The sequence below is a fragment of the Bacteroides xylanisolvens genome, assembly GCF_018289135.1.
Lineage (GTDB): Bacteria > Bacteroidota > Bacteroidia > Bacteroidales > Bacteroidaceae > Bacteroides > Bacteroides xylanisolvens.
The window spans coordinates 1,787,812-1,903,154 of the sequence record NZ_CP072216.1 but is presented as its reverse complement, the minus strand read 5'-3'; the positions used below and the strand labels follow the sequence as shown (position 1 = coordinate 1,903,154).

General features: G+C 42.9%; 108 protein-coding genes, 6 tRNA genes and 1 riboswitch (2 of these 115 only partly in view). Of the genes, 54 read left to right on the top strand and 60 right to left on the bottom strand.

What is annotated here, in order from left to right; genetic code table 11:
- On the top strand, positions 1-204 hold the end of the coding sequence (locus INE92_RS08130) for a type IA DNA topoisomerase (RefSeq protein WP_211454377.1). It extends 345 nt beyond the left edge of the window; 204 of the gene's 549 nt are visible here — the last part of the coding sequence; its start codon lies off the left edge, out of view; it ends in the stop codon at positions 202-204.
- A complete protein-coding gene (locus INE92_RS08125; RefSeq protein WP_211454379.1) occupies positions 201-737 on the top strand; it encodes a hypothetical protein in 537 nt (178 codons plus the stop codon). Before INE92_RS08130 ends, INE92_RS08125 begins: the two co-directional genes overlap by 4 nt.
- 24 nt (positions 738-761) lie before the next feature.
- Here the strand turns inward: INE92_RS08125 and INE92_RS08120 are convergent, their stop codons facing one another.
- Positions 762-983, bottom strand: coding sequence for a hypothetical protein (locus tag INE92_RS08120; protein ID WP_211454382.1), 222 nt, complete (start codon positions 981-983; stop codon positions 762-764).
- A 102-nt stretch (positions 984-1,085) separates the two neighbouring features.
- Here INE92_RS08120 and INE92_RS08115 point away from each other — a divergent pair, with 102 nt between their 5' ends.
- The 4 genes from INE92_RS08115 to INE92_RS08100 are packed head-to-tail and all read left to right on the top strand — an operon-like array spanning position 1,086 to position 3,391.
- Positions 1,086-1,391 carry a hypothetical protein gene (locus INE92_RS08115; protein ID WP_211454384.1) on the top strand — a complete coding sequence of 102 codons (306 nt, stop codon included), beginning with the start codon at positions 1,086-1,088 and terminating at the stop codon, positions 1,389-1,391.
- 35 nt (positions 1,392-1,426) lie between these two features.
- Entirely contained in the window at positions 1,427-1,663 is a 237-nt protein-coding gene (locus INE92_RS08110; RefSeq protein WP_211454386.1) for a DUF6926 domain-containing protein, read from the top strand.
- Positions 1,664-1,686: 23 nt separating this feature from the next.
- Positions 1,687-2,109 (top strand): PcfK-like family protein, encoded by a 423-nt coding sequence (locus INE92_RS08105; protein ID WP_211454388.1) that lies wholly within the window; start codon positions 1,687-1,689, stop codon positions 2,107-2,109.
- Between the two features lie 4 nt (positions 2,110-2,113).
- Positions 2,114-3,391 carry a PcfJ domain-containing protein gene (locus INE92_RS08100; RefSeq protein ID WP_211454390.1) on the top strand — a complete coding sequence of 426 codons (1,278 nt, stop codon included), beginning with the start codon at positions 2,114-2,116 and terminating at the stop codon, positions 3,389-3,391.
- Between the two features lie 67 nt (positions 3,392-3,458).
- Here INE92_RS08100 and INE92_RS08095 read toward each other — a convergent pair whose 3' ends face one another.
- The 22 genes from INE92_RS08095 to INE92_RS07995 form a co-directional block, all read right to left on the bottom strand.
- Positions 3,459-5,609 carry a hypothetical protein gene (locus tag INE92_RS08095; protein WP_211454392.1) on the bottom strand — a complete coding sequence of 717 codons (2,151 nt, stop codon included), beginning with the start codon at positions 5,607-5,609 and terminating at the stop codon, positions 3,459-3,461.
- Complete coding sequence (locus INE92_RS08090) at positions 5,569-6,627, bottom strand: hypothetical protein (protein WP_212702008.1); 1,059 nt, start codon at positions 6,625-6,627, stop codon at positions 5,569-5,571. The genes INE92_RS08095 and INE92_RS08090 overlap by 41 nt, the downstream gene beginning before the upstream one ends.
- Positions 6,628-6,926: 299 nt before the next feature.
- Positions 6,927-7,052 (bottom strand): hypothetical protein, encoded by a 126-nt coding sequence (locus tag INE92_RS27080; protein WP_262899016.1) that lies wholly within the window; start codon positions 7,050-7,052, stop codon positions 6,927-6,929.
- Positions 7,049-7,555, bottom strand: a complete 507-nt coding sequence (locus INE92_RS08085; protein WP_211454396.1) for a phosphatidylglycerophosphatase A family protein — start codon at positions 7,553-7,555, stop codon at positions 7,049-7,051. The genes INE92_RS27080 and INE92_RS08085 overlap by 4 nt, the downstream gene beginning before the upstream one ends.
- A gap of 1 nt (position 7,556) precedes the next feature.
- Positions 7,557-7,733 (bottom strand): hypothetical protein, encoded by a 177-nt coding sequence (locus tag INE92_RS08080; protein WP_211454398.1) that lies wholly within the window; start codon positions 7,731-7,733, stop codon positions 7,557-7,559.
- A 64-nt stretch (positions 7,734-7,797) separates the two neighbouring features.
- Positions 7,798-10,482, bottom strand: a complete 2,685-nt coding sequence (locus INE92_RS08075) for a calcium-translocating P-type ATPase, PMCA-type (protein ID WP_211454400.1) — start codon at positions 10,480-10,482, stop codon at positions 7,798-7,800.
- A 35-nt stretch (positions 10,483-10,517) separates the two neighbouring features.
- A complete protein-coding gene (locus INE92_RS08070; RefSeq protein WP_211454403.1) occupies positions 10,518-10,946 on the bottom strand; it encodes a hypothetical protein in 429 nt (142 codons plus the stop codon).
- A gap of 34 nt (positions 10,947-10,980) precedes the next feature.
- On the bottom strand, positions 10,981-11,376 hold the full coding sequence (locus INE92_RS08065; protein ID WP_211454405.1) for a hypothetical protein: 396 nt from the start codon (positions 11,374-11,376) through the stop codon (positions 10,981-10,983).
- Positions 11,377-11,513: 137 nt separating this feature from the next.
- Entirely contained in the window at positions 11,514-12,545 is a 1,032-nt protein-coding gene (locus INE92_RS08060) for a PrsW family glutamic-type intramembrane protease (protein ID WP_211454407.1), read from the bottom strand.
- An 8-nt stretch (positions 12,546-12,553) separates the two neighbouring features.
- Positions 12,554-13,099: a DUF805 domain-containing protein gene (locus tag INE92_RS08055; RefSeq protein WP_211454409.1), complete on the bottom strand. Its 546-nt coding sequence runs from the start codon at positions 13,097-13,099 to the stop codon at positions 12,554-12,556.
- A 4-nt stretch (positions 13,100-13,103) separates the two neighbouring features.
- The gene (locus INE92_RS08050) at positions 13,104-14,603 is read right to left on the bottom strand and encodes a helix-hairpin-helix domain-containing protein (RefSeq protein ID WP_211454411.1); all 1,500 of its coding nucleotides are present in this window, start codon (positions 14,601-14,603) and stop codon (positions 13,104-13,106) included.
- A gap of 3 nt (positions 14,604-14,606) precedes the next feature.
- Complete coding sequence (locus tag INE92_RS08045; protein WP_233476939.1) at positions 14,607-16,337, bottom strand: PP2C family serine/threonine-protein phosphatase; 1,731 nt, start codon at positions 16,335-16,337, stop codon at positions 14,607-14,609.
- Entirely contained in the window at positions 16,243-17,289 is a 1,047-nt protein-coding gene (locus tag INE92_RS08040; protein WP_211454413.1) for a TerY-C metal binding domain-containing protein, read from the bottom strand. The genes INE92_RS08045 and INE92_RS08040 overlap by 95 nt, the downstream gene beginning before the upstream one ends.
- A 13-nt stretch (positions 17,290-17,302) precedes the next feature.
- A complete protein-coding gene (locus INE92_RS08035; protein ID WP_211454415.1) occupies positions 17,303-17,959 on the bottom strand; it encodes an AIM24 family protein in 657 nt (218 codons plus the stop codon).
- Positions 17,960-17,961: 2 nt separating this feature from the next.
- On the bottom strand, positions 17,962-18,600 hold the full coding sequence (locus tag INE92_RS08030; RefSeq protein ID WP_176350322.1) for a vWA domain-containing protein: 639 nt from the start codon (positions 18,598-18,600) through the stop codon (positions 17,962-17,964).
- Between the two features lie 62 nt (positions 18,601-18,662).
- Positions 18,663-19,301: a vWA domain-containing protein gene (locus INE92_RS08025; RefSeq protein ID WP_176350323.1), complete on the bottom strand. Its 639-nt coding sequence runs from the start codon at positions 19,299-19,301 to the stop codon at positions 18,663-18,665.
- Positions 19,302-19,307: 6 nt separating this feature from the next.
- Positions 19,308-19,982 carry a TerD family protein gene (locus INE92_RS08020; RefSeq protein ID WP_176350324.1) on the bottom strand — a complete coding sequence of 225 codons (675 nt, stop codon included), beginning with the start codon at positions 19,980-19,982 and terminating at the stop codon, positions 19,308-19,310.
- A gap of 11 nt (positions 19,983-19,993) precedes the next feature.
- The gene (locus tag INE92_RS08015; RefSeq protein WP_176350325.1) at positions 19,994-20,632 is read right to left on the bottom strand and encodes a stress protein; all 639 of its coding nucleotides are present in this window, start codon (positions 20,630-20,632) and stop codon (positions 19,994-19,996) included.
- Between the two features lie 3 nt (positions 20,633-20,635).
- Positions 20,636-21,304: a TerD family protein gene (locus INE92_RS08010; RefSeq protein WP_211454417.1), complete on the bottom strand. Its 669-nt coding sequence runs from the start codon at positions 21,302-21,304 to the stop codon at positions 20,636-20,638.
- A 20-nt stretch (positions 21,305-21,324) separates the two neighbouring features.
- The gene (locus INE92_RS08005) at positions 21,325-21,885 is read right to left on the bottom strand and encodes a TerD family protein (protein ID WP_275952284.1); all 561 of its coding nucleotides are present in this window, start codon (positions 21,883-21,885) and stop codon (positions 21,325-21,327) included.
- Positions 21,886-22,031: 146 nt separating this feature from the next.
- The gene (locus INE92_RS08000; RefSeq protein WP_211454419.1) at positions 22,032-23,426 is read right to left on the bottom strand and encodes a hypothetical protein; all 1,395 of its coding nucleotides are present in this window, start codon (positions 23,424-23,426) and stop codon (positions 22,032-22,034) included.
- 574 nt (positions 23,427-24,000) lie between these two features.
- Positions 24,001-25,203 carry a site-specific integrase gene (locus INE92_RS07995; RefSeq protein ID WP_211454421.1) on the bottom strand — a complete coding sequence of 401 codons (1,203 nt, stop codon included), beginning with the start codon at positions 25,201-25,203 and terminating at the stop codon, positions 24,001-24,003.
- 502 nt (positions 25,204-25,705) lie between these two features.
- On the opposite strand from INE92_RS07995, the gene INE92_RS07990 reads away from it, so the two are divergent.
- The 6 genes from INE92_RS07990 to INE92_RS07965 are packed head-to-tail and all read left to right on the top strand — an operon-like array spanning position 25,706 to position 27,591.
- A complete protein-coding gene (locus INE92_RS07990; protein ID WP_211454423.1) occupies positions 25,706-25,900 on the top strand; it encodes a hypothetical protein in 195 nt (64 codons plus the stop codon).
- Positions 25,901-25,911: 11 nt separating this feature from the next.
- Positions 25,912-26,232: a sulfide:quinone reductase gene (locus INE92_RS07985; RefSeq protein ID WP_211454425.1), complete on the top strand. Its 321-nt coding sequence runs from the start codon at positions 25,912-25,914 to the stop codon at positions 26,230-26,232.
- Position 26,233: 1 nt separating this feature from the next.
- Positions 26,234-26,401 carry a hypothetical protein gene (locus tag INE92_RS07980; RefSeq protein ID WP_025076842.1) on the top strand — a complete coding sequence of 56 codons (168 nt, stop codon included), beginning with the start codon at positions 26,234-26,236 and terminating at the stop codon, positions 26,399-26,401.
- 1 nt (position 26,402) lies between these two features.
- Positions 26,403-26,762 carry a hypothetical protein gene (locus INE92_RS07975; RefSeq protein WP_211454427.1) on the top strand — a complete coding sequence of 120 codons (360 nt, stop codon included), beginning with the start codon at positions 26,403-26,405 and terminating at the stop codon, positions 26,760-26,762.
- A gap of 60 nt (positions 26,763-26,822) precedes the next feature.
- Positions 26,823-27,191 carry a hypothetical protein gene (locus tag INE92_RS07970; protein WP_211455057.1) on the top strand — a complete coding sequence of 123 codons (369 nt, stop codon included), beginning with the start codon at positions 26,823-26,825 and terminating at the stop codon, positions 27,189-27,191.
- Positions 27,163-27,591: a hypothetical protein gene (locus tag INE92_RS07965; RefSeq protein ID WP_233476938.1), complete on the top strand. Its 429-nt coding sequence runs from the start codon at positions 27,163-27,165 to the stop codon at positions 27,589-27,591. The genes INE92_RS07970 and INE92_RS07965 overlap by 29 nt, the downstream gene beginning before the upstream one ends.
- A gap of 23 nt (positions 27,592-27,614) precedes the next feature.
- Here INE92_RS07965 and INE92_RS07960 read toward each other — a convergent pair whose 3' ends face one another.
- Positions 27,615-27,839 (bottom strand): helix-turn-helix domain-containing protein, encoded by a 225-nt coding sequence (locus tag INE92_RS07960; RefSeq protein ID WP_211455061.1) that lies wholly within the window; start codon positions 27,837-27,839, stop codon positions 27,615-27,617.
- Positions 27,840-28,856: 1,017 nt separating this feature from the next.
- On the opposite strand from INE92_RS07960, the gene INE92_RS07955 reads away from it, so the two are divergent.
- Both INE92_RS07955 and INE92_RS07950 read left to right on the top strand, forming a co-directional pair.
- Complete coding sequence (locus INE92_RS07955) at positions 28,857-29,423, top strand: phosphoribosyltransferase (protein WP_211454429.1); 567 nt, start codon at positions 28,857-28,859, stop codon at positions 29,421-29,423.
- On the top strand, positions 29,423-29,926 hold the full coding sequence (locus tag INE92_RS07950) for an SLOG family protein (RefSeq protein ID WP_211454431.1): 504 nt from the start codon (positions 29,423-29,425) through the stop codon (positions 29,924-29,926). The genes INE92_RS07955 and INE92_RS07950 overlap by 1 nt, the downstream gene beginning before the upstream one ends.
- A gap of 58 nt (positions 29,927-29,984) precedes the next feature.
- Here the strand turns inward: INE92_RS07950 and INE92_RS07945 are convergent, their stop codons facing one another.
- The 6 genes from INE92_RS07945 to INE92_RS07925 form a co-directional block, all read right to left on the bottom strand.
- Entirely contained in the window at positions 29,985-31,601 is a 1,617-nt protein-coding gene (locus tag INE92_RS07945; protein WP_211454433.1) for an RNA-binding domain-containing protein, read from the bottom strand.
- An 88-nt stretch (positions 31,602-31,689) separates the two neighbouring features.
- Entirely contained in the window at positions 31,690-31,914 is a 225-nt protein-coding gene (locus tag INE92_RS07940) for a hypothetical protein (protein WP_233476937.1), read from the bottom strand.
- A gap of 106 nt (positions 31,915-32,020) precedes the next feature.
- On the bottom strand, positions 32,021-35,380 hold the full coding sequence (dnaG, locus tag INE92_RS07935; protein WP_211454435.1) for a DNA primase: 3,360 nt from the start codon (positions 35,378-35,380) through the stop codon (positions 32,021-32,023).
- Positions 35,377-35,580: a helix-turn-helix domain-containing protein gene (locus tag INE92_RS26885; RefSeq protein WP_233476936.1), complete on the bottom strand. Its 204-nt coding sequence runs from the start codon at positions 35,578-35,580 to the stop codon at positions 35,377-35,379. Before INE92_RS26885 ends, dnaG begins: the two co-directional genes overlap by 4 nt.
- A gap of 37 nt (positions 35,581-35,617) precedes the next feature.
- Positions 35,618-35,944, bottom strand: coding sequence for a hypothetical protein (locus INE92_RS07930; RefSeq protein WP_233476935.1), 327 nt, complete (start codon positions 35,942-35,944; stop codon positions 35,618-35,620).
- A 14-nt stretch (positions 35,945-35,958) separates the two neighbouring features.
- The gene (locus INE92_RS07925) at positions 35,959-36,150 is read right to left on the bottom strand and encodes a hypothetical protein (protein WP_211454437.1); all 192 of its coding nucleotides are present in this window, start codon (positions 36,148-36,150) and stop codon (positions 35,959-35,961) included.
- A gap of 143 nt (positions 36,151-36,293) precedes the next feature.
- On the opposite strand from INE92_RS07925, the gene INE92_RS07920 reads away from it, so the two are divergent.
- Positions 36,294-36,746, top strand: a complete 453-nt coding sequence (locus INE92_RS07920; RefSeq protein ID WP_211454439.1) for a helix-turn-helix domain-containing protein — start codon at positions 36,294-36,296, stop codon at positions 36,744-36,746.
- A gap of 502 nt (positions 36,747-37,248) precedes the next feature.
- Here INE92_RS07920 and INE92_RS07915 read toward each other — a convergent pair.
- A complete protein-coding gene (locus INE92_RS07915; protein WP_008643692.1) occupies positions 37,249-37,812 on the bottom strand; it encodes a YdeI/OmpD-associated family protein in 564 nt (187 codons plus the stop codon).
- A 406-nt stretch (positions 37,813-38,218) separates the two neighbouring features.
- On the opposite strand from INE92_RS07915, the gene INE92_RS07910 reads away from it, so the two are divergent.
- Both INE92_RS07910 and INE92_RS07905 read left to right on the top strand, forming a co-directional pair.
- Positions 38,219-38,752: an outer membrane beta-barrel protein gene (locus INE92_RS07910; protein WP_009039498.1), complete on the top strand. Its 534-nt coding sequence runs from the start codon at positions 38,219-38,221 to the stop codon at positions 38,750-38,752.
- Positions 38,753-38,948: 196 nt separating this feature from the next.
- Complete coding sequence (locus tag INE92_RS07905) at positions 38,949-39,521, top strand: porin family protein (protein WP_015531006.1); 573 nt, start codon at positions 38,949-38,951, stop codon at positions 39,519-39,521.
- 283 nt (positions 39,522-39,804) lie between these two features.
- Here INE92_RS07905 and INE92_RS07900 read toward each other — a convergent pair whose 3' ends face one another.
- The 11 genes from INE92_RS07900 to INE92_RS07850 all read right to left on the bottom strand — a co-directional run bounded on the left by INE92_RS07900 (position 39,805) and on the right by INE92_RS07850 (position 52,201).
- The gene (locus INE92_RS07900) at positions 39,805-41,163 is read right to left on the bottom strand and encodes a transposase (RefSeq protein ID WP_172725346.1); all 1,359 of its coding nucleotides are present in this window, start codon (positions 41,161-41,163) and stop codon (positions 39,805-39,807) included.
- 222 nt (positions 41,164-41,385) lie between these two features.
- Complete coding sequence (locus INE92_RS07895) at positions 41,386-41,994, bottom strand: thiamine phosphate synthase (protein ID WP_004313169.1); 609 nt, start codon at positions 41,992-41,994, stop codon at positions 41,386-41,388.
- A 62-nt stretch (positions 41,995-42,056) separates the two neighbouring features.
- Positions 42,057-42,749 (bottom strand): HesA/MoeB/ThiF family protein, encoded by a 693-nt coding sequence (locus INE92_RS07890; protein WP_008770632.1) that lies wholly within the window; start codon positions 42,747-42,749, stop codon positions 42,057-42,059.
- Between the two features lie 4 nt (positions 42,750-42,753).
- Positions 42,754-43,878, bottom strand: coding sequence for a 2-iminoacetate synthase ThiH (gene thiH, locus INE92_RS07885; protein WP_004313167.1), 1,125 nt, complete (start codon positions 43,876-43,878; stop codon positions 42,754-42,756).
- A gap of 87 nt (positions 43,879-43,965) precedes the next feature.
- Positions 43,966-45,663, bottom strand: a complete 1,698-nt coding sequence (thiC, locus tag INE92_RS07880) for a phosphomethylpyrimidine synthase ThiC (protein WP_008643678.1) — start codon at positions 45,661-45,663, stop codon at positions 43,966-43,968.
- Between the two features lie 12 nt (positions 45,664-45,675).
- Entirely contained in the window at positions 45,676-46,449 is a 774-nt protein-coding gene (locus INE92_RS07875; protein ID WP_008643676.1) for a thiazole synthase, read from the bottom strand.
- Positions 46,450-46,602: 153 nt separating this feature from the next.
- Positions 46,603-47,223 carry a thiamine phosphate synthase gene (locus INE92_RS07870; protein ID WP_015531007.1) on the bottom strand — a complete coding sequence of 207 codons (621 nt, stop codon included), beginning with the start codon at positions 47,221-47,223 and terminating at the stop codon, positions 46,603-46,605.
- A gap of 4 nt (positions 47,224-47,227) precedes the next feature.
- Positions 47,228-47,428, bottom strand: coding sequence for a sulfur carrier protein ThiS (gene thiS, locus INE92_RS07865; RefSeq protein WP_015531008.1), 201 nt, complete (start codon positions 47,426-47,428; stop codon positions 47,228-47,230).
- 60 nt (positions 47,429-47,488) lie between these two features.
- A riboswitch (TPP riboswitch) is annotated at positions 47,489-47,582 on the bottom strand.
- A gap of 55 nt (positions 47,583-47,637) precedes the next feature.
- Positions 47,638-49,620: a sensor histidine kinase gene (locus tag INE92_RS07860; protein ID WP_212702007.1), complete on the bottom strand. Its 1,983-nt coding sequence runs from the start codon at positions 49,618-49,620 to the stop codon at positions 47,638-47,640.
- A gap of 148 nt (positions 49,621-49,768) precedes the next feature.
- Positions 49,769-50,386, bottom strand: a complete 618-nt coding sequence (locus tag INE92_RS07855) for a superoxide dismutase (protein ID WP_008022648.1) — start codon at positions 50,384-50,386, stop codon at positions 49,769-49,771.
- Positions 50,387-50,461: 75 nt separating this feature from the next.
- On the bottom strand, positions 50,462-52,201 hold the full coding sequence (locus INE92_RS07850; RefSeq protein WP_134993104.1) for an RHS repeat protein: 1,740 nt from the start codon (positions 52,199-52,201) through the stop codon (positions 50,462-50,464).
- A gap of 146 nt (positions 52,202-52,347) precedes the next feature.
- Here INE92_RS07850 and INE92_RS07845 point away from each other — a divergent pair, with 146 nt between their 5' ends.
- Both INE92_RS07845 and INE92_RS07840 read left to right on the top strand, forming a co-directional pair.
- Positions 52,348-54,726 carry an ATP-dependent helicase gene (locus INE92_RS07845; protein WP_195436786.1) on the top strand — a complete coding sequence of 793 codons (2,379 nt, stop codon included), beginning with the start codon at positions 52,348-52,350 and terminating at the stop codon, positions 54,724-54,726.
- Between the two features lie 25 nt (positions 54,727-54,751).
- Entirely contained in the window at positions 54,752-55,444 is a 693-nt protein-coding gene (locus INE92_RS07840; RefSeq protein WP_004313158.1) for a hypothetical protein, read from the top strand.
- A 335-nt stretch (positions 55,445-55,779) separates the two neighbouring features.
- Here INE92_RS07840 and INE92_RS07835 read toward each other — a convergent pair whose 3' ends face one another.
- Both INE92_RS07835 and INE92_RS07830 read right to left on the bottom strand, forming a co-directional pair.
- Positions 55,780-57,138, bottom strand: coding sequence for a transposase (locus INE92_RS07835; RefSeq protein WP_008022065.1), 1,359 nt, complete (start codon positions 57,136-57,138; stop codon positions 55,780-55,782).
- Between the two features lie 297 nt (positions 57,139-57,435).
- Positions 57,436-57,993, bottom strand: a complete 558-nt coding sequence (locus tag INE92_RS07830; protein WP_009039515.1) for an NAD(P)H-dependent oxidoreductase — start codon at positions 57,991-57,993, stop codon at positions 57,436-57,438.
- Between the two features lie 176 nt (positions 57,994-58,169).
- On the opposite strand from INE92_RS07830, the gene nspC reads away from it, so the two are divergent.
- From nspC to nagA (INE92_RS07785), 9 genes are all read left to right on the top strand, one after another.
- Entirely contained in the window at positions 58,170-59,309 is a 1,140-nt protein-coding gene (nspC, locus tag INE92_RS07825) for a carboxynorspermidine decarboxylase (RefSeq protein WP_055234647.1), read from the top strand.
- 118 nt (positions 59,310-59,427) lie between these two features.
- A tRNA-Gly gene (locus INE92_RS07820) sits at positions 59,428-59,500 on the top strand.
- A 34-nt stretch (positions 59,501-59,534) separates the two neighbouring features.
- Positions 59,535-59,616: transfer RNA gene (locus INE92_RS07815), tRNA-Leu, on the top strand.
- A gap of 23 nt (positions 59,617-59,639) precedes the next feature.
- A tRNA-Leu gene (locus tag INE92_RS07810) sits at positions 59,640-59,723 on the top strand.
- Between the two features lie 19 nt (positions 59,724-59,742).
- Positions 59,743-59,815 (top strand) — tRNA-Gly (locus INE92_RS07805).
- A 32-nt stretch (positions 59,816-59,847) separates the two neighbouring features.
- A tRNA-Leu gene (locus tag INE92_RS07800) sits at positions 59,848-59,932 on the top strand.
- Between the two features lie 34 nt (positions 59,933-59,966).
- Positions 59,967-60,042: transfer RNA gene (locus INE92_RS07795), tRNA-Gly, on the top strand.
- A gap of 245 nt (positions 60,043-60,287) precedes the next feature.
- Positions 60,288-61,454, top strand: coding sequence for an N-acetylglucosamine-6-phosphate deacetylase (nagA, locus tag INE92_RS07790; RefSeq protein ID WP_004316985.1), 1,167 nt, complete (start codon positions 60,288-60,290; stop codon positions 61,452-61,454).
- Between the two features lie 21 nt (positions 61,455-61,475).
- Positions 61,476-62,648, top strand: coding sequence for an N-acetylglucosamine-6-phosphate deacetylase (nagA, locus tag INE92_RS07785; RefSeq protein ID WP_008639954.1), 1,173 nt, complete (start codon positions 61,476-61,478; stop codon positions 62,646-62,648).
- 247 nt (positions 62,649-62,895) lie between these two features.
- On the opposite strand, the gene INE92_RS07780 is transcribed toward nagA (INE92_RS07785), so the two are convergent.
- On the bottom strand, positions 62,896-63,258 hold the full coding sequence (locus tag INE92_RS07780) for a thioredoxin family protein (protein WP_008639955.1): 363 nt from the start codon (positions 63,256-63,258) through the stop codon (positions 62,896-62,898).
- A 239-nt stretch (positions 63,259-63,497) separates the two neighbouring features.
- On the opposite strand from INE92_RS07780, the gene INE92_RS07775 reads away from it, so the two are divergent.
- From INE92_RS07775 to INE92_RS07765, 3 genes are read left to right on the top strand one after another with little or no spacing between them, the layout of a single operon-like run.
- A complete protein-coding gene (locus tag INE92_RS07775) occupies positions 63,498-64,763 on the top strand; it encodes a TolC family protein (RefSeq protein WP_008639957.1) in 1,266 nt (421 codons plus the stop codon).
- A 22-nt stretch (positions 64,764-64,785) separates the two neighbouring features.
- Entirely contained in the window at positions 64,786-65,880 is a 1,095-nt protein-coding gene (locus INE92_RS07770) for an efflux RND transporter periplasmic adaptor subunit (protein ID WP_008639958.1), read from the top strand.
- A gap of 14 nt (positions 65,881-65,894) precedes the next feature.
- Positions 65,895-69,020, top strand: coding sequence for an efflux RND transporter permease subunit (locus INE92_RS07765; protein WP_055234645.1), 3,126 nt, complete (start codon positions 65,895-65,897; stop codon positions 69,018-69,020).
- Positions 69,021-69,108: 88 nt separating this feature from the next.
- Here INE92_RS07765 and INE92_RS07760 read toward each other — a convergent pair whose 3' ends face one another.
- From INE92_RS07760 to INE92_RS07745, 4 genes are all read right to left on the bottom strand, one after another.
- Positions 69,109-70,440 carry a sensor histidine kinase gene (locus INE92_RS07760; RefSeq protein ID WP_055234643.1) on the bottom strand — a complete coding sequence of 444 codons (1,332 nt, stop codon included), beginning with the start codon at positions 70,438-70,440 and terminating at the stop codon, positions 69,109-69,111.
- A gap of 20 nt (positions 70,441-70,460) precedes the next feature.
- Complete coding sequence (locus tag INE92_RS07755; protein WP_055234796.1) at positions 70,461-71,135, bottom strand: response regulator transcription factor; 675 nt, start codon at positions 71,133-71,135, stop codon at positions 70,461-70,463.
- Positions 71,136-71,276: 141 nt separating this feature from the next.
- Complete coding sequence (locus INE92_RS07750; protein ID WP_055234641.1) at positions 71,277-72,941, bottom strand: long-chain fatty acid--CoA ligase; 1,665 nt, start codon at positions 72,939-72,941, stop codon at positions 71,277-71,279.
- A 279-nt stretch (positions 72,942-73,220) separates the two neighbouring features.
- Complete coding sequence (locus tag INE92_RS07745; protein ID WP_049702674.1) at positions 73,221-74,687, bottom strand: potassium/proton antiporter; 1,467 nt, start codon at positions 74,685-74,687, stop codon at positions 73,221-73,223.
- A gap of 166 nt (positions 74,688-74,853) precedes the next feature.
- Here INE92_RS07745 and INE92_RS07740 point away from each other — a divergent pair, with 166 nt between their 5' ends.
- Positions 74,854-76,038 (top strand): uracil-xanthine permease family protein, encoded by a 1,185-nt coding sequence (locus INE92_RS07740; protein WP_004316975.1) that lies wholly within the window; start codon positions 74,854-74,856, stop codon positions 76,036-76,038.
- Between the two features lie 229 nt (positions 76,039-76,267).
- On the opposite strand, the gene hcp is transcribed toward INE92_RS07740, so the two are convergent.
- From hcp to INE92_RS07710, 6 genes are all read right to left on the bottom strand, one after another.
- Complete coding sequence (hcp, locus tag INE92_RS07735; protein ID WP_004316974.1) at positions 76,268-77,899, bottom strand: hydroxylamine reductase; 1,632 nt, start codon at positions 77,897-77,899, stop codon at positions 76,268-76,270.
- A 149-nt stretch (positions 77,900-78,048) separates the two neighbouring features.
- Complete coding sequence (locus INE92_RS07730) at positions 78,049-78,717, bottom strand: Crp/Fnr family transcriptional regulator (protein WP_008022634.1); 669 nt, start codon at positions 78,715-78,717, stop codon at positions 78,049-78,051.
- 10 nt (positions 78,718-78,727) lie between these two features.
- Positions 78,728-80,041, bottom strand: a complete 1,314-nt coding sequence (locus tag INE92_RS07725; RefSeq protein WP_008022633.1) for a sensor histidine kinase — start codon at positions 80,039-80,041, stop codon at positions 78,728-78,730.
- Positions 80,038-81,378, bottom strand: coding sequence for a sigma-54-dependent transcriptional regulator (locus INE92_RS07720; protein ID WP_015531019.1), 1,341 nt, complete (start codon positions 81,376-81,378; stop codon positions 80,038-80,040). The genes INE92_RS07725 and INE92_RS07720 overlap by 4 nt, the downstream gene beginning before the upstream one ends.
- Positions 81,379-81,453: 75 nt before the next feature.
- A complete protein-coding gene (locus INE92_RS07715; RefSeq protein ID WP_074909294.1) occupies positions 81,454-82,257 on the bottom strand; it encodes a hypothetical protein in 804 nt (267 codons plus the stop codon).
- Positions 82,238-83,041 carry a metallophosphoesterase family protein gene (locus tag INE92_RS07710; protein WP_015531021.1) on the bottom strand — a complete coding sequence of 268 codons (804 nt, stop codon included), beginning with the start codon at positions 83,039-83,041 and terminating at the stop codon, positions 82,238-82,240. Before INE92_RS07710 ends, INE92_RS07715 begins: the two co-directional genes overlap by 20 nt.
- A gap of 301 nt (positions 83,042-83,342) precedes the next feature.
- Here INE92_RS07710 and INE92_RS07705 point away from each other — a divergent pair, with 301 nt between their 5' ends.
- Positions 83,343-84,017, top strand: coding sequence for an ABC transporter ATP-binding protein (locus INE92_RS07705; RefSeq protein WP_004316968.1), 675 nt, complete (start codon positions 83,343-83,345; stop codon positions 84,015-84,017).
- Positions 84,018-84,031: 14 nt separating this feature from the next.
- Positions 84,032-86,350, top strand: a complete 2,319-nt coding sequence (locus INE92_RS07700) for an ABC transporter permease (RefSeq protein ID WP_004316967.1) — start codon at positions 84,032-84,034, stop codon at positions 86,348-86,350.
- A gap of 39 nt (positions 86,351-86,389) precedes the next feature.
- Here INE92_RS07700 and INE92_RS07695 read toward each other — a convergent pair whose 3' ends face one another.
- Positions 86,390-87,751, bottom strand: a complete 1,362-nt coding sequence (locus INE92_RS07695; RefSeq protein ID WP_009039523.1) for an MATE family efflux transporter — start codon at positions 87,749-87,751, stop codon at positions 86,390-86,392.
- 150 nt (positions 87,752-87,901) lie between these two features.
- On the opposite strand from INE92_RS07695, the gene INE92_RS07690 reads away from it, so the two are divergent.
- The 3 genes from INE92_RS07690 (at position 87,902) to INE92_RS07680 (ending at position 90,802) form a co-directional block, all read left to right on the top strand.
- Positions 87,902-88,549 carry an HAD family hydrolase gene (locus INE92_RS07690; protein ID WP_004316965.1) on the top strand — a complete coding sequence of 216 codons (648 nt, stop codon included), beginning with the start codon at positions 87,902-87,904 and terminating at the stop codon, positions 88,547-88,549.
- 265 nt (positions 88,550-88,814) lie between these two features.
- Positions 88,815-89,636 carry a 3-methyl-2-oxobutanoate hydroxymethyltransferase gene (panB, locus tag INE92_RS07685; protein WP_004316964.1) on the top strand — a complete coding sequence of 274 codons (822 nt, stop codon included), beginning with the start codon at positions 88,815-88,817 and terminating at the stop codon, positions 89,634-89,636.
- An 8-nt stretch (positions 89,637-89,644) separates the two neighbouring features.
- On the top strand, positions 89,645-90,802 hold the full coding sequence (locus INE92_RS07680; RefSeq protein ID WP_004316963.1) for an MFS transporter: 1,158 nt from the start codon (positions 89,645-89,647) through the stop codon (positions 90,800-90,802).
- Positions 90,803-90,905: 103 nt separating this feature from the next.
- Here INE92_RS07680 and INE92_RS07675 read toward each other — a convergent pair whose 3' ends face one another.
- Positions 90,906-93,122 carry a RelA/SpoT family protein gene (locus INE92_RS07675; RefSeq protein ID WP_004316962.1) on the bottom strand — a complete coding sequence of 739 codons (2,217 nt, stop codon included), beginning with the start codon at positions 93,120-93,122 and terminating at the stop codon, positions 90,906-90,908.
- Between the two features lie 106 nt (positions 93,123-93,228).
- On the opposite strand from INE92_RS07675, the gene INE92_RS07670 reads away from it, so the two are divergent.
- The 5 genes from INE92_RS07670 to INE92_RS07650 all read left to right on the top strand — a co-directional run bounded on the left by INE92_RS07670 (position 93,229) and on the right by INE92_RS07650 (position 98,813).
- On the top strand, positions 93,229-94,746 hold the full coding sequence (locus tag INE92_RS07670) for a DUF4301 family protein (protein ID WP_015531024.1): 1,518 nt from the start codon (positions 93,229-93,231) through the stop codon (positions 94,744-94,746).
- Between the two features lie 153 nt (positions 94,747-94,899).
- A complete protein-coding gene (locus tag INE92_RS07665) occupies positions 94,900-95,523 on the top strand; it encodes a chloramphenicol acetyltransferase (RefSeq protein ID WP_004315311.1) in 624 nt (207 codons plus the stop codon).
- A gap of 34 nt (positions 95,524-95,557) precedes the next feature.
- The gene (locus tag INE92_RS07660; RefSeq protein WP_004315310.1) at positions 95,558-96,952 is read left to right on the top strand and encodes an acyloxyacyl hydrolase; all 1,395 of its coding nucleotides are present in this window, start codon (positions 95,558-95,560) and stop codon (positions 96,950-96,952) included.
- Positions 96,953-96,997: 45 nt separating this feature from the next.
- Positions 96,998-97,561, top strand: a complete 564-nt coding sequence (locus tag INE92_RS07655) for a Crp/Fnr family transcriptional regulator (RefSeq protein WP_004315309.1) — start codon at positions 96,998-97,000, stop codon at positions 97,559-97,561.
- Positions 97,562-97,658: 97 nt separating this feature from the next.
- Positions 97,659-98,813: an acyltransferase family protein gene (locus INE92_RS07650; protein WP_004315308.1), complete on the top strand. Its 1,155-nt coding sequence runs from the start codon at positions 97,659-97,661 to the stop codon at positions 98,811-98,813.
- A gap of 171 nt (positions 98,814-98,984) precedes the next feature.
- Here INE92_RS07650 and INE92_RS07645 read toward each other — a convergent pair whose 3' ends face one another.
- Entirely contained in the window at positions 98,985-99,455 is a 471-nt protein-coding gene (locus INE92_RS07645) for a GNAT family N-acetyltransferase (protein WP_008639984.1), read from the bottom strand.
- Positions 99,456-99,475: 20 nt separating this feature from the next.
- Positions 99,476-100,642 carry a formate-dependent phosphoribosylglycinamide formyltransferase gene (gene purT / locus INE92_RS07640; RefSeq protein ID WP_008639987.1) on the bottom strand — a complete coding sequence of 389 codons (1,167 nt, stop codon included), beginning with the start codon at positions 100,640-100,642 and terminating at the stop codon, positions 99,476-99,478.
- Between the two features lie 513 nt (positions 100,643-101,155).
- Here purT and INE92_RS07635 point away from each other — a divergent pair.
- The 12 genes from INE92_RS07635 to INE92_RS07580 all read left to right on the top strand — a co-directional run bounded on the left by INE92_RS07635 (position 101,156) and on the right by INE92_RS07580 (position 114,891).
- Positions 101,156-102,064 (top strand): IS1595-like element ISBbi1 family transposase, encoded by a 909-nt coding sequence (locus INE92_RS07635; RefSeq protein ID WP_005807145.1) that lies wholly within the window; start codon positions 101,156-101,158, stop codon positions 102,062-102,064.
- 351 nt (positions 102,065-102,415) lie between these two features.
- Positions 102,416-103,933: a F0F1 ATP synthase subunit beta gene (gene atpD / locus INE92_RS07630; RefSeq protein ID WP_008022611.1), complete on the top strand. Its 1,518-nt coding sequence runs from the start codon at positions 102,416-102,418 to the stop codon at positions 103,931-103,933.
- A gap of 12 nt (positions 103,934-103,945) precedes the next feature.
- Positions 103,946-104,191 (top strand): ATP synthase F1 subunit epsilon, encoded by a 246-nt coding sequence (gene atpC, locus INE92_RS07625; RefSeq protein ID WP_004315304.1) that lies wholly within the window; start codon positions 103,946-103,948, stop codon positions 104,189-104,191.
- Positions 104,192-104,271: 80 nt separating this feature from the next.
- The gene (locus INE92_RS07620; RefSeq protein WP_008022610.1) at positions 104,272-104,706 is read left to right on the top strand and encodes a hypothetical protein; all 435 of its coding nucleotides are present in this window, start codon (positions 104,272-104,274) and stop codon (positions 104,704-104,706) included.
- Complete coding sequence (gene atpB, locus INE92_RS07615) at positions 104,690-105,829, top strand: F0F1 ATP synthase subunit A (protein ID WP_008022608.1); 1,140 nt, start codon at positions 104,690-104,692, stop codon at positions 105,827-105,829. Before INE92_RS07620 ends, atpB begins: the two co-directional genes overlap by 17 nt.
- Before the next feature lie 111 nt (positions 105,830-105,940).
- Positions 105,941-106,198 carry an ATP synthase F0 subunit C gene (gene atpE, locus INE92_RS07610; protein WP_004295758.1) on the top strand — a complete coding sequence of 86 codons (258 nt, stop codon included), beginning with the start codon at positions 105,941-105,943 and terminating at the stop codon, positions 106,196-106,198.
- Positions 106,199-106,319: 121 nt separating this feature from the next.
- On the top strand, positions 106,320-106,823 hold the full coding sequence (gene atpF, locus INE92_RS07605) for a F0F1 ATP synthase subunit B (RefSeq protein ID WP_004315301.1): 504 nt from the start codon (positions 106,320-106,322) through the stop codon (positions 106,821-106,823).
- Positions 106,824-106,828: 5 nt separating this feature from the next.
- Positions 106,829-107,389 (top strand): F0F1 ATP synthase subunit delta, encoded by a 561-nt coding sequence (locus INE92_RS07600; RefSeq protein ID WP_008022606.1) that lies wholly within the window; start codon positions 106,829-106,831, stop codon positions 107,387-107,389.
- Positions 107,389-108,972 (top strand): F0F1 ATP synthase subunit alpha, encoded by a 1,584-nt coding sequence (gene atpA, locus INE92_RS07595; RefSeq protein ID WP_004315299.1) that lies wholly within the window; start codon positions 107,389-107,391, stop codon positions 108,970-108,972. Before INE92_RS07600 ends, atpA begins: the two co-directional genes overlap by 1 nt.
- A 112-nt stretch (positions 108,973-109,084) precedes the next feature.
- On the top strand, positions 109,085-109,981 hold the full coding sequence (locus tag INE92_RS07590; RefSeq protein ID WP_015531028.1) for a F0F1 ATP synthase subunit gamma: 897 nt from the start codon (positions 109,085-109,087) through the stop codon (positions 109,979-109,981).
- Between the two features lie 153 nt (positions 109,982-110,134).
- Positions 110,135-112,078: an LruC domain-containing protein gene (locus tag INE92_RS07585; RefSeq protein WP_008639992.1), complete on the top strand. Its 1,944-nt coding sequence runs from the start codon at positions 110,135-110,137 to the stop codon at positions 112,076-112,078.
- A gap of 185 nt (positions 112,079-112,263) precedes the next feature.
- Positions 112,264-114,891, top strand: coding sequence for a helix-turn-helix domain-containing protein (locus INE92_RS07580; protein ID WP_008639993.1), 2,628 nt, complete (start codon positions 112,264-112,266; stop codon positions 114,889-114,891).
- 95 nt (positions 114,892-114,986) lie between these two features.
- Here the strand turns inward: INE92_RS07580 and INE92_RS07575 are convergent, their stop codons facing one another.
- Positions 114,987-115,343 carry the 3' portion of a LysO family transporter gene (locus tag INE92_RS07575; protein ID WP_004315295.1) on the bottom strand. 264 nt of this gene lie beyond the right edge of the window, so only the last 357 of its 621 coding nucleotides appear in the window; its start codon lies off the right edge, out of view; it ends in the stop codon at positions 114,987-114,989.

Genomic DNA, 115,343 nt, shown 5'->3' with positions numbered 1-115,343 from the left:
AACTATGGCAATAAGGAAGCTCCCTGTTCGTTTGCCATTTGGCGCAATATCGGTGGGCATCAGGTGACTTTGGCTGAAGCCAAGGAGCTTTGCGAGAAAGGTATCACTTCTACAGAACTGGAGATGTATCGTGAGGACGGTGCGATTTATCGCAAGCGTCTGGGGGTGGTCTCTCCTGACAAACTCCAAATCGTGAAGATATGAGACCGGGTACAAGATTAGCCATTATATTGGCTTCAATTATTCTGTTTTGGAGTGTCGTTGGGTATTTGGTATTCCGTGGCGATAATCCTAAGAAGCGTGCTGTAGAGGTTGCGGAACTTGCATTGAAGGCTTCGGTGGATAATCCGAAGTCTGTCAAGATTATCGGTATCAGCCAGCCGGATTCCGTGTTTGGCAGGGAGTATATCACGATGGACGAGAAGATGTCTATCTCTATGGCGATGATGAAAATCAATGAGAAAGTGATGAATCTTACTGACGGGTTGGAGAATTTCAATCCTGACGATAAGGAGATTTCCGTGCTGATGGAGCGTCAGATGGAGGCGATGTCTGTGCTTCGTTCCCTGACTCCGCAAGTAAATGATGGTGTTACAAAATCATTTACGGGTTGGAAGGTCAAGATTGAATATGAGGGTATAGATTCTGGCGGCAAGTCCTATCACTCTGAGTATTGGTTCATTCTTGATAAGAAGGCTCAATGTGTCATCAAATCATTTGAGATTCCTCTGATGTAAATCCATACAGCAAATACTTTTTCTTTATCCCCGGCATCCGGGACCAATGTGGTCAAGGGTGTCGGGGATTTTTGTGCCTGTTATCTTCATTCGGTCATCCGCGCTCCCGGTTCTATTTTCCGATACAAAGTAACGGAGGGCGGTGCCGACAGCAAATGCCGTTGCACTTGGCTGCACGGAAAGCGGACGGCAGCCTTCCGCAATTTGTGCCCAATTGGGTATTCCGTCTCTTTCCGCTTGCCACATTTGCCTTACGTCCCTTGTTCCCTCCGTATTGTTGGCATCGTAAAAATCACCCGGGAGCGAGAAGCCAAAAGGCTTCAAACAAAAGGGGAAAAATTAAAACGTATGGCTATCACACTTAAAGACAGAAAAGAAGCGGTAAACCTCAGAGGGAATGTTTACGAACTGACCCTATTGTGGAACAGAGAGGCCATCCGCAGATGTGCTTTCGGTATGGCTCCCGATTATGCCCATATCCGTAAGGACGGCAAGAACTTCGCCTGCATTACTTGCTACTCCAATGATACAGGCTTTTCGGTGGAGTGTTTCCATCGCTTGTTGGTTAAGCCGGAGTGGAAAGTGTTGTTCCGTAGTGAGGACATCAATACCATTCCATTGGAGGAACTTTTGGAGAGGTTGCCGATATGGTAACAATCAGAATATAGGAACTTATAAATACATCAGCTATGAACTTTACAATAGAATGCATCCCAACTTGGGCACTTTGCTACCTTATCAACTCCGACCCGACCGGACTGACAGATGAGGAAATTGAAATGATTGACAAGTGGCACACCGCCAACAACGTGATGAATGTTTGCACCGCATCCGAACAAGAGGGAGAATGTTATCCATACTTTTCACATTGTCCGGCTTTCGGATTGGCTACCGAAGTGATTGACTGCCACGTGATGATATTGTAGAACACTATTAAATACAGACATATATGAAAGGAACAGAGCAATTCAAGGAGATTATCAAGAACTATCTTGACAATAGGGCAAAAGAGGATGAACTCTTCCGTGCCAAGTATAAAACCACCACACGCACCATTGACGATATTGTGAACTATATATTTTCAGAGGTACAAAAGTCTGGTTGTTGTGGCTTTGCTGACGAAGAAATATACTCAATGGCGGTTCACGTAGTGGATGAGCCTACTTTGGAAATCGGCAAACCAACATCTTGTAATGTTGTAGTGAACCATCATATAGACTTGACTGAGGAGGAAAAGGTAGCACAGCGTGATTTGGCATTGAAACGCTACCAAGAGGAGGAGCTTCGCAAGATACAAGCCAGGAACTCCCGACCCAAGCCAAGCAAGCCCAAAGTTCCCCAACAAGCCGAGTTATCACTATTTGATTTGTAAGTGTATGAAGCCGAGAAATAAGTTCGAGAAATTGGTGGCATCTTCCAACAAGGAGCTGACCGTCATCGGCTCTAAAGCCGTGGAGTGGGCAGTAAGAAACGCAGTGAAGCATATTGCGTTCCGTACATCCGAGCATAATTGCACGTGTGGCGATTGCGGAGAGAAGTTTGACTATAAGGGAAAAGGCAAGTCTGTCCGTTGCCCCCATTGCGGACACCGCTTGCAAGTGGCTGATACGTTAAAACGCAAGCATCAAGAGAAAAGCTACTTTTCTACCCTTGAAGCTATCGGGAACTTACAAGTGCAAAGGACATTCTTGCTGACTGTCATATACTGCAAAGGGAAGCAGATGGATTTCTACTATGATGAAATATGCCGTCTGTGGCTCAATGCCAAAGGACAGATGGCGGTTACTTCAAGACAGAGACTTCAAAGCTATTATCGGGACTGCTTTAATTTTGCCACTCCGATAGAGTTGAGAGGTATGTCTGATGTTCATATGGTCATATCCGATGCCTATATCTATCCTTATTATTCAGCTCTTCCCGAATTGAGACGGAACGGAATGAAAGGCAAATTGCCGGACTGCCATCCGTTCAAGCTGATGAAGTCCCTATTGTCCGACCATCGGATGGAAACAATGATGAAAGCGAAGGACTACAAGGCGGTTGAGTATTTTACTTATCACGCTTTAGACCTTAATAGCTGTTGGCAGTCGTACAAGGTGGCTTCAAGGCATCATTACCGGATTGAGGACTTTGGTACTTGGTGCGATACCATCCGCTTGCTTGACAAGTGCGGAAAAGACATCCGCAATGCCAAGTACATCTGTCCGATAAACTTGAAAGCCGAGCACGACCATTGGTTGAAGAAATCCATTGTCATAGGACAAAGACGCAGGGATATGGAGCGGATGGCTAAAGCCAAGACATACGAAGCCGAGTTTTACAAGAACAAGTCCTGCTTCTTTGGCATTGTCATCAGTGATGAAGATATAGAGATTTCCGTGTTGGATTCGTTAGAGGCTTACAAGGAAGAGGGCAACAAGATGAAGCATTGTGTGTTCCAATGTGAATACTATGCCAAGACGGACTCCGTTATTCTGTCGGCTCACGACCATTTGGGTAATCGCATTGAAACCGTTGAGTTCAGTTTGAGCCAAGGTAAAGTGGTTCAGAGCCGTGGGGTATGCAACAGCAATACCAAGTATCACGATAGGATTATCCGTTTAGTGAATGACAATGCCCACCGCTTCTTGGAGGCAAAGAGGGCATCCGCATAAGTTTCTTTATATATGTTGAAACTCCGACTTCCGCCGTGAGGCGTGGGTCGGAGTATTCTACACTATATCATAGCCAAGTATGCCAATTGTCACAAGAGATTTTGATGTTTTTTGCCGTAGTTGTATTACCGTAATGTTTTATAATTGTTCGAAGATTTCCCAATATATATTCCGCTTCGGCTTTAGCTTCGTCTGTCTGAAGCATAGCTAATGCCTCTTTGATTTCTGTTTGATATATTTCTTCCGTTTTTTTATGTCCGATGGTAGTTTTATAATCATATAAAAAGCCATACGCTTCTACATAATTATCTTTCGACCAATAATCCAGCCAAGGTTCAAATAGACCAACATATTCCCCTCGCCAGTATTGAGTCAAAGCCCAGCACTCTTCGAAAGAATTTCTGCGGCCTATTGCGTATTTCAGTCGTGCCATACCGCGTATATCATTATTCTTTCCATATTTTATCTGATTTTTTAAATCCAGCATCTTTTTAGCAAACTGATACTTAACTCGCTGTGACTCTTGTAAAGGCTTCTTTATAGTTTGACTTTCATATTCATATTCCCAATCTGAATAATCGTATTTGACCCATCTGTTGGGATAGGCATAAAATGGGTCTCGATTAAGATAACTATAAATATTCATAGTTCGGATATACTCTTCAGACACATTCGCAAAATACCGGATAGCTCTTTGGTAATTTTCCTCACGGAGGGCAAGAGTCCCTATAATTTCATTGAGATAGTCAGCATCTGTTCGCGCGTATCGCTTAAGAAAAGCATACAGCTTAGTATCGGTCTTTATGCCTTGCTTTACTGAGATTAGTTGGTCAGATGAAAGCGAACCCATAAGCTGGAATGAGAGTGAACGATAATCTATAGGATTCCATTGTTGTTCATCCTTTCGCATCTCGGCAATTGTCTGGGTTTTAATCGCATCCGGCCCAAAGACAAACCATCCATTTGCACCAACTTCCAAATGGTGTTGCTTTGAAGAAAGCATATTGTCTGCATAACTACATAGCAATATGGCTGTAGTGTAATCTCCTTTATTCCACAACTTTGGTACAAGACTGGAATAAACAATGTTTTGCATCATTCTGCTCCATTCTTTTGCGTCTGGAGAAAGCATATCCGTTTTCGATTCAAGCCATTTCATATCTGCCAAAAGCGATGACAAATTCCCATTTTCTGCATCCATCTTTATACGATAGGCACGGGCATGGTCGTGCAAATCATCCGATGAAAACTTATTTTGTAAAGCCCTGTGAATATGTTGTGAAGCCATATGATAGTTAGAATAATACTCACCATACATATATGCTAAAGCAAACTCCCAGTCTCCACGATTTTCTAAGACCTTTTGCTTAAGCAGATGTTCTGCTACAGATTTTATCGCACAGAACTTTGCTGAGTCGTTAGCAAGGGTTTGAATATAGGATAACATTTCGGGGTTATCAGGATTATGTTCAGCCATAAAGGTGATAGGGTCATCTGATTTTATGGAATAAAAGTCACCTGAACGGGCAAAGTATTCGTTTGACATATCTATGTTTCCAAGTTGAGACCAACACCCTGCCACATACCCCATAGCCATACGTTTGAACAGATTGCAGTCGGCAAATCCTTGAAAGGCTTTGTCGAAATACGCGATGCATTCATCGTAACAACGCGATGCAAAAAGGGCACGTACTCCTTGTAAAGCATAGCGGTCCTTAATGCGAGTACCCTTGTAACTATTGCATATATTGATAATTGTCTGGAAGTCACCAACCTCATCGTATGTATCTCTGGATGATGGGTAGTACCATGGAGAGTTTATTTCATTTCGTCGTTTTTCTAAATTCTTTGCGGTACACAGAAAATCTGCTAATTCATAGTCTGTGGTATTTTGCAGATAGACATAAAAGAGATTGTCTGTACGGATTGGAGTATAACCATAAACGATTTGATTAAGCAATTCACCATCATCCTCATATACGACTTGTTCTATATCTTTTAGCGGTATTCTGTTGGATGTAAGCTGTTGCCACAATCGCAGATTTTCTTGTTTATAAAAATCACGACTCAACAAACCGTCCCAATTGGAAGTGAAAAATTTGGGAGTGGGTATAATTGGTGGATATGGGCCACAAGCAACAGCATTAAAAGATGTAGCAAGTAACAAAATGGCAATGCTACTGATTTTCAAGGTTGGAAAAGATATTATTGATTTCATTATCTGTATATTTTGAAAAATTGCGCAAATCGAAATGATATAGAATGTTGCTATGGTTTGAAATTCGTTGTTCTATCATAGTCTTTACACGTATGATGTCTTGGTATTCGGATGTTTCCACTCTTATTTCATCCCCTTTCCGTATAATCATTTCCTTATAAGGATAATCTTCAAGGCATTTGTAGGTATGATGCCTTGAAGAAGGCTTGAACTTTGTGGTATCAAATACTTCTACTCCATTTAACAAACCGACAAACTGGCGTTTGTGAAATAACAATTGCCAAGAGTAGGTAGGGTATGCTACATCAAGGTGTAACGGATAGTCGTCTAGATGTTTCAGATAGGGCATAATATCCTTTTCATTCAAAATGGAATTATCAGCATCGGGGTCACTGAAATTTCCTGTATTATAGACCATAAGAACACCATAGTCAACCGGGGGAGTTTCCCGAGAGAGCTGATGTAGTCTGATGGTGGAACTAAGATTCCATTTCAAATTCTGTTGTTTAATTTCATACCTCACCGAGTCGCATAATGAAAAGAACGACCGTTCGGTAGAGGTTGTCCAGTCACAATCCAGTTGTAAGCCAGACACATTGGGCAGTGCATTATACGAACACATATTCTTGACACGTGTTACGATATTTTTAGCAAGTCTTCCTTCGTGTCCTTTCGCTTCTTTTAATGCGTTCAATGTAATATATACAGTGGGAACAAATTCTACGCTATTTAATGAATCTTTTAATATGCAATAGGTCTCTTCAGGAATCCTTACCGAAGCGTTAGGTACAGTCTTATCTCCATAAGCGAGATTATCCACTGACACGTCAAACATACGCAAATAAATACGACCTATGTTGTGCTGACGTATATATGCAAAATCGGAAGAATCCGGTGCAAATACCGTCTTCCAATAATAAACGCTATTTTTCTCAGAGTGAGAAAAATTTGTTTTGTATTCGGACGAGCAACTACAAAACATTGTAAATGTGACAAGTAATAAAAATAGATATTTCATATCTACGAAGGGTTGAAGATTATATTTGTCATCACTAGTGTCCCGTTAAAATCTTGCATGTATCAATTTTGAGAATAATAAATTCATAACTAACTGATATTGAATATAGAGTATTCTTTCGAAAATACATGATTTTGGATTTTTTCGTTTCAAGTCCGTTTACTTTTGTTTTTGAAGTAAATAATTAAGCACCAGTTATATATAACGGCTATTGAGAAGTTTTACGGGACACTAGTGATTTGTCATGTTTCATACATCCTATCAATTACTATTTCCCAAATAGAGATTTAAGGATAGTCTTACCTATTTTTTCTTTCAATTCCTGCTTTTGAAGTAGAAATCCCTGTTTTACGAGCAATTTTCTGTTTTGCTTGCGTAATACCTAATGGTCTCTTTAATGAGAATGATAATCCTGGGATTTTCATAGACAAATATATTTTATAATAATTATAATAACAAGAGCATAGCTACCTGCTAATATGTCATCCAACATCACGCCCCATCCTCCGGGCATTATCTGTTCTACTTTTCTACACCCTAAAGGCTTAAAGATGTCAATTATACGAAAGAGGGCAAATCCAATGAATGCAAGTCCCCATGTATATTCACCGCACGGAGCAGCTAAAAGCGGAATCCATGTGCCAACATATTCATCAATAACAACCGCACGTGGATCTGTCCCCCAATGCTTCTCCATAACATTTGAAGTCCATACTCCAACAAAAGTTATAACTACGATTAGAGCAAGTGTAACCCAAAAGAGAGTTGCTGGTAATAGGACAAGATAAAGGGCATACCATATCACTAAAGCTATAAAACCTGCAAAAGTACCAGGTGCCCCGGGGAAGAATCCGCTTCCAAACCCCGTAGAAATAATTACATGTAACCAAGGTGCTTTTCCCAAGGAATGATTGTTATTGTTGCTCATACTATTTCTCAAATATAATTTTCAGAATGGTCTTTCCAATCTTACGTTCCAACCCAGACTTTGAAGTCGGGATTCCTGTCTCACGTGCAATGTTGCGTTTCACTTTTGTAATGCCCAATGCTCTTTTCCATGAAAAAGATAGCCCAGGAATACCAAGATGTATTTTCTTTCTTGCCATTCTATGCTATTTTGAAAAGTACGGGCATGCCCTCAATCAGAATCAGGCATACCCATACATTATTTTATTTTCTTGTTATTAGATGCCAACCTTCACGAGCCCAAAGTACAAGAGAAGATCCCAAAATAATGATTATCCAGTCTTGCAGGCTCAATCCGCATACATTAAAGAACTGCTGCAAGCCGGGAAGTTCCACCATCGCAATCTGACCAACCAAAATAATGGCAACAATAGTAAGCAAACCCTTGCAACTCTTGAAATGCAATGCACTTCGGCCAGTCTCAAATGCCCGTGCATTAAACAGGTAGAAGAAGTGGGTCATCACAAAGATAGTGAAGAGCAATGTAAGCTCATATGTCGTCACATGTCCCTTCTCGCCCAACTGAAGCGACAAGAGGTCGGTGAGCTGGTGTACATCTGCATGCTGGAATATATATAGCAATCCAAGCAGCATGAAGAAGAAGAAGCCGCCCACACCCACAATGTTGTAAATCATCTGCTTGTTGAGAATGAAGGCATTACGGTCGCGTGGCTTGTCGCGCATCACGCTTTCTGAAGGAGGAAGCGAAGCCAAGGCCATTGCCGCAAACGTATCCATAATCAAGTTAATCCACAGCATTTGAGTCACCGTCAGCGGGCTTTCTGTTCCCATAAACGCACCGAAAAGCACAAGGAAGCAGGCTGTCACGTTCACTGTAAGCTGGAAGAGCAGGAAGCGCTGTATGTTCTGATAAAGGGAACGTCCCCACATGACTGCCTTGCCTATGCTTGAGAATGAATTGTCGATGATGGTGATGTCCGACGCTTCTTTGGCTACCGAAGTACCGTCACCCATCGACAAGCCTACGTGTGCCGAATGCAATGCGGGAGCATCGTTTGTACCGTCACCCGTAACGGCTACCACCTGATTCTTCTTTTGCAGAGCCTCCACCAAGCGTTTCTTGTCCATTGGACGGGCACGTGCTATAATCTTCAAGTCCAAAACACGGTCGAGCAGCTGCTCGTCGGTGAGGGCAGCAAATTCCGGACCGGTAATGATGTTGCGGTCGGTATCGGCGGAAGTCCAAAGTCCTATCTGACGACCGATTTCCTTGGCAGTGCCCGGAGTGTCGCCCGTCACAATCTTCACGGTGATTCCTGCATCCAGACACTCCTTCACGGCAGCGGGCACATCCGCACGAACCGGATCGGCTATGGCTGCCACACCAATAAACTTAAGAGCGGAGGCTTCAACCTTACCGTTGCTTATCACAGCATCATCGCCTTCCAACACTTGATAAGCGAAGCCCAATGTGCGCATCGCGCGCTCCTGATATGCAAGAAGCTGCTTGTCAACTGTGGTTTTGTCCACATCCGTATTGCTGCACAAGCCGAACACTATTTCCGGTGCACCTTTCACATAAAGCACCTTCTTGCCCGGAACTGCAGCCGACTCCACTACAGTGGCCATATACTTGCGCTCAGTGGTGAAAGGAAGCTCTTCCACTACACTTATGTTTTCACGTATAGTGCGATAATCCACATTCTTGCCGTTCATCCAAAGCAGCAATGCACCTTCTGTAGGATTACCCAACACCTGTAGTTTCCTTGCATCCGAGAAATCAATTGAAGCGGTAGAGTTGACCGCCATTCCCTCATAAATCACATTTTCAGAAATCGCATTATCATATACCTTAATCTCATCAACACTCATTTGGTTTTGAGTCAAAGTGCCCGTCTTGTCGGTACATATCACAGTTGTGGCACCCATTGTCTCGCAAGCGTGCATCTTGCGTACAAGATTGTTGGTGCGCAACATACGGCGCATGGAGTAAGCCAGCGAGAGTGTTACTGCCATCGGTAATCCTTCGGGCACAGCCACAACCACCAGCGTAACGGCAATCATCAATGTCTGCAATACATAAGCGATAAACGGAGTTACCAGCTCCCATGAGCCGAAACAATCCGTACCGTTGCTGAACAGATAGACAGCGATGCGGCCCACAATAATCAAAGCAGCAAATCCGTAACTTATCTTTGTAATCCAGTCGCTCAGACCATCCAACTGCTCGTTGAGCGGAGTTTTCACACTGTCGTCAATCTGAGCGGCCTCAAATACCTTGCCCTGCTCAGTTCTGTCGCCTACGGCAAGTACACGAAACGCCCCATGTCCTTCCATAACCTTAGTACCTTTCATCACGTGGTTGGTTGGGTAAGTGGCATTCTTGTCGAAATTCTCTTCATTGACGCTCTTACCGCATACAGGCTCACCAGTCAATGTCGACTCGTCAAGATGCAGCTGCACCGCTTCCAGAAGTTCGCCGTCGGCAGCAACTTCCTCGCCAGTATTGAGGATAACTATGTCGCCCACAACCACGTCCTTACGTGGAATCTGAGTGACATTACCATTGCGGATAACTTCTACCGGCTCATCATCGTTCACCTGATTGAGGATGGTAAATTCCTTGTCGGCTTGAAGTTCGAAGTAGAACGCCAAACCTGTAGCCAGCAATATGGCAACAAAGATTCCTGCAGGTTCAAAGAAAACTTCTCCTCCTTGTCCCAAACCAAAGTATTCATAAAATGAAATACCGACAGACAATGCTCCAGCAATCATAAGGATGATGATGAGCGGGTCTTCAAATTTTTCAAGAAACTGTTTCCATAGAGGATCTTTCTCGGGTGGTGTGAGAATATTCGCACCATGCATTTCGCGGCTGTCGTTAACCTCTTTATCGGTTAAGCCTGTGTAATGTTGTTTTTGTTCCATCTTAAATGAATTTATATATTAAAATATGGTCATTATTATCTATCATTCTCAAATTCTTTGGCTGATATGGATGGACCTAAGCCACTTCCATAGGAAGACATTTGAAAAGTCATTTCACCTTCTGTCCATTCTGTATCATTACAAGTTACAGAGAATTTGCCACCATCATGATATGAACTTTGTTCATATCTTGTTGCTTTGATTTTTAATTTGAATGTACCGCTTTTACTAAAAGAGACCGTTCTTGATGAATGTGCTGGTAGTGAGACAATTGTGTACAATCCTCCAAGAGAATATACGATTCTCAAAGTCATTGTATAATCAGAACTATTCTTAAATGTAATAGAAGCCGTGTTCTTTTGAACACTATATCCATAATTGGAATATGCAGATTGAGCTACTAATGTTGATGAATTCATCAACATTATAGCCATTAACATTGTAATTAAAAAATTCGCTTTCATTTCTAATATACTCTATCCGTTATTAAATTGGAATTTATTTTCTTTTAGGAACATATGTTTTATTCCCTTTACTATTTATGTAGTACTGCCCGCCACGACTGCCTGTATGAATAGCTCTACCTGAACCATAATTGTAAGCACTAGAAGAATAGTCTCTTGCTCGACTACCATACGAACCAGTGTAACTGTTCACGTTGCCACTTGTCGAATAGTTGTCATGGTTAGTGCCGTTGTTTGATGTCTTATAATGACCTTGCACATAAGTTCCATCTTTTCTTGTGTAACCTTGTTGGTAACGGACAGATGTGTTTGTGCCACCTATTCTATACGAAGAATTCGTCTTGGTGGTAGTAGTACCAAAATAATTCTGAGCATTTGCTCCGAATACGCTACTAATGGCGATAACTGCTGTCAAAATAATCTTTTTCATTTTCTATTCAGTTTAATTGTTTTACTTTTGATGATGCAAAGTTACCTCCATATTTGCTGGCATATCAGATTTCCATAATGTTACAGCCATTACATCAAATTGCTTTCAAAAATAGGGTGCAAGGTTCTATGTATCTTTTATTGTCTCAATTTTGACTGATAATTAACTCCTTGTTTTAGATAGACCATGAGAAGCATTAAACCTACGAAAACCATGATGAGTGAAACTCCCCAAAAGTTTGAGAGAGAATCATATAAACCATGGATAATAGCCGGAACCGAAATAGCCAAAGTGTATAGTCCTCGTCTATATTTAGGATATAAGTGGGCAAAAGCAAGGAAATATCCTGCAATACCACACCAACAAGCATGTAAAAAAGGAAGGCTAGTCAATCTGGCTATATTCAAAAAGAAAGACACATCGTATGTTTGCTCTGCGTTTACTGTTATCTGATAGCCTACACCTTCATATACGCCAAATGCGATTCCTGACATAAGGCCATAAAAGACCAATGTTTGAGGGATCAAAGGTTCTTTGGCTTTTCTCAAAATGAATAAAAGAGGCAAGAGCTTTACTAATTCCTCGGTTAACCCAACCCCAAATATAAAGCCTAAAAGATTTACAGGAAACTGTGTTTCTGTAAATGCATAAAAAGGATTTAGGTTGGGAATTCCTGTAAAGTCCCATAATGTAAACACAAGAATTTGCGTTGGGAAAAACACGGATAAAGTAGTTTTCAAACTTACTTGTTGCGTCTTGAAGCAAGTATAGAAAAACAACCCCCAAATGACAGAAAAGTACAATGACACTTCATAAAACAACAAAACGCCACCCAAAGGAATGTTCATGATAACCATTGGTAACAAACCGACGACTGCCAAAATCAAAAATCTCTGGTCTGTAAGGAATGATTTGGAAAGCATGGTTGTCTTAGGGAATATCAACTCAGAGCCAATCATATTTAATTGAGATAAGATATTTCCCTTATTCGTTACTTTCGGTTTCAATCCGCATTGTTTCAGATAGTAGCCAACGGTATGCTCCTGCAAGTCGCCATCTTTTATAGCTTTATCTTGCACGAGCACTTGACCTTGATTGACATACGAAAGCAAAACACTTTCTGTATAAGGACCGAATTTTTGGTTGTTGCGGATGATGTATATATTCATGTCTTGTCTTATGAGAAAATATCTCTTCCTTTAGGGTCACTTCCATACTCGTTGTCGCATTCCTCTCCATCCCCGAAGAACATCCATAAGGCATAGAAGGGAATTAACTGATACCATCCAGAATTACCTCTGTCGTGACAACGCTTTGCTCCTTGTGCCCAAATAAACCATAACGCAGGGAAAAACAAAAGCAAATAAAATAATGCCATATTTTCAGACACTTGATTCTCTGGCGTTATATTGATAGGAAGAAACAAAACATACACTAACAGGTATGACAGTCCATACTCTAAGCGTCTTATCCTTCCCTTAAAAGAAAATGGATGTTGAAACATTCGTTGCTTTTGGGGAGTGTTTATTAGGTTAGAATGGTTCGTGTCACCCTCATTAAGAGTAACGTTATGATTTACTTGTTCTTCATCTTTCTCTAATATGATGCCTTTCTTCATGTATTGAGGACAAGAGGTTTGGTCATATATCGGGAAGGAAGATAGAAATTTGCACACACCTTCATTGAAAGATTTACATTGAGAGCATTGATCTTTTATCGCCATAAGTTTAATTTTTTACAAGCTGAACAACAATAAGCCTTCCTCCCTGACTTTTATCCAGCAAAATCTGCCGTCCATCAGTAAGTGGTACATAACCACCAATAGGAACATCTTTTCCTTCAGTTATGTCTTTCATATCCGGCAAACGGCGGTTGATGAGAATCCACTGACCGTTATGGAAATGAAAGTCTCCTACAGGTTTCTTATCTTCCGCACTTGTTTTTTCGTTGGCTGAAACAAGATTATTGGAATGCCACTTATAAAGTGTTTGTTTGTCATACACCATCAAACGATAGTTCTCAGATATGTATTTACCATGCGACGGGGCATAGTAGAAGTTGAGAATGGGTAACTGCCCTTTATACTCCTTTCCACAGAATGGACAGCAAGGCTTGGTAGTGTTGTCGAAAACATACCAATGTGCCTCGCACTTTGAGTTTTGGCATGGCTGCACAAGATCACAAGTCTTTACCAATGCATCTTCCCATTCCGCTGCACTTGGACGTACAGATGGATTGTGAAGTCCATCAATAAAAGCCTTGTCAAATAATTTTTTCAAATATGGGCCACAAATAGTATAAGGCATTTTTGTTGGGTCTCCTTGGGGTAATTGAGACTTAGCCAACTGGTCAGGCTTCACCCTATTGGTCTTGTCTGTAGGATGTTCTATAAATAAAGCCTTTGAACCATAACGCATATCATCATCTTTCTGCGGGTCATCTATGTCCCATACTTTTCCACCATCAAGGGGATGACGATTCAAAAGGAATGTGTATATCAGCACAGCCAGCGCATGCCTGTCTGTGGTAATCTGCGGGAGATTCTTTTTCGGGTCATCTACTTTCAAAGCTTTAGTCGCAAGCACTTCGGGGGCAATAAACCCTGGAGTACCCACAACCTCTGGCGGAAACTTATGTGGAACTACAAGACCATCACAATCTATAATACAAGCATTCCCGCTCAACGGGTCAACAAGTACATTATTGTAAGATAAGTCTGAATGTGCCAGTCCTGCGGCATGAAGCCGTCGCATAGCACGGGCTATTTTCAGGCACATGTGCAGACGAGTAAGAAATGTTCCTTTCTGCTCGACAGGAACAAATTTGTTAATAAGTTTAGCAGATGAAAACCACTTGCCATTTTTCTCTTGCCCGTTTTTGATAAAAGGCCATGAGTTATCAATACCACTGAAAAAGAATTTATTGTCGTAGAAAGGAATAACAATACCTGTCAACCCTTTCCACTCCACAATTTTTGTAGGCCAAGCAAAAAAGGCATTCCAGTATTGCCCAATTGCATCCGTTGTAAAAATTCTATTTCTGTGAATATTCACAATATCATTGATACGCGCTTTGTCATTGGCATTGATAGGCTTACGATAGAATGCAACCACATAAGTCCTATCTGTGGAGAAATACACATCCTTGACACCACCCTGAGCTTTGATTTCATCATAAAACTCTACGGTGCTGCCATCGGTTGCCGTCAGTGTTACTTTGTTTGCCATAGCCTATTCTTTTTGAGGTTGGACACATTCTTCTTCCTTATCAAACTCTGAGTTATCAGGACAAGATTCCTCTTGGTGCATATTACAATTGGTTTCCTCTACAAGGGGGTCTTCTTTCGCAATCGTTTCGCCATCTGTCACTACATTGACATCGAAAGATTCGGATTGCATATCTTCGCCTTCATACAATATAGCAATGGTACGGTCGTCGTGATTGCCTGGTGACCAGAAGTCGAGCCAGTTCAAGAGTTGTTCTTTTGATGCTTCGTTATCATCGGTAAGCTCCACTCCATTTTCTTTGAGGTCATCCCACAAAGCATCCCATTTGTCGGGATTGTTCAAATTGGCATCGGTCTCAAATTTCGGGTCACTTATACCGTCACTCATCAGGAATAATGCCGTGAAATCATCTACTATGTTAAAACGCAAACGTTGGTAGAGAGAGGCCGCATCCTTAAAAATCTCCGGCATGGTCAAAAAACGTGTCTGACCTGCATATTCACCTTCATCAGGGATACCGAGGATTTTTGCTGTATGTGCCTTTCTATCATATAAGCATATAGCACCATCGCCAACCCAAAATGAAGCTAAGAACCATCCGAATGAGAACTTCTTGCAAATAGTTAGCAAGAGAGTTGTGGCATATAACTTCGGCTGGTTCTTCCTAATTGCAGCCTCTGCATTGATGGCTTTGTGAGCTTTAAATGCAGCAGTGCCCACTATCTTGTAAATATAATCTCCAACAATCTTGCGCACATCATTCTCACCATCGCCTTTCTGCTCGTTATATGTAGCAATGGCATTTTCAAACTCTTTATTGTTATTGAGCTGCACGATGCAATAGTTTACAGATTCCTCACAGGCAATTCGAGAACCTTCGCGTGAGAATTTTGCAGAACCGGCACCATCTGCCACAGCCATAATATACCATCCATTGTCCATGTGCTGCATCTTGAAATGGTCGTCACGAGGCTTGGCTTCTTGTGCATGGCTACGTCCACGCTTACTTGCTGCCACAATGTCCTTTTGTGGTGTTCCGTCAACAAGTGCTTCAACCTTAATATACTCTATCTGAGTATCATCCTTTGTGTATTTTGGCTCAGGCATATTGTCCCAATCCACAGGAAGATTCTTCCAAAGTTTTCTTGGGTCTTGATTGATAACAAATGGTATTTTCTTTTCCAATACAGGACGATTTGATGGTATTTCAATTCCCGTGAAGCTGTAATGCAATGTCAACTCGAATGTAGATTGTGCAGTTGCACCGTCCTTGCGAAATGATTCTAATGAGGGTGTTCCTGTAATAGAAAATGATTTCCCGTCAGGTGCAACATTGAGAAGCAGTCCATGTGTTTCCTCGTCAAGACCTGTAATACTTTCAAGAACAATATCAACACCAGCAAGTTTCTCTGATGCCAATCTTGGCATCTCTACTGTTTGGGAGTATGTTTGATTTTCTTTTGCATTAGGAATGTTGAGATTCCAAACAATCTCACTTTCTGCCATTTTTATTTTATCCATAAGATATTCATCGTATAAATTCCATAATTTTCCAGACAAGAAGCGAAGAAAATTCTCAGCCTTGTCATCATTGCAATCTTCGAGAAGAATCTGAAGGACTTTATCTATATTCATAGTCTTACCCCCTTCCTCTTGTGATGTCCATGCCTCCTTCTGCAATTTCTCCCAAAGAGCCTTCCATACCACACCAAGGACAAGCTGTGGTATGACCATCGGAGCACATGATATTGCCACATTCACACACTACTACACCAAGTTGATTTCCACAACAGGGACATGTAGGGACACCACGAAGAGACATGGTGTTAATGTTGCGGTTGGATTCCCCTTCGCATAATTCGTTGTATGTTTCCTCGTCAATTGGGTAAGCCCCGACAAGTTTGAAGTCTGTTGCCTTTATGTTTAAGGATTCCAACCCTTCTATATCTGAAAGATGTTTTGCATATTTTACAAGATACAGTTTCTTCGTATTAGAACATCTGCCTAATAGTACAACGAAATTTTCGTCCACAACACACTCTTTGGTGGTGTCAACTTTTTCCAAATTTATACCAGTTGTAGGTGCGAGTTTTACGTCATCATCACCTATGTCTGACACAGATACACTTGTAGCTTTTATGGACGCAGTAACCCATTTGAAGAATGCCTTGAAGGAGATTTCATCCGTTTTGTTTAAGCGTAATACATTATCGGAAATCTGCCCCAGCAACTGCGTGTTCACATTGTCACCAATTGAGATTGCTACTATATTAGCCTTTCCACGATACTTATTATTCCAACGCATAAAAGCAGTCGAAGGATTATCTGTCGGATTCCCGTCTGTGAACAAGAAAATGATAGGCTTCCAATCGCCTTTTTGTTCTGTAGTAGTCTTGACCAACGTTTTATCCATTTCATCCATCAAGAACTCTAATGCGTTGCCAAGTGACGTTCCTCCTCCAATAGGAAATGTAGGAGGATAGAACTTATATAATTCTGTAAGTGGAGAAACACATTTTGCCTTACCTGCAAAAGCAATAACAGAAATGTAAGCTGTTTCGAGGGCGTAAGGATCTGTTCGTAACTCTTGCACAATCATTCTCATTCCATCCTGTACTTGTTGAATGGGTGCGCCGACCATCGATTCTGATACGTCAACAAGGAAATATACCGGTAATCTTCTCATATGTTGTTTATTTTTAGTTTCTGTTAATGATTATAGGAAGGGGGCTTAGGTATAGTTTCCCCGGACCAGTTATTTTCATTAGGCTCAAACCTTCTCCTCTTAACACATTTCCGACAGACCATCCAGCCTGAATTTGTGAAGACGAAAAGCCATGTAGTGCTACGATGTGATTCTCATCCACTTCTATGGACTCTCCATGATTTAATATCTTTTCAATGGGAGATCCCAGTGAGTCAAGAAATATGGTTGCATTACCTTCAACTTTTTGGAACAATCCCACACCGCCAAACAATCCTTGCAAGTTCAGATTGAGATTAAGATGCACCTTGTCTGACGATGCCACATAATGCCCTCTTCGGCAGATCAGATTCTCACCTTGTAATTTGATTGGCACTAATGCACAGCAACTACCTGAGAGAACTAATTTCTTGTCTGCATTAGTCGGATTACTGAATCTGATAATCAATATAGACTCTCCAGATAATGCAGATTTCACGACACCGCCTAATATTGAACCCAAGCCAGAACCACTGTCATTATTAAATTCCACATCACGCTGTAATGCTTCATCTGTATAAACGACGCTCCCTCGTTCTGCATAAAAAGATTCACCTGAAGCCAGTGTGACTTCAAGAGTCTTAAACTCATATCCGATAATTTTGCAATTCATTCTTATATAACTACATTTACTTCCGCAGGTGGAGGTGGTAACTCTATGCTATCCGTTACTCCCATAGTGCGTCCACCTTGCTGTACGTTAATAGTCACCCATTGGAAAAACTTCTTGAATGTGCCGCTATCCATAGTATCAAGTGTAAACACATTGTCTGTAAGCTTTTTCAACGGTTCTGTTTTAGCCTTGGGTCCAGCTGCACATGCTACTATGTTGGTAAACTGATGCCGCTTTACCTTTTGTATGGCTTCATCGTAAACTTGAAGGTCGGACGGTTTGCCATCCGTTAAGATAAAAAGCAATGGCATCCAATCACCTTTCTGCTCCTTGCTTCCCATATTTACTTCACTATCATAGCAATCGCACAACATGTTAAGTGCAGCCCCTGTATGCGTAGGCCCAGAATCTGGACACTCGATTTCAGGCAACTGCAAATCCTCCAATTCCGTTAATGGCAAGATTTGTCTTACATCACGGTCGTAGGTGATAATGCTTATACATGCAGTTTCCAAAGCATACGGGTCAAGACGCAATGAGGCAATCATATCAGAAAGCCCCACTTTGACACTTTCTATCGGCTCTCCTTTCATAGAACCGCTGGTGTCAATCAGAATATACACAGGTAATCTTCTACTCATGATTATGTGGAAATAACCCGAAAGGTATTTGAAACAGAATACCTTTCGGGCATGGTCTATGTTTATACAACAATGTTCACTTCAGGAGGTGGAGGAGGAAGTTCACTCATAGTCGTAGCCTCAGCTGCAGTTTCCTCCACAGACTTGCTACTGGTGCTGATACTTGCAGACACCCATTTGAAGAACGCCTTGATAGTCGCACTATCCGCCGTATCAAGCTGCACTACGTTTTCTGTAATTTGTTTCAAGGTGTCTGTGCTTGCTCCCTGTCCGGCAGCACACGCTACTACCATGCCACATTTACGTTTTTTGAATTCTACAAGTCCTCTTGAAATGTCATCAGTTGGCACTCCATCGGTCATAATAAATATCAGTGGTCTCCAGTCACCCTTTACTTCTGCTGTGGTTTTTGTTATCTCACTGTCAATTTTTTGAGAAAGAAGTTCAAGTGCACCACCAAGTGCAGTGCATCCACTTGCATCAATATTGGGTTGCTGGAATGCAGCTAACTCCGTCAATGGAGTTACCTGTTGTGCAGAAGAATTGAAAGTAATGATACTTATGTATGCAGTTTCAAGTGCATAGGGATCACTACGCAGTGTGGAGATTAGCGTCTGAACGCCATTCTTCACGGCCTCAATAGGCTCTCCGTACATAGAGCCGCTGGTGTCGAGGAGTAGATAAACGGGTAATCTTCTCATATTATCTTATTTTGAATAATCTTTCATAACTCTGGCGATAGTATTCACAATTGATGGGTCAGGAAAAGCATCGCCAATTGCCGCAAATTTCCAATCTCCATTTCTGCGATACAGCTTTCCCATAACAAGAGCCCTCATGCCGACGCAATCAGTTTTGGTTGCAACGTCATATTGAGCAAATACTTGTTTGGGAGCTTTATCAGGCGTTCCTTCAAACATACGAATAGATGCGTATGGGATACCCGAAAAATCTCCGCTGTATTCGTTGTTATTGTATATATTTAAGAAGAATACAATGGAATTTACATTGTCGTTCACTCTATTCAAGTCGACTGTAATAATTTCATTGTCAAGACCATCATCACCGTCTTGATCACCAGTCAAGTCATCGCCTGTATGGTGTAATGCACGGTCAATAGAGTCAAGTTTTCCATTGGGCAGACCTATTTTCCTATCACCAAAGTGATATAAAGGAGACCAAATATGGTCAATAGGCTTTCCATCAATGTCAAACATCAAACAACTTAAATCCAAGTCGACATCTACATTGGAAGACATAAGTCCAAAGAAGGACTTTTTGACAATAGCCCCCCAGTTGCAACCCACACAGAAATTGGTGAGTTTCGCACCCGTTTCTTTTTCAAGATTGATGCGCTGTCCTTTTTCTAATCGTATTGCCATAATTAATATTTTTAGTCTTTACTACCTGGTGAATAATTAAAGCCCCATCCGTATTGTTTGTCACAATCTCTATGGCCATCATGGAATGTCAGTAGTTTTTTGACGGTAATCGAATTATCTCCACCAAAGTCTAATTGAGCAATGGCGCAGAATTTCTTGGCACTATATTGTTGCCCCATTTCCACAATGACATCATCACTACCTGGTACTTTTACCTTAACCACAGCATTAGTTTCCGACCATTTTGCTACACCTTCATATATAAAGGTATATACAATAATTCGTTTGATGTCATTCACACCTATAGGGTTTACCAAGATGGTTTCTCCAGAAGAAGAGCCACCTCCACGGTCATCACCCTGATGCCAAATATATGGAGATTGGTCATAACAGCCCTGACGTGTGTTTTGGTGACGGTTTCCACCCCTTCCATGAGAAAACTGAAGACCATCAATCAGCATCTTTTTCCCATCACGAAGTTCGTAGAAACATCCCAAGTCAAGATCTACCGCATTGCCAAACAAACTTTTCAAGAAACCACCTTTATTCCAGTCAAGATTGATGACAATCTCTCCGGTCAAAGGCTTACCAGTTCCTTTTTCAAGATTGATACGATGACTATCGCCACCTTTTTCAAGAATTATAGCCATAAGCTACATAAATTTAGATGCATATTTACGACATATCGGTTCAAGACCGTCTGTATGGGCATCGCCGACTGCCTGAAATTTCCATTCAGAACCACGACGGTACAATCTGCCAAATTCAACTCCCTTATCCGTCGAGAAGTCCTCATCTAGGTCGTAGCGACAGATTACGTCCCCTGTTATTGCATTCTTGATTTGGATATAAGCATCACGTACTTGTCCGAAATTATATTTGCATCGTGGATCGTTCAAATCGTTCGGATTCCAATAAATGCTGACAGTGAAAAGAATTTCCTTGACTGATGGTGATGTCTTTGTCAAATCCACATCAATTTCCTCATTGCCTTCCCCCGTGTCGTCATCATCGTCTCCAAGGTCATCAATAGAACCTAAGACACTTTTGTCCAATGATACAGGTCGCATAACAGTTTTTCCCTTTTCATCATAAATTTGATTACCTCTTTCGTCTAATGCCGGAGTTTGATTAGGGGAGCCATAGAAAACAAAATTATATTCATGCTCTATTTGTCCGCTATTGCCCAACAGGAATGTAGAGGCATCCAAATCGTAAGGTGGATTGGCGTTGGGATTAACCTTCCACCCCATTTCCACTTTCAAACGGGTCAAACTATTATCAATCTCTACCCGTTGTCCTTTTATCAGATTAATAGCCATAGGTTTTGTAGATATAAGGGTTAGGCGTACTTATTGACAAGCGATTGCAATCCGCCTTTATTGCCGTTTCCTATAGCTTCAAATTTCCATTCACCTCCACGGCGATACAAGCGTCCAAATTCCACTGCTGTTTCAATAGAGAAATCTTCATCCAAATCGTAACGTGCAATCTCGGTATCTGTCTTGGCATCATAAATGCGTATGTAGGAATTACGCACTTGACCAAAGTTCTGTTTACGTTCTTCGGCCTTATAAATAGTCGCTGTGAAGATGATTTCTTGTATCTTTGGGTCAACTTTGGTTAAATCCACATTTATTGTCTCATCATCACCACCATCGCTGTTTCCACCAGTCAAGTCATCTCCCGTAGATTCAACAGAACCGTCAGGAGACTTCTGATTGTTATAGAAAACAAAGTATTCATCTGCTGGAATCTTGCCGTTACTTCCAAGCATAAATGCAGAAGCATCCAAATCGAAATCATAACCGGTTCCTTCATTAGGATCCCAGCCGAGACCTACTCCTACCAGCGTAAGACCCTTGTCCATGCTGATTCTTTGACCTTTTTCGAGATTAATCATAATTTTTTAAGTTTTGATATTGAACTATTTTGATGCAAAATTAGCACTGTCATTTCTCTTTTTCCTGATTTTAGTAATGTTACAACCCAATGTCTCGAAAAGAGGGGGGCGAAAGTTGCAACCTTTGACCCACATTTCGAGTATGATTATAATGCTGATATTTTCATCCACTCTTCAGAGTCTGATATTGGCTGTATATCAATTTTTTCAAAGCCACAACAGCAACATAGTGAGGTCGGTATGTTCACAGCATAATTTCCGTACATATTTCGTTGTATCATATAGTCTTCAGCATGATAAAGAACATCGCTCAATTTCGATATTTGTTTTTTTAGCAAACTTATCATTGGAAGCCTAATTTCTGGAATCTCTATGTTGGGAGCCTTGCCTTTTTCTCCACCAAACATACTATATATAAGCTGATACTTACGCATAACCGCCTTCATTCGCTTTTCATATCTATCCATCTGTTTTGGTGTTTGAGGTTTGTTGAAGTTTATACCTCCACTGGCAGATTCCAATACGAACAGAGCATAGAGGGCTTTCTCACGTCTGTGGATTTTTTCGATCTTCACATCTGCTTCGGGAAAATATATTCGTTCACGGAGTGGGTCTAAAACAACAGCACTACGTACCCCTTTGCGCAACATAAGAATATCGAAAATCTGCTTGTAGTAGCCAGTGAAAATAAATCTGCCATTAGACTCTTGGATATAATTCAATCCCAAATTGTGATAGCTCTCGGAAAATAAATCCATTATCTTGCGAATTGAATACAATGGATTATCTTCAATTTCCACCAACAGAAAATTAGACATCCTTTTGTCGCTAACAGTTGACTCTCCAATTTTTATCAGAAAAGAAGGGTTGATGGTTCTTAGTTCTTTAATGGATAGTTTTGTCGCTAATTGGTTGTTGCAGAAAGATTCGGTAGAAAGATTCTGCATCTGTTTAATTATGACATGAAGTCGCTCTGTACTAACTTTCGGATAGAGAAATTCCGCTATTCTTAACAAATCGGCTTCTATAATGCTACAATAGTGCTCGGAAACCTTTGGCAAATAAACAAGTTCAAAACCTGCCAGCCTAACTTCGGAGCAAATTTCTCTATATGACAATCTCATTTGCTCATTAACAGTGTTATTGTATTCGCTTTCCAAATAGAGTATCTGCGAACTCTCAAATGTAATGATAGAAGAGTCAACAGAAAATACTGATATTTCATTGGATGCTTTGAGTGTCAATAAAAGGCGTAAAGAAGTAAGCAACAAAGCCTCTTCTTTGGCACAATAATTATCGGACATAGCAACTTGATTAAAATCATTCATCAATAAGTGTCTGGTCTCCTCATTGAAGTATGAAATTGTTTCCAAGGCTTTGGCAAAAGTACATGATTCTGCAAAAGCTTCGTCTTCTTTTGTGATGGCATACTTTTCTCTCAAGACATCAAGAAATTCTATCTCTCTTGTGTCTATTATACCATCTGCCTTTATTAAGTCAGAGACAATCCTTACAATACTTGCTCTTTCTATTTGTTTCATTGTCTTATTTGAAGTGCTATCAATATCTCTTAAATAGAGATTATGACATATTGTTAGCTACTTAAATATAGCCCTTTAGCGTGATTAGTGAACAGATTTCCTAAACAGAGAAAGCATAAGTAACAAAAAGACAATGTTTAAAAGCATAAATTGATATGGTTCTCAATTGTTTTTGTTACTTTTGTGTTTAATTAAGCATCTCTATTTAAGAGATTGGGATACTTGTCAAACATCAACTCTCTTTGTCGTGAAAGGACTGTGCTAATTCGATATTTCGCTTTTTTTTATTCATTCTAAATTTATATTTTGTAGGCATCTCTAAATAAGAGATTTGATAACATTCTAATCATCCTATATTCAGACCATAACTAGATAATTGATTTTTAATTTCCTAAACAAAATGGCAAATCTCATTATAAAATAGACATTCAGTTACAAAAGCCATCGGTTTACGTATCTCATTTGCAGAAAAATAGCTACCTTTGCAAAAGAAATAAGTCTCTCTTATTTAGAGACTTGGATGATTTTAAAACAATTAAAGCCTCAATCTCCGAGAAGGAAACTGAGGCTTATACTACAGGCTTTTGAGAATAAGGGAGTTGGCTTTATCAACGACAGAGGTATCAAGACTGGCAAGATAAATTTGGGTTGTAATTTCCGAATCATGTCCCATTCCTTCACTAATCACACTTATCGGAATACCTTTTGCTTTGGCAGCAGATGCCCAACTATGCCGAGCGACGTAAAGCGTCAAGGGAATTGTTACACCAATCATTTTAGCTATCTTCTTTAGATTATGATTGATGTTGTAGCCGATGTTGCGATAGGTGCATCGTTCATTGGTAGCAGGATTGCGAATTACGGGTAACAGATAGTCACTTTTGTTTTCGGTGTACTTGTCAAGAATCAACTGCATTTCCTTTGTCCATTCGATAATCAACTGTTGTCCGGTCTTACGGCGGCGGTACGTTATGTATCCGTTTTTAAGGTCAGTCTTTTTTAGAAAAGCCATATCTATGAAGCTCATTCCACGAAGATAAAAGCTCATTATAAACATATCGCGGGCAAAGTCCAATGCAGGACTTAAAGACAAATCCAAAGCTTTGATTTTCTTGATGACGGGCAACGGCAAGGCTCGTTTTACAGTTTTATCAACACCCGTATATACATGTCGAAACGGGTTGCGATTCTCGATAATGTCATCTTCAACCGCCCGATTATAGACAGCCCTAAGAATACGGGTATAGAACGATATACTATTTGGAGCAACGCCTCGGCTCTTATGCCATGCCTCAAAGTTTTCCATTACTTCGGAAGTGATGCAGTCAAGCATAATATCCTCATCTTTACGGAACTTTTTGAAACTATTAAGGGTCGCCCTATAAGTTTCTGAAGTTCGTATCTTACCATTCTGCTTGAGCTTGACAATTATGCTTTCCATGTAATTAAACAAAGAGTATTCCTGGGAATAACGGTTAAACTCGTCTATTACATCATCAGCGGTATATATCAATCCGTTAGCATCAAGTTTTCGGTCAATTTTCGTCAGTCGTTCTACATCCCAACGAATCCTCTCACGAATTGAGAGAATTGTAGAATTACGCTCACTTTTCTGATGGGTAGTTACCATTGAACGATTTTCGTCCCATTCTGAGGATAATACTTTGTAATCTGTCAGGAGCTGTCGCACCTTTCTTTCATGAATAATCTGATAGTAGATAGTTCCCTCTCGACCAGTGACAGTTGAGGAACGAAATTTTACTTTAACTGTTGCCATATATTTAAATAAGTTCTCTTGTTTTTACTCCAGCGGATTGGATTTATTATGTAAATATACAGCTAAATATACTGACAATAAGCAATTTAAATATGGGAAGTGTTGGACTTTTGTGGGATTTTGTGGGAATGATTTATAAGAATACAAAACGTGTTTTGGAAAACAATATGAGTAGAATTCCAAACAGAAATCTTTAGTCATTATTGATTGCTTGCTAGGGCTCTTCTTTGTTAGAACTCATTTTCCCGTGCAAAGGTACTGCGGACAGGAGGAACGTCAAGTGACGCTTCACTTACGGTCGGAGGGCTTGCCGGCAGCTTTCCGCAAATTTTCTCATTCTTCCAAAATTTGGGCATTCCGTCCGCGCTCTCTGACCTCACACTCGCCTAATCCTCCCTATTGTCCGCAGGGATTACCGCACGTAAAACGGTTCTCCCGACCAAGAAGCCAAAAGGCTTCAAACAAAAGGGAAAAGAATTGAAAATTAAAAATATAAAGGATTATGCGAGTAAAGAGAATGACCATAGAACAAGGCAAGCGAGTAAGAATTAACCGCTTCCCCAACTTCTACATAACAGGAAGCGTCAGAGGTATGAAACGGCTGTATTATGGCTATGATTGCCTTTTAGTGCGTTGTGGCAACTACATCTATAATGTAACTGCCCAACCGCAAATCTATTATCAAGCAACTTTCTAAAATTGAACAATATGGACTATCAGGAATTATCAGGAGCAAAGACCTCCGAGAGAGACAAGACTTTTGCCTTAGAGTTTGCCAACTTTGTAAATGGTGGTATGTCATCCGCTGACCAGACAGGCAGAGAGCTAACCAGAGCACACCGCTACCTACAACAGCAGATGTTTAAGGTGTGCATTAGTTTTATGCGCCAGTTGGCATGCAACTATCAGAAAGGACATTATGACCAACGTAACGAATGGGCATCCAAACTTGCATCCGAGGCATACGGACATTTAGTCAAGTGTGAGCTTATCTATGACCCCGAATTTACTAACCCAAAAGCAGAATGATATGGACGAGAAAGATTTTCCGGAATACGGACGGCAATGTGAACTGATAACCCCGTGGAGAGGGTATCATCGTGGTACGATAGTAGCCAAGACTGCAAGAGGTTTTACTGTACAGTTCAGTAGTGGCGCAGAGATAGATGTATATGAGGACGAAATAGAATTTGATTGATATGTGCAGATTGAACACACCCCAATTAGCGGAAGCCTTGAAAGATTTTCCGCTTTATTCCCAGGACGGCAAGGGAAAAGAAGCTGTTTGCCGTGCGATATTCGCCCTTGGTTCAATCCGATGGTACATTCTTGAAGGAGAAACAGATGATAAGGACACTATTCTCTTTGGTATCGTAATCGGAATGATGGAAGATGAATACGGCTACATTTCACTGAACGAACTTTCGGAAGTGGAGCTTGACTATACGAAGCAAGGTTTCGGCAAGCTACAAGTCCGGCAACAGGAGAACTTCCAACCGACCAAGTTGAGCCAACTGAAAGATGATAGATTGCAACGATTCCTTGCAAGGTTTGAATAGTAATTAACCAGTCAGCCGTAGCCTATCCAGTTACGGCTGACATAACCATTATATATGAGTATGAACAAGAATAATATCATTGATAAGATAACCGAGTGCGCAGAGAGCAACGGTTGGGCTGTAAGTTTTAACACCGAACAAGAGAAAAATATTACCATTTTTGAGTTCTCTAAATATACTCCTGCAGGGCAGGACTTTTCCTTTTCGGCTACAATGAAAGATAACAGCCTTGATACTTTGGCGACTGATATGGAGGAATACTATGAAAATTTCGATGTGGATTCGGAAGCCTACCTGTGGCTTGATGATACCGGACACGGAAAGAATGGTGCGCCATACAGAATGAGGGATGTATTGGCTGATATGGAGGCAGCGGAGAAAAACATTGAAAACCTGCTTGATGCCATTAGAGAGATTGATGAAGTATGAACTTCTGATGAAAAGGCTAATGGTAGAAAGTGAAATCTATGGCATCGCAGCCAAGAATGGCTGGCGTGTATCTGTGAGTGTGGAAAACGGAGTCCACTGTTATGACTTTCAGCGGAGAACCCTCAGCGGTGTGGCTTTTAGCTTCACCGCTGAGGTCAAAGATGATGAGGTTAGCAGTCTTGAAAGTGAGATTGTTTCTTTTGTGGATGCAATCAATCCCGTAACTTGTGCTTGGGAATGGATGATAAAGTCCGGGGCGATGGACTCGTCCCGGTATCTGCAAGCTGTGGCGGATATGGAGGACATAAGAAGCAAGGCGTGGCTGTTGGCTTGCGACTTGTCTGAATTGTCGGGTGAAAAGCCTATTTGGTCTGTATTTACTAAGAATGGGCTTAACTGAATAGAAGGCTACGGGGATGCCTATCAATGGGCGTCCCCTTGTCGCTTGCGCCCTTTCTTCGGAAGACCGGCTGCTTTGTAGGCAATCAAATCGGCTCCACGGAAGGCTGTCTTGATTTTATCGGGCGACCTTACGAATGGCAAGGGCTTTGCGGAATGATTGATATAGGCATAGATGGTACAGCGGTGAACACCGAAGTATCGTGCTGCCTCACTCACCGAGTAGGTTTGTTCCGGGATTATTTCCATGAAATCTTTGTGTATCATCATAGCTGTTTTTCTGTAAAGGTAGGCTGATAATGGCGATGAAACAAGACGTTAAATATGGGAATACCCTGTAATTCATTGGATTATGTCGGAATTCGTCGGATTCGTCACGAATTTTCTGTTGTGCGTAATGGTCAAGCAAATAAGAGAATGGTATTTTTAGGAATAAGAAAGGCATATATTTGGAGGTTGACAGCGTTGACAACGGAGCCACCGCCAAAAGCAGCTAACTAAATGCACGAGAACACTCTATAATACAATACTTTATCTTTTTTCTTTAAAAATAGAATAATATATAGTAGTTCGTGATTTGTCAACGATTGGCACCGAATTTTAAGGCAGATGGAAAAAGTGACTACGTTTGTCAACGTTTGTCAACGCATTAATTTTATATAAAGTCGTTGATATAATGCAACCTATGCTTTGTCAACGCTGTCAACCGTGAAATGTGTACATATTATTTTTTGAAAATGCACAAGGAACAAGCCGATGATATAGGTATTTATTCGTTGGAACAATATGATGGGAGGAATGTCTATGAAATTGTCTGGTAAATACAGACATACAGACATTCTTGCCGCATGGCAACAAGTTGCTATTTGCCAAGAACGACAATCTGACTTGGGCCGAACACGACAAGACCGTAAGTGAAGATATGCAGGTTGATCGAGACTTCGCTACGACACTTGCATATCTTCGTTTACGGCCATATCGTTATGAAGTTCGGTCAAATCCCTCTGCAACTATTACACTATGGAGTGGGGACTTCCACTTTTTTGTATGATTGAATCCGGCTTACCTCTGCGGATATTCTTTTGCAAAGGTTCTGTCGGCATTACCAAACGTCAAACCGGGAACGGCAAATCTTCCTCAAACAAGTTGAGCGTATTTACTATTCCCTCATTTGCCTTATTGCCTGCCAACACTTTAGAAAAGCAAAAAAATATCCCTTGGGCAAGCCGGAAAGCTTGAAACAAAAGGGAAAATAAATCAAAGTGTATGGTACAGATTGACGAAAACATTAAAAAGCAGTTGGACAAGCCTCGGACTTGGTTCTGCAAATACTTCCCTAAACGTATTCAGAATGTGGGCGAGAAAGAAATCGCTGATAGAAACCTTGTTTATGCCTTCAAGGATGGAAAGGCATACGAGGAAGTAGCCCGGATGACCGCATCGAGCATGAAAGAGCAATATGGCGAAACGTGTACGAACATTGTATTCTCTCCGGTTCCGGCATCAACAGACAAGAAGAATGAAATCCGCTACAAGGCTTTTTGCAAGAGGGTATGTGAACTGACCGGAGCGATAAACGGCTATGACCATGTGAAGGTATGTGGAGAACGGCTATCTATCCACGAACACCGAAAGTCCGAAAAGGAAATCCGAAAGGTCAGCGTCTTGGAGTTTGATGAGAAGTGGTTTGACGGAAAGAGTGTCTTGGTGTATGACGATGTAATCACCCGTGGAATGAGTTATGCGGTCTATGCCAGCCAGCTTGAAAGTTTCGGAGCGAATGTGCTTGGTGGCATATTCTTGGCAAGAACCCATTACAAAGTAAGAGGCTGATGGAAGATGTGTTGTATTTAGACAGGAAGAAATCCATAACCTTTACGGGTCATCGGATTATTCCATTAGTCCGACAAAAGGAGGTTAGGGAACGGCTGGAAGAAGCCGTGGCTTTGGCTTGCAAATCGGACATGACCCGGTTCTATTGTGGTATGGCATTGGGATTTGATATGATGGCTGCAGAGGTCGTGCTGTCACTCAAAGACAAGTTCCCCGATATTCAGTTGATTGCCATTGTCCCGTTTTTAGGACAGAGCAGCCGATGGGGATCTTTTGAACAGGAGCGTTATTGCCAAATACTTGCCGGGGCGAACAAGGTTGTTGTGTTGAGTGAAAACTACTTTCGTGGATGTTTGCTCAGACGTAATGATTATATGCTTTCACATTCTTGCGGTGTGATTGCATATTATGATGGCAAGCTCAAAGGAGGCACGTATTATACGGTCAGGAAAGCCGGGAGGATGGAAATGGATGTAGTCAATATTTGCGACCAAAGGGGCTAATCGCCCCTTTGGTAATCAAGTATTTGATTTGACTATGAGAATCTTTGTATATAGGATGTTATTTCAAAAATTTCCAATATCCTCCTTTTGCAGGCCCAACATGTTCTATCAAGCCTCTTAAATCTTCAATGTCGCGTCGAATGGTTCTTAAACCGGCATCAAGTCTTTCCGCTATTTCTTCTGCTGTGATAAATTTGTTTTGTTTTATCAAACTGATGACTCCCTGTTGGCGTTTATGTTTTTTAATGACAGCCTTCTTGTTTTCATAAGTGTCGTTCAAAGAAATTTGCAATTCATCATCATTAAGCTCATCGAACTTTTTGAGTGCCATTCCCTCGCTTTGAGTGCCATTTTCCCCAATTTTGGGTGCCATTTTCTCGTTTTGAGTGCCATTTTCTCCAATTTTGGATGCCATTTTCTTGTTTTGAGTGCCATTTTCTTCAACCTTTGATGTCACATCCATATATGTGATGGAGAAGATGAATTGTGAGCCATTGTTGATTTCCACTTTATAGTTCGGATAATATAAAGGAGCATAACGTAGGATATTACGAGTGCCAGACCCCATATCTTCTACCCATGAAAGTTCATGGAATACACGTACCAACAGAGGATTTTTCGTATAGTTATTCAACTGTTGTAATGTAAGCTCACCTTCAGGATTTTCAGGTGACAATCGGGTTGGATTCTTGGTAACTACCCGGTCTTTGAAAACATGGAAAAAGCAAGCGTACCCTGAACTGAAATCAGCATGTACGCATAGATTAGCAATTATTTCGCGGAATAAATCCCAGCGAATATCTTCACGTCTGGTAGAGCCGGAGGGTAGATAAAATTTATCAGGAAGATAACGTTCTGTAAATTTGGTCAGTTCGTCATACACTTTAATAAGATTACAGCGCATAGTCCTTCGGTCGTCGTACCGATTGGGAAATTGCCTCATATCATTGTACTGTTCATAGGTACACATGTGAAATAGGGCTTCAAAACGATAGCGAGGCATGAAGTCTTCTATCGCTTCTTCTTTACCAAATAGGATAAGCGCAGCATATTTCAATCCAAGTTCACCTGAAATCAAATCCTTCTTGGCAATGTGAGTGTGAACCAATATTTCTTCATCCGTCAGTTGCAACCATGGATGTCCTGGCTTAATCACTGCAAGTATATTGCGACAAAATTGGAATGTGTCATGGTCAAGGTCATTCATTGTTAAATCCTTCACAATCCTCTCTTCAAACAAATGAGGATTTTTCCGTTCAAATAAGGACAACAATAATTCTGGATGATCTGTCACGTCTATGTCCGCATCTCCGTTCCTATCCCAAAATCTGTCATTGTATCGATATACATATTGTCCACAAGGAATGTCAAGAAAAAGGACAGTCTTATTATTGACTTCCATTATTTCCGGTGTGAAGTACGGACTAGGTACGAACAACTCTTTATTCTTGATGGAAGTGATAATATTCGTTTTTAGTTTTGCCGCCTTTGCTGGATTGACTCCGACAATTTCTCCATCGTCCTTTACTCCAACAAGAATTTGTCCACCGCTATGATTCAAGAATGAACATACAGTCTCATACAGAGATTCAGATACCTCTTCTGTACAAGTCTTATATTCGATTTGGGCACATTCGCCCTTTTGGGAAAGGCTTATAAATTGTTCTTCTTTCATTAATTCCATGTTATTATATGTGCAAATTTACAAAAGAAAAGGCTAAACCAAGCATATATGTTGAGTTTTTCCTCTGTTTTATAAGGTTCTATCTTCTTAAACTCAGATTTTGAAAAGGATGACCATTGGAATTATTGGCTATCCTTTTCAGTTCCGTTTCCACTTTATATAGTTGCTCCTTTGTCAAAGAAGCAACACATGAAATGGCAATACCATTAGCTACTATTCTCCTCCGCTCTTTGACTCCTTCTTCACCACAGATGGACTGGTTAGCTCCACACGCTTCCATGTAAGTGTTTACAGCATTACGCATGGGCATAGTCCAATTCTGGTTTTTCCTCAATAAATGACTGTTTCCACAGCCTCCGCTTTTAGCTTGCCTAAATTTTCACTTTTCATCGCTTTCAAATGTTTTCTTGTTAAATATAAAAGGGTAAGTCCTGTTGTGGTAGATTGTCTGGTGCCTGTGCATCTGATGTTTTTTGTCCCATCTGGTTATCTTCCATTATCTCTTGTCTGTCGGAAATGATTTCTGTTTCAAGTTCTAATCCGAAAGAATCTTTCAACTGTAGATAGTCGAAACATAATGCCTTCGGACGGTTTACTTTTACTTTCCGAACCTGCTCATTATTGACAATTTCAATCGAATAGTCGGGCAAGCCACTCGGTGATAGAATCGTGAACCTGTCCTGTTTCAATCCGAGAAATGACGAATGGGATTTCAGGTATGACATAATTGTTGACCAGTTGGAACGGTTGGCGGTCGCATTCATGTTCCGGCTGTTGAACAAGGAGGATATGGCTGCCATATTTAGATAAAGGATAGGTCGGGCTTCTTGAAACTCAATATCCTCTTTGGCTGATATAGGTCGAAATGACTTCATATAGCGGATGCGGTAATGCGCCCGGTCAATACATTTCCCTGATGTCTGGAAGCCTTGGAGCATATTCCAAAAGTCTGCAATCTCCGAACTTTCCTGTGCCAGTTCGTTCTGATTGCGTATTCCCTTAATGGCGGTCTCAAAGAGTTCGGTATAACCGAATGGCACATCTATCACCGTTTCCAAAGTTCGGAACGTGGCCAGTGGTATGACCCAGTTCCCGAAGATGCGGTCATGGATTGTTTCGTTTTCTAACTTCGTAGCCAGTTCTCGCTTGGTAATGGAGTATATTTCCGAAAAATTCTTCTCGAACAGTTCCCGATGGTTTAGTATCTCTATCGTCAAGTGGGTCAGCCCCATGTTGCAGAGCGCGACCAAATCTTCATAATTTCTTTTTTCCTGTTGGTTGAACGATGTCTTGGAGAACGCCAAGAATATGACACGGGTATAGAGTGCCATATCCTGTGTGGGTTTGTCTTGTCCGCAGAGTGCTACACCTGTGGTCACAATGGTTTGGGTAGCCATTCCATCCGTACTGGTGTTCTTCTTGGTCTGACCACCGCCACCCCAAAGTCCTTTGAGGTAGGCTATCTTTCTAATATCAAGGTCGTTCTTATACTCGTCCAATACCACAAGCGTATTTACGGCTTGCGATACTCGGTCGTTCATAGCCGGCACGGAGGTCACACCAAGGTTTGGCGGATCCACTCCGTGCAGGAAGAAGGACTGGAGGGAAGTGGCTAAAGTGGTCTTACCCGTTCCTTTTTCTCCGAACAGGTTGAGTATGGGGAAATGCCGGGTGCGTCCGAAGATGATGTCCCGGAATAGAGTGGAGAAGAGATAGCATAAGGCTATGGAAGCATTCTCTCCGAACACTTCCATCAGTTTGGATGCAAAGCCGTGCAGCTTCACTCCATTTCTATTCTCATGCACCATCAATCGCTCAAACTGGAAGATCTCCTGATTGTGGATGTATATTTTTGAGGTAGCTGGTATGTAGAAAGCTTTTCCGCTCGGACTTTTTACGATGCCTAATTCATTTACTTCCTTGAAAACTCCATCGGCCAGAATCCCATTGCCAAAGGCATAGAAATTCTCATTTCCGTTCCAGCCCAGCTTGCGGATGCGCTCGGCTGTGTCTGTTTTGGAGTACAGGTATTCCTTGACCCGGTTTAGCTTGTCTATCTTGGCAAGCCATACATAATTGCCTAATGAGCCAACTTTCTGCTGGAAGTTGCTCAACGAACACATTTCTGATTCTCGGAGTTCTATGACACGGCATATATTATAGGTATTACGCATCCTGAAGATACGTGTTCCGTTGTTTTCGTCCTCGATATGAAATAGGGGCTCCATAATGAAGTTGGATATTCGGGAAGGGTCTTCATCTTCTTCTCCAACAGAATAATAGCAGTTCTCACGGATATACAGACCAAATTGGCGCAACAACTCTGCTTCACGCTGCATATCGTTCATGGAGGAGAGCTTGTCGCTCTTTCTCCTTGCTTCGCCACGTGCCTGGGTTACGGCATCGCGCCACAGCTTTACTTTGCCGTGTATCTTACCCAGTTGCTCAATACATTGGTCAAATACCAACTGGTCTCTGATATAACGTAGCAAGTCTGCTATCTCCGAAACGCACTTGCGTTCTTCTACTAATGATGAAGCAATATAGAATCGCTTTTGAGCCAGCCAAATGATGAAATGCTTTTCTGCAAGTGAGGTGTAATCTTCCTTGCAATGGATGAAACTGTCCGCATCATTCTTGATGGCTTTTGTAGCTTTTGAATTTGCAACAGAACCAGAACTTGGATTTTCATCTTCAATGTCTTCATCATCTTCTATGGGTGCCATCGCAAATGGAAGTTCTCTGACCGTTACGTGAAATCCTTTCTTGATGGCGGCAGCTCCATTCTCCATCACGGCTTCAAAGCCGGGACCAAATGGTTTGCCCTCGGCTATGTCAGAATCGGGAATGAAGCATAACGAGTTGGTGAACTTCTTCAATTGCTCAAATTGGTTGTCCGTCCATGCGGTGCCCAATGCTGCCACCGTATTCTCAAGTCCAACAGATTGCATCCTTAATACATCCGGTGCTCCTTCTACTACAATATAATAGTCGGCATTCCTTTGACGGCTTGCTCTATCTATACCGAAGATAGTTTCCCCTTTAGTGTATATGATACTTGTGGAGGAGTTGATATACTTGGGTGCTTTGGGATTATTGCCGATGTATCTGGCGGTGTAAGCGATAATTCGTCCCCACCTGTTACGGATGGGTATCATTATACGCTGGCGGAACATGGCATAGACGCTGCCGTCTTCTCCTCGTTTGAGCATTCCCAGTTCAAATAACAACTCTTCGTTAAGTGAATTTTTCCGACAATACTCAATAAAATCGCTGCTACTTTGTGGTGCGTAGCCAATACCCGACACCGAACAAAACTCTTCTGCCCATCTGCCGTAAGCATATTCACGTGCTTGTCTGCACTCGGCATTATCTACAACTCTCAGATTATCAGAAAAGAATCGTTGGATATGGTCAAGAACTGCAAGGAGGGCTTCCTTGCGCCTTGCTTCTGCAACCTGTTCGTCATTCTTTTCTTCTCTGACGTATTCAATGACGATGTTGTTGTTCTTGGCAATGAACTCCACGGCTTCTATGAAGGAGAGGTTTTCCTTCTCCATAATGAAAGCGATAGCATCACCACCTCGGTTGCAACTGAAACAATGAAACAGATTCTTGATCGGTGACACGGCAAACGAACCTGTCCTTTCTTCGTGAAAAGGACAAAGCCCCATCAATGTCGAACCTTTCCTTGAAAGTTTGACGTATGGGCGAAGGACATCCTCTATTGAAAGATTCCTGACTTGATTGATGGTGGATTCGCTAATCATAGTGTCTTCATAAGATTCCAGCAATCTATGATGGATTGCCCGGAAAATTTAGGGCGATACACGTTATTAGGGTTGAGTGGTTTTATGTAACCGCAATCCCTATATTTACGGAGGGTCTTATGGCTTATACCTAATTCAGAGCAAGTTTGCTTGACTGAATAGACTCCGTTTGGTGCGCAAGTTGGACTTAGCTCTTTCATATCTATATAAACATATATGTTGTTTATGTAATACCCGTTATTTGTTTATAGAGTTGTCGTCCTTCGTCTTCCGTTTCTTTTCTTTGTCGGGCCTCTTAGCTATATAACCGTTATCTGTCCTTTGCAAAAGACGTAGGTCAGCTGTCCTATACTCAACTTTCCCCGGTCTTTTATAGCAAATGACATTTCCTTCACGTTTCCACCGTTCAACATTCCTGCGCCCGAATAGCTCAAAAGCCTTCCTTTGGCTGACAAAATCCGGGTCGTTACGCTCATCCTTCAAACGTCTGACAATTCTGGCTGACAGATCATTTATAAATGATTCATAAGAAATCAGCTTGTCTATGAACTGTATTACTTTCATACATAATTGGGTATTTATGAAACACGTGTAACTGTGATTGTCTGCTCCGCCCTGTCAGTCTTTGTCTTATACTGACGGCAGTAGATTGCACCTAACTCAGATGCTTGTGTACGGACACTCTTCAAGCGTGAAATGTGAAAGGTGACTGAATCGCCAACTCCAAGAGCCATGAGCATGGGACGGATTTTTTCCAAGATTTCTGCCATAATTGTTGGATGTTTAATGATTAATGTTTAACTTTGCATATATAATTCAATTATTACTATATGCAAAGTAACACTAAATGGTTTACATAGCCAAACAAAGTTTGATGAATTTTTGTTTAATCTTCAATTATTGATATTTATCTATGAAATTAGGTATTCAACAGGTTCATATAGGTCAGGCGATAGACAGGCGCCGGATAGAGCTTGGACTTAGCAAGTCTGAGTTTGGACGCAAGATTGGTGTTCCCCAGCAGCACGTCAACCGTATTCTTGAAAGGGAGACTATGGAAACGGTTCGCCTGGTTAAAGTTTGTGAGGCTTTAGACTTCAATTTCTTTGCATTGTTCAGTCCTATGCAGAATCAAATCTCCGCTTATCTTGCTGCCGTAACATTGGACGGGGATGCTCACAATAATATAGGTGATTCTGCTCTTGCTGCTCAATTGACGAAGGAGCAATCCACAGTCGAATCACAAAACGAGACCATCAAGCTCCTCAAAGAACAGATTGAGACTTTGAACGCACAGATAATTCGTCTTGATTCCAATCTAAAGGATAAAGATGCCATCATAGAACTTTTGAGAGAAAGGAGGTAATAAGACCACAAGATATATACCTTATAGATATTTCGCGCACGATGTTTCATATACAGGTAATTCTTTAACTAATTCTCTATTGTAACCGGTCTTCAGAAATCGAGTCCGTGCATTTGTACACACTGGCTAATGACGAAAATGGCGGTTATTTTTAGAAAAAGGCTTCAAAAACTCCTCTCAGTTCGCATACATATTACATACACCAAATTTGCAGTGTGTTGATTGTCAGATACGAATTGGAGGGGCGCAAGCCGCGATAGAGGAATAAAAGGCTATTTTTCCTGTTAGTCTGCCCCAGTTTACGAAAAACGCATACACATCACATACACCAAATTTGGTTAGTATTGATAATGAGTTGCATATCAAAGGGGCGCAGGCAGCGATAGAAGGATAGTCAAATACGCTGGTTAGGTACTTAACTATCTGATAAATAGGCTGTAAATACTTGTGAAAGTATTTGCAGTCTATTTTATTTTAGATTATCATTGATTTTTAGTTGGGATTAATAGTATTTCTCTATTCCGCCAAATCCTGTGATCTTTTTATTTTCTTTCGTTTTATTGATAAAGTTGTTTAATCGCTTTTCAAATTCTTCAGGTCGTTTTCTGGCTGCTTCAATGTATGCAATTCGGATACGTTTATATGCGTCGGAAAAATGGAGATAATTTTCCCATATTGTCTTATCTTCCTTCAATCTTTCAATTATATCATTGGGGAAAATGAAAGGATCAGATAATACATTTCGTATTTTATCCTCAAATTTGGGGTGTATCATTTTATTTTCCAATAGCCACTTAAGTCTTTCTTTGTTAGCTTGCGAATAGGTACTTTTAGGGTTTCTGGGTGTGAAATGCTGAATTTTATGTTCTTTGTCGAGCGATTTTATCGTACTGTCAATCCACTCGAAACAAAGAGCTTCTTCAACAGCGTCGTTGTATGTGATACTTTTTTCGCCTGAAGACTTGCTGGGAAATACAAACCAAACTTCATTGGCAGTCTCAAAGTTGTCATTCAACCACTTTCGCCAATCTTTTCTGTTCTCGAAATACTTTATTTCTATTGACATACCCAATCGTTTAAACTAACTGTTTTATTGCCTTTACTTTCATAATAACGAAGCATTTTACACTATACAATGTCAGTCAAACGCGTCTGTGTCTGATGGCTGAAAGGCTTACCACCCGTCAAAGATACTAAATCTTAAAGAAACAGTCCTCATTACTTCTTAAATCCTTTGGCTTATTATGGTATGACAACACTCACTACATGCAATATATTTGAATAAGAATCGATAGCAAGAATTTTGTGTTGCTATATAATATGATGTACAGAGTCTCCGTTAAACATTTATTTGGTGTTTATTATAAAAAACTAACTAAATGTTTGTTTGTTCATAAAAACTGCTTTACATTTGCACCCAGAAATCAATCGACCGAATTGGGGTCTAACGTTTAATTTAAAAAACAAAGAAAATGAAAAAGGGTTTATTATTGGTAGTTGTGATGTTAGCAACTATCGCTGTAAAAGCACAAGACATTTACGTAGGCGGATCTTTGAACGTTTGGCGTAACAGCACAGGCAACACTACTTCTTTTAAAATTGCTCCGGAAATCGGATACAACTTTAATGAAACATGGGCGCTGGGTGCTGAATTAGCGTATGGACATGAGTATGCAAACAAAGTTTCTATGAATTCATTTGACTTTGCTCCGTATATCCGTTTCTCTTATTATGAAAGTGGTATTGTGCGTTTATTCTTAGATGGAACCGCTTCAATCGGTTTTGATAAAGTGAAAGATGGAGATACTTTTAAAAGAGGTCAAGTCGGTTTGAGACCGGGAATCGCAGTTAAGTTGAATGACAATTTCTCTTTTATAGCTAAGTATGGTTTCTTGGGTTATCGGAGAAATATGGATTATGATGAGGATTATGCTCCTATTAAGCATTCATTCGGACTTAATCTTACTAGCGAAGACCTTTCAATTGGTTTCCACTACGCATTCTGATAAGAAGAAAAGTAATTCAACAAAATAGGAAAGGGAGTTCTCAAAAATAGGGAATTCCCTTTTTTTATGTATAATCTCTATAAATTACGCACTTGTTAACGAAAAAGTTGTTTAATACAAATTACAATTATACATTTGCATTGTTAAACAATAAGGTCAATAAAAACCTTTAGTATTAATTTAAAACTTTAAAATTATGAAGAAGAGTGTTTTGTTTGTTTTATTTGCGCTGATTTCAGTAGCAGGTTTTTCTCAAATTACAGGTTGGAATGCCAAGGTAGGGATGAACTTTAGTAATTATACAGGTGATCTTGATCTGAATGCAAAAGTTGGCTTTAAGCTTGGAGGAGGTTTTGAATATGCTTTTAATGATACATGGTCATTGCAGCCTTCATTATTCTTGACTAGTAAAGGTGCAAAGAAAGATGGAAATAGCATTAATGCAATGTATTTGGAATTACCGGTAATGGCTGCTGCACGTTTTAATGTTGCAGATAATACGAATCTTGTAGTTAATGCAGGTCCTTATTTTGCTTGTGGTATTGCTGGTAAAACAAAATTTGATTTAGGAAACGATACAGAACGTAAAGTTGATACTTTTGGTGATGATGCTTTGAAGCGTTTTGATGCAGGTCTTGGCGTAGGAGTTGCATTGGAATTTGGTAGAATCATTGCAGGTTTGGATGGTCAATTCGGTTTGGTTGATGTGCAGAAATTTGGTAATCCTAAAAACATGAACTTTTCTATTGTTGTAGGATATAAGTTCTGATAAGAAAACACTGAAAAAATAGAGAGCCGTTGCAGAAGGTAATTCGCAACGGCTTTTTTAGGGATATTCAGTAAATGTTCCTCTTTCTAAAAAATCAAGAGAAAAGCTTTGCTTTACGTGAGCTTTTCTCTTGATTTTTTCGTTCAACTCTCCCAGTCTTCTATCTTTTTTGTAGAATATTGTTTACATATTCTTATTTTTTCCTTCCCACCCATGCATTATGTACATGTCTTTTTTAGGGGAAGTTAAAACCTCTCCTGTTTTTCCTGTTATTTTAGTTAGATTATGCTGCCTTTCTTTTTTTCTTTTCGACCTTTTCTATCATACATACCGCATTGGCTGTATGTATCCCAAAGAAAATCCAAAGTACTTCCGTTTTCCTGTTTCTAGCTTTTATCCTGGCCAGTGAGTAATGTTGTTTCTGCGTTCCAAAACTTCCTTCCAGGCGGGTAGCTCTTTCACGGCTGAGTTCCGACCGTAAGATTTTCCGAAGCGGCTCATCTTTGGCAGCTCTGCCCTTACGCTTAAAGGAAGTACTTATATGATATTTTGTACAAAATTTCCGGTTGGCATTATTGGCATAGATTGAATCCGCCGCAAGCGCCTTAACCCTAACCCCGGTCAGTTGTTGTTGCAGATGAATACAGTCTTTCAAACGTACTCCTTCGTTAAAAGCCTTAAAGGAGATATGTTCTATAAAGGAGATTCCGTCTATCTGTATATTGTTGACTTTGGCTCCGAATTCAACGGATTTGGTTTCCTTGCCTCTGATAATGGGGCGAAGGTAATGCCGGTCGATACTCACGATACGGTTGGACACTTTTTTGCCTGCAAATAAATTCTTCCCTTGCTCAAGGACTGTCTGTATGACCGAGAAACGTCTTTGGTAATCAGAGGATAGTGTAAGCCTGTTCCTGTAGGATGAATGAAGCAGCTCCAGCTGGTCAAGTAACTTTTCCAATAACTGAAGTAACCTTCGTGTAAGCATACGAGTCTGTGATTTCCTGCGTTTACGCAGTTTGCTATAAGCAAGATAGGCACGGCGTACATCAAGATACTTGTTACGGGGACGTTGTATGTGCAAGGTCTGGCAATGTTTGCACAGATGACGATGAAGCCATACAATACCTTCCCATAAGAGTTTGGTATCAGTAGGGAAACGCAGATGACTTTCATAACAGGTGGCATCGGTCATACAGACATGAAGGTTCTCAAGATAAGGTGTCCAATGCTCGGCAAGAATGAGCTGGAGGGACTCAACGTCAAGGCGATCCGCTAGTTCCTGACGAATTGCACTAACGATTTTAGGATTGGTTAGTGGATGAAGCGGATCAATCTGAACACCACAAAATAACTGGTAATGAATATTACCGTTTAAATGCTCAATCAGTTGTGCATCGGAAAAGTTGGTATAGGACTTCAAGACCATCAAGGCTATTTTACCTTCGGGAGAAAAATAACTTTTACGCCCAAAAGGAGAGGACTTCAAATGCATTTGTCGGGCCAGTTCCGAGAAAGGGAACAGAGAATGGAGGCGACCTAATTCACTCGTTGCAAAACTTTGACGATATTTTTTAAGCATATCGAACTCGGTAAAACCTAAACAAGGTTCGATTTCTGAGATTTTTTGTATCTTTACCATGTGTTTTTATTTTTAATTACCCCCGTTTTGGCCGTCAAACCGTTTTTTGGGGGGAATGCTTAAAGATACAAAAAAGGCAACTAACTCGCAATGAATTAGTTGCCTTAAATTTTATTATTTTAGGAATATCCCTTTTTAATATTTCATAATTGGGAAAAACACTTCTCTTATTGGATAAAATGAGGAAGCATAACCAGTTAGTTTTATGATCGGCTATATTTATTAATCTGATAGTTTCTTCAGCTTTTTGAAATGCTCGATTACGGCTAAATAATTTTGGTCCTGACAAGCGTCGAATCTATTCCAGAGATCTCCTAAGACGACAGCCCCTCCGAAACCGAAATCCTTAATCTCCAATAAATTGTCTTCATTGATACCTCCCAATGCCATCACTTTCGAGTCGATAATCTTGGCTCTTTGTGCTTCGCGTAACTCTTCGGCAGTGTATGTTGAATAGTAATTCACTTTAGAGATACTGTCATAGATAGGGCTCATAAAAACATAGTCGTAAAAGTGCTTTCTGTTTTTTACCTCCTCCACTGAATGGCAGGAACAACTGATATGACCATAATAATCATGCGGTTCTTTGGGGTTACGCGCATTCAGGTGAATTCCCATCAGGTTGAATTCTTCTTTTAGATAAAAATGCTCATGTGTAACGATGCGACGGTGATATTTATCCGGAATAAGTGTCAATAGCCGTTCCGAATACATAGCCGGAGTCTCCGGCTTTCTAAGATGTAGGACATCCAGCCCCTCTTCGAAAAGAGCGGTAATAATCTTATCTTCTTCGACGAAGAAAGTAGGGGTGGTAACTACAATTAGTTTCATTTCTTTTGTTAAAATTGGATTGTTTAGCAAAGTTACTAATTAACTATGTCAGAAACCAACCTTTATAGTGAAAATTTGTTAGATTGCAGTGTCCGCAGGTCAATTGTCCATAGTTCGCCGGCTAAAACATCACCAAAGCCACAGATTATTTTCAATACTTCCGTAGCTTCAATGCTCCCTACAATGGCAGGAGTAACCCCCATCACTCCTTTGGGCGGAGGAGGCATCCGTTGCATTTCTTCTTCATCGGGATAAAGATCCCGGTAGTTTTTCTTTTGATTTCCGTAGTTGAATACAGAAACCTGTCCTTCAAAACCGCAGATAGCACCATATACGTAGGGCTTTTTCTGTTCAATGCAAATGTCGTTAATCAGGTAGCGGGTGGCAAAGTTGTCGCAGCCATCCACCACTATATCATATTCCTGAATGATATCATACGCATTGTCTTTCGTCAGCCGGGCAGCGTAGGGGTGTATTTCGATTTCACTGTTGAGAGCGGAGAGCCGTTCCGCAGCACAGATAGCTTTTGGTTTACCTAATTCCTTTTCGGAATAGAGCACTTGTCGTTGTAGGTTGGTGATGCTTACCAAGTCATCATCTACCAGTCCCAGGCATCCCACACCTGCACCTGTCAGGTAGAGGGCGATGGGAGAGCCCAGCCCTCCCATGCCTACAATAAGCACTTTGGCTTCCTGCAGTTTCTTCTGACCTTCTTCTCCGACTTCGGGAAGTATAATTTGTCTGTCGTATCGCATCTGTTTATCTTTTAAAATCAAAAGACTGATCCCAATCTTTCCAGACGGGTTCACGACCCAGTTTTTTCAAATCACGTTCCACTTCAACCGCCTTTCGCTCATCACTTACGTGAAATTGTTCCAGGGTTTGAGGATAACTGAAATATCCTCCCGGTTCAGTTTTACTTTCCGCACTCATGGTGGTTACGCCAAGTGTTGCCATGTGGTTTCGGATTTCTGCGCTCTCACGGGTAGAATAAGAGATATCTACATCATGGTCGAAGATTCGCATGGCGAATGTAAGTTGGGCGAGTTCCCGGTCATTCATGACTACATTCGGCTGGAATCCGCCGTTTTCAGACGGGCGCATACGCGGGAAGTTTACGCTGTATTTCGTTTTCCAGTAATGTTTCTGTAAATAACGCAGATGATAAGCCATCATCGTTACGTCGGTTCTCCATTCCTCCAGGCCGATCAGGACACCCATACCAATCTTGTGTACACCTGCCTGTCCCATGCGGTCGAAGCCGTTTACACGCCATTCGAATTTTGACTTCATGCCTCTTGGATGATACGTTTTGTAATTTGCTTTATGGTAAGTCTCTTGAAAACAGATCACTCCGTTCAGGCCATGATTGGTTAGCTCCTTGTATTCTTCCGCTTTAAGAGGCATTACTTCAATTTGTAGGTTGCTGAAATAAGGCTTTGCCAAATCCAACGCCCGGGCAATGTATGGGACACCTGCTGCGGCCGGGTTTTCACCGGTTACAAGCAGTAGATTCTCAAAAGGAGCCAACCTTTTGATGGCTTTGTATTCATTGACAATCTCTTCCTCTGTCAATATCGTTCTCTTCATCGGATTGCTGATGTGAAAACCGCAATAGACACAGGAATTGGTACATGAATTAGTCAGGTAGAGCGGTACAAACATAGAGATTGTCTTACCGAACCGTTCCATTGTATATTTCTGACTAAGGCGTGCCATCACTTCCAGATAAGGAGTGGCGGCAGGTGAAATCAGCGCCATAAAGTCGTTGACATCCAGATGCTCTTTTTTACCCAACGCACGGCGTACGTCAGCATCTGTTTTGGAATAGATGGCTTTTGTCGTCTCTTCCCAGGATATTTTTTCTAATTCGTCTGAGAACATTTTATTCAATTATAAATTAAAAATTGAAAATTAAAATGAGGGGAGAGAGGTAGGTCAGTGGCCCGACGTTTTGTTTCTCCCCACTCATTATTTATTGCCTTTGGCACTTTTCTTTAAATCGCGTGACAATCTCATTGCACAGAAATTAGGTCCGCACATCGTACAATATTCTCCATCGATATGGTGTCCTGCACGGAAATAGGTCTGCGCCCGTTCCGGATCGAGAGACAGGTCGAACTGGTCTTTCCAGCGGAACTCATAGCGAGCTTTACTCAATGCGTTGTCGCGTACCTGTGCACCCGGGTGTCCTTTTGCCAGGTCAGCGGCATGAGCGGCTATCTTGTAGGTAATAACTCCTACGCGTACGTCTTCTTTATCAGGTAAGGCAAGGTGTTCTTTCGGGGTGACATAACAAAGCATAGCCGTCCCCAACCATCCGATTTGTGCGGCACCGATAGCAGAAGTGATATGGTCGTATCCGGGAGCAATATCCGTCACCAACGGGCCGAGCGTGTAGAAAGGGGCGTCATGGCATTTTTCAATCTGACGTTCCATGTTCTCTTTAATTTTATGCATCGGAACGTGTCCGGGGCCTTCAATAAATGCCTGAACATTTTTATCCCAGGCACGGAGCACCAGCTCTCCCATGGTATCGAGTTCGGCAAACTGCGCTTCATCGTTTGCGTCGTAGATAGAACCCGGACGAAGTCCGTCACCTAATGACACGGCTACGTCATATTGTGCCAGAATATCACAGATATCGTCAAAATGATCGTATAAGAAACTTTCCTGATCGTGTACGAGGCACCATTTACTCATAATACTTCCTCCACGGCTGACAATGCCGCACAAGCGATTATCGGCAAGATGAACATTATGACGGCGAATCCCTGCATGGATGGTAAAGTAATCGACCCCTTGTTCACATTGTTCAATCAATGTGTCCCGGTAGATTTCCCAGGTGAGGTCTTCCACTATGCCATTCACTTTTTCAAGTGCCTGATAAATAGGAACAGTGCCTACTGGTACGGGACAATTACGGATAATCCATTCACGTGTTTCATGGATGTTTTCTCCTGTGGAAAGATCCATCAACGTGTCTCCACCCCATTTGCAGCTCCACAGTGCTTTCTCCACTTCTTCATCAATGCTGGAGGTAGTAGCCGAATTTCCGATGTTCGTATTGATTTTTACAAGGAAGTTACGTCCGATAATCATCGGTTCAGCTTCCGGGTGGTTGATGTTGGCCGGTAGTACAGCACGTCCCTCCGCAATCTCCTGACGAACAAATTCGGGGGTAATGTGAGTTTTAATTCCCAGTTCCTCACAATTCATATTTTCGCGGATCGCTACGTATTCCATTTCAGGAGTGATAATTCCTCTTTTGGCATACGCCATTTGGGTGATTGTTTCTCCTTTTTTAGCACGGTAGGGCAGGGCGATGTGTTCGAAACGTAAGTGATCGAGACTTTTATCATCTCTTCTCATTTGTCCGTATTCCGAAGTAATTTCAGGCAACTGTTCCACGTCACCACGACTCACGATCCATTCTTCACGCATGCGGGGCAGTCCTTTTTTGAGGTCAATGTTCATTTCTGCATCACTGAACGGTCCGCTGGTATCATATACATATATTTCCGGATTTGGTGTTGCTATCTTTTCTTCGCCTTCAAAGCTGACACTGGGCACTTGCTCCACTTTCCGCATGGCAACGCGGATATTCGGATAAAGTTTACCGGGTAAATAGACTTTCTGCGAGCGGGGGAATTTTATTTTTTGTTCCATAGTTTATTTGTTTTAATCAAGAAAAGCCGTTAGAGGTGAACTTGCTTCTGCTACGAAGTCGATGGCTTGTAATCCTAATCCTGCTTCGTAAGCCTGTCTTCCGGCTTCTGTAGCTGCTTTGAATGCTTTAGCCATTTCTACCGGATTTCCGGCAACGGCTATTGCAGTATTCACTAATACAGCGGAAGCTCCCAGTTCCATTGCTTCGGCAGCATGGCTTGGCGCGCCGATACCGGCATCCACTACCACCGGGATACCTGCCTGTTCGATAATGATTTGCAGGAATTCTTTTGTCTGCAATCCTTTGTTCGTACCGATGGGTGCACCGAGCGGCATAACGGTAGCTGCGCCTGCTTCTTCCAGCCGTTTGCAGAGTACAGGGTCAGCCTGGCAATAAGGTAACACGATAAAGCCCAGTTTCACCAGTTCTTCCGTAGCTTTCAGTGTTTCGATAGAGTCGGGGAGCAGATAGCGCGGGTCCGGATGAATTTCCAGTTTCAGCCAGTTTGTTCCAAAAGCTTCGCGAGCCAGTTGTGCGGCGAAAACAGCTTCTTCCGCGTTACGTACACCGGAGGTGTTGGGCAATAACTGAATATTCGGATGAATAATATGTTTCAGCATGTCGTCCTCTTTGTTATCCATGTCGATTCGTTTCATGGCAACAGTTACCATTTCCGTACCCGAAGCCAGAATAGCTTGTTCCATTACTTCATTGGAATTGAATTTTCCTGTTCCCAGAAAAAGACGGGAGCTAAATTCGCGTCCCGCAATTACTAACTTTTCCATTCTATATATTTTAGTTGATTATTTAAATGCTGATTTTTTGAGACAGAAGAACATAAGAACAAAAATAAAACAGTAGAAATAATTATCTAAGTGCAGCTTTTATGTTCTTTTGTTCTTCTGTCTGAATTAAAATTCCATTTATCATTTGACAAATTATAGATCACTTTCAATGATTCTACGTGTTTCTTCTACCGGATTATCTGCTCCGAGAATAGTTCCTGACAGGGCTATTCCATTTACTCCTGTATGAAGTATGGCAGGAATATCCTCAAAAGTGATTCCCCCGATAGCTACAACGGGGATTTCGATATTCGCTTCCTTCATCTGTGAAAGAATAGAAGAATAGCCCTCCAAACCCAGTACAGGGCTTAGATTCTTTTTAGTGGTAGTAAACCGGAAAGGACCAATGCCGAGATAATCGGCTCCGGCACGATAGTGCTGTACCACATCTTCGAAAGTGTTTGCAGTGCCGCCGATAATAAAGGCTTCACCAAGTATTTGGCGGGCCTGGTCGATAGGCATATCCTTTTTGCCTAGATGTACACCGTCCACTTCCAGCTTTTTGGTCAGTTCGACGTGGTCATCCAGAATCAGGATTGCTTCGTGCTCTTTGCAAAGCGGCTTCAGTTGCAGGGCTACTGCTTCCACTTCTTCGAGAGGAGCGTCTTTCATACGTAGCTGGATCCATTTGCATCCGCCTTCGAGTGCCATACGTGCCGATTCGAGGTACGAATACTGTTCGGTCTGATGCGTGATAAATTGTAGACTAATCATCTCCTTATCCTCCACAAGCAGCTTTGATAATCACCAGGTTGTCGTTCTCGTGTAGAATGAAACACTCCCATTCGGTACGGGGAATCATTTTGTTGTTTACGGCGATAGCAATGCCTTGAACCGGAAGTTCGAGCTGTGCTGTCAGTTGCGTAAGGGTAGAGTCAGGAGACGTTTCCACCTCTTTGTTGTTCACTTGTACTTTCATTGTCCTATCAGAATAAATAAGTTGAAAGTAAATACAAAGAGCGTGCTTAAATGGAAAGGCGATAAGAAGAAACACAATCCCTACGTCAGTATTAACTGCCTCAGGTTCCTAGGGTATAATCTCAGCCCCTCATGGGGCACCCCTTTGTCTTTACGGGAGCAAAGTAAGCGAAAAAGAAACAGAAAAACACTAAATCAGTCGATTTTTTTTCATTTTTCTGTTGATTCCTGTTTTTTGATGGGATGAGAAAAGATAAATCGGGCACCATTTTTGTAACTCTTGTCAATCCATATATCACCTCCCATATATTGGATGGTCAGTTTGCAGATAGCCAGTCCCAACCCTGTACCCTGCACGAATTCATTCAGCTTTTCGAAACGTTGGAATACGAGTTCCTGTTTATCTTCGGGGATTCCCGTGCCGGTATCTGTCACCGAGAACAGCATACATTGCTTTTCTTCGTCCACTTCATAATCCAGCGTGATACTTCCTCCGGCAGGAGTGAATTTCAAGGCATTATTCAGCAGGTTGATAATAATCTGTTGCAGACGCAACGGGTCCGTGTAGAGCATGTAAGGCTCCTTAGGCATTTGGAGTTTGATGTCTACATCCACTGTCTTGTTCCGGTTGGTGAGAGTAATCATATTCTGGCAATGGTTCACCAGCTCGCACCATTCATAGTTGAATTGCAGTTTTCCTGATTCCAGGCGTGATATATCCAGTACATCGCTAATCAGTTGGAGCAATAAATTGGAATTAGTCTGGACGATATCCGCATATTCTTTCAATTCATCATTCTGCTCTACCGAACCGATAATCAGGCTGGAGAAACCGACAATTGCGTTTAAAGGTGTCCGTATCTCATGGCTCATATTCGAGACAAAAGCACTTTTTAATTGATTAGCTTCTTCGGCGCGCTCTTTGGCGTCACGTAATTCGATTTCAGACTCTTCCAGTTTCTTTTTATCTTCCCGCAATTGTTGCGTGGTTCTTTCAAGGTGATTTTTCAGGATTTTCGTCCGGTAATAGTAATACAGGGAAATCATCAGACTTCCTACTAATACGAGGAAGATAATCAGGATAAATTGCACTTCTGTCTTGTAGGCTACAAAGAAGGGGATAGGCTGATTGATAACCATTGAGTTGACAGGCAACTTCTTGTTTTCAAATCCCCATTCCTTTAGTTTCTTCGCGTCAAATTTATATCGGTTGGGTAAGATATTGATGCTGCTGATACCCGTTTCCTTCTGGTCTAAAAAGCGGTAAGCATATTCTCCCATATTTTTTCCCACTCCTTCATATTGCGGGACATATCCTCCGATGGCCCAATAGCCTATTGCGGTGGAAGTCATACTGAACACAGGCAGGAGTGGATTGGCTTTGGAAAAAGCATAAACGGAGTTGTTCATGTAAGTGATCCCCCGGCTGTCAATTCTCCAGATACCAAGAAGCGTTGCTGTGTTTCTGGGAAGATTGCGCAATTGATTGGCAGCCATATCGAGTGTGTGGATGCGGCCGTCAATATAGGTGATGGATAACTGCGGGAAATGTTGCAGGTTTTTCTTGAACCATGCCAGTTCGGCAAGTCCGTTATAGGTATTATCCGATACAAATACCAGGTGCTCTGTGTTCGGATAGAAATCTTGTATCATTTCGATATCTTTGCTGATATTATATTCGTATGTATCACAGTATTTTACGTTGTACTCCTTCATTCGTTCCGTTAAGTTGATACTTACAGGATTATAGTTCCGCATATCGATTGAATCCTCCGGAATACGGATGCCGTTGCGTGATGCCATTGCGCAGAAAACAGGAAGCTGCTTATATTTCTCATCTTCAAGATGAAGGAAACTGCTCCATGCTTCACCACCCAAAAGAATCACTAATTTAGCTTTCGGATGTTTGTCTAAAATATCGGTTAATGTTTTTTTCCATTGGTGCGCCTGCGTTAAATCCGTCGCATTCATGTTTTCTACAATGGTCGAGTATCTTCCTCCCAATTGGGTGTAGGTTTCTATAAATGTGCTGATGTTATCGTAGGTATATTTAGTGTCAGAATTGTATGAGGTAATGAACAGGATCTCTTCCTCTGGTTCTTCTGTGGCGGCAGCGTTACAGAAAAGGGGGAAGAAAAGAAGAACGGCAATGGAGACAATATATCGTATCTCTTTTCTTTTATATAGTACCATAATTGTTTGTTATGCTAGTTTATGGGTTGCAAAAATACAACTAATGCGTTTGATATACAATAAAAGTTTGTTTTTTTAGTCTGTAAAAAAGGTCGCTGTGAAAACACAACGACCTTTTTCATAAGTATAGTTTTGCTAGTAAATCCGGTTACATTCTTTTTTCAACCACATCCCAGTCGATGATGTCCCACAGGGCATTTACGTGGTCGGCGCGGCGGTTCTGATAATCCAGATAATAGGAGTGTTCCCAAACGTCAAATCCGAGAAGCGGTTTCAAACCGGCACGTACCGGATTGCTGCCGTTGGCTTCTTTCGTGATTTTCAGTTTACCATCTTTCCCAACGGATAGCCAGGCCCATCCTGAACCGAACAATCCGACTGCTGCTGCGTTGAATTCTTTCTTGAAGTTTTCAAAGCTACCGAAGTCACGTTTGATGGCTTCTCCCAGTTTGCCTGCTGGTTCCTTCTTTGAGGGTTTCGGGGCAAATTGCAGGAAGTACAGATTGTGATTCAATACTTGTCCGGCGTTATTGAATATAGCTCCGTCCGGTGCGGTTGCAACGATTTCTTCTACCGTTTTACCTTCATATTCTGTTCCGGGTACGAGGCTATTCAGATTATTTACATACGTTTGTAGATGTTTTCCGTAATGGAAATCTATTGTTTGCTGACTGATTACAGGTTCCAACGCATTGTTTGCGTAAGGAAGTTTAGGCATTTCGTAAGTCATGGTCATCATAATTAAAGACATTAATATAGTATTCATAATGTTACAAGTTTTAATTGGCTTGTTATACTATAATAACAGAAGCCTTCTGCAAAATGTTCACAGCATCTTACTTTATTTGTAAATGTACTGTATACGTTCCACCTCTTTCGGGTGATCGCGGTTGGTCCGGCAGATCCATTGGCCCGTATTGTCATATTCATAATAAGAATTGCCGTCAATCCGGTTCCCGTATTTATCATACAGGCAAGTCAGGCATCCGGACGTTTTTTGGTTATTACCCAAAATCCGTTGGTAGACAATCTGCGATAGATAACCGTATTTATCGTATTCATAAGCATCTTTTTGTGAAATAACCTGATCCGGAGAATTGGCAAAAAGCAAGTTTTGATGTTGGGATGAAACCAATCTTCCTTTATCATCATATTTGTTGGCGGTGTATGCCTGAAGTTCTCCGTTCTTATTATATTCTTTGGTTTCGGTCAATAATCCCCGTTTATTGTAGGAGCTTATGACGACTCTTCCGTCTGCATACTTGAGCGAATCACTCTCAATACTTCCATCGGTACCGATGCGGCGTGTCCGCCGGTAGAGATCCGTTTTGGTTTTCGGATTCGTTTGTACCTCAAAGATGCAGTGACCTTGCGGGTCGTATAATCTATTCGTCTGTATTTCATTGCCTGGCTGCCCGTTCTTCATGGTAAGTGCCAGGGTGGAGACGAGCTGTCCTTTATCGTCATACGAATAAGTGGTCGAGGTGGTCCCTGTACTGTCGTTTTCCGCAGACTTTATCAATCGCCCTCCATTATAGTATTTCACGGAAGTAGGGGTGGATATGATTGTTTGCAGAATAAAAGGTGCCCGCAGTGCGTTGGCTTGGTCGCGAAATTCCTTGTATCTGTGTGTGCAAAGAAAATCCTGCAACATACTTAACGATTCGGAACTGACAATGGCAGGTTTTAAAAGCTCAAAATCAGCTTTTTCACTAAGATATTCAAGGTCATCCAGGTGCGTACGTGCTGTGGAAGTCAGGTAAGGTGATTGCTTATAGTCGTCAATGATCTGTCGGATAGCTGTTGCATTTCCTTTCTCCCGGAGGCTGTCAATTCCTTGAAACAGAAAATCGTCGTATAATGTGCGGACTTCCGAAAGGAAGGGACGTGTATCTTTATCAGTGAAGAATTTCTGCATGGCGGCATTATCAAAGAATGCTTTGAAATTCGCAGAGGTCGGATTACTCTTTACAATCTGATAAAGCCGTTTGTTCTCCGCAGTGCTGATTTGAGAGATAAACTTGCCGTTCGGATATTCCGAGATATACGTTTGATAGATGTTCAGCGCAGGTGTTTTCAGCATCCCTTCCAGTAGGGCCAGTTCGCGGATGTCCCGCACCTTTTGCAAGAGGGCGGAGTCTGCCGGATAGCCGCTTGACTGGATGCTGTCCATCAATGTCTTGCTAAAGGGAATCTGCTCTTTCGATGCTTCCAGGATGGAGATAACAGCCTGTTCCGCTTTGTCTTGTACGTTGGAAAGCTGTATTTTCTCTTCTTCGCAGATATTCGGAAAATAAGCTTTCGTAGCTTGTTCGTAACAGCCGAAATAGTTGGTGGCGGCTTGCTCACTTTGTTTGTTCCACAATTCGTTGAGAACGTCCAACAATGCCAGTTCTTCGGCATAATAGGTTTGCGTCTCGTCATCTATCTTATCACGGTTTTTCTGCCATTTGTCGGCGTCATTATCGTTCAGATACCTTAGCAGCTTTTCCAAGCGGCTCTGTTTTTGTGCCATTGCCTGTGGAATGCAGGCAACCAGAAACAAACTTAAAATAATTGATAAAAATATACTCCTTTTCATTGCTTTTTGGGGTTAGGTTAAAATAGTTAGTGATGAAAATTCATAAAAATACCTTCATTCTCGAATGAATATTATACTTTTGTATTGAGAACAAATTTGAGTGCCAAGGGTTTGTTAAAAATCCACATTGTTTTTATAATGCTGTTATGAATACCAATTATATAGATGAATTGAACGAGAGTCAGTGTGCAGCAGTGACTTATAATGACGGTCCTTCGCTGGTGATAGCCGGTGCGGGTTCGGGGAAGACGCGTGTGTTGACTTATAAAATCGCTTACTTGCTGGAGCAGGAGAACGGGTATAATCCGTGGAATATCCTTGCGCTGACCTTTACTAATAAGGCTGCGCGCGAGATGAAAGAGCGTATTGCCCGGCAGGTAGGTATGGAACGGGCACGTTATTTGTGGATGGGTACTTTCCATTCCATTTTCTCACGTATTCTTCGTGCCGAAGCACAATATATCGGATTCACTTCCCAGTTCACCATCTATGATACGGCTGATAGTAAGAGCCTGCTTCGTTCCATCATTAAAGAGATGGGGTTGGACGAGAAAACTTATAAGCCGGGAGTAGTGCAGGCACGCATCTCCAATGCAAAAAACCATTTGGTCACTCCTACGGGGTACGCTGCCAATAAAGAGGCTTACGAAGGAGATATGGCTGCCAAGATGCCTGCTATCCGTGACATCTATACCCGTTATTGGGACAGATGCCGTCAGGCGGGAGCGATGGATTTTGATGATTTATTGGTATATACCTATATTCTGTTTCGTGACTTTCCGGAAGTGCTGGCACGCTATCGGGAACAGTTCCGTTATGTGTTGGTGGATGAGTATCAGGATACGAATTATGCGCAGCATAGCATTGTTCTGCAACTGACAAAGGAGAATCAACGTGTCTGTGTGGTGGGAGATGATGCGCAAAGTATCTATTCTTTCCGTGGGGCGGATATTGATAATATTCTCTATTTTACGAAAATCTATCCCAACACGAAAGTCTTTAAACTGGAACAGAATTACCGTTCTACGCAAACCATTGTTTGTGCTGCCAATAGTCTGATCGAAAAGAACGAACGTCAGATCCGGAAAGCCGTGTTCTCGGAGAAAGAAAAAGGGGAACCCATCGGTGTGTTTCAGGCGTATAGTGATGTGGAAGAGGGTGATATTGTGGCTAATAAGATTGCGGAGTTACGTCGGGAATATCACTACGGATATGCTGAATTTGCCATCCTATATCGTACGAATGCGCAAAGCCGTATTTTCGAAGAGGCTTTTCGGAAACGGAGTATACCTTATAAAATTTACGGGGGACTCTCGTTCTATCAGCGGAAAGAGATAAAAGATGTGATTGCTTATTTCCGTTTGGTGGTGAATCCGAATGATGAAGAAGCGTTTAAACGAATCATCAATTATCCGGCTCGTGGCATTGGAGATACCACGGTCGGGAAGATTATATCAGCGGCTACCAATCATGGCGTAAGTCTTTGGGCGGCAGTCTGCGAACCCTTAAGTTACGGACTGGATATAAATAAGGGAACTCATGCAAAACTGCAGGGCTTTCGTGAACTGATTGAAGGTTTTATTGCCGATCAGGCGGATAAGAACGCTTATGAAATAGGAACGGACATTATCCGTCAGTCCGGTATTATCAATGATGTTTGTCAGGACACATCCCCCGAGAATCTAAGTCGTAAGGAAAATATAGAAGAGTTGGTGAATGGTATGAATGACTTCTGCGCTTTGCGGCAGGAGGAAGGCAATCCGAATGTGTCTCTTACTGATTTCCTTTCGGAGATTGCATTGCTCACCGATCAGGACTCCGACAAGGCGGATGATGGGGAAAAGGTAACGTTGATGACCGTCCATTCGGCTAAAGGATTGGAGTTTAAGAATGTATTTGTGGTTGGTCTGGAAGAAAATCTGTTTCCCAGTGGGATGGTCGGAGATTCTCCCCGGGCGCTGGAAGAAGAACGTCGCTTGTTCTATGTAGCTATTACCCGTGCGGAAGAACATTGCTATCTATCTTTTGCCAAAACCCGTTTCCGTTACGGAAAGATGGAGTTTGGAAGTCCCAGTCGTTTCCTGCGTGATATTGATGTTGATTATTTGCGGTTGCCGCATGAAGCAGGAGTGAGCCGTGCTGTGGATGAAGGTGCGGGACGTTTCCGCAGGGAGATTGAAGGGGGATTTGCCCGTTCTACTTCTCCGTCGCGTGCGCCTTTCGGTAGTAATTCATCCGAGCAGCGTGAACGTCCGAAAGCACAGATTATTGCTCCCAGTGTACCGAGAAATTTGAAGAAGGTAAGTGCTGTTGGTGGAAGTAGCAGTGCGCAGATGGCGTCTTCCGGTTCAGCATCGGTAGCAGGAGTACAAGTCGGACAGATGATAGAGCACGAACGTTTCGGATTGGGCGAAGTGCTGAAAGTGGAAGGAACGGGAGACAATGCGAAAGCCACTATTCATTTTAAAAATGCGGGTGACAAACAACTATTGTTGCGTTTCGCTCGTTTTAAAGTGGTAGAATAAATAATAACACTAAATAGAGAGGCTCATGAAGAAACAACTAACAGTAATTTTGCTTTCCGCTTTGCTTTTGAGTGGATGTGCGTCGGGGCGTATGGGAAATCCGGGAGCTATCATGGCAGGTGCTTCTATTGGAGGTAGTCTGGGAAGTTCGATAGGCGGACTTATCGGAGATAATAATCATGGCTGGAGGGGCGGTTACCGTGGCTCTGCTATTGGAAATATTGTAGGAACCATTGCCGGTGCGGCTATTGGAAACGCATTGACGGCACCGAGACAAGAGCAGATAGAGGAGGATGCGTATATTCCTGAAGTGCGGGAAGTACGTGTGCAAAAGTATAAGAAGCAGCCGCAAGTGCAGCCGCCCATTTCTCAACTGAAGTTGCGCAAAATCCGTTTCATTGATGATAATCGTAGTCATGTGATTGATGCGGGAGAAAATAGCAAGATTATTTTTGAGATTATGAATGAAGGGAGAAAGCCTGTCTATAATGTGGTTCCTGTGGTAGAAACGGTAGGAAAGGTGAAGCATCTCGGCATCTCTCCTTCGGTGATGATTGAGGAAATTCTTCCGGGTGAGGGTATCCGTTATACGGCTTCGATCCATGCAGGTGAAAGGTTGAAAGACGGTGAAGTGACATTCCGTGTCGCAGTGGCGGACGAGAATGGGGTGATTTGTGATTCGCAGGAATTTACCTTGCCTACACAGCGCGGAAACTAGAGTTAAAAGCCTGAAATATCCGGTTTAAATATAGTGACGGTATATGCCTTGGATAGTGACGCTATCCTGTGCATATACCGTCACTATGTTGGTGGGATAGCGTCACTATCTTGGGATATTCAGTAAATGTTCCTCTTTCTAAAAAATCAAGAGAAAAGCTTTGCTTTACGTGAGCTTTTCTCTTGATTTTTTCGTTCAACTCTCCCAGTCTTCTATCTTTTTTGTAGAATATTGTTTACATATTCTTATTTTTTCCTTCCCACCCATGCATTATGTACATGTCTTTTTTAGGGGAAGTTAAAACCTCTCCTGTTTTTCCTGTTATTTTAGTTAGATTATGCTGCCTTTCTTTTTTTCTTTTCGACCTTTTCTATCATACATACCGCATTGGCTGTATGTATCCCAAAGAAAATCCAAAGTACTTCCGTTTTCCTGTTTCTAGCTTTTATCCTGGCCAGTGAGTAATGTTGTTTCTGCGTTCCAAAACTTCCTTCCAGGCGGGTAGCTCTTTCACGGCTGAGTTCCGACCGTAAGATTTTCCGAAGCGGCTCATCTTTGGCAGCTCTGCCCTTACGCTTAAAGGAAGTACTTATATGATATTTTGTACAAAATTTCCGGTTGGCATTATTGGCATAGATTGAATCCGCCGCAAGCGCCTTAACCCTAACCCCGGTCAGTTGTTGTTGCAGATGAATACAGTCTTTCAAACGTACTCCTTCGTTAAAAGCCTTAAAGGAGATATGTTCTATAAAGGAGATTCCGTCTATCTGTATATTGTTGACTTTGGCTCCGAATTCAACGGATTTGGTTTCCTTGCCTCTGATAATGGGGCGAAGGTAATGCCGGTCGATACTCACGATACGGTTGGACACTTTTTTGCCTGCAAATAAATTCTTCCCTTGCTCAAGGACTGTCTGTATGACCGAGAAACGTCTTTGGTAATCAGAGGATAGTGTAAGCCTGTTCCTGTAGGATGAATGAAGCAGCTCCAGCTGGTCAAGTAACTTTTCCAATAACTGAAGTAACCTTCGTGTAATCATACGAGTCTGTGATTTCTTGCGTTTACGCAGTTTGCTATAAGCAAGATAGGCACGGCGTACATCAAGATACTTGTTACGGGGACGTTGTATGTGCAAGGTCTGGCAATGTTTGCACAGATGACGATGAAGCCATACAATACCTTCCCATAAGAGTTTGGTATCAGTAGGGAAACGCAGATGACTTTCATAACAGGTGGCATCGGTCATACAGACATGAAGGTTCTCAAGATAAGGTGTCCAATGCTCGGCAAGAATGAGCTGGAGGGACTCAACGTCAAGGCGATCCGCTAGTTCCTGACGAATTGCACTAACGATTTTAGGATTGGTTAGTGGATGAAGCGGATCAATCTGAACACCACAAAATAACTGGTAATGAATATTACCGTTTAAATGCTCAATCAGTTGTGCATCGGAAAAGTTGGTATAGGACTTCAAGACCATCAAGGCTATTTTACCTTCGGGAGAAAAATAACTTTTACGCCCAAAAGGAGAGGACTTCAAATGCATTTGTCGGGCCAGTTCCGAGAAAGGGAACAGAGAATGGAGGCGACCTAATTCACTCGTTGCAAAACTTTGACGATATTTTTTAAGCATATCGAACTCGGTAAAACCTAAACAAGGTTCGATTTCTGAGATTTTTTGTATCTTTACCATGTGTTTTTATTTTTAATTACCCCCGTTTTGGCCGTCAAACCGTTTTTTGGGGGGAATGCTTAAAGATACAAAAAAGGCAACTAACTCGCAATGAATTAGTTGCCTTAAATTTTATTATTTTAGGAATATCCCTATCTTATATAATCATTTTGTTTGCACAGCCAATGTTTGAAGTCATGATTAGAAGTAACCTCTATTTCAGGGCGGGGCATACAAGTGTTTGGTGAAACCTAAAGCTATGCTTTAGCATCTGTAAAGCGTAGCTTTAGATAGGATAAAGCTACGCTTTTTACAGTCTTACCAATTGTTCCCTGCATTACTGTTACCGATAAGCATCTCCACACGTTGTTTATACAGATTTGCTCCTTCAGCGATATTCTTGCCGGCGTCTGCCGTTCCCATCCCATAAACAACAATAGGGGTTTGCCATGACATTCCCGAATGAATGGCACTTACCTGATAAGGACGTAATAATTCGTCCGTAGTGAAACGGTTTCTGCCTCCACTGCGATAAGCCTCGTATTCGGAACCCGTGGTCGTTACTACTGTCAGCGGTTTGCCGGCGACAGCCGGAGTCTTGGATAGAAAAGTAAAGATTTCATCCTGCCATTTCTTTAGTAATGACGGTGCAGACATCCAATAGAAAGGAAATTGATAGATGACAGCCGAGGCATCGGAAATGATTTTACTCCATTCATCTATATTGAAAGCGATTTCCTGTGACAGCTCGTAAAGATTGAAAACCGCCACTCCTTCCATGTCACTGACAGCATCAACTAATGCTTTGTTTGCTTGTGATTCTTTGATGTTAGGATGTGCCAGTAGAATCACTACTTTTCTTAAATCTTTATTCATTTTAATCGGGTATTTAGGATGATACAATACTTACTATAATATATAAGGTGTAAAAATAAGAAAAAGTTCGCGAAAACCAATATCTTAATTAAAAATAAAACAATCCCTCTTTGCTTTTGAATTTGTATTTTTGCATCCACGTTCGTAAGACGTCAGTTCAGATAATAATTTTATATATGATAGATTTTAATCAGTTTCCTTCTCCTTGTTATATCATGGAAGAAGAGCTTTTAAGAAAGAACCTGTGTTTGATAAAAAACGTAGCCGACAGGGCGGGAGTGGAGATTATTCTTGCTTTCAAGTCGTTTGCCATGTGGCGTTCTTTCCCTATATTCCGTGAATATATAGACCATTCTACGGCAAGTTCGGTGTATGAAGCCCGTTTGGCACTGGAAGAATTCGGCAGTAAGGCACATACATATTCTCCAGCTTATACGGAACAGGATTTTCCTGAAATAATGCGTTGCAGCAGTCATATCACTTTCAACTCGATGCAGCAGTTCGAGCGTTTTTATCCGATGGTGGTGGCAGAAGGAAGTGGTATTTCTTGTGGTATTCGTGTAAATCCCGAATACTCGGAAGTGGAAACAGAACTTTATAATCCATGTGCACCCGGCACACGTTTTGGGATAACAGCCGATTTGTTGCCCGATGCATTGCCGCAGGGAATTGAAGGCTTCCATTGCCATTGTCACTGTGAATCTTCTTCCTATGAGTTGGAACGTACATTGGAACATCTCGAAGCTAAATTTTCCCGTTGGTTTCCACAGATAAAGTGGTTGAATCTCGGTGGCGGACATCTGATGACCCGTAAAGACTATGATACCGAACATTTGATAACACTGTTGCAAGGATTAAAAGCACGCCATCCTCATCTGCGAATTATCCTGGAACCCGGTTCGGCTTTTACATGGCAGACGGGAGTGCTGACTTCCGAAGTAGTGGATATTGTGGAAAGTCGTGGAATCAAGACGGCTATTTTGAATGTCAGTTTCACTTGCCACATGCCCGATTGCTTGGAAATGCCCTATCAGCCTGCCGTGCATGGTGCGGAAATGGGAAACGAAGGAAAATATATTTATCGTCTCGGAGGAAATTCCTGTTTGAGTGGTGACTATATGGGATTGTGGAGTTTCGATCATCCTTTGCAAATCGGAGAACGTATTGTGTTCGAAGATATGATTCATTATACGATGGTCAAGACAAATATGTTTAACGGAATTCACCATCCTGCCATTGCTATCTGGACCAAAGAGGGGAAAGCTGAAATATACAAGCAATTTTCTTATGAAGATTATCGTGGCCGAATGAGTTGATAATCAAAATGATTGTTTTGCGGTCGATGCAAAGTGAACAGATTTCTGTGAAAAAAGTATGCAGAATGTTTGCAGGTTTACGGAAAATCCCTACCTTTGCAACCGCAAACGAAAAAATGCGGAAATAGCTCAGTTGGTAGAGCATAACCTTGCCAAGGTTAGGGTCGCGAGTTCGAGTCTCGTTTTCCGCTCATGTTTCTTTGAAATGTTGGAACAATAATCTTTGCCCAGGTGGCGGAATTGGTAGACGCGCACGTTTCAGGTGCGTGTGTCGAGAGGCATGCAGGTTCGAGTCCTGTTCTGGGCACAAAGGTTAAACTTTAAAATTATGGAGAGGTGGCGGAATTGGTAGACGCGCTACTTTGAGGGGGTAGTGACAGTTATGTCGTGGGAGTTCGAGTCTCCTTCTCTTCACAGTTTATGAAAGTGATTTGCGGAAATAGCTCAGTTGGTAGAGCATAACCTTGCCAAGGTTAGGGTCGCGAGTTCGAGTCTCGTTTTCCGCTCTTGTTTCTTTGAAATAATGGAACTAAGTTTTGCCCAGGTGGCGGAATTGGTAGACGCGCACGTTTCAGGTGCGTGTGTCGAGAGGCATGCAGGTTCGAGTCCTGTTCTGGGCACCAATCTTTCAGATTTCTGAATGACGAAATTTAGTTTGCGGAAATAGCTCAGTTGGTAGAGCATAACCTTGCCAAGGTTAGGGTCGCGAGTTCGAGTCTCGTTTTCCGCTCCATATAGACATAAGGTTGTCAGTCGATAAGATTGGCAACCTTTTTTTTATTTATGATTGATGAATTCTGATTTATATATGGTTGGATAATCGTTTAAAATTGGACTTTATTAGAAGTTTATCGGACGATTTTATCGATAGATTGAATAGAAAAACGTAATTTTGCAAACGAAAAAATCAATGTACTCCCCCCAAAAAAGAGCGTCATTGATTCACACAGACCTTTAATTAATTTAACTATTTGTGATATGTTAACACAGATCATTAATGCACGCATCCTGACGCCTCAAGGTTGGCTGAAGGATGGGTCAGTTCTTATTCGCGATAACAAAATTCTGGAAGTAACCAATTGTGACCTTGCCATTATCGGAGCCAAACTGATTGATGCCAAAGGAATGTATATTGTTCCGGGCGGTGTAGAAATCCATGTTCACGGTGGCGGTGGAAGAGACTTTATGGAAGGCACCGAAGAGGCTTTCCGGACAGCAATCAAGGCTCACATGCAGCATGGTACCACCAGTATTTTTCCTACCCTTTCTTCTTCTACCATTCCGATGATCCGTGCAGCTGCGGCAACTACTGAAAAAATGATGGCGGAGCCCAATAGCCCTGTACTCGGGCTTCATCTGGAAGGACATTATTTCAATATGGACATGGCAGGCGGACAGATCCCGGAAAATATCAAAGATCCCGATCCCGAAGAATATATTCCGTTGTTGGAAGAAACACGCTGTATCAAACGTTGGGATGCCGCACCGGAACTTCCCGGAGCCATGCAATTCGGTAAATATATCACGGCAAAAGGTGTACTGGCTTCGGTAGGACATACCCAGGCAGAATTTGAGGATATACAGACGGCTTATGAGGCGGGATATACGCATGCCACTCATTTTTATAACGCGATGCCCGGTTTCCATAAACGGAAAGAGTACAAGTATGAAGGTACGGTAGAAAGTATTTATCTGATTGATGATATGACAGTGGAAGTGGTGGCTGATGGTATTCATGTACCTCCGACGATTTTGCGTCTTGTCTATAAGATAAAAGGAGTGGAACGCACTTGCCTGATAACGGATGCGTTGGCTTGTGCCGCCAGTGATAGCCAGGTTGCCTTTGACCCGCGTGTGATTATTGAGGATGGAGTTTGTAAGTTGGCAGACCATTCAGCCTTGGCCGGGAGTGTTGCAACGATGGATCGCTTGATTCGTACCATGGTGCAAAAGGCGGAAATTCCTTTGGAAGATGCCGTAAGAATGGCTTCCGAAACTCCTGCACGGATTATGGGAGTGCTCGACCGTAAAGGAACGCTGGAGCGTGGCAAGGATGCTGATATAATTGCCTTGGACAGAGACCTGAATGTGAGAGCTGTATGGGCAATGGGAGAACTGGTGGAAGGCACCAACAAACTGTTTTAAATCTAATAAATAACAAAGACTATGTTGACTCAAATAATAAACGGAAGAATACTTACCCCGCAAGGCTGGTTGAAAGATGGTTCCGTATTGATTTGTGATGGAAAAATATTAGAGGTAACTAATAGTGATTTAGCGGTTATCGGTGCAACGGTTATTGATGCCAGAGGGATGACGATAGTGCCCGGATTCGTAAGTATGCATGCACATGGAGGTGGTGGGCATGATTATACGGAAGCAACGGAAGAGGCTTTCCGCACCGCAACCAATGCACATCTGAAACATGGTGCTACCGGTATATTTCCTACTTTGTCCTCTACTTCATTCGAAAGACTCTACCAGGCAGTCGATGTATGTGAGCACTTGATGAAAGAGAAGGATTCTCCGATTCTCGGTCTGCATATCGAAGGCCCATATCTGAATCCGAAGATGGCGGGTACGCAGTATGACGGTTTTCTGAAAACTCCGGATGAAAATGAATATATTCCTTTGTTGGAGCGTACGTCTTGTATCAGACGTTGGGATATTAGTCCCGAACTGCCCGGTGCACATGATTTTGCAAAGTATACCCGTTCGAAAGGAATTATGACTGCTGTTACACATACCGAAGCCGAATATGATGAAATTAAAGCTGCATTTGCAGTAGGATTTTCTCATGCTGCTCATTTCTATAATGCGATGCCGGGTTTCCATAAACGTCGTGAATATAAATATGAGGGTACAGTGGAAAGTGTGTATCTGACGGATGGAATGACTGTGGAAGTGATTGCGGACGGTATTCACTTGCCTGCCACTATCCTGAAACTGGTTTATAAGTTGAAAGGCGTGGAGAATACCTGCCTTGTTACCGATGCTTTGGCATATGCCGCTTATGAAGGGAATGAACCGATTGATCCTCGTTATATCATAGAGGATGGCGTATGCAAGATGGCGGATCATTCTGCGTTGGCCGGTAGTTTGGCTACGATGGATGTGTTGGTTCGCACCATGGTAAAGAAAGCCAATATTCCTTTGGAAGATGCTGTGCGTATGGCTTCTGAAACTCCTGCCCGTTTAATTGGAGTGAGTGATCGTAAAGGGGCGTTAGCAAAGGGTAAGGATGCTGATATTGTGATTCTTGACAAAGAACTGAATGTACGTTGCGTATGGTCAATGGGAAAGATCGTTCCGGGAACTGATAATCTGTTGCATAAATAACCATTGAAAGGGAAGATGCCGTCCGGAGACTTCCTAAAAGAAAAATGCCCTTTACTAAGAACTAAACTGAATCCCAAAAGTTGGATACAAAATTTTAGGAGTTCAGTTTAGTTCTAGTAAGGGGCATTTTATAAGATCAAGGCTTTTCAGCCTCTTATTATAACAGTAAATGTTCTGTATTATATCAAAAGCCTGGTAGTTTACCAGTCTATCGTCATAAGGAACTTTCCGGACTTTCGATGTTTTTCTATTCTGAAAGTAAACTGGTTTCTATTAATTCTTTCAATTGGGCTTTATTCATAGTGCCTAATTTCATTGTCGGTTTGCCGTTCAACGGGCAAAGTAACAGATTGGGAATGGTACGAATCTTAAATGCGCTTTCCAGTTCCGGTTCCTGATCGACGTCCACTTTATAAATATCTAATTTACCTTCGTATTCTTTTGCCAATTGGTCTAATATAGGCGATAATGCTTTGCAATAGACACACCAGGGTGCATGAAAATCGACCAGGCAAGGTTTATTCCCTTTGAAGTTCCAACTGTCAGGATAAGACTGATAATCTGCTACTTTCTCTACAAAACTATCTTTGGTTAAATTTATTATTTTCATATATCCTACTATTTTTTAATGATTCGTTTTATTTTCTCTCCTGCAAAGATAGGGGAGTTGGAATGAAAGAAGGCTGGCCATTTTTCCTGTTGTGTTTACAATTCTTCCTTTATGGCTCTTTTCTAATCAAATTCTAATCTGATATGAGAGGCTTATAATCGTTTTTTTCCGTTTCTCCGGTTGCAGAATTGTAATTTTGCTGCGACAACTACGATAAGGTAATAAAGATAAATATAGTAATGAACAGAGAATTTTTAATTTCTTTTTTTCTTCTGCTGACAGGAGGAATATGTGCGCAACAGGCTACCACAGGAACATTAACGCTGAAAGAGGCGGAACAACGTTTCCTGGAACGTAACTTATCGCTGATAGCCGAACGGTATAACATTGATATGGCACAGGCACAAGTGCTGCAAGCCAGGTTATTTGAGAATCCGGTCATCTCGCTGGAACAGAATGTCTATAACCGCTTGAACGGAAAGTATTTTGATTTTGGTAAGGAGGGTGAAACGGTTGTGGAGGTTGAACAGGTCATTCGCCTTGCCGGACAGCGAAACAAGCAGATAAAGCTGGAAAAAATCAATAAGGAAATAGCGGAATATCAGTTTGAAGAGGTGATGAGAACACTCCGTCAGGAGTTGAATGAGAAGTTTGTGCAAGTCTATTTTCTTTCGAAATCCATATCCATCTACGAGAAAGAAGTGAACTCTCTGCAAGAACTGCTTGCCGGAATGAAGCTGCAACAGGAGAAAGGAAATATCTCATTGATGGAAATGTCTCGTTTGGAATCTATGCTATTTTCGCTGAAGAAAGAGAAGAACGAACGGGAAAACGAGTTGCTGACTCTTAGAGGAGAACTGAATGTCTTGTTAAATCTTCCGGGAGATACTACGGTTAAGTTATCACTGGACGAAGAGGTGTTGAAGCAATTGGATTTGTCTCAATTATCGTTTGCTGATTTGAAAGCGATGGTAAATGAACGTCCCGACTTGAAGATTGCCAGAAGTACGGTAAGTGCTTCCCGTGCCAATCTGAAATTGCAGAAATCGATGGCATTTCCGGAGTTCTCGGTGAAAGGGAACTATGACCGTGCCGGAAACTTTATCAATAACTATTTTGCGGTAGGAGTGAGCTTGTCAGTACCTATTTTCAATCGCAATCAGGGAAATATAAAGGCAGCCCGTTTTAGTATTCAACAGGCAGGAGCGGAACAGGAAAATGCTGCTAATCGTGCAGATATGGAACTTTATACCGCTTATGCTTCACTGGAAAAAGCAGTTCAGCTTTACCAATCTACCAATATGGATTTGGAACGTAATTTTGAGAAACTGATAACAGGAGTGAATGAAAACTTTACCAAGCGGAATATCAGCTTGCTGGAGTTTATCGATTATTATGACAGTTATAAGGAAACCTGTATTCAGTTGCATGAAATAAAGAAAGATGTTTTCCTCGCGATGGAAAACCTGAATACAACTATCGGGCAAAATATATTAAACTACTAATATTCATAAATTATCAAAGACTATGAACTGGAATAAATTCCTTCCTTGCATATTGCTTACTACCGTATTGGGAGCATGCTCCGGTAAAGGAGAACAACCGAATGTTGAACCGACTGCTTTATGCCTGACAGATAGCTTGTTGAGAATTGTATCTGTCGATACGGTTCACGTTCAAGAAGTGATTGATGAACTGACATTGAACGGACGGGTCACTTTTAATGAAAATCAGGTAGCGCATGTATATCCGATGTTTGGAGGTACGGTGACGGAACTGAAAGCAGAAATAGGAGATTATGTTCGTAAAGGAGATGTACTGGCAGTCATCCGCAGTGGAGAAGTGGCGGACTATGAGAAACAATTGAAAGAAGCGGAACAACAACTGTTGCTCGCCCGCAGAAACATGGATGCTACGCAGGATATGTATAATTCCGGCATGGCTTCGGATAAAGATGTGCTTCAGGCAAAGCAGGAGTTGACGAGTGCCGAAGCCGAAGAAAGAAGGATAAAGGAAGTCTTTTCCATTTATAATTTCTCCGGAAATGCTTATTATCAGTTGAAATCTCCTGTTTCGGGTTTTATTGTGGAGAAACAAATCAGCAGGGATATGCAGTTGCGTCCGGATCAGAGTGAAGAGTTGTTCACGATTTCGGGGTTGTCGGACGTATGGGTGATGGCAGATGTGTATGAAAGCGATATCAGTAAAGTTTCTGAAGGTGCTTCTGTACGCATTTCTACATTGGCCTATCCGGATAAGATGTTTGCCGGCACTATTGATAAGGTATATCATTTGCTGAATAGCGAAAGTAAAACAATGAATGTCCGTATCAAATTAAAGAATGAAGAGTATCTGTTGAAGCTGGGGATGTTTACGAATGTAAGTGTGAAGTGCAAGGCAGATGGAACTTCCATGCCTCGTATCGATTCTCATGCGCTGGTGTTTGAAGGAGGGAAAAACTATGTTGTTGTAGTAGAGCCGGATCAGCGTTTGCAGGTGAAAGAGGTAGATGTATACAAACAGTTGAGCAAGGAGTGCTATATCCGCTCCGGGCTTTCCGAGGGGGACAGGGTGCTGAATAATAATGTATTGTTGGTATATAATGCGTTGAATGCAGATTAAAAACAGAAAATAGTATGCACAAATTCATAGATAATATAGTGGCTTTCTCGCTGAAGAATAAGTTCTTTATTTTCTTCTGTACAGCGATTGCCGTTATAGCCGGAGTTGTTTCTTTTAAACATACTCCGATAGATGCTTTCCCGGATGTGACGAATACGAAAGTGACGATTATCACGCAATGGCCGGGACGTAGTGCGGAAGAGGTAGAGAAGTTTATCACCATTCCTGTTGAGATTGCCATGAATCCTGTTCAGAAGAAAACGGATATTCGTTCTACCACTCTTTTCGGACTTTCTGTAATGAATGTGATGTTCGAAGATCGTGTGGATGATTTCACCGCCCGTCAACAGGTATATAATTTATTGAATGACGCCGATCTTCCTGACGGGGTAACTCCGGAAGTGCAACCGTTATATGGCCCGACGGGAGAAATATTTCGTTATACGCTCCGTAGTGACAAACGTAGTGTGCGGGAGCTGAAAACAATCCAGGATTGGGTGATTGAGCGTAACCTTCGTTCGGTATCCGGCGTAGCGGATATTGTGAGCTTCGGCGGAGAGGTGAAAACGTTTGAGGTAAGCGTGAATCCTCACCAGTTGATTAACTATGGAATTACTTCTTTGGAGCTTTATGATGCGATAGCCAAGAGTAACATCAATGTAGGAGGAGATGTCATCACCAAGAGTTCGCAAGCTTATGTTGTGCGTGGAATTGGTCTGATTAACGACTTGGAAGAATTGAGAAACATCGTAGTGAAAAACATCAACGGTACTCCGATTTTGGTGAAGAATCTTGCCGATGTACACGAGTCCTGTTTGCCACGCCTCGGCCAAGTAGGACGAATGGATGAAGATGATGTGGTACAAGGCATTGTAGTCATGCGGAAAGGGGAGAATCCGGGTGAGGTGATTGCAAACCTGAAAGATAAAATAGAAGACTTGAATCAGAATATACTTCCCAAAGATGTGAAAATCGTTTCATTCTATGACCGGGAGGATTTAGTGAATCTGGCGGTAAAGACGGTGACACATAATCTGATCGAAGGGATTTTATTGGTTACGTTTATTGTATTGATTTTTATGGCAGATTGGCGGACTACCGTGATTGTTGCTGTCGTTATCCCATTAGCCCTTCTATTCGCTTTTATCTGTCTACGGGTGATGGGAATGTCCGCCAATCTGCTTTCTATGGGAGCCATTGACTTCGGTATCATTATTGATGGGGCAGTGGTGATGGTGGAAGGAGTGTTTGTGGCTTTGGACAAGAAGGCAAGGCAAGTAGGAATGCCGGCATTTAATGTCATGTCCAAAATGGGATTGATCCGTAACACCGCAAAAGACAAGGCGAAAGCAGTTTTCTTCTCCAAATTGATTATCATAACCGCGTTGATTCCTATCTTCTCTTTCCAGAAGGTAGAAGGAAAGATGTTCTCTCCCTTGGCCTATACGCTGGGTTTTGCACTGTTAGGAGCTTTGATCTTTACGCTGACACTGGTGCCGGTAATGTCGTCTATGCTGCTGAAAAAGAATGTGCGTGAGAAGAATAATCGTTTTGTCCGTTTTATCAATGCGAAGTGTACGGCTCTTTTTGATTTATTCTATGCGCACAGGAAACTGACTATCGGACTGGCAACGGTCATAGCAGGTGTCGGATTATGGCTTTTCTCTTTCTTGGGTACGGAGTTTCTTCCACAGTTGAATGAGGGCTCTATCTATATTCGTGCCACTTTGCCACAAAGCATTTCGCTGGATGAATCGGTGACGCTTGCTAATAAAATGAGAAGGAAGCTATTGACGTTTTCGGAAGTACGTCAAGTTCTGTCACAGACCGGACGACCGAATGATGGAACAGATGCTACCGGATTCTATAATATCGAGTTTCACGTTGATATATACCCTGAAAAGGAATGGGAGAGTAAATTGACAAAAATGGAACTAATCGATAAGATGCAGGAGGATTTATCCATTTACCCCGGCATTGACTTCAATTTCTCACAGCCGATTACCGATAATGTAGAGGAAGCCGCTTCCGGTGTGAAAGGATCTATTGCGGTGAAGGTGTTTGGTAAAGACTTGTATGAGTCGGAGAAATATGCGGTGCAGATTGAGAAAATCCTGGGCACGGTTCAAGGAATTGAAGACTTGGGTGTGATTCGAAATATCGGTCAGCCGGAACTTCGTATAGAGTTGAATGAAGGTCAGTTGGCGCGTTACGGCGTTGCTAAGGAAGATGTGCAATCGATTATCGAGATGGCTATTGGCGGAAAATCGGCTTCATTGTTGTATGAGGACGAACGGAAATTCAATATCATGGTAAGGTATAGCGAGCAATTCCGCCAGAATGAAGAGGAGATAGGTAAAATACTGGTTCCGGCAATGGATGGCACAATGGTGCCTATCAAGGAACTGGCAGATATAACGAACATTACGGGACCATTACTTATTTTCCGTGATAATCATGCACGATTCTGTGCAGTGAAATTCTCGGTGAGAGGCCGTGATATGGGTACGGCAGTTGCCGAGGCACAGAAAAAGGTAAATGCATCCGTACATCTGCCGACAGGATATTCGCTGAAATGGACTGGTGATTTCGAGAACCAGCAACGTGCCACGAAACGCTTGGCACAAGTGGTTCCCATCAGTATTGCTATCATCTTTATCATCCTGTTTATTCTGTTCTCTAATGCGCGGGATGCCGGACTGGTATTGCTGAATGTGCCATTTGCCGCTGTGGGGGGTATTGTAGCCCTTCTGATAACACGATTCAACTTCTCCATTTCTGCAGGTATCGGTTTCATAGCCTTGTTCGGTATTTGTATTCAGAACGGCGTGATTATGATTTCCGACATCAAAGCGAATCTGAAACTGGGTTCTCCTTTGGAAGAGGCTACGAAAGAAGGAGTACGCTCACGCATTCGTCCTGTGATTATGACAGCGGCAATGGCGGCTATCGGTTTGTTGCCTGCTGCCATGAGTCATGGAATTGGTTCGGAATCACAGCGTCCGTTGGCGATTGTTATTATCGGCGGATTGATAGGAGCGACTTTCTTTGCCTTGTTTGTCTTTCCTCTCATCGTAGAAGTGGTATATGAACGAATGTTATATGATAAAAACGGAAAGTTATTGCAAAGACGTATTTAGTTCATTTCTATTCTGTGGAAAAAACGTTCATAGATTAAATTTGTAGTTTTCAGTAGGTAGAGTGAGAAAGGGATAAAAGAAGGGTGAATTAAAAAATCACCCGTACTTTTGTTCCTTTTTCTATTTCTGAAGATATATCCAGCTTTGCATGATAAGCAGAAATGATTTTCAAAGTCAGACTAAGTCCGATGCCTTGTCCGGCATAATCCCGGGTGTTGCTACCCCGATAGAAAGACTGGAAAATATGCTCTATTTCTTCTTGCGGAATACCGATTCCCTGATCTTCCACCTCAAGAATGACTTGTTGCTGCTCCCGATAGAGAGCCACATTTACTTCCTTATCGGAGTATTTACATGCGTTGTCAATTATATTTTTCAATGCTATCTTTAACAGATAAGGATTAGCCTTAACAACAGCTTGTTGTTCTGTTGCTTCCAAGTGGAGACGGATTCTTTTATTAAAATCGGTCAACTCTTTCAATATATCAGATAGAATGATCTCTTCCACATTATTTTTCAGGAGTTCTTCTTCCTGCCGCGAAAGAAAAAGAAGGTGGCGGATCAGGCTGGACAACCTTTTGCTTTCCGAAGAAATTCGTTGCAGGGATTCAATGTATTCTCCGGTACTTCTTTCTTTGAGCAGACTGATTTCACATTCTCCCTGAATAGCAGTAATCGGATTGCTCAACTCGTGCGAAGCATGGCTTACAAAGGATTTCTCTGCCTTGAAAGCACTATCCAGACGATCGAGCATACTATTTAATGTTTTTATCATGTCCTCCAGCTCGTCATTATTTCCGGTAGTCTTTAACCTACGATTCAGACTGTTGGCCCGTATTCTTTTCAACTCCTTTAATATGTGTTGCAGCGGAACCAAAATACGACCGGAATATATTTTCCCGATGAAAAAGATCAGGATGGAACTGGCTAAAACGAGGAAAATGGAAAGTAACAACAGATGTTCCTTGATTTCTGTTCCGTAGGCATTCCGGGACATGACGAGTACGATGAAATTCCCTTCATTATCCGGATAATAAAGGGCGGCTCCTAACTGGTCCTTATATTTAAAAGAGAAAGGAACACTGTCTTGCCTTGCCAGTAGAAGTGTTTGCTGGTGTTGCGTGAGATACTTATTCAACGTATCACGCACTTCAGAAAGACTATCCATGTTGAGAAGAATCTCATGAGCTTCGGGCAGAAGTTCATCATATTTGCGTTGGATAATCTGGTAACTCTGTTCGTCTACTTCATCCTTTTCCCAGTGCTTCTGTGCAGTCAGGTAGGCTTTCTCACGCAGGTAGGAAGCATAGAGCTTATTGATATACTGTGTACTGAAAATATAAAATACAGCAATGATAATGACAGTGGTCAACACACTGATTAACGTATAGAAAAGAGCTATTTTGGAACCTATTTTCATAGCCGGGATAGTTGGTGAGTTTAAGTATTCATGATATATCCTAATCCTACGACTGTGTGAATCAGCTTTTTATCAAAGTCACGGTCTATCTTTACCCGGAGATAGTTTACATAAACATCTACGATATTGGTGTTGGTATCAAAGTTCTTGTCCCACACATCTTTGAGCAGGGTGATACGTGAGAGCGCAACCCCTTGGTGAGTCATGAAATATTCGAGCAGACGATATTCCTTGACAGTAAGATCAATATCTATATTGCCTCTTTTAGCTTTTCGGGTATTGCAATCCAATATCAGGTTATCACAAGTCAGCAGATTGGAGGTTACTTCTTTATTGCGTCTTAACAAGGCTTTGATGCGTGCCTCCAGTTCTTGGAAACTGAAAGGCTTGACGAGATAATCATCTGCTCCCGCATCCAGTCCTTTGACGATATCTTCCGTTGTACCCAAGGCTGTCAGCATGATCACAGGAGACTGGTACCCAAACGTCTGCCGATAAAGCCGGCAAAGTTCCAAACCGTTTATTTTCGGCATGATAATGTCCAGTATCAAAAGGTCGAAAGGTTCGTCCTGAAGGATTTTCCAACCAGCGTTTCCGTCATGACAGACGGTTACCGTATGTCCGAACTCTTTTAACCCCCGTTCAATGAAAGAGGCGATGTTTATTTCATCTTCAACTAATAATATCTTTGCCATCATTCAGATTGTTTATGTGCAAAGATACTTTTTTCCTGGCATCTGAAGAAAGAAATTCGCCCTACATTTAAGTGTTTCTCCTTTTTGAGTTGTACTGTTTTTCTGAAATTGCAAGGATACTTATCGCGCTATCCGGGATAATTATCCCTTTGCTTCTTGATACATAAAGCGTTTGATTGACTTTTTCGCAGTCTTTTCAAATTCCTCGAAATGGATCTTTATCTTGCTTATTTGAGAATAGTTAGGAAGCTGTTGATTCAACTCGATACGGTTTTGTTCCATCACTTTCTGAATGTCCGTCTGCTGCAATCCATGAGCGAAAGCGTCATCGAAATCCGGATAAATCATTGCTACCAGCTTTTCATGCTGTAAGACAATCAGTGATTCCGCAACATACGGCATATTATTCAGCTTGCTTTCAATTTCTTCCGGATAGATGTTCTGTCCGCTAGAGGTGAGAAGCAGGTTTTTGCTACGTCCGCGAACTGTTACGTAACCTTCTTCATCCAACGTGCCGAGGTCACCGGTATGCAGCCAGCCGTTAGCATCGATAATTTGCGCGGTAGCTTCCGGATTTTTGTAATAGCCCAGCATCATGTTCATTCCTCTGCATACGATTTCTCCGGCATGCGTTTTCGGGTCCGGCGAGTCAATACGGACTTCCATCCGGCTGGTTGCCTTTCCGCAAGAAGCAAGTTTCAGCGTTTCCCAACGACTGGAGCAAATGATAGGACCACATTCAGTCATACCGTAAGCGATTGTATAGGGGAATCCTATCTTTTTAAGGAAGGCCTCAACTTCAGCATTGAAAGGAGCGCCTCCGATAATAATCTCGTCAAAGTTTCCACCGAAGATTTCCATGGCGGCCTGCCGTGCCAGCGATTTGATTTTATCATTCACGATAGGCACTTTAAGCAATAACTTACCGATTGTGCTGTCTACTTTAGGAAGAATATCTTTCTTAATAATCTTTTCCACAATCAATGGCACACAAGAGATCACTCTTGGCTTGATTTCAGAGAAAGATTGAGAAATGATTTTCGGAGACGGCATGCGCGTCAGAAAATAGATGTGCGCACCTGCAGAAAATCCGTAAAGGAAATCATATACCATACCGAACACATGCCCCATAGGCAACATGGAAACGATATGATCGCCCGGTTTAACGGGAAGCATCTCGAAGCAGTAAGCCACATTCGACCAAAGACTGCGATAGGGGAGCATCACTCCTTTAGAGTAACCTGTGGTGCCGGAAGTATAATTGATAATAGCCAGTTCTTCAGGATGATCCTTCCGGTAGCAAATATGTTCCGGGCGGAAGTTCTTGGGATATTGTCGACCATATATTGCATTCCGGTGTTCAAAAGCATAAGTGAGTTTCTCGTTGCGTGATACTAATGGTGAGAAATCTGTTAGTAAAGCAATACCCTCTAATAAAGGCATGGCGTCCTCATTCAAATTTTCCCAGGCTTGGTCACCGACAAAAAGTAATTTGGCTTCGGAATGGTTGACGATATTATGAATATTATCTGCCTTGAATTCATGCAAAATAGGAACAATAACGGCTCCATAAGTAATCGTTGCCAGGAAAGTAACCGCCCAATGAGCACTGTTACGTCCGCAAACGGCAATTTTATCTCCCGGCTGGATGCCGGCACTTTCCAAGACAATGTGAAATTTAGCGATTTTACGCGCTACATCCTTATATTGAAGGGTAATTCCTTTATAGTCAGTTAAGGCATCCTTGTCCCAGTTTTTGATGATGCTTTGCTCAATATAATCAATGAACTGATGTTCTTGTTCCATTCGATTTTTGCACATTTAGTTTAAAACTGCGCAAAATTAATACTTCGCTGATGTAAACCGAATTTTAAATTCAAGTTTTACGGTTAATTAACGGAGGGGAATGAACAATTTTTACGGCTTGCTAAGGCGTTTTCGTGTTTCTTCCTTAAAACTAGTTTGTTGGCCTATTTAAAACATTTCGTCTCCACGCATGAATAAGAAACGAGTGTCTTGTAGGGACAAGAGGCTTCATGCGTGGAGACGAATCAGTTATAGTGATAGAATCAATCTTTTCGGATGTTAGTCAGAATCAGTCTCTTCTTCTTTTGATTTTTCGGAGATGAGCAGCAGTTTATCTCCTTCATGCAGTTTCAGCGTTCCGTTGGGAATCAGGAACTCATCTCCGCGCTTCACAATCATTACCAGCGTGCCTTTCGGGAGATTCATATCTTTCAATGTATCTGCTTCTTCCAACATACTTTTAGTAATGGTCATATCACTAAGATCAGAGTCTATTTCTTCTGGGAGTTCCACTCCGAAATCATTTCCAGTTTTTTCCAGTGGTTTGGAAAGATTCAAGATTCGGGCTACGAAAGAAATCGTTGTTCCCTGTACCACCAATGACACGATGGTAATAAAGAAAACAATGTTGAAGATGAGGTTCGAACCTTCTACGCCCGCCACTACCGGATAGGTGGCAAAGATAATAGGAACTGCACCGCGCAATCCTACCCAGGACACGAAAATACGTGATTTCATCGTGATTTTCCGGAATGGAAGCAAACAAAGGAATACGCTTAACGGCCGGCCGATAATAATCATAAAGACACCAATCAGCAATGCCACAGCAGCTACTTCCAACATCTCGTGCGGATTGACAAGCAATCCCAGGCAAAGGAACATGATGATTTGAAACAACCAGGTCAGTCCGTCCATAAAGGTGTAGATATCCTTACGATGCATGATTTTATTGTTTCCCACCATGATACCGGCGATATATACGGCAAGGTATCCGTTACCTTTCAGTAAGTCGGTGATGGAGAAAGTGAAAAATACAAATGCAAGTAATAAGATAGGATATAAGGCCTGATTGTCAATATTGAGCTTGTTCAACATTCGGATAGCGAGCTTTCCGAGTACATATCCGGCAGCCGCACCGACGATAAACTGGATGGCAAAAGAGCCTACGATAGCTCCGACTCCCATACCTGACGATTGAATAAACTGTATCAGAACAATGGTAAGCATATAGGCCATCGGGTCATTACTTCCGCTCTCCAGTTCCAGCATGGGACGGAGGTTGTGCTTTAAATTCATCTTCTGTGAACGGAGAATGGCGAACACCGAAGCCGAGTCCGTAGACGACATGGTAGAAGCCAAAAGCAGGGAAGTGGTGATAGGCAAATAAATATTAGACCAGCTCATACCTGATATCCACCAGATAAAGAGCCCGGTGAAAAGAGCTGTGAGTAGTACTCCGACAGTGGAAAGCACGATACCGGGACCTAAAATAGGTTTGATTTCTCTGAATTTCGTATCCATACCTCCCGAGAAAAGGATAATGCTTAGGGCGACCATACCGATAAACTGTGCGTCTTTCGCGTCGTGGAATTGCAGGCCGAGGCCGTCACTTCCAAACAACATTCCTACTACGAGGAACAATAATAAGGTAGGTACTCCAAAGCGATATCCGGTTTTTCCAACAACAATGCTGACGAAAAGTAAGATAGAACCGATAAGTAGGGTGTTTTCTGCTGTAAATATCATAGGCAATATATTATAAAGTTATAAAATTGTCGTTTTAATTCTCACCGTGCGAAGTTACACATTATTAACAACAAATAAAACCTCTTTTTAGATGTATTTTTGTGAAAAAAGGGAGTTAAATTGTCTAAAAAGACTAATTTTGCAGAGATTAATCTACATTATACTTATGGATTCAAATAATCTTACACCTTTGAGGAAAGGGGTGGTGGGGGTACAATTCTTGTTTGTGGCTTTCGGAGCTACGGTACTCGTGCCGTTATTGGTAGGGCTCGATCCTTCGACAGCTCTGTTTACAGCAGGTATTGGTACGCTTATCTTTCATGCCGTTACGCGTGGAAAGGTTCCTATCTTTTTGGGGAGTAGTTTCGCATTTATTGCGCCTATCATTAAAGCGACAGAACTTTATGGGCTGCCCGGCGCCTTATCCGGCATGGTTGGAGTTGCATTAGTTTACTTTGTGATGAGTGCGCTTGTCAAATGGCAGGGAGTGCGGGTGATTGAACGGTTGTTTCCTCCTGTTGTCATAGGACCTGTCATTATTCTGATAGGTTTATCATTGGCCGGAACGGGAGTGAATATGGCAAAAGAGAACTGGGTGCTGGCTCTGCTTTCATTGGTGACTGCGGTTGTCGTTTCGATGAAAGCTAAAGGACTTTTGAAGCTGATACCTATTTTCTGTGGAATTGTAGTGGGGTATCTGGCTGCATGGATCTTCTATGGTTTGGATTTGTCCGGCGTCAGAGATGCCGCTTGGATTGGATTACCGCAGTTTGTCTTTCCTAAATTCTCATGGGAGCCGGTGTTATTTATGATTCCGGTAGCTATTGCTCCGGTGATAGAGCATATTGGTGATGTCTATGTGGTGAATACGGTTACGGGAAAAGATTTCGTGAAAGACCCGGGATTGCACCGCACCTTATTGGGTGATGGTCTGGCTTGTCTCTGTGCCGGATTGCTGGGTGGTCCTCCTGTGACTACTTATTCGGAAGTGACAGGAGCCATGTCATTAACAAAGATTACCAATCCGCAAGTGGTCCGAATAGCTGCCATCTCTGCTATCTTGTTCTCCGTTATCGGTAAAATCAGCGCATTACTAAGATCCATACCTAGTGCGGTACTGGGTGGCATTATGCTGTTGCTTTTCGGGACGATTGCCTGTGCGGGTATTGGTAATCTTGTGAATAACTGTATTGATTTGAGCCGTACAAGAAATATCGTTATCGTGTCTTTGACACTGACTGTCGGGATTGGTGGCGCTGCTTTTAGCTGGGGTGATTTTTCTTTGTCCGGTATCGGATTGGCAGCTTTGGTAGGAGTAGTTCTCAATTTGATATTGCCCAAAGAAGATTAAAAAAGGAAATCACTATAAAAGGAAGCCGGTATTCGAGAAGAAAGAATAAACGCAGGATTCCCGGTTATATATAAAAAAGATAGTGACGGTATATGATGGAAATAGTGACGGTATCATTACCGTATAGCGTCACTATCCTTATCATATAGCGTCACTATCCTTATCATATACCGTCACTATCTTTTAGAAGGAAATTTGCCTGTAAAATACCCTTCTGTTCCCTTATCATTTATGATAGAAACTTCACAATATCTTCATCCACTGTACTGATACCTCCGATCCCAAATTGCTCGATCAATACGTTCTTTACATTCGGTGAAAGGAAAGCGGGAAGAGTAGGTCCTAAATGAATATGTTTCACTCCTAAAGCCAGCAATGCCAATAAAACAATGACCGCCTTTTGTTCGTACCATGCAATGTTGTATACGATAGGTAACTGATTCACATCGTCCAACCCGAAGATTTCTTTCAGTTTTAGAGCGATTACAGCCAGTGAGTAACTGTCGTTACATTGTCCCGCATCCAATACTCTCGGAATACCGTTGATATCACCTAAAGCTAATTTATTGTATCTGTACTTGGCGCAACCTGCCGTAAGAATCACTGTATCACCGGGTAGCTTTTGAGCAAATTCCGTATAATATTCACGGCTCTTCATACGTCCGTCGCATCCTGCCATTACAAAGAACTTACGGATGGCTCCACTTTTCACGGCATCCACCACTTTATCCGCTAAAGCCGTCACCTGTGCATGAGCGAATCCACCGATGAGTGTTCCGTTTTCGATGGCTACGGGTGGCTGGCATTGTTTAGCATGAGCAATCAGGGCAGAAAAATCTTTCGGTTTTCCATCTTTGCGTTCGGGGATATAATGCGCGCCTTCCAGACCGCAGGCTCCTGTGATGTAAATGCGGTCTTTGTAGCTGGCATTCGCACGTGGCGGAACAATACAGTTACTTGTAAACAGGATCGGACCGTTGAAACTTTCAAATTCCTCTTTTTGTTTCCACCAGGCATTTCCGTAGTTTCCTGCCAGATGCTTATACTTCTTTAGTTGAGGATAATAGTGCGCAGGCAGCATTTCACTGTGCGTATATACATCTACCCCTGTACCTTCCGTTTGCTCCAGCAACTCTTCGAGGTCTTTTAAATCATGTCCGCTTATCAATATACCCGGATGATTACGGACACCAAGATTCACTTGTGAGATTTCCGGATTACCGTAACTGCTCGTATTTGCCTTGTCCAGCTGTGCCATTGCCGATACTCCATGTTTTCCTGTTTCCAGCGTTAATTGAACCAATTCTTCCACAGTAATATCATTGCGGGTCAATTCGGACAATGCGTGCTGCATGAAAGCAAATATCTCCGGTGACTGATAACCCAGGTTATGCGCATGCTCTACGTAGGCAGCCATTCCTTTCAGGCCATAGTGTACGAGTTCTTTTAGTGAGCGTATATCCTCGTTAGGCGTGCGAAGCACACCGACCGTTTTTGATTTTTCTTCAAATTCCTCTTCGTTTCCATCCCAAAGACATTCGTCAGGAGCATTTTCGATCTTTACCTTACCGGCAAGTTCCTTTTTCAGTTTCAGTCCTTCTTTGATTTTTTCGGTGATCGCTACTTTATCAAAATTGGCGTTAGTGATGGTGATGAACAAAGCATCATAGATAAATTTGTCTGCTTGTTCGGAAGACTGTCCCTCTTTACGCAGATGTTCGTTGTAGACAGCAATTCCACGTACTACAAAAAGCAGCAGGTCTTGCAGGTTAGCCACTTCGGAAGTTTTACCGCATACACCTTTTAAGGTACACCCCGTACCCATTGCGGTTTCTTGACATTGATAACAGAACATACTCATAACTTTTACGTTTTTAATTAGTCCAACAGTTTATTTATTGAACGCAAAAGTAGAGGAAAGGTTTCAGGTGATTCTGTAACCAATGTTACAACAATGAATATTTTATCTCAAATACTCACAATTAGATAAATGATTTTTAAATCGGAGCATTATTGGATGAGCCGGACCAGTTCTTCTTTCTGTAAGATAGTGATATGTTTACGATCCGCTATCAATAGTCCGTCTTCCTGCATGTGTGCCAGTTCGCGGGCGAGGGAAGGGCGGGACACTCCGAAGTAATCACTCAACTCCTGTTGCGAACGGTCGAGGGTGATATGTGTCTGTTGTTGCTGTTTGTACAGGCGGAGCAGGTAGGAGGCAAGTTTCTGACGAATGGTCTTAAATGACATGAAGAAAAGTTTATCTGATAAAGTCCGTGCATAATTGGCGGAGAGATTCATATAGTTTTCCAAAAACTGCTCGTTCTTGCGGAACAAACTCAAAACACTTGGTTTAGGAAGCTCGATCACCTCTGTCGGTTCATTGGCAGTTACCTCCACCGGATAGCGGTTCTGCTCACCAAACAGGAACAGGGGGGCAATCGCTTTGGGAGCAGTTATATCTTCCACCTTGATAAGACGTCCCGAATAGTCAATCATTTCCCCACGCACACTTCCTTTGGTCAGGATGACAAGACGGTTGCACACATCTCCCTGTCGCGCCAGGATTTCTCCTTTCTTATAAGAACGTGTATGAAAACTGATCTCTTCCAGATCGGCAAGAAGTCTTTCCGGAGTGATTCCACGGAATAGCGGATTATTGACTAGTGTAGGTATCATATATCAATCGTTATTTGAATTTTAAAATAAACGTTGTCTCTTTCTCTCGTAGTAACGTAAGGCTTCCTCCCGAAAGGCGCATGATTTGGCGGGAGATACTAAGTCCGATTCCGCTACCGCCTTCTTTGGTCGTAAAGAAAGGAATGAAGATATGTTCTGCTATTTCCGCTGGGATTTCGGGGCCATTGTTCTTTATCTCAATCCATATTTCTTCCATGTCATTGCAGGACGCCTTCAACTCAATTCTCCCATCCGGCTGATTGCCGATTGCTTGAATTGCGTTCTTCAAAAGATTGATAACTACCTGTGAAATAAGATTCTCATCTGCATATACGATTAAGTCCGCAGGAGTAATCTCTGTGTGGAAACGGATATGCTCACATGGATGCTGATGACAGGCAAGTTCAACCATTCTTTCTATGAATGCTTTCACATAGAACAAGGAGGGTTCCGGTGTCGGTATACGTGTGAATTGCCGGTATGATTCTACAAAGGCAAGCAACCCTTTTCCGGTCGTACTGATTGTTTGCAATCCGTGATTTATTTCTTCGTCTTTATTCGCTGATATTGAAAGAAGCGTATCGCAAAGGGAAGTGATGGGAGTCACAGAGTTCATGATCTCATGTGTCAGTACCCGTGTCAGCCGGATCCATGAATCTATTTCTTTTTCATCCAGTTCGGTATTGATATCATTCAGGGCAAGGATGCGCAGATGCTCTTTGCGTACATTGATTTCCGACACACGGATGGATAAGTTAATCGTTCCCCGTTCATTGTGAAATATGACTTGTAGTTTGTCCCCCGGGCGACAGTTCTCTATTTTCTCCATAAGCTGCGCATCCACTTGACTTAACTGGCGGATATGTGTAAACACATTCAGCCCTAAAATACGGAGTGCTTCTTTGTTCTTCTGATAAACGGCTCCATTGTCATTGAGCACTACTAATCCTGTACTGACAAAGTCGAGAATCAGTTCGTAGTATTTCTCTTGCTGGGCTGTTTCAGCTTTCACGCTATATAAGATATGTCCCACGCGGTTGAGTGCCCGGTTTATTTCTTTGCTTTCGGGAGTACCGTTTTCTTCGGTAAAATGAAATGTATTATCATTATTCTCGAGCGCATCAATCATAAAAAGCACCTGTTTGGTGTGGAGGCGATAAAGGCGGATTTGCCAAAGTATGCTAAGAACCAATAAACAAAGACTGACTCCTAACCAGCTGTATGATTGATGTATACCGAACCACACGGACGATATACAGAAAAGTACCGTCAGCAAGACTCTGAACCAATATTGAACACCTACTTGTTGAAGCTGCACTGTCATAATCCGAACTTTTTCATCTTGTTATAAAGAGTTTGCCTGGTTATTCCCAGTTGGGCGGCTACTGCCGATAAGTTTCCTGCACAAGTGTCGAGCGCTTTCCGTATCATCTGCATTTCCATCTCTTCCAGCGTAGAAATACTTTTCTCCTGACTCTCCGTCCGTGGAATGGATAATTGGAACAATTCGGCGGGAACGAGCGGACTGTCATTGATGATAACGGCCTTTTCAATCACGTGTTCCAGTTCACGGATATTACCATACCAAAGGTGTGCTTTCAATTTATCTTTAGCGTCGGGAGTGAACTTCATCAATGTCTTGTCATATTGTTTGCAAAAGCGTACCATGAACCTTTCGGCCAATGGAATAATATCTTCTTTCCGTTCCCGCAAAGGAGGAATCTCTACATGAATGGTATTGATGCGATAGAGCAAATCTTCCCGGAATTCACCTTTCACTACCATCTCTTGCAGATTCCGGTTGGTTGCGCATATCAGTCGGATATGAATGGGAATCGGCGTGTTGCTTCCCACTCTCACAATGCTTCGTCGTTGGAGGACGGTCAGTAGCTTTGCTTGCAGGTGGTAAGGCAGGTTGCCTATTTCATCGAGAAACAGCGTACTATTATCGGCAGCCTCAAATTTGCCGGTCCGGTCGGTGTGTGCGTCGGTGAAAGAACCTTTAACGTGTCCGAAAAGCTCACTTTCAAATAAAGACTCTGTGATAGTCCCCATATCCACTGCAATCATTTCTTTGTATTTGCGGTTGGAAAGGAGATGAATCTCCCGTGCCAGCATTTCTTTCCCCGTTCCGTTTTCGCCTGTTATCAGGATATTGGCGTCGGTAATGGCTACCTTTTCAATCAATGAGTGGAGTTGCTGCATCACTTTGCTTTCTCCCCAGTACATAGGTGAGTGGGTGGTTTCTTCTTTGCTGCCCGTTTTCTTGTCGTTGTGCGTAGAAGCTGCTGCGGTTTGCAGGGTTTCCACCAGTTTTTGGTTATCCCAAGGCTTGACGATAAAGTCGGTTGCTCCTTCTTTAATCCCCCGGATAGCCAGTTCGATGTCGGCATAAGCCGTAAAAAGTACGACCGGAAGTTCCGGACGTACTTTCTTTATTTCATGCAACCAGAATAAACCCTCATTACCGGTGTTGATGCCTGATGTGAAATTCATATCCAACAAAATTACTTCCGGTGTTTCTTCCCTTATGACACTGGACAGGGTGACAGGAGAGGAGAGTGTGACAATCTTGGAAAAATAACTTTTCAGAAGGATTTGTACGGCAGTCAATACTCCTTTATTATCGTCTACAATGATGATTGTTCCTGATTTACTCATTTTCGTTTAAGTTTGTAAAGCGCAAACTTACGAAAAAGTGAGTTATAAATCATAATTCATAAATCATAAATTCTTTTATAACCACTGGAACTTCAATCCGAATGATAAACTAAGATAATCACGGGGACGGAGATAGCTATTGTTTACTGCACTGATAACATACAGGTCGCACGTACTTATTTCATAGAAAAAAGTCACCGACTTGGCTAAAAATCTACGTTGCGGATCAATATCGTATGTCAACCGTTGTCCCATGAAAACATGAAAACGTACTTTGCTGGAGAAACCATAGTAACCTTTCGGATAACGTTCCGGCTCATTCACCCAAAACTGGTCGCCAAACACGGTATTCACATAAAGCCCGCAGGTAAGAGGTTCCGTAGAGAAGCCCTTTCCGATATTAATGCTCCAGGGCATATAGTTCTGCTTGAGCGTCATGGTTACTTTGGCCTTCTTTGACGAATATTTCGGTATAAATCCGAGCAATATATCCGTTTCCCACTGATTATGTTTCCCGTAATCCCATCCCGTACCGAAAGAAAGTAATCCCATGTTTCCGGCATACTGTATTTTGGAGTGCGTCGGGATAATCCGTTCCCAGTGACTGCGGAAACGGTGAATCCGGTTATCGTAACGACTGTGTTTCACCTGCTTCGGTGTAACCGGCAATACAGAGTCCGCTCTGATGATCGTAAATATAGAATCTCCTGTGCGAAAAGTGATAATTGAATCATCTTTGATAATGAAACGGAGTGAATCAGCCTTGTACGAGTTGATGATTGTATCTGCTTTACAAGTAGCTGAAATCAGACCGGGAAGTAACAGAAGTACGGATAATACTCCTGCGCGCAAGATATAGTTAGTATTTAACCAGTTCATATTCATATTTTTCCGGGGTTATTGTAAATACCAGATAAGTACGGAGATCCATGCAATCACTGGTAACATAATGTATTCCATCATCAAAAATCACGTCATCCTGAAAGTGATGTGTGTGGGCAGCTGTACAAAACTGTATTCCCGGGTATTGTTTGACATAATGTTGGAATACTTTTGCCACATTATCATTGAATACATCTGTGTAGGGGCGTGCGTGCATACTAATGACTGTTTTTTTGAATTCGTCCTGTCTGTTCGTTAACTCTTGTTCCATAAAGGTGAAGTTCGGCACCGGTTCAGAGTAGTCATACTCCAATGCATTGGTGTTCAGACAGATAAATTTGACGTTGCCTGCAATAAAAGAGAAGTTAGTGGGACCGAATACTGCCTTGTATGTTTCTGCTCCCGTCCCCAAACAATCATGGTTGCCGATAAGGACTACATAAGGCACGTTAAGTCCGTTCATGATATCCCTTTGCCAGAGAAACTCTTTGGTTAGTCCGAAGTCACTCATATCGCCTCCGTGAATAACGAAGTCGATATCATTCCGTTTATTAATCTCTTTCACGAAATCTTCCGTTTCATCGTACCATCGTTGTGAGTCGCCCATAGTCACAAAGCGTATGGTCGTTTTACCCTGGCAGTTTGCTTCTATTCTTTCGATATTATGTGCGTTGACCTCTGTTTCGCCGCTGATACGGACGTCATATGGATGGTAATCTATCATGCCGCATCCGGAAAGTAAAAAGCACGATAAGAATACATATACATTCTTTCTCATCATAATTATTTTGTTTATAGTCTAGAAAACTAAATGCAAAGATAAAGTTTTCTATTTGGATGGACAATCGGCTAACAGGCAAATAGGACTCTTTGAACAATAAATGGGAGATATGGAACAGTATCGATTTGTCTAATAATCAGACAGGACCGTCTAATTATTAGACAATGCTTGGGAAACTAGGAAAAGATAAATGATTGAAAATGAATAGCCATTCTTGTTTGGCATACTTTCTGCATGACTAAAAACGTCAATAGTAAAACTGGAAATAAATCTATGTAGAACAACATCATAAATAAACAAGATGATACAGATTGAAAATATTAGTAAAGTATTCCGTACTACCGAAGTGGAGACGGTCGCATTAAATCATGTAAACCTTGAAGTAAAAGAAGGAGAATTTGTTGCTATCATGGGACCGTCTGGTTGTGGGAAATCCACCTTATTAAACATCCTCGGCCTATTAGATAACCCCACTGAAGGCTCTTATCTGTTGATGGGAGAAGAAGTAGCCGGTCTGAAAGAAAAGGAGCGTACCCGTGTCCGTAAAGGTAAACTGGGCTTTGTATTCCAGAGCTTTAATCTGATAGACGAATTGAACGTCTATGAGAATGTGGAACTTCCGCTCACTTATTTAGGTCTTAAATCTTCCGAACGTCGCCGAATGGTAGAAGACATTCTAAAAAGAATGAATATCAACCACCGTGCTAAACATTTTCCTCAACAGCTTTCCGGCGGACAGCAACAACGGGTGGCGATAGCCCGCGCGGTTGTAACCAATCCTCAACTCATCCTTGCCGATGAGCCTACGGGTAACCTTGACTCAAAGAACGGAGCGGAAGTGATGAATCTGTTGACGGAACTGAATAGAGAGGGGACAACCATTATCATGGTGACCCACTCACAGCACGATGCCAGTTTTGCACATCGTACCGTACATTTATTCGATGGAAGTATTGTAGCAAGTGTAAAGGCATAAACAGAGAACCAACCATGAGACAAATCTATTATACTATACGTACCTTATTGCGTGAATGCGGATCGAATATCATACGAATCATTTCCCTTTCTTTAGGGCTTACTATCGGTATTCTGCTTTTTTCGCAGATAGCCTTCGAACTAAGCTATGAGAAATGCTATCCGGAGGCGGAACGCCTGGCACTCGTACGTTGTCAGATGACTAATCTTAGTACAGGCGAAACCGCAGGTGATGATGGAGAGATCGGTTATGACTATACTGTTTTCGATGTGGTGGCACCTACTTTGGCAGAAGAAATGCCGAAGGAAATAGAAGTAGCCAGTAGTGTCCTTTCGATGGGAAGTGCCAATATTTATTATGAAGATAAACTGTTGCCCGATGCAGATTACATCTTTGCGGATACTTGTTTCTTTCAGACTTTCGGCATACCGGTGTTGGAAGGCAATCCCAAAGATATGATTATGCCCGGAAGCGTTTTTGTTTCGGAGCATTTTGCCCGTGAGACGTTTGGAGATGAAAGCCCTGTTGGTAAAGTGCTTTCTGTTGAAAAACAAAACACACTGACCATACGTGGGATCTACAAAGATGTACCGGAAAACACGATGCTCACCCATGATTTCGTGATATCTGTTCATCAGAATGGAGGGTATCATGCAGGAGCCGGCTGGAGAGGAAATGATGTCTTTTATGCTTTCCTTCGTTTGCGCCATGCTTCGGACATTGACAAAGTGAATGCTGACATTCAGCGGGTGATCGGTAAATATACCGCATTAGAGTTTGATGGCTGGAAAATTGAATTTAGCGCCATTCCATTGGTGAAACGTCATCTGGCTTCTCCCGATGTACAAAAGCGTTTGGTCATTTACGGATTTTTGGGCTTTGCTATCTTCTTTGTGGCTATCATGAACTATATGCTGATATCCATTGCTACTTTAAGCCGTCGTGCAAAAGGAGTGGGAGTGCATAAGTGCAATGGAGCCAGTTCCACTCATATTTTCAGAATGTTTATGGCAGAGACGGGAATCCTTGTCATTCTTTCCGTATTGCTTAGTTTCTTACTGATAATCAATGCGCGTGGTCTGATTGAAGATTTACTTTCCGTCCGTCTTTCCTCACTTTTCACTTGGGAAACGTTGTGGGTACCGTTGCTCACTATCCTTGTTCTCTTCATACTGGCAGGTGGCATACCGGGACGATTATTCTCCCGTATCCCTGTCACGCAAGTATTCCGCCGGTATACAGATGGGAAGAAAGGGTGGAAGCGTTCGTTGTTGTTTGTGCAGTTTACAGGAGTTTCTTTCGTCTTGGGATTGTTGCTGGTCACTCTGTTGCAGTACAGTCATCTGATGAGCCGTGATATGGGTATCGTCGTGCCCGGATTAGCTCAAGCGCAGACATGGTTGCCTAAAGAATCGGTGGAGCATATTAAAGACGATTTGAACCGCCAGCCGATGGTAGAAGGAGTGACCGTTGCCGTGAATGGGGTGTTGGGCGAGTACTGGACACGCGGACTGATGGGAAATGACGGTAAGCGGATTGCTACCCTTAATTTCAACTCCTGTCATTACAACTATCCTGAAGTAATGGGTATTAAGATTATAGAAGGTACTACGCTGAAAAAGCAGAACGACTTATTGGTAAACGAAGAACTGGTGCGTCTGATGAAATGGACCGACGGAGCAGTAGGTAAAACAGTGAATGACATTCAAGGAACGATTGTAGGCGTATTCCGTGACATTCGCAATAACAGCTTTTATGGGTCGCAATCTCCTATTGTCCTAATTGGAGATGAAAATGCCAACCACGCCTTTGATGTCCGCTTGAAAGAACCATATAACGAGAATCTGAAACGTCTGAACGAGTTTGTAGAAAACACCTATCCGAATATATCCTTGCGTTTTATCCTAGTAGATCAAATGGTGAAAAATATCTATAAAGACGTATACCGCTTCCGCAATTCCGTCTGGATCACTTCCGCCTTTATCCTGCTGATCGTTATCATGGGATTGATTGGCTATGTGAACGATGAAACCCAGCGCCGGAGCAAAGAGATAGCTATCCGGAAAGTGAATGGAGCCGAAGCATCTCATATCCTCGGATTACTGACACGTGACATTTTATACGTTTCAGTGATTTCTATCCTAGTAGGCACTACCGTTTCTTATTTTGCAGGACAGGCATGGCTCGACCAATTTGCCGAGCAGATTGATTTGAATCCATTGCTTTTTGCTGCTACGGCCTTGTTCGTCCAATTACTGATTGTAATCTGTGTTGTTCTGAAAGCATGGCATATCGCGAACGAGAATCCGGTCAATAGCATTAAAGCAGAATAAGCCGAATAGAATAAATGGCAGAATAGGGCAGACACCGCCTTATTCTGCTACTACCGGATGCTGTTTGGAAACCTTCTTGATGTAAATCATCAGACTGACAACGGCTGTAATAAACGCCAGCGCATCCGATACCGGCATACTGATCCAAATTCCTTCCAATCCCCACCAGTTAGGGAACAGTAATAAGCAAGGCAAAAGATAAAGCAACTGCCGCGTCAGCGAAAGGAAAATACTGATTTTAGCCTTGCCGATACTTTGGAAGAAGTTACCGATTACAATCTGTGCCCCTACAAACGGGAACATCAACACAGTCAGCCGGATACCGCCTACCGCCAAATCAATCAACTCATCGCTATCGGTGAAGAGAGCCGATACGGCATGAGGGAAAAACTCACAAATCACGAACCCGCTGCTCGTAATCACTACCCCGGAGATAATCCCCAGTCGCAACGTTTGTTTCACCCGGTCTATCTTTTGTGCGCCGAAGTTGTAGCCCACGATTGGCTGCATCCCCATAGTCAGCCCCAACACAATCATTACATAAAGCGTCAGCAACCGATTGATGATACCATACGCACCGATAGCCATATCGCCCCCATAATTTTGCAAACTGTTATTGATGATAATCACGATGGCACACGCACACACATTCATCAGGAATGGAGACATACCGATGGCGAAGATACTTTCTACAATCCTCGGTTTCATTTTCCAGATATTCCCTTCAAAATGCACCGTACTGTCTTTCTTGGTGAAGTGGCTCACCACCCACACCATACCAATCAACTGCGAGATAACCGTTGCCGTAGCCGCACCCCTCATTCCCCATTCGAAGTGGAAGATAAAGATAGGAGCGAGGATGATGTTAGCCACCACCGTTACCATTGAAGTAAGCATAGCCTTTTTGGGGTATCCGGTAGCGCGCATCACGTTGTTCAGCCCGATCATTGTGTAAGTGATGGGAGTTCCCAGCAAAATCACCTGCATAAAGCTGCGTGCATACGGAAGGGTGTCGGCGCTGGCTCCGAAAAAAGTCAGTATATCATCCAGGAAGATAAAAGATAGAATACCGAAGAAAAGAGAATTTGTGATACAAAGCATCAGTGTATGTGACAAAATTTCCGTAGCCCCTTTCATATCCTTCTGTCCCAGACGGATAGAGGCGAGGGTAGACCCACCAGCCGAAACCAGTGTACAGAAAGCGACAACAAGATTCATCAGCGGGAAGCTGATAGCCAGTCCGGCAATAGCCATCGGTCCTACGCCATGTCCGATGAAGATACTGTCAATGATGTTATAGATAGAAGTAATCGTCATTCCGATAATCGCAGGAATGGAATATTGTAACAGCAATTTGCCGATACGTTCTTTGCCTAAAATGTGCGGGTCGTTCTTGCTCATGCGCCAGTAGATTTTGTTGGATAAAAACGTATGTTACGTTTTTTTTAGCTTTGCAAAGGTACGAATTATTTGCCTGATTCGATGATTATTCGGAACTTTGCGGCGATAGATACACAAGGTTTAACGTTTTAGGTAAAAAGACAGTTTAATATGAATACAACGAAAACAATTGCAGCACTTTTCGACTTTGACGGTGTCATCATGGATACAGAAACGCAGTACACTGTTTTTTGGGACGAGCAAGGACGGAAATATCTGAATGAAGAAGATTTCGGACGCCGTATCAAGGGACAGACGCTATTACAAATCTATGAAAAGCATTTCGCGGACAAACCCGAAGCGCAGCTCGAAATAAGCGCTGAACTCAATGTTTACGAGAAAAAGATGTCCTACGAATACATCCCCGGAGTAGAAGCCTTCATAGCTGATCTTCGTCGGAACGGTGCAAAGATAGCCGTAGTCACCAGCTCCAACGAAGAGAAGATGGCCAACGTCTACAATGCCCATCCCGAATTTAAAGGAATGGTAGACCGCATCCTGACAGGAGAAATGTTTGCCCGTTCAAAACCCGCTCCCGACTGTTTCCTGCTGGGAATGGAAATCTTTGAAGCCACCCCCGAAAACTCCTACGTCTTTGAGGATTCTTTCCACGGCCTGCAAGCCGGCATGACTTCCGGGGCAACCGTGATCGGACTTGCCACCACCAACTCACGCGAAGCCATCACCGGAAAAGCCCATTATATAATAGACGACTTCACCGGCATGACATACGAAAAAATGATATCTCTCCATAAATAACGGCATTATTTTTAAATAGTTACCTCACTTATATTATATTAATAAATGAAATAAGAAAAATAACCGAGATAAATAAAAATAGTGAGACCCACCCATCCTTTCAAATGCCTTCCAACTATCCAAGCGAAGCATTTGAAAGGATTTTTTGCTTTTCTTTCCCAGTTATGAATTAAATGTTATAACTTTGCCGCAATTTTTGAAAGCGTCCAAATGCGCAGACATCAATGACATAAATCATAATTCATAAATCATAAATTAAAAAGACATGGCTGGTTATATATCAGATGACACAAGAAAGGTGACTACTCATCGCTTGGTTGAAATGAAACAGAGAGGCGAAAAAATATCTATGCTGACTGCGTATGATTACACAATGGCACAGATTGTAGACGGTGCGGGAATGGACGTAATCCTGGTAGGCGACTCCGCTTCTAACGTAATGGCAGGTAACGTGACTACATTACCTATCACGCTCGACCAAATGATTTATCATGCCAAATCCGTAGTACGTGGTGTAAAGCGTGCGATGGTGGTAGTTGATATGCCTTTCGGATCTTACCAGGGCAATGAGATGGAGGGACTTGCTTCCGCTATCCGCATCATGAAAGAAAGTCACGCTGACGCATTGAAGCTCGAAGGCGGTGAAGAAATCATCGACACGGTGAAACGTATCGTATGCGCCGGTATTCCTGTGATGGGACATTTGGGACTCATGCCTCAATCCATTAACAAATACGGAACCTATACCGTACGTGCCAAAGACGAAGCCGAAGCCGACAAACTGATTCGCGACGCCCATTTATTGGAAGAAGCAGGCTGTTTTGCCATTGTACTCGAAAAAATCCCCGCTACCCTTGCAGAGCGTGTAGCTTCCGAGCTCACTATTCCTATCATTGGAATCGGTGCCGGCGGTCACGTAGACGGTCAGGTATTGGTTATTCAGGACATGCTTGGCATGAACAACGGATTCCGTCCGCGTTTCTTACGTCGTTATGCTGACTTGTACACGGTGATGACCGACGCCATCAGCCGTTACGTTTCCGACGTGAAGAATTGCTACTTCCCCAACGAGAAGGAACAATATTAAGATAGTATATGGCAGTTAAATTGTGGACAGTTCATTTTATGCGGATATGTGTAGCTAATTTGCTGTTGTTTATATCCTTGTATGTGTTATTTCCGGTACTTTCCGTAGAGATGGCCGACCGTCTCGGAGTGCCGGCCGCACAGACAGGAGTAATCTTTCTTTTTTTCACCTTGGGGATGTTCCTCATCGGTCCTTTCCATGCCTACCTGGTAGATGCCTACAAACGTAAATACGTATGTATGTTTGCCGCTGCCCTGATGGTAGTGGCGACGATTGGGTACGCCTTTGTGACGAACTTCACAGAACTAATCCTGTTGAGTACCGTGCAAGGACTGGCCTTTGGCATAGGCACTACTGCCGGTATCACCTTGGCTATCGACATCACCAACTCCACACTGCGGAGCGCGGGAAATGTCAGCTTCTCGTGGACGGCACGTCTGGGAATGCTTTTGGGGATTATCCTCGGAGTGTGGCTCTATCAAAGCCACTCATTCCAAAACCTGCTCACTGTATCTGTCATAACCGGAGCTGTAGGAATTCTCATGCTATCGGGGGTATATGTACCTTTCCGTGCGCCGATTGTCACTAAACTCTATTCCTTCGACCGCTTCTTATTGCTTCGTGGATGGGTTCCCGCTATCAACCTGATTCTGATAACATTTGTTCCGGGCTTACTGATTCCAATGGTACACCCTTTCCTAAACGATTTCGTACTCGGAAACGTGGGAATCCCCGTACCGTTCTTTGTCGGCACAACCCTCGGATACATTATCTCCCTGTTCATCGCGCGCCTGTTCTTTTTTAAAGAGAAGACACTGCGCTTGGTCATTATAGGAATCGGGTTGGAAATGGTAGCCATGTCCTTATTGAACACAGACCTTTCGATAGGCATCTCTTCCGTACTCTTGGGATTGGGTTTAGGTTTAACCATGCCGGAATTCCTGATGATATTTGTGAAACTATCCCATCATTGCCAACGCGGAACAGCCAACACTACCCATTTGTTGGCAAGCGAAGTTGGTATCTCCCTGGGTATCGCTACTGCGTGCTACATGGAATTAGATACAGACAAGATGCTCCATACCGGACAGATGGTAGCTTCTATCGCTTTGCTGTTCTTCGTATTGGTCACTTATCCTTATTATATAAAGAAGAAGGTAAGATAAAATAGACAGAAGAACAAAAGAACATATTTCAGGAGTGATGATTGTTTTTTGATTTTCATCATACGTATCCAAAAATATGTTCTTTTGTTCTTCTGTCTTAACTTTAATTCCTGCTCACCTGTTTTACTCCCTTCACCGTCCGTAATTTCTTGATAAGAGCCTCCAAACGCCCCGTATCACCCACCATTACCGTCAGTGTGCCAGAGAATAACCCATCGTTCGAATCAATACCGATAGAACGTAGCGTGATACCATTCTCTTTCGAGATGATCGAAGTAATATTTGTTACGATACCAATATCATCATGTCCTACAACGCGCAGCGTGATCGGATATTGCGTACCTTCCGACTTGCCCGCCCAGCGAGCCTTCACAATCCGGTAGCCGAAACGTTCGCGCATCTGGTTCGCGTTCGGACAATCCGACCGGTGTATCTTGATACCGCCGCTCACCGTTACGAACCCGAACACATCATCGCCATAAATCGGGTTACAACATTTAGCCAGTTTAAACTCCAGTCCTTTCAGATTCTGGTCAATCACCAGTACATCCTCTTTAGATGTCGTTTCCTCCTGCGCGGTTTGCAAATTATACCCTTCGGCACTCCGATAAACAATTTCATCGTGCGTATCGCTGTCCCGTTTTTGCTGCTCAATGTATTTATCCAGAATCTCGTTCACATCCAGTCCGCCATCGGCAATCCGTTGATAAAACTCCGTCACGTTCTTGAATCCCAAACGCTTGATGAGGCGCATCATGGTCGCTTCATCATACTCCAGTTTGCGGTTCTTGAATTTTCGTTCCAGCGTCTCTTTGGCAAACGCATGTTGGCGTGCCACCATCTCTTTGAGCGCCTGGCGTATCTTGGTGCGTGCTTTGGAAGTCGTCACGATGTTCAGCCAGTCCTGTTTCGGAGTCTGGGTATTTGAAGTCATGATCTCCACCTGGTCGCCGCTGTTCAACTTCTGCTTCAACTGCACATTCTTGCCGTTCACTTTCGCGCCGATACACTTGCATCCCAACTTACTATGTATATGGAAAGCAAAATCGAGCACCGTAGCCCCTTTAGCCAGCTTGAACAAATCCCCCTTGGGCGTAAAGACAAACACTTCATCCTCGTAGAGATCCATCTTAAACTGATCCATCACCTTCATCGAGTCGTTGTCCGCGTTCTCCAATGCCTCCCGCACGGAAGTCAGCCACTCGTCCAAGCCCGTTTCTCCTTTGATACCTTTATATCTCCAGTGCGCAGCCAGTCCGCGTTCCGCGATCTCGTCCATCCGTCGGGTACGTATCTGCACTTCCACCCATTTCCCTTCCGGGCCCATCACGGTGATGTGCAACGACTCGTAACCATTACTCTTCGGTATTGAAAGCCAGTCGCGCAGACGCTTCGGGTTCGGCTGGTACATATCCGTCACAATCGAATACACCTGCCAGCACTCCTGCTTCTCCTTCGCCGGATCCGGTTCCGAATCCAGGATGATACGGATGGCGAACAAGTCATAAATCCCCTCAAAAGGAGTCTTTTGCTTCTGAATCTTGTTCCATATCGAATGAATCGACTTCGTGCGTCCCTTGATGTCGAACTTCAGTCCCGCTTCCGCCACCTTCTTTTGGATCGGTTCGATAAAAGCGGCGATATACTTGTCGCGGGAAGCCTTCGTTTCGTTCAGCTTATCCTTGATGAAATAATATGTCTCTTTCTGCGTATATTTGAGAGACAAATCCTCCAGTTCCGATTTTAGCTTATACAATCCCAGCTTGTGGGCCAGCGGAGCATACAGATACGCTGCTTCGTTTGCCACCTTGATCCGGTCCTCCTCGTTGCCTGTATCCTTTATTTTGCGCATCACGTTCACGCGGTCGGCAATCATAATCAGGATTACGCGCATATCCTCCGCAAACGACAGCAGCAGATTACGGAAATTCTCCGACTCGATGGCAGGGCTTTTGGCATACAGCTCGTTCGTCTTCACCAATCCCTTGATGATACTTGCCACGTCTTCACCATATTCGGCGTTCACCTCGTCGATAGACAATACATGGCCTTTCACGATTTCGTGCAACATGATCCCGATCAGGCACGAACCTTTCATACCGATTTCCTCGGCAACGATCACTGCTGTTTGTAAATCTCTGATGACGGGATTCATCCCGAAGTTATTGCGTTGCAGACCGTTACATTGGGCCGCCTTGATAAGATGTTTCTTTAACTTTTGGCAATCTCTCCAGAAAATACTGTCTCCGGCAGACTGCAATAAATGTCGATAGAGTGAAAAAAGCTCCTTTTTTTCCTCCAATGTAAAAAAGTCGTCCATATTCAATCTTGTTAATTCGATGTAAAAGTAGTTTTTTTTCCGGTTATTCGGCAAGAAGTAAATAACATTTTGTATTTTTGGGCATCAATTAATAAAATTAGATATTATGATAACGACACAGGACAAAGAGTTGCTTGCCAAGAAAGGCATCACGGAAGAGCAAATTGCAGAACAATTAGCATGCTTCCAGACGGGATTTCCCTTTTTAAAACTGGATGCGGCAGCTTCCATCGAAAAGGGCATATTAGCTCCCGACGCAGAAGAACAGAAGGCTTATCTGGCCGCCTGGGATGCATATACAAACACAGATAAGACTGTTGTGAAGTTCGTGCCTGCCTCCGGTGCTGCAAGTCGTATGTTTAAGAATCTATTCGAGTTTCTGTCCGCCGATTATGACCAGCCGACTACCAAGTTCGAGCAGGCCTTCTTTGACGGAATCAAGAATTTTGCTTTCTATGACGATCTGAATGTGGCCTGTCAGCGAATCTCCGGAAAAGACATTCCCGGACTGATGGAAGAAGGCAACTATAAAGCAGTGGTGTCCGCCCTGCTGGAGACTGCAGGACTGAACTATGGCGCACTACCGAAAGGTCTGCTCAAATTCCATAAATATCCCGAAGGCTCCCGCACTCCGATGGAGGAACATCTTGCCGAAGGCGCTCTGTATGCAGCCGGCAAGAGCGGCAAAGTGAACGTACACTTCACCGTGTCTACCGAACACCGCGAACTTTTCAAGAAGCTCGTGACGGAAAAAGTGGACGACTTCGCCAAACGTTACGGCGTAGACTATTACATCACCTTCTCCGAGCAGAAGCCAAGTACCGACACCATTGCTGCCGATATGGACAACCAACCGTTCCGCGACAACGGCAAACTGCTGTTCCGTCCCGGTGGTCATGGCGCGCTGATTGAGAACCTGAACGACTTGGACGCAGACATCATCTTCATCAAGAACATCGACAACGTAGTGCCCGACCGTTTGAAAGCCGACACCGTTACGTATAAGAAACTGATTGCCGGAGTGCTCGTGACCCTGCAAAAACAAGTATTCGAATACCTCACGCTGCTCGACAGCGGCAAGTATACGCACGACCAGATGATGGAAATGCTTCAATTCCTGCAAAAGAAACTCTTCTGCAAGAATCCGGAAACAAAAGATCTCGAAGACTCCGTACTGGCCATTTACCTCAAAAACAAGTTCAACCGTCCGATGCGTGTCTGCGGAATGGTGAAGAACGTAGGCGAACCCGGCGGCGGTCCGTTCCTTGCTTACAATAGCGACGGAACCATCTCCCTGCAAATCCTCGAAAGCTCGCAGATCGACATGGACGATCCGGAGAAGAAAGAAATGTTCGAGAAGGGTACGCACTTCAATCCGGTAGACCTCGTATGCGCTGTGCGTGATTATAAAGGACATAAATTCGACCTGGTGAAATATGTAGATAAAGCCACCGGCTTCATCTCCTACAAATCGAAGAACGGTAAAGACCTGAAAGCCCTCGAACTTCCCGGTTTGTGGAATGGTGCGATGAGCGACTGGAATACCGTCTTTGTAGAAGTTCCTCTTTCTACCTTTAACCCGGTGAAGACAGTGAATGACTTGTTGCGTGAGCAACATCAGTAATTGTATATCTATGTTCACCACAGATTACACGGATTAACACAGATTCTTAATTACCGATAATGGTTGAGATATAAAAAGAAAAAAGGATGCATCCGAATTCAATCTGTGTTAATCTGTGTAATCTGTGGTGAAACTTAAAAAAGAGTGTTTAGAATGAATCAGATAGAGAAGATCATCGATATTGCTACTTGGAACAGAAGAGAACATTACGAACATTTCAGTGCTTTTGACGATCCTTTTTTTGGAGTGACGGTCAACGTAGATTGTACGCGCGCGTATCAGGAAGCCAAAGACAAAGGCGTTTCCTTTTCCCTGCTCGTCCTTCACCGCATCGTGACTGCCGCGGCTGCCGTGGAAGAGTTCCGCTACCGCATCGAAGGCAATCGAGTGGTGTGTTATGACAGTCTTCTGCCCGAAGCCACTGTGGGGCGTGCCGACCACACCTTTTCTTTTGCCGCTTTTGAATACGATCCGGACGAACTCGTCTTTATTCGTCGGGCAAAAGCCGAGATGGAACGCCTGCAAGCCACTACGGGACTCAACAAAGGAGGTACGTTTCATCCCAACGCCATTCATTATTCGGCTGTGCCGTGGCTCTCTTTCACCGATATGAAGCATCCCACCAATATGCGTTCGGGCGACAGCGTTCCCAAAATCTCCACCGGTAAATACTTCCGCGAAGGAGAAAGGCTGATGATGCCCGTTTCCGTCACTTGCCATCATGGATTGATGGATGGCTATCATGTAGCGCAGTTTATCGAGAAGCTCCATTTATAAACTTCGTTCTGAAAAAGACTAACCAGACTATGATATGAGAGTAAAGATACCCAGACGGGAAATCATCCTATTCTGTTCCGCCTTGCTTTTCCCCGTTGCTTCGCTGTGCGCGCAAGAAGTGGGGCAGGAGGTGAAAGAGGTCAGGCAAGACGTGGAGCAACTCCAGCAGGACGTCCGCGAACTTCGTGAAGAAGTGCGTCGATTGCAGGAAGAACTTCATGGATTCCGGCGCAACAGTTTCCCGCAATGTGGCATGGACACGGTAGCTCCTTACGTTCCCCATCGGTTCATTCACCGGTTGGGGATAGAAGCTCGGCCGCAATACGTGTTCCCCACCAATCCTTTCCTGCAAGGAGAGAACGAACGGTGGAAGCCCATCCAAAGTTCCTTTGCCGCTCATTTGAAATATTCCTTCAAGTTTCGTCCCAATACCTGTGCCGACCGTATCTACGGCGGAGCCTACCAAGGCTTCGGCTTGGCCGTCACCACCTTTGGCGACCGTAAGCAACTCGGTGATCCGGTGACGTTCTATGTCTTTCAGGGCGCACGTATCGCCCGTTTCAATCCCCGTCTTTCGCTCAATTACGAGTGGAATTTCGGCCTTTCTGCCGGATGGAAACCATACGATAACGATTACAACTCCTACAACGGAGCGGTAGGTTCACGGGTGAATGCGTATCTCAATGCAGGTATCTACCTCAATTGGTCGCTTTCCCGTTATTTCGATTTTATCATCGGCGGAGATTTTACGCATTTCTCCAACGGCAACACCAAATTCCCCAACGCAGGAGTGAACACCACCGGAGCGAAAATCGGTCTGGTGTACAACTTCAACCGTGAAGAATCCGACCTGACCAAGTCTTTGGTCAAGCCGTATATTCCCCGTTTTCCCCGTCATATCAGTTACGACCTTGTGTTGTTCGGCTCGTGGAGACGGAAAGGCGTGTACGTAGAAAGCGGGAAGCAGATAGCTTCGCCGGGCAGTTACCCCGTGGCGGGATTCAACTTTGCCCCGATGTACAACCTCAACTATAAGCTGCGATTCGGCGTCTCGCTGGACGGTGTTTATGACGGTAGTGCCAATGTGTACACCGAAGACCGGATTGTGGAGTACGATTACGATGGAGGCAGCGGCACTTCCGAACGCAGGTTTCTTGTGCCGGGCATTCAGCATCAGCTTGCTCTCGGACTTTCGGGACGGGCGGAGTATGTAATGCCGTTTTTCACCATCAATGTCGGTTTGGGAACGAATGTGCTGGGGCGTGGCGATTTGCGGGGGCTGTATCAGGTCTTTGCGTTGAAGATAGACGTGACACGTAGCTCTTTCCTTCACATCGGTTACAATCTCCAAAACTTTCAGACACCTAATTATCTGATGCTCGGCTTGGGATTCCGTTTCAATAATAAGTATCCTAAGGTGCGTCATTAGAAATGTCCGTCCGGTGGTCTGTCGAATCAAGTAAGGAATCTCAAAATGGAAAACATTATTCAAAAAATAAGAGAAATCTATCCGGTATCCGATGAAGCGCTTCAGGCGCTTCAGGCGAATATGGAACTGCGATATTATCCTAAAGATACCTATATCGTCCAGTCGGGGGTAACAGACCGCCTGGTTTATTTCATTGAAGAGGGCATTGCCCGTTCCGTATTCCATCACAACGGACAGGATACTACTACGTGGTTCACGCTAGAAGGCGACATTACGTTCGGCATGGATTCGCTCTACTATCAGCAACCGTCGGTGGAGAGCATTGAAACGCTTTCCGATTGCAAAATCTACGTCATCCATATCGACAAGCTGAATATGCTCTACGAAACCTATATCGACATAGCCAACTGGGGGCGTATCCTGCATCAGAATGTCAATAAAGAACTTAGCCACATGTTTGTGGAACGGCTCCAGCTTTCGCCTAAAGAACGGTATGAGCAGTTCAACCGTCGCTATCCCGGACTGATAAACCGGGTGAAGCTGAAGTATGTGGCTGCCTTTTTGGGCATTTCCATCTACACGCTTAGTCGGGTACGTGCTAAAAAATAGTTTTCGGTAGGGCTTTTTTGCTTTTAAGCAAAAGAACTTCGTTTCGCAAACCGTATCTTTGCCATCTGAAAATACTAACTAACTAATAGAAAAACAGATGTCGAACATTTCTTCTTCAGCCTTTGCAGATACCAAAGCACATTATGATCTTCTTGACGGACTTCGCGGTGTAGCGGCTCTTATGGTGATATGGTATCATGTATTCGAGGGATATGCTTTTGCCGGTGGTGGCAATATCGAGACTCTCAACCACGGTTATCTTGCCGTGGATTTCTTCTTTATCCTTTCGGGTTTCGTGATCGGTTACGCTTATGACGACCGTTGGGGCAAGAGTCTCACCATGAAAGATTTCTTTAAACGCCGTTTGATACGTCTTCATCCGATGGTCGTTATGGGTGCCGTATTGGGTGCTATCACATTCTGTATTCAGGGTTGTGTGCAATGGGATGGAACGCATGTAGCCATCTCCATGATTATGTTGTCTCTTCTTTGCACGATATTCTTCATTCCTGCCATGCCGGGGGTGGGATATGAAGTTCGTGGCAACGGTGAGATGTTTCCGTTGAACGGCCCTTGCTGGTCGTTATTTTTCGAGTATATCGGTAATATCCTGTATGCGTTGTTCATCCGTCGCTTGTCCAACAAGGCGCTGACGGTATTTGTGGTGTTGCTGGGGGTAGCATTGGCAGCGTTTGCCGTCTTCAATGTCTCCACTTATGGAAACATAGGAGTGGGCTGGACGCTGGACGGGGTTAACTTCCTGGGCGGCTCCCTACGTATGCTTTTCCCTTTTTCGCTGGGTATGCTGATGTCGCGTAACTTCAAGCCTATGAAGGTGAGAGGTGCTTTCTGGATCTGTACCGTTGCATTGATTGCCCTGTTCGCTGTTCCTTATCTCGAAGGAATGGAGCCGCTTTGCATGAATGGTGTTTATGAAGCGTTTTGTGTGATTGTGGCTTTCCCTATCATTCTTTGGATAGGAGCGTCGGGCACCACTACGGACGTGCAATCGACAAAGATATGCAAATTTCTGGGGGATATATCCTATCCGGTTTATGTGATCCATTATCCGTTGATGTATCTGTTCTATGCATGGCTGATTGAGAATAAGCTCTATACGTTGGGCGAGACTTGGCACGTAGCCGTGTGCGTCTTTGTCTTGAGTATCGTGCTTGCTTATCTGTGCCTGAAACTGTATGACGAACCGATACGTAAATATTTGGCAAAACGTTTCTTGAGTAAGAAACGATAGTTTCATTGTTATGTATCTGAAAAATATTTCATAAAGCTAAAAAAGAACTCCAACCAAGTGGCGGATAAAGTCGCATTGGTTGGAGTTTTTTATCAATAGAATAAGTTTTCTCTTCGTCAGTAAGTGAGACTGATTCTATGTCTTTGCATTTTAGATGTGAAACGATATAGATTAATAGAGTTGCTTGCTCATTTTATAATTGGTGAGACACATTTGATTAGCTTTCCGTTTTTGTTCTTCATCAACCTGAAAACCTTGTTTCTCGAAAAACGGTTTTGCCGTGATGCTAACCTCCGATGTTAATCTTTTCGCACCTCTTTCTCGTGCGTATGCTTCGAGATATTTATACAAAGATGTCGCAATGCCTTGATGCTGAAAGTCCTTATGGACAAACAGCGTGTGCATATATCCGTCGTCGTTGACAGAGCCGAAGCCTACAATCACACCTTCTTCATTTTCTGCAACCACGTAATGTTGCTCTTCGAAAAGCTCACCCCAATGTGATGTATCGTCTCCGCACGAAGCCCAGTCTGCTACTTCTTCGGCTGTATAATCTTTTCGGTTCACAGTCAGGACTGTATGCTGATATAGCTCTTGTAGTGCTGGAATGTCAGACAGGTTTACTTGGCGGATTCTATTCATCTTATCTCTAAATTTCTTTTTTAGTAAACTTCTACTTTCTCTGCAATTCTCTTAGCCTTGTCGCGCAACGCATCCAAATCAGCATCGAGCGGAGCGTAGCAAAGCACCACACCCATACGACGGTTGACGCGTGTAAACGGTTTGCCGAATATACGTAGATAGGTATCTTCTTCTTTGGTCACTTCTTCCAGTCCACGATATTGAGGGCGCTCCTGGCTGGCAATCGGAGAGAGGATGACGGCACTTGCGCCTATTCGTTCTTGCTTGATGCCCGGAATAGGCAGACCGAGCACGGCACGCAGGTGCAATTCAAATTCATTCAGATTTTGTGTTCCTGCCAAAGTTACCATGCCGGTATCGTGCGGACGTGGAGAAAGTTCGGAGAAATAGACTCCGTTTTCATGGCTTAGGAAGAACTCAACTCCCCAAAGTCCTGCGCCTGTCAACGCGCGGGTTACTTTTTCTGCCATCTCTTCCGCTTCTTTCAAATGAGCAGGATCGATGTGTGCAGGCTGGAAACTTTCGCGATAGTCGCCACCTTTCTGCACGTGTCCGATAGGGGGGCAGAACAGGGTGGGGCCGTTCTTTTGAGTAACGGTGAGCAGGGTGATTTCGCTGTCGAATTTGATAAATTCTTCAATGATAAGTTCGCGGATATCGCCACGGCTTCCGCTGCATCCGTATTCCCAGGCGTGTTCAAGTTCGTCGGCACTCTTCACCAGCGACTGTCCTTTACCGGAGGATGACATCAACGGTTTAACGACACAAGGGAAACCGATTTTAGCGGCAGCTTCTTTCAGTTCGTCCAATGTTTTGGCGTAGAAGTATTTGGCTGTTTTCAGTCCGAGCTCTTTGGCGGCAAGGTCGCGGATAGCTTTACGATTCATCGTGAAGTTCACGGCACGGGCGCTGGGCACTACCTGTATGCCTTCTTTTTCGAAGTCATACAAACGTTCTGTGCGGATCGCTTCAATCTCCGGAACGATAATGTCCGGCTGGTGTTTCTTTACGACACGCTCCAGTTCTTCACCGTTCAGCATATCGAATACTTCAAATTCATCAGCCACTTGCATAGCAGGTGCTCCCGCGTATGAGTCGCAGGCAATGATGTGTTGACCTTTACGTTGAGCTGAAATTACAAATTCTTTTCCTAGTTCTCCGGAACCGAGTAACAGTATTTTCTTCATCATTTTGAGTGTTTTATATTAGTGGTGCAAAATTACAGCAAAAAAATGAGATAATAATTGTATAGGCGTTGATTATATTTCTCTTTTATATAAATAAGGAATAGTCTTCTATATAATATAAGGTGCAATGTAAATCCTGCATGAAAAACTTTCGTGCAGGATTTGGTGTTTTCTTTAGTTGAAAAGCGTATCCTTGAAAAAGACAACCAGAACCTCCTGAAAATTGCTGTGAATTTTAGTGCGGAGACGCGAAATATAGAGAAATGGATCGTAGAAAAATAGAAAATACGGCTTTAAACTTTCTTAAGGAAAACATGAAAAAACAGCGTTCGCTGTGTTCGAGCACAAAACTAGTTGTCTGTGCTACTATTTTGTATTACGGCTAAATCCTTGATTTAAAACAAAGAGAAAGGAAACTGGACGCGAAAATCCGGTTTATTGATATATTATTATCTGATTCTCCGCAAACACACCTAATATTTTTAGTATATTAGCGCTCAAAAAGCAGGGATTATGAACATATTCAGTTTTACGGCTCATTTCGGTTCGGAGGAAGATTGTCGTTTGCATTTCAAGGAGCAGCGTGATAAGGAAGGGGTTGTCTGCAAGCGATGCGGGGGCACTTCCCATTATTGGTTACAGGGTAAATGGAGTTATGAATGCAAAGGTTGCCGTTTCCGCACCTCGTTGCGCAGCGGTACGATCATGGAGAGCTCCAAGCTGCCGTTTCTGGTGTGGTACAAAACGATGTTCCTGATGAGTTGCACAAAAAAGGGATTCTCCACCAACGAACTCCAGAAGCAATTAGGATTGAAGCGTTACGAACCGGTATGGGCGATGGTACACAAACTCCGCAGGGCGATGGGCAACCGGGATGCAAGGTATACACTGGAAGGGATGATAGAACTGGATGAGGGTTACTTTTCGGTGGCCAGTAAGGAAATCGAGCGAGGCAAGGGTACACGTGGCCGGGGAGCCGAGGGAAAGCAGAACGTTGCGGTGATGGCCGAAAGCACCCCGTTGGAAGATATCGAAACGGGCAAAAAGGAGAAGCATGTGCGTTATTTCAAGGCCAGGGTACTGGATAGCCATCAAAGTGAAGGAATCAACGGCGTGGTCAGGGACTGCATGGAGGATGATGCCATCGTATTTTCGGACAAAAGCACTTCTTACGTTGACATCTCCGATCTGGTGGAATTGCACGTCACCGAGAAATCAGACGCCAAAACCACCAAGGAAACACTCAAATGGGTGCATATCGCAATCAGTAATGCAAAACGGACATTGCTGGGCAACTACCATAAAATCAAAAGGAAATACTTACAGTTGTATCTCAACGAGTTTATTTACAAATTAAACAGACGGTATTTTGGAGACAAACTCTTTGACAGACTAGTAATTGCGAATATAACAGGTGCATAAACGGATAATCAGATATTATTATCTCAAAATCTATTTTGCTATTGATTTGTAGTCTAAATTCGCCTAAATTGGTCAATCTGTAGCTATTATTAGTCTAATAAGTGTTATCGAACGACAAATTATAAAAAAGGAGTAACAATGATACAGAATTGTTTCTACATTTGTGCAGTTGTTTCTTTAACTATTTCTAGTGGTAGAAGTTTCTAGGATATAGAAAATAGTTGAACAAAAAATTAATTCAACTGTTTATTATAATATTGAAATTAGGTAAAACGCGAAAATGTTTATTCCTTATCATATTATAAGGTCAAAAAGGAGAGAAAAGAATAATATAAATAAAAGAGATTGCTTATGTCACAGATTATCGGACATATCTCGCAGGTCATCGGCCCTGTGGTCGATGTGTACTTTGAAGGTACGGATGCGGAACTGGTGCTGCCAAGCATCCACGACGCACTGGAGATAAAAAGGCCAAACGGCAAAATACTGGTTATAGAAGTTCAGCAACATATCGGCGAAAATACGGTGCGTACCGTAGCGATGGATAGTACCGACGGACTTCAGAGAGGCATGAAAGTGTATCCCACCGGAGGCCCGATCACTATGCCGATAGGCGAACAGATTAAAGGACGACTGATGAACGTAGTCGGTGATTCGATCGACGGTATGAAAGGGCTCAACCGCGACGGTGCGTATTCCATTCACCGAGATCCCCCTAAATTTGAGGATTTGACAACTGTGCAAGAGGTGCTCTTCACGGGTATCAAAGTGATCGACCTGCTCGAACCGTATGCCAAAGGTGGTAAAATCGGTTTGTTCGGCGGCGCCGGTGTGGGAAAAACCGTATTGATCCAGGAACTTATCAATAATATCGCCAAGAAACATAACGGATTCTCCGTATTTGCCGGAGTAGGTGAACGTACCCGTGAAGGTAACGACTTGCTGCGCGAAATGATCGAATCCGGCGTTATCCGCTACGGCGAAGCATTCAAGGAAAGCATGGAGAAAGGCCACTGGGATCTTTCGAAAGTAGATTATAACGAACTGGAGAAATCGCAAGTATCGCTGATTTTCGGTCAGATGAACGAACCTCCGGGCGCACGTGCTTCTGTGGCACTGTCCGGACTGACGGTAGCGGAATCTTTCCGCGACGCCGGTAAAGAAGGTGAGAAACGCGATATCCTGTTCTTTATCGATAATATCTTCCGTTTCACGCAAGCAGGTTCGGAAGTGTCCGCCCTTTTGGGACGTATGCCCTCCGCTGTTGGTTACCAGCCTACGCTGGCCACGGAAATGGGTGCGATGCAGGAACGTATCACGTCTACCCGCAAAGGTTCTATCACCTCCGTACAAGCGGTGTATGTGCCTGCCGATGACTTGACCGACCCGGCTCCTGCAACGACTTTCAGCCACTTGGACGCAACTACCGTACTCGACCGTAAGATCACCGAGCTGGGTATCTATCCGGCTGTCGACCCGTTGGCGTCTACGTCACGTATCCTCGACCCGCACATTGTAGGCCAGGAACATTACGACATAGCGCAGCGAGTGAAACAAATCTTGCAGCGTAACAAGGAATTGCAGGATATTATCTCTATCCTCGGTATGGAAGAACTCTCGGAAGAAGACAAGATGGTAGTGAACCGCGCCCGCCGTGTGCAGCGTTTCCTTTCGCAACCGTTTGCCGTAGCCGAACAGTTTACAGGCGTTCCGGGTGTGATGGTGGGTATTGAAGATACCATCAAGGGATTCAAGATGATTCTGGACGGAGAAGTGGATTATCTTCCCGAACAGGCTTTCCTGAATGTCGGCACGATTGAGGAAGCAATAGAGAAAGGTAAGAAATTGCTGGAACAGGCGAAAAAATAAAAATATAGAGTGATGAAAGAACTGCATTTGAGTATAGTATCGCCCGAAAAGAGCATATTCGACGGAGATGTGAAGATTGTCACATTGCCGGGCATGATCGGTTCGTTTTCTATTCTGCCGGGGCATGCGCCCATTGTATCGTCGCTGAAAGCGGGAACGTTGAGTTATACGACGATGGAGGGAGAAGAGCACACGATGGATATTCAGGGCGGTTTTGTTGAAATGAGTGACGGCACGGTTTCTGCCTGTGTTTCCTGACGGAAGCCTTCCGGCACAAAGACCAAGTATCTAAAGATTGAAAAAAACGAGATAATAACCTTACAGAAAAACACAGTAACATGATGAATATTAGTAAAACTAAACGGAACTTTATCTGTTGGCATACCTTATTTGCAGTGATTAGTGCGGCGCTCGGAGCTGTTATCCTACACTTCGCTCTGCCGGGGCATTATTTCGGAGGGTATCCGTTTATACCGGTTTATTTTTACTTCTTCGGGTTGGCCAGCATCTATATGTTCGACGCTTGCCGGCGGCACGCTCCGCAGAGATTGTTACTGTTGTATTTGGCAATGAAGATGATAAAGATGATTCTTTCGCTGATTCTGGTCTTGATTTATTGCCTTGCTGTACGCGAAGAAGCCAGAGCTTTTTTACTGACGTTTATCTCGTTCTATTTGATATATCTGATATTCGAAACCTGGTTTTTCTTCTCTTTTGAGATGAACCAGAAACGGAAAAAGAAAAATAAGAAGAAACATGAAACAGTTGCATAACATAGTAGCTCCGTTGATTCTGTTCTGTCTGATGGCAGCGGTCAGTTTGCCGGTTCTTGCGCAAGAGCAAGAGGGGGAAACGGTGGCGCAGCAGACGCAGGACGAAATTACTCCGAAGGAGGAACAGGAGAACACGGTTGATGTGAAAGAAATTGTGTTCGGTCATATCGGCGACTCCTACGAATGGCATATTACAACATGGGGTAACACGCATATTACTATACCGTTACCTATTATTGTTTATAGTAGCACTTCAGGTTGGCACACGTTCCTTTCTTCCCGTCTCGAAGAGAATGGAGGTACGTATGAAGGACTTTCCATCGCTCCCGCAGGAAGCAAATATGAAGGCAAACTGGTAGAGTATGACGCCGCAGGCGAACAGGTTCGCCCTTGGGATATTTCCATTACGAAAGTGACGTTTGCCTTGTTGTTCAACAGCGTATTGCTGCTCGTTATCGTGTTGTGTGTGGCACATTGGTACAGGAAACGTCCGCAAGGAGCCAAAGCACCGGGAGGATTTATCGGATTCATGGAGATGTTCATCATGATGGTGAACGACGATATCATCAAGAGTTGTGTCGGACCTAACTACCGGAAGTTCGCGCCATATCTGCTGACAGCGTTCTTTTTCATCTTTATCAATAACATGATGGGATTGATTCCGTTCTTCCCCGGAGGCGCGAATGTGACGGGAAATATCGCTATCACGATGGTGCTGGCGGTCTGCACGTTCCTTGCAGTCAATATCTTCGGTACGAAACATTACTGGAAAGATATTTTCTGGCCCGATGTACCTTGGTGGCTGAAAGTGCCTGTGCCGATGATGCCGTTCATCGAGTTCTTCGGAATCTTTACGAAACCGTTTGCTTTGATGATCCGTCTTTTTGCCAATATGCTGGCCGGACACATGGCGATGCTGGTGCTCACCTGCCTGATCTTTATCTCGGCAAGCATGGGGCCTGCGCTGAACGGCACGCTCACGGTGGCTTCCGTATTGTTCAACATCTTTATGAATGCGCTTGAACTGCTGGTGGCTTTCATCCAGGCTTACGTATTTACGATGTTGTCGGCAGTGTTTATCGGACTGGCACAGGAAGGAGCCAGAGTGAAAACAGAAGAATAATCAATGAAACGCGGTGAAAACGTGACTGAACGAATACGGAATAAACGCGCGGAATGAGGAATTAAATAATAAAAACAAGAGAAAATATAAACCATTTTAAAACTGAAAATTATGTTACTATCAGTATTGTTACAAGCCACTGCAGCAGCAGTAGGAGTTAGTAAATTAGGTGCAGCTATCGGTGCAGGTCTTGCAGTAATCGGAGCTGGTTTGGGTATTGGTAAGATTGGTGGTTCGGCAATGGAAGCTATCGCACGCCAGCCGGAAGCATCGGGAGACATTCGTATGAACATGATTATCGCCGCCGCCTTGATTGAAGGTGTGGCCCTGTTGGCGGTAGTAGTTTGTCTGTTGGTGTTCTTCCTCTAATCAGGTATATAACAAGCGGATTTCGCAGGCGTAAAACCCTGTTTCTAAATGGGGGAGATCCTCATGCAATGGGCAGCCGCGAAATCGTAAATTGTAAATCGTAAAATCGTAAATAAAGATTATGTCATTACTATTACCTGATAGTGGCCTGCTGTTCTGGATGTTTCTCTCATTCGGGATTGTGTTCGTGATATTGGCGAAATACGGCTTCCCCGTCATCATCAAGATGGTGGAAGGCCGTAAGACCTATATCGACCAGTCTTTGGAGGTGGCGAGGGAAGCTAATGCCCAGTTGTCTAAACTGAAACAAGAAGGCGACGCATTGGTGGCAGCCGCCAACAAAGAGCAAGGACGCATCTTGAGGGAAGCAATGGAAGAACGTGACAAGATTGTTCACGAGGCCCGTAAACAAGCCGAAATTGCCGCACAAAAAGAACTTGATGCGGTGAAACAACAAATCCAGATGGAGAAAGACGAAGCAATCCGCGACATCCGTCGCCAGGTGGCCGTGCTTTCTGTTGACATCGCCGAGAAAGTGCTCCGCAAGAGTCTTGAGGACAAGGATGCACAGATGGGCATGATCGACCGCATGCTGGATGAAGTACTAACCCCGAATAAGAACTAAGGAAGATGGAAGTCGGAATACTCTCAATGCGTTATGCAAAAGCTATCATTGAATACGCACAGGAAAAAGGTCTGGAAGACAGGTTGTATCAGGAGTTTCTGACCCTGTCGCACAGCTTTTGTGAACAGCCCGGTCTGCGCGAAGCGCTTGATAATCCCGTCATCACGACCAAGGAAAAGTTGGCGTTAGTCTGCACAGCTGCCGATGGTGACGGTAAATCGACCAGAGAGTTTGTCCAATTTATCACTTTGGTACTGCGAAACAGGCGTGAAGGCTATCTGCAATTTATCAGCCTGATGTATCTGGATCTCTACCGGAAGTTGAAACATATTGGCGTAGGAAAGCTGATTACAGCCGTTCCTGTCAATAAGGAAACAGAAGACCGGATCCGGTCGGCTGCCGCACATATCCTGCATGCTCAGATGGAGCTGGAAACGGTGATAGATCCTTCTATCGAAGGTGGGTTTATCTTTGATATCAACGACTATCGGTTGGATGCAAGCGTTGCCACGCAGTTGAAGCGAGTGAAACAACAATTTATTGATAAGAATAGGAGAATTGTATAATGTCTGAAAATATAAGAGTAAGCGAAGTATCCGATATATTGCGCAAGCAGCTCGAAGGAATCAATGCCAATGTGCAACTTGACGAAATCGGTACGGTGCTCCAGGTGAGTGACGGCGTAGTGCGTATCTATGGACTACGGAACGCCGAGGCCAATGAATTGCTGGAGTTTGATAATGGTATCAAAGCAATCGTGATGAACCTCGAAGAGGACAACGTGGGTGCTGTACTGTTGGGCCCGACGGACAAAATCAAAGAAGGATTCGTCGTGAAGCGTACCAAACGTATCGCCTCCATCCGTGTAGGAGAGGGCATGCTGGGACGTGTGATTGACCCGCTGGGCGAACCGCTCGACGGCAAAGGATTGATTGGCGGCGAACTGTATGATATGCCTTTGGAACGTAAAGCTCCGGGAGTAATCTATCGTCAGCCTGTGAACCAGCCGTTGCAGACCGGATTGAAGGCTGTGGACGCCATGATTCCTATCGGTCGCGGACAGCGTGAGTTGATTATCGGCGACCGCCAGACAGGAAAGACTGCCATTGCGATTGATACGATTATCAACCAGCGCACTAACTTCCTGGCAGGCGACCCTGTATATTGTATCTATGTAGCTATCGGTCAGAAGGGTTCTACTGTTGCTTCTATCGTTAATACGCTTCGTGAGTACGGAGCACTGGACTACACGGTGGTTGTAGCTGCCACGGCTGGTGACCCGGCTGCGTTGCAGTATTACGCTCCGTTTGCAGGTGCTGCCATCGGCGAGTATTTCCGTGATACCGGGCGTCATGCGTTAGTGGTTTATGATGACCTTTCCAAACAGGCGGTGGCTTATCGTGAGGTTTCGCTGATTCTTCGCCGTCCGTCCGGTCGTGAGGCTTATCCGGGTGATATCTTCTATCTGCACTCCCGTCTGTTGGAACGTGCTGCCAAGATTATCAGTCAGGAAGAAGTGGCACGCGAAATGAACGATCTCCCAGAAAGTCTAAAGGGGATTGTGAAAGGTGGCGGCTCGCTCACAGCATTGCCTATCATCGAAACGCAAGCAGGTGACGTATCGGCTTATATCCCGACGAACGTGATTTCTATCACCGACGGACAGATATTCCTTGAGACTGACTTGTTCAACCAGGGTACGCGTCCGGCTATCAACGTCGGTATCTCCGTATCCCGTGTAGGTGGTAACGCGCAGATTAAGGCTATGAAGAAGGTGGCCGGAACATTGAAGATTGACCAGGCGCAATATCGCGAGTTGGAAGCCTTCTCTAAGTTCAGCAGCGACATGGACCCGATTACTGCCCTGACTATTGATAAAGGACGTAAGAACGGACAATTATTGATTCAACCGCAATACAGCCCGATGCCCGTAGAGCAGCAGATTGCTATCCTCTACTGTGGTACGCACGGACTTCTACATGATGTCCCATTGGATAAGGTGCAAGACTTTGAACGCAGTTTCATCGAATCTCTGCAACTGAATCATCAGGAGGATGTATTGGACATACTGAAAACGGGCGTGATCGACGATAACGTGATTAAAGCTATCGAAGAGACTGCCGCTATGGTGGCGAAACAGTACTTATAATAGTGATTAGTTGGTTAGTGATAAGTGATTAGCTTACTGTCACCAACCACTAACCGCCAACTATTAATCACTATCACCAACTATTAATAATTAACCACTAACCAATAAAAAAATGGCTTCACTGAAAGAAGTAAAAACCAGAATAAATTCGGTAAAAAGTACCCGAAAAATCACTTCAGCAATGAAGATGGTGGCTTCTGCCAAATTACACAAGGCACAAGGAGCCATTGAGAATATGCTGCCTTATCAGAAGAAGTTGAACAAGATTCTGACTAACTTCCTAAGCGCGGACCTGCCCATCGAATCTCCTTATGTGCAGGAGCGTGAAGTGAAGCGTGTAGCAATCGTCGTCTTTTCTTCAAACACTTCTCTTTGTGGTGCTTTCAACGCCAACGTCATCAAAATGATGATGCAAACGATCGGGGAGTTCCGCACCCTGGGACAGGATAATATCTTGATATTCCCAATTGGCAAGAAGGTGGATGAAGCGGTCAAACGAATGGGATTCAGACCGCAGGAGACTTCTCCGACGCTCTCCGACAAACCGACGTATCAGGAGGCTGCCGAATTGGCTCACCGACTGATGGATATGTATGTGGCAGGAGAAGTGGACCGCGTGGAAATAATCTATCATCACTTCAAATCAATGGGGGTACAGATTCTTCTCCGGGAGACGTATCTCCCCATTGATATGACGAATGTGGTAAGTGAAGAGGACAGAATGAATAAGGAGGAGGTAGAGGAGCATGAAATTGCCAATGATTATATCATCGAACCGAACGCGGAAGAATTGATCGCCAGCTTAATACCAACAGTATTGAGCCAGAAGATTTTTACCGCTGCCGTCGACTCTAATGCATCGGAACATGCTGCACGTACCCTGGCTATGCAAGTGGCTACGGACAATGCAAATGAACTGATTCAGGATTTGACGAAGCAGTATAATAAGAGTCGCCAGCAGGCGATTACAAATGAGTTGCTGGATATTGTAGGGGGGACAATGAAATAGATTCCAAGGATTAATAACAATATTTTTTGATTCGGTATCCCATTTTTAAGATAAGCCTTAAAAATGGGATATTTGTATATATATTTGTGGCATAATTAGGCTTGATTATGGGTTTATGCCTAGACAAAACAAACTTAAAAATATATATAGATTATGAGAATTAAGCATTTATTGAACTTTTTCGTTGCAACGGTATTTATCGGTGTGGCAGTAGGATGTGCAGAAAAGGATTTGTATGATCCTAATTATGGGAAAGAACCTGTAAAAGGTCCTGAAGAATATTTTGGATTCGAAACACGTGGAGATGTGTCGCTTGATGTGAATTATGCATTACCCGGATTTGCGGCTCTTATTGAAGTCTATGACATTGATCCGATGGAAATTGTGGATAATACACCTGTAAAAAAACAAGGAGTGGAAGCTTTATTCAAGATTTACACAGATGAAAGCGGAAAGTTTAATGGAAAGATGAATATTCCTACTTCTGTAAAATCGATATACCTATATACGGAAAGTTGGGGATTACCAAGGTGTATGCCATTGGAAATAAAGGATGGTATGGTTAGTTTTGATATGTCAAATATAGGAGCTTCTACTGTAAAAGCAAAAAATAATACACGGTCTTATGGTTTTCAAGGGACGGTTCCTTATGTCTTGAATGGAAATAATAAACTGTATTCCTTATGTAAATGGGGAGAGGGAGGAAGTCTTGACAGTAAATATATGTCATTTGAAGAGAACGTTGGTGATGAAACGGTTGGAAGTTTGACGCAACGTTTGAAGAATTTCTTTAATCCTGATGGAATAGCGAATGTTGATAATATGAATTTAGTCACCCAATCCAGAACTACAAATATTACGGTAACACAAGATGGGACTGCATTGGATGTTATTTTCCTGAATCGGGATGCCATGTATAATAATTCGTTCGGGTATTATTATTATAAAACATCTAAGGAACCTGATATGCGCGGAATGTCAGATATGAAGAAGTATATCATATTTCCAAATGTTTCTTTCTCTGTATATGGAGGTCAGTTGCCTATTTTGAAATGTGGCAGTAAAGTACGTTTGCTCTATTTTGATGAACAAGGTAATGCTAAAGAGGAATTTCCAGCCGGTTATACGGTAGGATGGTTTATGTATGCTGATGGATATAATCAGAGTGAGAATGAAATTGATATAACAAAACAAGTTGCATCAGGTTTCTCTAATTTATTAGCTTCTAATCAGGTGTTGGGACAGCAGCGACAGAATTTTGTATCTGTAAAGGACGAGACAAGCGGCAAGGTTATTATCGGAGTAGAAGATGGGGCAAATAATAGTTATTGTGATCTTTTATTCTATGTAAATGCATCAAAAACTATTGAGGAACCCAATGACAGACCTGTTATAACTCCGGATGATGGAAATGAACCAGAAAAACCGGATGTAACTGAAACGAAGACCGGTACATTAGCTTTTGAAGATATATGGCCTGGCGGTGGAGATTATGATATGAATGACGTAATCGTAGAATATAATCGTGCCGTATCTTTTGATAAAAAGAACCAGGTAACTAAAATTGTAGATACATTTACTCCTGTACATGATGGTGCAGTGTTTGCGAATGCTTTTGCTTATCAGGTAGATAAGGGACAATTCGGTAAAATGACTTTTTCCGCTACTACGGAAGGGATACATACGGAATCTGCAACATCTTCTATTATTGTTTGTCCGAATGTGAAGCAAGCTATTCAAAAGGTATATACTATAACCCGTGAATTTACAGGCGGTTCTTTCAATAAGAAAGATTTAAAGTCATATAATCCTTATATCATAGTGAAGTATGCCGAAGGGCAAAAAGGTCGTACAGAAGTGCATCTGCCTAAGCATGAGGCAACATCTCTTGCGGACTTGTCTTTAGCAGGTACTCAAAAGGATGCTTATTACATAGATAAAGAAGGAGCTTATCCGTTTGCTATTGATATTCCTATCTTGAACTTTATTTCAGTAACTGAAAAAAAGAGTATTGATACCGAATATCCTAACTTTAAAGCTTGGGCAGATTCTAAAGGAGAAAAATATACGGATTGGTATAACAATCATGTAAATTAACTCTCAAAGCATATAACACAACATTTGGTGTTTTTATTGTTCTCTCGTCCCGGTCGTTATTTAATGAAAACGACCGGGACTTTCTTTTATCCGATTGCTTCTCATCTCTACCAGAAAAAGTTTGCTACTTTTATTTCAATCTCTATATAGTTTTCTGTACCTTTGCACAAAACAATATAACTTTCATGGAAAATAACCCGGAACTGCAGCTAGCTTGGCAGTTCATAGAAAATACAGGCACACATTTATTTCTTACCGGAAAAGCCGGAACCGGAAAAACGACATTTCTTAGACGATTGAAAGAACATACGCCCAAACGCATGGTCGTATTGGCTCCGACAGGGATTGCAGCTATCAATGCGGGAGGAGTAACGATTCATTCTTTCTTTCAGTTGTCTTTTGCCCCTTTCGTGCCGGAAACTACCTTTAATTCTTCCCAAACGCATTACCGTTACAGTAAAGAAAAGCGGAACATAATTCGTAGTATGGATTTGCTCGTTATTGATGAGATCAGTATGGTGCGTGCCGATTTGTTGGATGCGGTGGATGCAACTTTGCGGCGGTATCGCGATAGAGAGAAACCATTTGGCGGGGTGCAGCTGTTGATGATTGGAGATTTGCAGCAATTGGCTCCCGTCGTGAAAGATAATGAGTGGGAACTGTTGAGGAAGCATTACGAAACCCCTTATTTCTTTGCGAGCCATGCGTTGAAAGAAACGGTATATATGACCATTGAGCTTAAAAAAGTCTACCGGCAGAGTGACACATTCTTCCTGTCTTTATTAAATAAAATCCGGGAAAATAAGGCTGATGATGAAGTGTTGAATGAACTGAACCGTCGTTATCAGCCTGGTTTCCAGCCACAAAAAGAAGAAGGATATATTCGGCTGACGACACATAATTATCAGGCACAGAAAGTAAATGACCGTGAACTGGCATCTTTATCCGGCAAGGCGTATCATTTTCGTGCCGAGATAGAAGGAGACTTCCCCGAATATTCGTACCCTGCGGATGAACTCCTGACAATAAAGGAAGGGGCACAAATTATGTTCCTGAAGAATGATCCATCGTCCGAGAAACGATATTATAACGGTATGATTGGTGAGGTGGTCACTGTTAATGATGCAGGCATTATCGTGCGGGGGAAGGGGAATAAATCAGAATTTCAGTTGTTGCCGGAAGAGTGGGGAAATTATAAGTACGTGCTGAATGAGGAAACAAAGGAAATCACGGAAGTGATAGAAGGAACGTTCCGTCAATATCCTATCCGTCTGGCATGGGCTATTACGATACATAAAAGTCAGGGGTTGACGTTTGAGCGTGCCATTATTGATGCGCGTAACTCTTTTGCGCACGGACAGACTTATGTAGCGTTGAGCCGTTGCAAGACTTTGGAAGGGATGGTGTTGGAGTCTCCTTTGCGGAGGGAAGCCATTATTAGTGATGCTACGGTGGATAATTTCACCAAAGCGGTAGAGCAGAATAAGCCGGGCAGTCAGCAGTTGAACGATATGCAAAAGGCGTATTTCTTTGATTTGTTGAGTGATTTGTTTAATTTCTATTCGATCGATCAGGCTTATAAACGATTGCTTCGTTTGATAGATGAAGATTTGTATAAGCTCTTTCCGAAGCAGTTGGCAGAATATAAGGCATTGGAACCTCGCATCAAAGAGAAAATAGTGGAAGTGTCCCAGCGTTTTCGTAACCAGTATACCCGGTTGATACATGAGAGTGAAGACTATGCGACGAATCAGGAGTTACAGGAGCGGATTCGTTCCGGGGCCAGATATTTTCATAAAGAGTTGGCGCCGGTTCGGGCTTTGTATAATAAGACTAATATGCCTCTTGATAATAAAGAGTTGAGAAAGCTGTTGGCGGAACGTATGCAGGCGTTGGATGATGCGTTGTGGATTAAAGAGTCTTTGTTGGAGGCTGTGTCTGCAAGAGAGAGATTCGCTATTACGGATTATTTGAAGTTGAAGGCTAAAGTAATGTTGAGTCTTGAGGATGATTCTTCTTCTTCCGGTTCTTCGAAAGCGTTGAAAGAAAAGAAAGAGCGGAAGGAACGGAAAGAGCGTACACGTAGCGGTGCTGAAAAGGTGAAAGTGGAAGTGCCTACGGATATTTTGCATCCGGAGCTTTATCGCGCCCTGTCTGAATGGAGGACAGCCAAAACACGTGAGGTGAATCTTCCTGCGTATGTTATTATGCAGCAGAAAGCGTTGATGGGAATTGTGAATCTGCTACCGGATAATCCAAGAGCTCTGGAAGCGATACCCTATTTCGGAGCAAAAGGGGTGGAAAGGTATGGACTTGAAATATTAGGCATTGTCCGTAAGTATATGGCGGAAAATCAATTGGAAAGACCGGAAATAATGGATATGCTCATCTCTGATAATAGGGAAGCCGCAAGCCGACGGGAAGAGCTGAAGCAACGGAAAGAAGAACAGAAGCAACGGAAAGAGGAAGAAAAACAGAAGAAGGAAGCAGAGAAACAGAAAAAAGAAGCGGAGAAGGAGAAGAAAAAAGATACAAAATTAGTCAGCTATGAAATGTTCTGCCAGGGAATGAGCATAGATGAAATAGCCAAAGCTCGCGAATTGGTATCGGGAACCATTGCCGGTCATTTGGAATATTATGTCCGTTTAGGAAAGATTAAAGTGGAGAAAGTAGTGAAAGCTGAAAATCTGGCGAAGATTCGTAAGCATCTGGAAGAACATGAATACATGGGAATATTTGCCATTAAGGCAGCATTAGGAGACGATGTCTCCTATGCTGATATAAAGTTTGTATTGGCTGTTTCCGGGCATTAACTAATTATCTCTGGACCTAGCCCCAAACATAAAAATATCTCTGTCTTTCGTTCACAATGCTCATTCTTGCTCTTGTCAAACCATCGCAAGCAATATCAGAGATTACAGAAAAATGAAACGAAAACAGGAACACTGATATCAATCAGAATACCGTGTAAGATAGCGATGGGAATCATTTCTTTTCCCGAATATCTGCTGATGGAGGGCAGGAGTACATCCATCGAATTGACTCCTGCCGCTGAAATAGGAGCCAGTTTCCCGAAATACTTCTTGATGATTGGAGTACCGAGAAGTGCCATCATCTCACGGAAAATATTAGTCAACAGTGCGATAGTTCCTAATTCCGTAGCCAGTTGCAGCCCGATAGAAGGCTCTTTGAACTGGGTGATAAGGATAGAAGAGAGCGAATAGTATGCGAATCCGCTTCCCACTGCCATACAGTCGAACACGCT

What these genes read in the sequence shown, in the direction of transcription:
- INE92_RS08125 (WP_211454379.1), top strand. Translation starts at nt 201, where the DNA reads ATGAGACCGGGTACAAGATTAGCCATTATATTGGCTTCAATTATTCTG.
- INE92_RS08120 (WP_211454382.1), bottom strand. Translation starts at nt 983, where the DNA reads ATGTGGCAAGCGGAAAGAGACGGAATACCCAATTGGGCACAAATTGCG.
- INE92_RS08115 (WP_211454384.1), top strand. Translation starts at nt 1,086, where the DNA reads ATGGCTATCACACTTAAAGACAGAAAAGAAGCGGTAAACCTCAGAGGG.
- INE92_RS08110 (WP_211454386.1), top strand. Translation starts at nt 1,427, where the DNA reads ATGAACTTTACAATAGAATGCATCCCAACTTGGGCACTTTGCTACCTT.
- INE92_RS08105 (WP_211454388.1), top strand. Translation starts at nt 1,687, where the DNA reads ATGAAAGGAACAGAGCAATTCAAGGAGATTATCAAGAACTATCTTGAC.
- INE92_RS08100 (WP_211454390.1), top strand. Translation starts at nt 2,114, where the DNA reads ATGAAGCCGAGAAATAAGTTCGAGAAATTGGTGGCATCTTCCAACAAG.
- INE92_RS08095 (WP_211454392.1), bottom strand. Translation starts at nt 5,609, where the DNA reads ATGAAATCAATAATATCTTTTCCAACCTTGAAAATCAGTAGCATTGCC.
- INE92_RS08090 (WP_212702008.1), bottom strand. Translation starts at nt 6,627, where the DNA reads ATGAAATATCTATTTTTATTACTTGTCACATTTACAATGTTTTGTAGT.
- INE92_RS27080 (WP_262899016.1), bottom strand. Translation starts at nt 7,052, where the DNA reads ATGAAAATCCCAGGATTATCATTCTCATTAAAGAGACCATTAGGTATT.
- INE92_RS08085 (WP_211454396.1), bottom strand. Translation starts at nt 7,555, where the DNA reads ATGAGCAACAATAACAATCATTCCTTGGGAAAAGCACCTTGGTTACAT.
- INE92_RS08080 (WP_211454398.1), bottom strand. Translation starts at nt 7,733, where the DNA reads ATGGCAAGAAAGAAAATACATCTTGGTATTCCTGGGCTATCTTTTTCA.
- INE92_RS08075 (WP_211454400.1), bottom strand. Translation starts at nt 10,482, where the DNA reads ATGGAACAAAAACAACATTACACAGGCTTAACCGATAAAGAGGTTAAC.
- INE92_RS08070 (WP_211454403.1), bottom strand. Translation starts at nt 10,946, where the DNA reads ATGAAAGCGAATTTTTTAATTACAATGTTAATGGCTATAATGTTGATG.
- INE92_RS08065 (WP_211454405.1), bottom strand. Translation starts at nt 11,376, where the DNA reads ATGAAAAAGATTATTTTGACAGCAGTTATCGCCATTAGTAGCGTATTC.
- INE92_RS08060 (WP_211454407.1), bottom strand. Translation starts at nt 12,545, where the DNA reads ATGAATATATACATCATCCGCAACAACCAAAAATTCGGTCCTTATACA.
- INE92_RS08055 (WP_211454409.1), bottom strand. Translation starts at nt 13,099, where the DNA reads ATGGCGATAAAAGATCAATGCTCTCAATGTAAATCTTTCAATGAAGGT.
- INE92_RS08050 (WP_211454411.1), bottom strand. Translation starts at nt 14,603, where the DNA reads ATGGCAAACAAAGTAACACTGACGGCAACCGATGGCAGCACCGTAGAG.
- INE92_RS08045 (WP_233476939.1), bottom strand. Translation starts at nt 16,337, where the DNA reads ATGGTCATACCACAGCTTGTCCTTGGTGTGGTATGGAAGGCTCTTTGG.
- INE92_RS08040 (WP_211454413.1), bottom strand. Translation starts at nt 17,289, where the DNA reads ATGAGAAGATTACCGGTATATTTCCTTGTTGACGTATCAGAATCGATG.
- INE92_RS08035 (WP_211454415.1), bottom strand. Translation starts at nt 17,959, where the DNA reads ATGAATTGCAAAATTATCGGATATGAGTTTAAGACTCTTGAAGTCACA.
- INE92_RS08030 (WP_176350322.1), bottom strand. Translation starts at nt 18,600, where the DNA reads ATGAGTAGAAGATTACCTGTGTATATTCTGATTGACACCAGCGGTTCT.
- INE92_RS08025 (WP_176350323.1), bottom strand. Translation starts at nt 19,301, where the DNA reads ATGAGAAGATTACCCGTTTATCTACTCCTCGACACCAGCGGCTCTATG.
- INE92_RS08020 (WP_176350324.1), bottom strand. Translation starts at nt 19,982, where the DNA reads ATGGCAATACGATTAGAAAAAGGACAGCGCATCAATCTTGAAAAAGAA.
- INE92_RS08015 (WP_176350325.1), bottom strand. Translation starts at nt 20,632, where the DNA reads ATGGCTATAATTCTTGAAAAAGGTGGCGATAGTCATCGTATCAATCTT.
- INE92_RS08010 (WP_211454417.1), bottom strand. Translation starts at nt 21,304, where the DNA reads ATGGCTATTAATCTGATAAAAGGACAACGGGTAGAGATTGATAATAGT.
- INE92_RS08005 (WP_275952284.1), bottom strand. Translation starts at nt 21,885, where the DNA reads ATGATTAATCTCGAAAAAGGTCAAAGAATCAGCATGGACAAGGGTCTT.
- INE92_RS08000 (WP_211454419.1), bottom strand. Translation starts at nt 23,426, where the DNA reads ATGAAACAAATAGAAAGAGCAAGTATTGTAAGGATTGTCTCTGACTTA.
- INE92_RS07995 (WP_211454421.1), bottom strand. Translation starts at nt 25,203, where the DNA reads ATGGCAACAGTTAAAGTAAAATTTCGTTCCTCAACTGTCACTGGTCGA.
- INE92_RS07990 (WP_211454423.1), top strand. Translation starts at nt 25,706, where the DNA reads ATGCGAGTAAAGAGAATGACCATAGAACAAGGCAAGCGAGTAAGAATT.
- INE92_RS07985 (WP_211454425.1), top strand. Translation starts at nt 25,912, where the DNA reads ATGGACTATCAGGAATTATCAGGAGCAAAGACCTCCGAGAGAGACAAG.
- INE92_RS07980 (WP_025076842.1), top strand. Translation starts at nt 26,234, where the DNA reads ATGGACGAGAAAGATTTTCCGGAATACGGACGGCAATGTGAACTGATA.
- INE92_RS07975 (WP_211454427.1), top strand. Translation starts at nt 26,403, where the DNA reads ATGTGCAGATTGAACACACCCCAATTAGCGGAAGCCTTGAAAGATTTT.
- INE92_RS07970 (WP_211455057.1), top strand. Translation starts at nt 26,823, where the DNA reads ATGAACAAGAATAATATCATTGATAAGATAACCGAGTGCGCAGAGAGC.
- INE92_RS07965 (WP_233476938.1), top strand. Translation starts at nt 27,163, where the DNA reads ATGCCATTAGAGAGATTGATGAAGTATGAACTTCTGATGAAAAGGCTA.
- INE92_RS07960 (WP_211455061.1), bottom strand. Translation starts at nt 27,839, where the DNA reads ATGGAAATAATCCCGGAACAAACCTACTCGGTGAGTGAGGCAGCACGA.
- INE92_RS07955 (WP_211454429.1), top strand. Translation starts at nt 28,857, where the DNA reads ATGGTACAGATTGACGAAAACATTAAAAAGCAGTTGGACAAGCCTCGG.
- INE92_RS07950 (WP_211454431.1), top strand. Translation starts at nt 29,423, where the DNA reads ATGGAAGATGTGTTGTATTTAGACAGGAAGAAATCCATAACCTTTACG.
- INE92_RS07945 (WP_211454433.1), bottom strand. Translation starts at nt 31,601, where the DNA reads ATGAAAGAAGAACAATTTATAAGCCTTTCCCAAAAGGGCGAATGTGCC.
- INE92_RS07940 (WP_233476937.1), bottom strand. Translation starts at nt 31,914, where the DNA reads ATGCGTAATGCTGTAAACACTTACATGGAAGCGTGTGGAGCTAACCAG.
- dnaG (WP_211454435.1), bottom strand. Translation starts at nt 35,380, where the DNA reads ATGATTAGCGAATCCACCATCAATCAAGTCAGGAATCTTTCAATAGAG.
- INE92_RS26885 (WP_233476936.1), bottom strand. Translation starts at nt 35,580, where the DNA reads ATGAAAGAGCTAAGTCCAACTTGCGCACCAAACGGAGTCTATTCAGTC.
- INE92_RS07930 (WP_233476935.1), bottom strand. Translation starts at nt 35,944, where the DNA reads ATGAAAGTAATACAGTTCATAGACAAGCTGATTTCTTATGAATCATTT.
- INE92_RS07925 (WP_211454437.1), bottom strand. Translation starts at nt 36,150, where the DNA reads ATGGCAGAAATCTTGGAAAAAATCCGTCCCATGCTCATGGCTCTTGGA.
- INE92_RS07920 (WP_211454439.1), top strand. Translation starts at nt 36,294, where the DNA reads ATGAAATTAGGTATTCAACAGGTTCATATAGGTCAGGCGATAGACAGG.
- INE92_RS07915 (WP_008643692.1), bottom strand. Translation starts at nt 37,812, where the DNA reads ATGTCAATAGAAATAAAGTATTTCGAGAACAGAAAAGATTGGCGAAAG.
- INE92_RS07910 (WP_009039498.1), top strand. Translation starts at nt 38,219, where the DNA reads ATGAAAAAGGGTTTATTATTGGTAGTTGTGATGTTAGCAACTATCGCT.
- INE92_RS07905 (WP_015531006.1), top strand. Translation starts at nt 38,949, where the DNA reads ATGAAGAAGAGTGTTTTGTTTGTTTTATTTGCGCTGATTTCAGTAGCA.
- INE92_RS07900 (WP_172725346.1), bottom strand. Translation starts at nt 41,163, where the DNA reads ATGGTAAAGATACAAAAAATCTCAGAAATCGAACCTTGTTTAGGTTTT.
- INE92_RS07895 (WP_004313169.1), bottom strand. Translation starts at nt 41,994, where the DNA reads ATGAAACTAATTGTAGTTACCACCCCTACTTTCTTCGTCGAAGAAGAT.
- INE92_RS07890 (WP_008770632.1), bottom strand. Translation starts at nt 42,749, where the DNA reads ATGCGATACGACAGACAAATTATACTTCCCGAAGTCGGAGAAGAAGGT.
- thiH (WP_004313167.1), bottom strand. Translation starts at nt 43,878, where the DNA reads ATGTTCTCAGACGAATTAGAAAAAATATCCTGGGAAGAGACGACAAAA.
- thiC (WP_008643678.1), bottom strand. Translation starts at nt 45,663, where the DNA reads ATGGAACAAAAAATAAAATTCCCCCGCTCGCAGAAAGTCTATTTACCC.
- INE92_RS07875 (WP_008643676.1), bottom strand. Translation starts at nt 46,449, where the DNA reads ATGGAAAAGTTAGTAATTGCGGGACGCGAATTTAGCTCCCGTCTTTTT.
- INE92_RS07870 (WP_015531007.1), bottom strand. Translation starts at nt 47,223, where the DNA reads ATGATTAGTCTACAATTTATCACGCATCAGACCGAACAGTATTCGTAC.
- thiS (WP_015531008.1), bottom strand. Translation starts at nt 47,428, where the DNA reads ATGAAAGTACAAGTGAACAACAAAGAGGTGGAAACGTCTCCTGACTCT.
- INE92_RS07860 (WP_212702007.1), bottom strand. Translation starts at nt 49,620, where the DNA reads ATGGTACTATATAAAAGAAAAGAGATACGATATATTGTCTCCATTGCC.
- INE92_RS07855 (WP_008022648.1), bottom strand. Translation starts at nt 50,386, where the DNA reads ATGAATACTATATTAATGTCTTTAATTATGATGACCATGACTTACGAA.
- INE92_RS07850 (WP_134993104.1), bottom strand. Translation starts at nt 52,201, where the DNA reads ATGAAAAGGAGTATATTTTTATCAATTATTTTAAGTTTGTTTCTGGTT.
- INE92_RS07845 (WP_195436786.1), top strand. Translation starts at nt 52,348, where the DNA reads ATGAATACCAATTATATAGATGAATTGAACGAGAGTCAGTGTGCAGCA.
- INE92_RS07840 (WP_004313158.1), top strand. Translation starts at nt 54,752, where the DNA reads ATGAAGAAACAACTAACAGTAATTTTGCTTTCCGCTTTGCTTTTGAGT.
- INE92_RS07835 (WP_008022065.1), bottom strand. Translation starts at nt 57,138, where the DNA reads ATGGTAAAGATACAAAAAATCTCAGAAATCGAACCTTGTTTAGGTTTT.
- INE92_RS07830 (WP_009039515.1), bottom strand. Translation starts at nt 57,993, where the DNA reads ATGAATAAAGATTTAAGAAAAGTAGTGATTCTACTGGCACATCCTAAC.
- nspC (WP_055234647.1), top strand. Translation starts at nt 58,170, where the DNA reads ATGATAGATTTTAATCAGTTTCCTTCTCCTTGTTATATCATGGAAGAA.
- nagA (WP_004316985.1), top strand. Translation starts at nt 60,288, where the DNA reads ATGTTAACACAGATCATTAATGCACGCATCCTGACGCCTCAAGGTTGG.
- nagA (WP_008639954.1), top strand. Translation starts at nt 61,476, where the DNA reads ATGTTGACTCAAATAATAAACGGAAGAATACTTACCCCGCAAGGCTGG.
- INE92_RS07780 (WP_008639955.1), bottom strand. Translation starts at nt 63,258, where the DNA reads ATGAAAATAATAAATTTAACCAAAGATAGTTTTGTAGAGAAAGTAGCA.
- INE92_RS07775 (WP_008639957.1), top strand. Translation starts at nt 63,498, where the DNA reads ATGAACAGAGAATTTTTAATTTCTTTTTTTCTTCTGCTGACAGGAGGA.
- INE92_RS07770 (WP_008639958.1), top strand. Translation starts at nt 64,786, where the DNA reads ATGAACTGGAATAAATTCCTTCCTTGCATATTGCTTACTACCGTATTG.
- INE92_RS07765 (WP_055234645.1), top strand. Translation starts at nt 65,895, where the DNA reads ATGCACAAATTCATAGATAATATAGTGGCTTTCTCGCTGAAGAATAAG.
- INE92_RS07760 (WP_055234643.1), bottom strand. Translation starts at nt 70,440, where the DNA reads ATGAAAATAGGTTCCAAAATAGCTCTTTTCTATACGTTAATCAGTGTG.
- INE92_RS07755 (WP_055234796.1), bottom strand. Translation starts at nt 71,135, where the DNA reads ATGGCAAAGATATTATTAGTTGAAGATGAAATAAACATCGCCTCTTTC.
- INE92_RS07750 (WP_055234641.1), bottom strand. Translation starts at nt 72,941, where the DNA reads ATGGAACAAGAACATCAGTTCATTGATTATATTGAGCAAAGCATCATC.
- INE92_RS07745 (WP_049702674.1), bottom strand. Translation starts at nt 74,687, where the DNA reads ATGATATTTACAGCAGAAAACACCCTACTTATCGGTTCTATCTTACTT.
- INE92_RS07740 (WP_004316975.1), top strand. Translation starts at nt 74,854, where the DNA reads ATGGATTCAAATAATCTTACACCTTTGAGGAAAGGGGTGGTGGGGGTA.
- hcp (WP_004316974.1), bottom strand. Translation starts at nt 77,899, where the DNA reads ATGAGTATGTTCTGTTATCAATGTCAAGAAACCGCAATGGGTACGGGG.
- INE92_RS07730 (WP_008022634.1), bottom strand. Translation starts at nt 78,717, where the DNA reads ATGATACCTACACTAGTCAATAATCCGCTATTCCGTGGAATCACTCCG.
- INE92_RS07725 (WP_008022633.1), bottom strand. Translation starts at nt 80,041, where the DNA reads ATGACAGTGCAGCTTCAACAAGTAGGTGTTCAATATTGGTTCAGAGTC.
- INE92_RS07720 (WP_015531019.1), bottom strand. Translation starts at nt 81,378, where the DNA reads ATGAGTAAATCAGGAACAATCATCATTGTAGACGATAATAAAGGAGTA.
- INE92_RS07715 (WP_074909294.1), bottom strand. Translation starts at nt 82,257, where the DNA reads ATGAACTGGTTAAATACTAACTATATCTTGCGCGCAGGAGTATTATCC.
- INE92_RS07710 (WP_015531021.1), bottom strand. Translation starts at nt 83,041, where the DNA reads ATGATGAGAAAGAATGTATATGTATTCTTATCGTGCTTTTTACTTTCC.
- INE92_RS07705 (WP_004316968.1), top strand. Translation starts at nt 83,343, where the DNA reads ATGATACAGATTGAAAATATTAGTAAAGTATTCCGTACTACCGAAGTG.
- INE92_RS07700 (WP_004316967.1), top strand. Translation starts at nt 84,032, where the DNA reads ATGAGACAAATCTATTATACTATACGTACCTTATTGCGTGAATGCGGA.
- INE92_RS07695 (WP_009039523.1), bottom strand. Translation starts at nt 87,751, where the DNA reads ATGAGCAAGAACGACCCGCACATTTTAGGCAAAGAACGTATCGGCAAA.
- INE92_RS07690 (WP_004316965.1), top strand. Translation starts at nt 87,902, where the DNA reads ATGAATACAACGAAAACAATTGCAGCACTTTTCGACTTTGACGGTGTC.
- panB (WP_004316964.1), top strand. Translation starts at nt 88,815, where the DNA reads ATGGCTGGTTATATATCAGATGACACAAGAAAGGTGACTACTCATCGC.
- INE92_RS07680 (WP_004316963.1), top strand. Translation starts at nt 89,645, where the DNA reads ATGGCAGTTAAATTGTGGACAGTTCATTTTATGCGGATATGTGTAGCT.
- INE92_RS07675 (WP_004316962.1), bottom strand. Translation starts at nt 93,122, where the DNA reads ATGGACGACTTTTTTACATTGGAGGAAAAAAAGGAGCTTTTTTCACTC.
- INE92_RS07670 (WP_015531024.1), top strand. Translation starts at nt 93,229, where the DNA reads ATGATAACGACACAGGACAAAGAGTTGCTTGCCAAGAAAGGCATCACG.
- INE92_RS07665 (WP_004315311.1), top strand. Translation starts at nt 94,900, where the DNA reads ATGAATCAGATAGAGAAGATCATCGATATTGCTACTTGGAACAGAAGA.
- INE92_RS07660 (WP_004315310.1), top strand. Translation starts at nt 95,558, where the DNA reads ATGAGAGTAAAGATACCCAGACGGGAAATCATCCTATTCTGTTCCGCC.
- INE92_RS07655 (WP_004315309.1), top strand. Translation starts at nt 96,998, where the DNA reads ATGGAAAACATTATTCAAAAAATAAGAGAAATCTATCCGGTATCCGAT.
- INE92_RS07650 (WP_004315308.1), top strand. Translation starts at nt 97,659, where the DNA reads ATGTCGAACATTTCTTCTTCAGCCTTTGCAGATACCAAAGCACATTAT.
- INE92_RS07645 (WP_008639984.1), bottom strand. Translation starts at nt 99,455, where the DNA reads ATGAATAGAATCCGCCAAGTAAACCTGTCTGACATTCCAGCACTACAA.
- purT (WP_008639987.1), bottom strand. Translation starts at nt 100,642, where the DNA reads ATGAAGAAAATACTGTTACTCGGTTCCGGAGAACTAGGAAAAGAATTT.
- INE92_RS07635 (WP_005807145.1), top strand. Translation starts at nt 101,156, where the DNA reads ATGAACATATTCAGTTTTACGGCTCATTTCGGTTCGGAGGAAGATTGT.
- atpD (WP_008022611.1), top strand. Translation starts at nt 102,416, where the DNA reads ATGTCACAGATTATCGGACATATCTCGCAGGTCATCGGCCCTGTGGTC.
- atpC (WP_004315304.1), top strand. Translation starts at nt 103,946, where the DNA reads ATGAAAGAACTGCATTTGAGTATAGTATCGCCCGAAAAGAGCATATTC.
- INE92_RS07620 (WP_008022610.1), top strand. Translation starts at nt 104,272, where the DNA reads ATGATGAATATTAGTAAAACTAAACGGAACTTTATCTGTTGGCATACC.
- atpB (WP_008022608.1), top strand. Translation starts at nt 104,690, where the DNA reads ATGAAACAGTTGCATAACATAGTAGCTCCGTTGATTCTGTTCTGTCTG.
- atpE (WP_004295758.1), top strand. Translation starts at nt 105,941, where the DNA reads ATGTTACTATCAGTATTGTTACAAGCCACTGCAGCAGCAGTAGGAGTT.
- atpF (WP_004315301.1), top strand. Translation starts at nt 106,320, where the DNA reads ATGTCATTACTATTACCTGATAGTGGCCTGCTGTTCTGGATGTTTCTC.
- INE92_RS07600 (WP_008022606.1), top strand. Translation starts at nt 106,829, where the DNA reads ATGGAAGTCGGAATACTCTCAATGCGTTATGCAAAAGCTATCATTGAA.
- atpA (WP_004315299.1), top strand. Translation starts at nt 107,389, where the DNA reads ATGTCTGAAAATATAAGAGTAAGCGAAGTATCCGATATATTGCGCAAG.
- INE92_RS07590 (WP_015531028.1), top strand. Translation starts at nt 109,085, where the DNA reads ATGGCTTCACTGAAAGAAGTAAAAACCAGAATAAATTCGGTAAAAAGT.
- INE92_RS07585 (WP_008639992.1), top strand. Translation starts at nt 110,135, where the DNA reads ATGAGAATTAAGCATTTATTGAACTTTTTCGTTGCAACGGTATTTATC.
- INE92_RS07580 (WP_008639993.1), top strand. Translation starts at nt 112,264, where the DNA reads ATGGAAAATAACCCGGAACTGCAGCTAGCTTGGCAGTTCATAGAAAAT.